Raw genomic sequence first — 115,343 nt, 5'->3', positions numbered from 1 at the left:
GAAGCAGCACGGCCATCCCAAAAATTTGTACTGTAATAGCCTGCGTTTATAACCGTAGGGCTGTTTCTTGCCCCATATCCGCCAGTATACATATTAAAGGTAGCCTGATTATCTCCATAGCCCATTCCAGGGTCATGACACGTTTGACAACTAACCTCGTTGTTCCCAGAAAGCCGTGGGTCGAAAAATAGCATCTGCCCCAGTTCAAGTACCTCCGACTTCATCGGATTGTCCTCAGGAACCGGTACCTCCCCAATTGGAACAAGTGTTGTATGATTGCGGAGACTAGTTAGAAGCTTCTTTGGATCAAGATCACTCGCTTGCGCTGCGGCTTGCTCCTTTACAGGCTGCTTTATTGGTGCCTTAACCTCTTCCTGCCCTCCGCACGCTGATAAACCGATACAAATTAAGGTTGTTAAAACCGTGCCCTTCACTAACCTATTCATAGTAAGAAAGCTCCTCATGTTTTTTATCTTATCACCATTATAAAATTGGGCTTATTAAAAAGGAGCTCCACATTGTGAAGAAATTAGTAAAGTTGTTCCAGGTGTCCGCCTGAGGTGGACACTGTCCACGAGCGTTGCCTGTCACCGTCGGTGACAGGCAACGCATTATTTCAAGATATCAAAGATGATTTTCGCATGGTCAGTGTTATCAATTTGACCCGCGAAGCGTTCGCTTCCCGGTCCGTACGCATAGACGTTTACGTCTTCGCCTGTGTGTCCTTTGGTTGTCCATCCTGTTAAGGAACGCAAGTTTATTATTTCTTTAATGGCGCTGTCTATGGTACTGACATTCATGGTTCTTGCTGCTCTTTCTACTGATTTTATTTCATTCTTTGTTAAAGGCAGGTCGATATACTTCGTTAAGGTTTCTTTGACAGATGCTCCTTCGGCTATTTCCGCGGCCATGTAATTAGGTGTGCGCTTAACCGCTTTTATCACAGAACTTAACCAATTATATTGATCCTGTGCTCCTATCGATAACCCCCCTGTTGAATGGTCAGCCGTTGCAATCACCAATGTGTGTGCGTCCTTTTTTGCAAATTCAATGGCGGCTTTGAATGCTTTCTCGAAATCTTCAATTTCACTCATAGCACCCACAATATCATTGTCATGTGCGGCCCAGTCAATTTGACTTCCTTCAATCATAAGAAAAAAACCATTTTTGTTCTGATTTAATCGTTCTATTGCAGAAGTGGTCATATCAGCCAGAGATGGTATGCTTTTAGAACGATCAATCATCTTTGGCAGCCCTTTCGGTGCAAAGAGCCCTAGTACCTGAGGATTATGATCTTTTTCCATTTCTTCAAGGTTCGTAACATAGCTGAATCCGTCTTTGACAAACTCTCTCACAAGGTTCCTATCTTTACGGATAAAAAAATCGGAGCCTCCTCCAAGCATTACGTCAATTTTATGTTTGCCATTTATTAAATCCTGATAATACTCGTCCGCAATGGCATCCATGCTATTCCGGTTGAATACATGAGCACCAAAAGCGGCAGGGGTCCCATGGGTGATGGGGGCAGTGACAACGATCCCTGTTCCTTTTCCTTTTTCCTTTGCTGTTTCTAGGACAGATTTCAATTTTGCGTGATCGCTCCCTATGCCGATTGCCCCATTGTAGGTTTTTACACCAGTTGCCATTGCGGTTGCTGCAGCTGCTGAATCTGTTATATTATAACTTGGGTCATTCGGAAAGGTTGTCTGCTGGCCCACGAGATACGGTCCAAACTCTGTTGATTCAAGCTCGATAGTAGCCGGGTCATCTTTTAAATAGCGATATCCTGAAGTAAATGATACACCCATCCCATCACCAATTAGAAAAATAATATTTCTAATTCCACTACTATTCTCATTTGCTTTACCTATCTCCGGATAGTAGGTTCCTGTGATTAATAAGCTGATAACAACTAAAAAAATCCATTTACCATGACGTTTCATGAACATAAAATCCCCCCTATATTATCCTGAATCAAATATAATTATTATGGATATAGGGAGTACAAATTATCCACAAAAACACAACCACCGACATAATAGAAAAAAAGGGATTGAGCATGATATGCCCAATCCCTTTTTTGATACAACTGTCCGCCTGAGGTGGAAAGTGTCCACGAGTAGTGCCTGTCACCAAATTTTTTTCGTCATTTTTTACACCAAATCTTATCACTTAAGCTCTCTACAAAAACCTTCTATATCTTCAGGTGATGTGACTGTTTTTTCATGTTCTTCTTCATGTGAGAATCTGCAGAAGTAGAACATTTTGTCACGATACTCATTTTCAAATTGATTTATATCTGAGGGGGAGGCAGCTAATTTGCTATAAAGCTCTTTTGGATAATAATTGATTTCAATATTATTGTTTTTAAATTGCCTATCTTTGACCAGTTCCCACAGCTCGTAAATTTTCTGTAACTCTTTCTCTTTTTCAAAAGGCTCTGCAAAATTTACTACATGGATACGTTCGAAGCTCTGAAGAGGATTTTCATTATAAATAGTTTGATAGCTGTCTTCAAATCGATACTTCTCCCCAATCTCTTCAGGAAAAGAACCATAAGCATAGATTTTTCCTACGTCTTGAAAAATAGCTGCAACCAGAGGCAGCATTTCTTTTTTAAACTGTTCTCCCCAATTTCCCTCTTTATAATTGTCTTCTGTTACTTGATAATTCTCAGAAACATTCACCGTGATAGTCATTTCTGCATTAGCCAAAGGATGAATCTGAAGGGTAAAATCACCCTCATCATCGCCTAATATTTTTGTATATTCGACATTATCGATTTCAAACTGCCCGCCATATTTTTCCTTCAGATATTCTAATGCAGCTTTTTCAGCTTTTGGTTCATTTGCTCCATAGTAGACAAAGTCTAAAGCATATACTCCTAATAGTAAAAATGGTGATAAAACGATTAACCCCACTAGTATCCCAATAATCAAAAATACTTTTTTCATATTTTCCCCACAAATAGTTATTTTTTGGAATCCTGTTCTATCATTTCTAAATCTTTAAAAAAGTCAAAATAAAATACTTTCTAACAGAAAAAAATCCCTAAGGATACCACTCCTTGGGATTTTTCATTACTTATTTAATCAGAGATAAATCCAAACCGAATGGATTATCCTGAAGATTGCGAATCTCATTTGGAACCGTAACCTTTGTCCTTTTTTCACGGTCAATGGTTGCCAGCACTACCTCAGCAGAAGCAGTTAGTTCATCCTTTTGATTCATCACTAGTTGCTTCAGAGTAAAACTAGTACTCCCTACCCGTTCAAGCGATGTTCGAATTTGCAGCCTATCCTTTGAAAAGATTTCCTTCTTAAAATCCACCCTGATATGTACTAATACAGGTTCAACTCCTGCAATACGAATATATTTATACCAATCTGTACGTGCCTCATCCAAATATTCATAGAGTTGCACATTACTAACATGAAATTGGTTTGTTTCCGCAACAACCTCTTTTTCAGTATAAGCCATGAACCCCATCCCCTCCAATTGTTGTCATAATATGTATTTCACTGCACCCAACTGGAATACCTGCAAAAGCCCGACACAGCAGGGAAAAGAATTCTTGTGATAGCCTTTAAAATCTCTTCTCCCCCTTAGCATAACAAACCTAAAACAACTAACTATAAACTAGTTTTGAAACTCTAAATATATATTTCCCTATTAAAAAATGAAGCTCCTAAGGAAACTCCTTAGGAACAACGTCTAGTATTTTTTTAGCCGGCAGTTTTTGCATACTTTAATGGTTTGATTAGACTCATTCTTTTGCGGATATAACAGCTTAATTCTTGTCCTCCCGCACAACGGACAAGTCCCGCGGCCTTTTGATGGCAGATAATTAATCGTTTTGCCCCTATTCCTCTTCGCCATTTCAATCCCCTATTCGTAATTAATCTTGTTTCTTTATCTAATGATGGACTGGCATAAAAATTGTTAGGCATTTGATTGTTTTTGAGACAATTTCTATAAAAGTGTATGCCGAGTGTCCACCTGGGGTGGAAAGTGTCCACGAGCGGTGCCTGTCACCATTTTTTATCACCAATTTTTATCACCACTTTTTATCACCATTCTATTCTTAATACATAGTGGACTTCCGGTGGTTCATATAATGTTGGGTGGAGGTGGTGTGATGGTGAAGCGAGTGTTGGCCGTGGCGGTGTTTGGGTGTTTGCTTGTTTTGGCTGGTTGTGGCGGGCCTGTTCAGGATGACATTTTAAATTATATAAATGAGGAGTTGAAGACCGCACAGACACTGGAGGAGAAGGCGGTTTCTGCGTATGAGGGTGTGGCTGGTGCAAACTATACAGATGATCAAACCATGTATGATGCGCTGGTGAATGAGGTAATTCCCACGTATACCGATTTGTTGAACGAATTAGAGACTGTAAGCATTGAAAGTGATGAACTGAAGGAGATACATGCGATTTACCTGTCAGGTGCACAGAAACAATATAGTGCCTTTGAAAAAATCATTGAGGCAATTGAAAAACAAGATTCCGGAATCATTGATGAAGCCAATCAACTTTTAGAAGAGGGGCGCCTTGAAATCGAGGACTATAATAATCAACTAGACGCTCTGGCTGAAGAACACAACGTGGAGATTGAAAAAAAATAACCAAAAAGAGGCTGACACAAAGGGAAAAACCTCTCCCCCCTCGGTGTCAACCTCTTTCAATCACTATCACGGTCTATTACCCTTTAACATAGTATAGATCCATGCTTGATTCAACAATATACTCGGGTTTTTCTGCCCCGCGCTTTGCTTTATGCCCAGCGATATGCTCAGGACTCTTCTCCCAGTTTTTCCAGGATTCTTCAGATTCCCATTGAACCATCACCATAACTTCTTCTTCACCGCGACGAACCTTTTTTACCAGAATCTGTCTCCCCAAGTATCCAGGCTGCTGTGCTAACAAGCCGCCTCGGTTAGAAAAGCTCTCAACTACCTGCTCACCAAAACCTTCTTTAACAATGATTCTTCTAATTTGATAAAACATTAACATCCCTCATTTCAATAATGGTGACAGGCACCGTACCTCTACTTCAGCAACTTATAATGCTGCTTCGATTTCTTCCGCCATCATTTTAACAGATTGTAATCCGCCTCCGCTTAAGTACCAAGCGTCCGGATCAAGGTAGATAACTTTGTTTTCTTTAAAGGCTGTTGTCTTTTTCACAAGTTCATTTTCGATTACCTTTTCTGCACCAGCTTCTCCGCCTACAGCTGAGTTACGGTCAATAACAAACAATACGTCTGGGTTTGTCTCCATAATATATTCGAAGGTAATGCTTTGACCATGCGTGGATACTTCAATTTTCTCATCCGCTGCTCCGAATCCAAACACATCATGGATGACTCCAAAACGAGAACTTGGACCATACGCGCTCACTTTTCCTTCATTTGCTAAGACGATTAACGCTTTTTTATCAAGTTGTGAAGCTTTTTTGTTTAACTCCTCTACGCTTGTGTTGATCTCTTCAACAGCGCTTGCGACTTCGTCTTTTTTATCAAAAATTTCACCAACAAGGTTCATATTTTTCTCAAACGACTCCATGTATTTTGTATAATCTAATTCCACATATACAGTTGGAGCAATCTCTGCAAACTGTTCGTATAATTCAGCTTGTCGTGTAGAAATAAAGATAACATCCGGCTGCATAGCATGAATGGCTTCAAAATCTGGCTCTTTCAAGCTTCCAACGTTTGTATATTTATCACCAGCGTATTTTTCTAAATAAGAAGGAATAGTCGTCTGTGGAACTCCCGTTACTTCTACACCTAATTCATCTAATGTATCTAAAATTCCAAAATCAAATACTACTACTTTTTCTGGATTTTTATTAATTTCAACTTCTCCATACTTATGTTCAATCGTCAATTTCTCCGCTGCTGCTGTTTTCCCATCACTTGTATCTGACTTACTTTCTTCCTTCGCACCGCCACAAGCGGCCAATACAAAAATCATAGAAATCATAACAACTAAAAAACTCCACTTTTTCATATCGTGATCTCTCCTTTTTGCTGTTTTCGCAATGATTGTTAAAAAAGCCTTTAATTATGAACTAAAATATACACAGATACGGCAGCCGCCCATTTGCTGAATCGGAATATCCATATCGTAAATTTCTTTTAATGCAGCAGATTGGATAATCTCCTCAGTTGGTCCGTCCTTTACGACCTTACCGTCCTTCATCGCAACAATTCGATCTGAATAAACGGACGCAAAGTTAATATCATGGAGCACGATGACAACCGTTTTTCCAAGCTCATCCACAAGGCGGCGCAATATTTTCATGATTTGCACGGAATGCTTCATATCTAAGTTGTTTAACGGTTCATCAAGTAAGATGTACTCCGTATCTTGTGCGATAACCATAGCGATAAATGCCCGCTGCCTTTGACCTCCGGATAACTCATCTAAAAAGCTATTCTGCATTTCAGTCAGGTGCATGTATTCTAGTGATTGATCTACAATCCGTACATCTTCCTCCGTTAACCTTCCCTTCGAATAGGGAAAACGTCCAAAAGAAACAAGTTCACGAATTGTTAGACGAACATTCATATAGTTAGACTGTTTTAAAATTGATACCTTCTTAGCAAACTCATTCGACTTCATCTTTTTTACATCGGATTTATCTATTAGCACTTCACCTGTATCCGAATCAAGAAGCCGGCTGACCATGGATAATAAGGTTGATTTACCTGCTCCATTCGGTCCGATGAAGCTCGTGATTTTCCGAGGCTGGATATCAACAGTCACATCTTCTACAACTGTCTTTTTCCCATAAAACTTTGACAATGACTGGACACTAATCATGCAGCTTTTCTCTCCTTTAACAGTAAGTAGATGAAGTAGACTCCACCAATAAAGTTAATAATCACACTTAACGTGGTTGAAAATGTAAAGACACGTTCAACCACCCATTGTCCGCCAACAAGGGCGATCACACTCATGAAAATCGCACCCATTATTAGGACAGTGTGTTTGTATGTTTTGAAAAATTGATAAGATAGATTGGCAACAATTAACCCAAAAAAAGTAATCGGTCCTACTAAAGCAGTTGAGATTGAAATGAAAACCGCCACAATCACAAGCATTTTTTTAACAATCGAATCATATGGAACACCTAAATTAATAGCTGTGTCCCGCCCTAGTGATAACACATCCAAATACTTTAAAAAACGCCAAGCATAAATCATCACAAGCAAGACTATGATAATTGCCAGCCAGACCAAGTCAGAATTGATATTGTTGAAGCTTGCAAACATACGGTCTTGAACAATCTGAAACTCATTCGGGTCAATTAATACTTGAAAGAAAGTTGAGATACTTGAAAAAAATGTTCCAACAATGATTCCGACTAGCAGTAAAAAGTAGATTGGCTGATTGCCCTTTTTAAATAAAAACTTATATAAAAGAAGTGCAAAAATAATCATTACCACAACAGAAATTAAAAAGTTCACCTGTTTATTGACCATAATCATGTGACCAGAACCTAAAAAGAATATGATCAATGTCTGCAAGAGCAGATAAAGTGAATCTAGACCCATTATGCTTGGGGTTAAGATTTTATTATGAGTAATCGTCTGGAAAACAACGGTTGCATAGGCAATCGTGACACCCGTTAACACCATTGCTAACACTTTAATGGTTCGTTTCGGAAGAGCATACCCAAAACTTCCATTTAATTCATGAAATAAATAGATAGCACAAACTCCCGCAGCGATCAACGCGAGAACAACCAATTTTAGTGAATTACGCATATGCCTTCCTCCGGAACAATAGGTATAAGAAAATTCCGCTTCCGATTACACCAACCATGAGACTGATCGAAATCTCATAGGGATAAATTAGAATTCTGCCCAATATATCACAAATCAGAAGGAAGATAGCCCCAAGAAGTGCTGTATGCGGTAAGGTTTTTTGCAAATGATCACCTTTAAAAATCGAGATGATGTTTGGAATAATCAAACCTAGAAAAGGAATGATCCCAACGGTTAAAACAACTGTGGTGGTTACGAGTGCTACTAGGATTAAGCCAATATTGACAACACGCCGATAGGCAAGCCCAAGGTTTTTCGAAAAATCCTCACCCATGCCTGCTACAGTAAAACGATTGGCATAAAAGTAGGCAATGATAAGGATGGGGATACTTATGTAAAGAAGTTCGTATCTCCCCTTCATAATCATGGAAAAATCACCTTGCAGCCAAGCAGACATGTTTTGAATGACGTCAGCTCGATAGGCGAAAAAAGTAGTCACAGAGGACAAGATATTTCCGAACATCATACCAACCAGCGGTATAAAAATAGCGTCTTTAAACTTAATTTTGTCTAGTATTTTCATAAACACAAACGTCCCGGCAAGTGCAAAAGCAAAGGCTACTGCCATTTTTTCAAGCATGGTAGCATTTGCAAACAACAGCATGGAAACAAGAATTCCAAGTCGGGTTGCATCCAGCGTTCCAGCCGTGGTCGGTGAAACAAATTTGTTCCTGCTGAGCTGCTGCATAATTAATCCTGCAATACTCATTCCAGCTCCTGCAAGTAAAATTGCCACAAGCCTAGGCAGCCTGCTTATCAGGAAAATCTGGGTTTCTTCTGATTGAACATCTAACAGGTCCATTGGTGTTATACTGCTTACTCCCACAAATAAGGAGGCAGCAGATAAGACTATTAATGCTAGTAGTAAGTATCGTTTCTTCATAGTAGTCTCCAACATTCTTTTTTCTATGATTCTCACTTAAATGAGAATTATTATCATCAATAGACAAAATAAGAATAGTTATAACTGATAACCATTATAATTCTAGATGAGAATCATTTTCACCTATTTACAAAAAAATATCATTGAGAATCATTATCACTAATTATCAAAAAAGTATCCATTGAGAATTGTTTTCACTTAATCTCAAAAATAAACGGCATTGAAAATCATTATCAACGCCCCTTACATTTGATTATAAACAGTGATAATTTTCAAGTCAACAGGTTAGTGAGAACTATTTTCATTAATTTCTGACTAATTTGTGACATAAACAGGTTGATAACCTCGTAAACCTCAAATAGCCGCTTTATGAAATATTCCAATAAATCCTTCATTAATAAAGGTAAATCTATCTAGATGAAGAATTAGTAAATAGGGATATAGTTGCAGGTAATCTACGTAAAGCGTGGACTCTAAATCTAAGAGATTACAAAATGCAGAAAAAGGAGTAGATTTTATGATTAAGAACCGGCCTAGAGTATTAATCGTCAGTCTCCTTTTAACTTTCCCAATCTATCAAGCTTCTATATCCCCTATTAAAACCAATGCTGAATTTAAATCAAATATTCATATTAATCGAACTGTAGTCGTTTACCATAAGCAGCCTCCCCTCAAGGAAAGTGTCCTCCTTAATGTTCCAGCAATACAACAATTCCCTGAACTGCCTAGAGGCTGTGAAGTAACGAGTTTGGCGATGCTATTAAACTTTGCTGGTGTGCTTGTTGATAAGCTTACCCTCGCTGACGAAGTTCCTAAGGTTTCATATTTAAGCGAAGGATTTTATGGGAATCCCCATCATGGATTTGTGGGAAATATGTATACATATAATGAACCTGGTTTAGCCGTCTACCATGAAGTAATAGAAGACCTCGCAAATCAATACCTGCCAAACCAAATCGATAATATGACCGGAGAACAATTTTCTGCTGTACAAAAGAAACTCAACGAGGGGAAACCGGTTTGGGTGATTGTTGGCAGCAGGTACACTTTTTTACCTGAAGAACATTGGGAAACCTGGAATACAAGTGATGGGGAAATTAAAATCACCTTCAAAACCCATTCCGTTCTCGTAACAGGGTATGACGAAAATAACATCTATTTTAATGACCCCTTCTACCGTGACCAAAACAGATCAGCCAATTTCGAAAACTTTGTAGCCAGCTGGACCCAATTCGGGAGTCAGGCTATAGCGATTAAATAAAATGTGGTGCCTGGCACCCTCTTTTTTTTGTCTAATTTTTCATGAACCGGGAAACCTAGGTAAGTGAATTGGTTTAATAAGGCTGATTTCGTAAAGATTGTTGTTAACATCCCAAGGCTGATTTTAACGCAGCCTTAAAGAAAGGAGGAGTTATTTTGGAAGCAAGTTTGAATGTTGGGGATACTGCACCTGATTTCTCACTGCCTGCAACAACAAAGGACCCGCTGTCACTTTCTGATTATCGAGGAAAGATGAACGTGGTTGTTGCCTTTTATGGGATGGATTTCACACCTGGCTGAATTAAAGAAATTTCCTCTTGGAAAGAGGATTATAAAAGATTTGAACAGCTAAATGCTGAAGTCCTGGGAATTAGTGCGGACCATGTTCATTCACATAGAGTTTTTGCCGCCAGCATGGGGACATTACCCTATCCCTTAGTATCCGATTGGAAGAGACAAACGATAAAAGATTACAAGGTGTTTAACGAAAAAGGTGAAGTCGCGATTCGTTCTGTCTTTGTTATCAATAAAGATGGAAGGATCACCTACATCAACAACTCCTTTAAGGCGGATAAAAAAGACGATTATGAAGCAGTTTTTTCAGAATTGGAAAAGCTGTCAACTCATTAAACAGAAAACATCTCCCGAAAAATTCGAGAGATGTTTTTCCTTTTAGTGAACGAGCTTTAAACCCACCACAGAAAAAACATTGCATATGCTACCATTTGAACGTATCATGCTTATTGATAAATTCTTTTTATAAGGATTGGAGTATGCAAATGAACACGAATAAAGACGGTCTTAAGCCATTCATCTCCCTGATATTATCAACAAAAATCCCTAAGCTTGCATTAGGAATCGGATTAACTGCGAGCCTGATAACCACACTCGCAGGTCTTCTTGTTCCCGTATTGACGAAAAACTTAGTGGATGGCTTCTCACTTTCAACCTTAAGCATTCCGCTCATGATAGGAATTGGTGCAGCGTTTATTTTTCAAGCGGTCATCAACGGGGTATCCATTTATCTGCTTAGTTTTGTCGGACAAAAAATTGTCGCCCGGCTGCGTGAACGAATGTGGGTAAAAATGATTCGATTACCCGTCCATTATTTTGATAAACAATCCAGCGGAGAAACAGTCAGCAGGATTATTAATGATACGAGTGTCGTAAGGGATTTAATCTCTAACCATTTTCCGCAATTCATTACAGGGATCATTTCGATCATTGGAGCGATTATTATTCTCCTTATCATGGATTGGAAAATGACATTATTAATGCTAATATCTGTCCCTCTTACCTTTATGATTATGATGCCCCTTGGCAGAAAAATGGCCAAAATCTCACGTGGTTTACAAGATGAAACGGCAGCTTTTACGGGGAACATCCAACAGACACTCAGTGAGATCCGTTTAATGAAGGCCTCCACAGCGGAGCAGCATGAAGAAACAAAAGGATTATCGGGAATTGTAAGATTACTCAGGTTTGGTCTTAAAGAAGCACGGATTACAGCTTTAATTGCTCCCACCATGTACCTGGTTGTCATGATCGTGATTGTGATGATTATCGGGTACGGCGGAATGAGGGTTGCCAATGGAACGATGTCAACCGGCTCGCTAGTTGCATTCTTACTTTACCTTTTCCAAATTATTTTTCCCATTACTAGTTTTGCGATGTTTTTTACCCAGTTACAAAAAGCAAAAGGGGCAACCGAGAGAATCATTGATATATTGGAGCTTCCATTAGAAGAAGGACAGGAAGGGGTGGAAATCGACATTACCAATAAGCCCATCCAAGTACAAAATGTTTCGTTTGCCTACAGTGAAGATGAACCTGTCCTTGAAAATGTTACATTTGAAGCACTGCCTGGGGAAATGATCGCCTTTGCCGGTCCCAGCGGCGGCGGAAAAACAACCATGTTTGGCTTGCTTGAACGCTATTACGAGCCAACTTCAGGACAAATACTGGTTGGTGATACCCCTATCACAGAACTGTCAATAAAAACATGGCGCAGTCAAATTGGATATGTTTCACAGGAAAGTGCCATGATGGCAGGAACCATTCGTGAAAATTTATGTTACGGTTTACCGATCGGTAACGCCATTGAAGATGATCGGCTTTGGGAAGTAGCGGAAATGGCGTATGCTGATGAATTTATTCGATCTTTTTCAAATGGATTGGACACAGAAGTTGGCGAACGCGGGGTAAAACTTTCCGGCGGACAAAGGCAGCGAATCGCGATTGCACGTGCCTTTTTACGTAATCCCAAAATATTAATGATGGATGAAGCGACAGCTAGCTTAGACAGCCAATCTGAAGGAATCGTCCAGCAGGCATTATCACGATTAATGGAAGGCCGAACAACCTTTGTGATTGCCCATCGCTTATCCACCATTGTGGATGCGGACAAAATTATTTTTATTGAAAAAGGTCAAGTCACCGGAATTGGAACCCATCACGAATTAATACAATCCCATGATTTATATCGGGAATTCGCTGAACAGCAATTAACGAGCGGAGACCTAGAGCATAATAAAGGTGCGGTAAGCTAAGCTTACTGCACCTTTTTCATCTTAATTCTGGGGTTGGTTCTCAGTTATCTGGACATGCGGGCCTTTATCTTTTTCTTTGAAGAGTGGAACCACCAATAAAGTTCCAATTAGAAACAACACACCAGATACGGTATAAACACCGGATATCGTCAGCGGTATTTTGACAACACCTGAAATTGACATTCCAATCACCATCATTCCCATGAACAGCGGATTAAGTACTCCATTCACACGACCGATAAATGCCTCTTCTGTATATTTTAGTATAATCGTGTTAATTCCAATATGGATACATGGGAAGAACATTCCATTCAAGACCTGCAAAATAATCGTTATCACAAAGCTTGTTGACCAGCCGATCCCCACCGTAAACACCATACTTGCAAAGATCCCAAGGGCTAGGAGCTTTTGCGGAGAGATTTTTTTAGCAAAAGCCATCACGATTCCGCCGCCGGCCAGCATCCCAATCCCATTCGCCATTAACAGCCATTGCATATATTCCTTAGGCAGGCCTAGGTTTTCCATTGTCACAAAAATCATTAATGGTGAAAGCAGCCCAACAGCTAATCCGCATACAGCAAAAATACTGCCCATGGATTTCAAAATCTTATTTGACATCACATAACGGAATCCATCTGCTAGTTCTTTCTTAAAGTTATTTTCAACACCTGCTTTTTCCTTTTCTACATCACGCGGAAGAAACATGAGTACGAGGCCTGAAAGTAAAAACATTGTTCCCATCACACCAATCGATACATAAATTCCATACCTTTGATAGACAAGTGTTCCGATAACGGGGCCAATCACCATGAAGATGGCCATCAACGATTGAAACATTGCCATAACGGATTGCAATTGTTCACCTGGAACATGCTGCTTCAATAGTTTCATGGCAGAAGGCATAGAAAACTGTGATAGAATGGCTGAAACAAGGGTTGCTAAGAAGATCGCCTGCCAGGAACCAAATAAAAGTGCTAACAGCACCAATCCAATCGATACCGCAGATAACATGTCACACCAAACCATTGTAAGTTTTGGCTTCCATCGGTCTGCAAATGTACCTCCAATAAACGAAAAAATAAAGATCGGTGTAAATTCAACAACCGAAATCAACGAAACGTACAGCGGGTCATTATTTGTAATATCAGTAACATATAATAAAATAGCAAAATTTCTAATCCAAATCCCTAACTGAAGCAAAAAGTTCGAACTCATAATGGCCAATACAATTCGATTTGCAAAGATATTTCCTGTTGAAATGGCTGACGAACCATCATTGTTATGCTGCATTGTATTCCTCCCCAAAACTTTAATATAGTTATTTTTGCCAAAATTCTGCATAATCATATCATACTGGAAAATTTATTTCACCAATACCATTGGGCATTTATAGAAAAATTTACAATCTATTTACCATTTTAGTTGATAGTACTGTAGAAGATTTGATAAGTTTATGAGAGAAGAGCTTTTTAGAGGTGTTGTCTTATGAAAAAACATTGGGGGATTTCTATAAAAGACTATTTCCTCCACCCCCTCGTATTAATTTTTGCAGTTTTATTTATTAAGATTTATGCTTTTCAGGTTGTCGTTTTTGAGAATAAATCGTTTTTCCATGTGTTATTTGTTGAATTTCCAATGTGGGCACTCTTACTAACTTTTTTAATTGTCTTTTGTAAAAAAAGGACCTGGCTGGCTATTTGGTTTTACAACCTTATCCTATCGGTGCTTTTTATCGTTGTCGTCTACTACACCAGGTATTTTTCAACGGTGCCTTCCTATTATGATGTCAAACAAATTTATCAATCCAATTCCGTTGGCGGTACCGTGGCACTACTCGGTACACCATATGACTATTTATTTTTCTTTGATGTCGTCATCGTTCTCCCGCTGATTTGGTTGCTCAAGAAGAATAGTGCATCGTTTGCTTCTGTAAAAAGATGGGGAATTGGCTTTGGCTGTATCGGGCTAATTATGACGGTTATTGCTTTTCGCTATCCCTTAATTGATGTGTCGTACTTTGCCAAAAAGCATGGCTATATTCAATCACAGTTCGTTCAAGCATATGAAAACAGCCTGGGAACGGCCTTGGCCAGCCAGGAGCGCTTGTCAGAAAAAGAGATTGAAAAACTTAAAGGCAATACGTTTGTCCCTGCTGCACAACACGAAAGCTTTGGTATCGCAAGCAATCGCCATGTATTTATTATCCAGGTGGAATCCTTACAGGAATTTACCATCAATCAAAAAATCAATGGTCAAGAAATTACGCCAAATTTAAATGCACTTTTAAAAGACAGTGCCTATTTCAATAATGTTTACCAGCAAATCGGTGCAGGGAATACATCAGATGCAGAATGGTTAATGCACACTTCCCTTTATCCTGAAGGCATGGATCCAACCGTTAACACAATTGAAGAAACGGAGATCCCTTCTCTTGTAAGGACATTACAAAAGAATGGCTACGGGACTGCGACGTATCACGCTGATGATATTACGTATTGGAGCCGTGATAAATTATATCCAGCACTAGGATTTGACTATATTTACACGAGCAGCGAAATTCCGAATGAGAAAGTAATTGGTTTTGGACCCGCAGATGAAGTGCTATTTACCTTTGTCGAAGAACAACTACCTAAACAGTTGAAAACACACGATAGAATGTATTCCAATATTATTACACTCACAAGTCATACACCGTTTGAAATGCCCGAGGAATATGCGTTTCTGGACTTACCTGAACACTTTAAAGAGACCTATGTCGGAAACTATTTTCAATCTGTTCGATATACAGATGAACAAATCGGGATTTTTATTGACCACCTAAAGAAACTTGGAATCTATGATGAATCAATTATTCTCATTTATGGGGACCATTCAGGGCTGCATGGAGCACCGGTTACAGAAAATGATAAACTCCTTTTAAAAGAAGTATTAGGCCATGAATATACTATGCAGGATCGTTTTATTGTACCTGTTATCTTTGCTGTTCCGGAGCTGTTTAAGGGGGAAACGTACTCCCACCTCGGCGGCCAAATTGACCTTATGCCTACCCTTTTAAACTTGCTGGGCATTGAGCATGATACCCAAATGATCGGGCATAACTTGTTTCAATACAAAAAGAACCTGCTTGGTATGCGGTATTACCTCCCAGGGGGATCATTTATTAGTGATAAAACGTTTTACATGGCACCTAGCGCCAAGCTGCCTGCCTCCATCTATGACCGAAAAACAATGAAGAAAACAAAGAATACCAAAGACCTGCAAAAAAGTATCGATAATACGTTAAAACTTATGGAATACTCGGATTATATTCGTAAGGAACAAACAGAAGAATAGCAAAAAGAAGGGCCTAATTGTTATGAGATTAGCCCTTCTTTTTTTCGTTTTCTCATTGGGGGCATGTCCAAGTATGTGAGCCCTCTCCATATCCATTCCAGCGGTCCAAATTGGTAGAATCGAAGCCATACAACACTGAAGACAAGCTGAACCGCATAAACGATTAAACAGACAACAAGAGACTCGAGATAGGTTAGTGCGTCAAACAAGTTAAAAACATAACCTGCTAGATAGATAAAAACTGTCTGAAAGATATAGTTCGTCAATGCCATCCGTCCATAGCTTTTGAGAGGTGCTAACAGCCTTTGAACAATCGGGATATGTAAAAGCAAAATAAGAATACCTGCATATAAAGCCGAAACAGCTGGCCCAATCGTAATTCCAATACTTAAAAACATGTAGGTAGTTTCATCTATTCCCCCCTCAAAAAAACCAATGGGGGTGGATGGAGCATGTTGAATTTGATTAATCATGCCAGCCAAACTCACTAAAAACATAACACCAGTAAACATGGCTACTTTTTTCAACTTCCCTCCAAGTTCTTCAAATATCCGATATTGACCGGCAGCAATCCCCAGCAGTATTAACGGTACCACCATAAACAGTTTAAATGCCATGATACTTAAACCAACGAGGAGGATTAGGCCAATTCCAAGATTCAACTCTTTCTTTATCTTGTAAAATGGGAGTAACAGAAGCCCAGTAACCGCATAAACACTTAAGGCTTCACCTGGATGAAACTTTACATGAAACCATCCCAGGATAAATAACACTGCCATTCTGCGCAAAAACAAAACATAACCATTTTTCCCCTTCGCATTGGCTCTAGAAATAAACAAGTAAAACCCAACACCGAACAGGGATGAAAAAAGCGTATAAAATCTGCCCTCGACAAATAAAAATAGAAACCGTTGATAGCCCGCATTCCAGGATCCAGGCTCCGGAAGTTTAACCGCCATGAGCGGCAGGATATTGACTAGAATGATCCCCAAGAGCGCAAAGCCCCGTAAGTAATCCAAAATATCAATTCGTTTATGACTGTCAGTTGGCTGCATTTTCCCCACCCCGATTAAATTGGTATGAACATATGTATAAGAAAAACAATGAAAAATACCATTGCTGTTGTCAGATGGAATTTCCGCCGAAATCCTGAAGATTTTTTATGGCGTAAATAGCCTGCTGCTAATGTAACGAATAGTATGGCAATCGCTAAATAACCGCTGACTAATTTCAGATTATCATACCCAACAGCCGGCGCAATTTCATATAGGTTAATCGCAGCATGACCAATAATGATTGTTGTCGCTGTGACTGCTATTGAAATATGCCATTTCATCATGGACCTTGAAAACTTCGCAAGCCGTATCTTTACCTGCCTTACGGATGTTTTACGAATAACGAGAAAAATGAAATACATATTGATATTAATCAAAAACAGCAGCATAGCAATTTGTGCTAAAAATTGGGCCGTTACCACTAAACTGCTGTCATGCGGCCGGAAAAACCAGATATAGATCATTGAAAAAACAATGAAACAACTATTTACTGCAATCCAAAGTTTATGGTGCACGCTTATCCCCCTTTTTTCGGACGTTTCCTTAATTTCTGCGAAAAGTAAATTTTATCTATGTTCATTCATCCGCAACTATTCTTCGACATCCGCAACTATTCTCCGACATCTGCAACTATTTCCCGCTATCCGCAACTATTTTCTGCCATCCGCAACTATTTTCCGTCATCCGCAACTATTTTCCGTCATCCGCAACTATTTTCCGCCATCCGCAACTATTTTCTGCCATCCACAACTATTTTCTGCCATCCACAACTATTCTAATTCCATTATATCTGTGTAATTTAAAATATAACTGCGATTATGTAAAACTCTAATCTCCTAAGCAATAATTTTCTCTTTAAACCAGAACCAAGTTACTAATCAAATCATACTTTATTACTACAATAAGTAAACAAAAAAAAACCGTGGACCACCTGCTGCCACGGTTCAAAGCAATCGCTGTTGTGAAAGAGTAATCCATCCTTGTCAGCCATACAAGCTTGGATTATTTTTTATGTTCCTCTCCACTTGATACCCCTCTTTTCAAAAAATCTATTCACGCGAAATGGATTGTTTTGATATGTTCTAAATTTCGATATACCATATCCCTTTCTGCCGTAATGACTGTTAATTGGTAATTTGATACCTTCTGAAGCAGTCCTATTTTCTCGCTGCTATCGCCTCCATCTATTACCACAAGCTGATTTTCTAACTTTTTACACTGATCTTCAAAACTTCTTGCTAATGGTATCGAGGCCGGGGAGGCAGGGAGTGTCTGGTTGTTGATGGAATAGGGTGCACTATGTTCCGGATAGGGAACTAGCCATTTAACATGACCCATCGAAATAAATACTGTTTTATATATAGGAGAGTAAAAGACAAAGTAATCGTTCATGATACTAGTCAAATAGCCATGAATAGATTTATTACCTGTTACATATACCTCGACAAACCTCCCTCTAGAATTATTTAATATTCCACGAAATGAAATTGTAAGTGAATCCGGTTTAAGCGGCTTTTCTTCAGGGAGCTCATACACAAACGAATTTTGGTCCTCTTTTTCCTCTTTCACCCTCTGAATATGAACGGTTGGAATATAATAAAACCTTTGACTCCTCCCCACATATAAAACAATTATATCTAACCCGGAATCGATTAAAGTACCAGTGTAAAAATTCTTCCCGGAAAGCTCAATTTCAATGTTTTTTCCAATTAAATCCTTAAACACACTCATATTACATTCTCCTTTTGATCATTTACTTCTCATTACTGAAGTGCTCCGCCGAATAACCATGAAACCCAATAATATAAGACAACTAAAGTAAACAATGTGGCCGGAGGAATAACAACAAAGGTGATTTTTACATATTCCCACCATGTAATCATGACTTTTCCCTTTCTAACGATGTGCATCCACATTAGCGTTGCAAGTGTTCCCATTGGCAGTAATAATGACCCCATATCACTTCCAATGACATTTGCTAAATAGGAAACTTTTAAGGCTAGCGGGCTAAGATCCATATTCATTAACGTAAGCGTTCCGACCATAAGTGCCGGGTGATTATTAAAGATATTAGAGAGGACCGTTAATAGTGCTCCCATCATCACACTCGCATTGAGCAGGCTTCCTGATACCATTGGACGCATAAACTCAATAAGCAAATCCGTCAATCCAATATTATGCAGGCCATAAATAATGACATACATACTAAAGGCGAATACAAGAATATACCATGGGGTTTTTTTCAGCATATCGACCGGTGATACTTTCAAATAGGCCCATCTCCAGCCTAAAAGGACAAGTGATCCAATCACGGCCATTACCGATACAGGTATGGCAAAATAGGATGCGGCAAATAGACTGAGACGTACTGCAAATACAAATAGTAGGACATTTCTCATAAAGCGAGACCGATCCTTTTCAGTGGCATACGTTGGACCAGGTTTAAGCGGATGATATGAGCTTCTCGTCAAGCCGGTTACTTTAACAGGAACAGTTTTTGGTATAACCTTTTTAAAGCGAAGAAACAGAAGCCAAACAAGTAACAAAAGACCAAGCGTTGCTGGTACAAACATCATTGCCGTGTGCAGCCACAAGTCCATTTCCACTATTTTCAAAGCAATCAGGTTGACGATATTGCTGACCCCAATAGGTGCACTAGAAGCAGTAGCAATTAATCCGCCAGATAATAAATACGGTATTTTTTGATGATTTTTTAACCCCATATTGTTCAATAACATTACAAGAATGGGGGTGGTGATTAGAATACTTCCATCATTATTGAAGAAAAGCGTCATGAGAAAGCATAAAAGGTTGACATACCAGAATAACCTTATACCTGACCCATTTGCTTTAGCAGCGAGTTTCTCCGCTACCCAATTAAAAAATCCAAAGCTTTCTAATACAATAGCCATGATAATCGTTGCCATTATGGTAATCGCTGCACCCGAGATTGTTTCCGTAATAATTCCAAGGTCTGTCAGCGAAACACTTCCACTGATTAACACAAAAATCGCACCTATTGTGGCAGGAATGGCTTCGTTAATTCCTCTAGGTCTCCACAGAATAAAGATGAGTGTGGCCACAAATGCTAAAATGGTCATCCAAACCATAGGTTGAATCATATTTACTCGCCTTCCAATCTAGTTAGTTTTTCATGAAGTTTCATGAGATGACTCTACCTCCTCGATGGCCCAAGTCCGCTACTGTCCCCCCCTTCCATCTATCTCTGTTGTCTGAGTGTACTTTATTTATATGTACTATGAACTGCACCCGCTTTGGGTTTGTACCCTTTTCCGGAATAAATCCACTAGAATCTATGGACAACTATCTTTAATGAATCAACCCAAACCATAGAAATTTACACAAAAATAGACAGACACGAGGATCTCTCATGTCTGTCTAAAAGTAAAAAGGGTAAACACCTATCATGACTAGGTATTTACCCTCTTAAAATAAGCGATTATAAACTTCTATTTATAAGTGATAAAATATTCCGTAATTCAGCGACAGGAACCTGCCCTGGAGCAGAGGCTTTCTTAGCTGATCCAAAAGTCAGTGCTGAACCAAATATTTCTCCAGCTACGCGGCTGATGATACCCCTTCCAGCCATTGACATGGTAATAATCGGTCTGTCAGAATATTGTTCAACCATTGTATTGGTTGCATCTAATAGTATTAATACGTCAGCTGCGGTTTTCGGCATTACTGCGATTTTTGGTAAATCTGCTCCCAATTCCTGTGCCTTTCTTAAACGAGAGATAATCTCTTCCTTTGCCGGCGTCTTGTCAAAATCATGATTCGAAACAATTACATAAACATCATTCTGATGCGCTGTATGTATCAATGATTTAATGTCATGTTCATCGTTAAATAACTCTACATCCACCATTTCAACCTGTCCAGATTCAGCGATTGTCTGATTTAATTGAAAATAGTAATGGGTGCTGACTTCCTTTTCTCCACCCTCTTTGGCGCTGCGGAAGGTAAAAATAAGCGGTATATCTTTTAGTATCGTTCGAATGGCAGCTAGCGCTTCTGTTACCTTCTCTATATCTTCCACTTGTTCAAAAAAATCAACACGCCATTCCACGACATCCAAGTCTACGGTTCTTAAAAATACCGCCTCTTCCTTTAATTGCTCTAGATTTCCCCCTACGATTGGAACACATATCTTTGGTTCCCCTTCTCCAATCGTAACACCCTTTACCGTTATCGTTTTTCTCATTAAATACTCCCCTCCGCTCCAGCCTTATTTGGTTTCATGTAACTCCCAAGTTAATTTTAGGCTTTCGACAATACTTTCAGCCAATTCCTCCATATCTTGATGACTAATTTCAATGGTTGAGTGAAAATTATTTTTATAGATTTCTTGTCGTTTGTAAAATAACTCTTCAATTTCTTCCATTGACTTTCCATGAAGTACCGGGCGGCTGTCAACAATCAAACCTAGACGGTTCTTCCAGGCATCCCAGGTAATATCTAAATAAAATACAATACAGGAAGAGAGACAAACATTTCTAATTTCCTCTTGAAGGAAAGCTCCTCCTCCAACAGATATAATCTTTAATTTATAGTCACATAGACGTTGAATGAATTCCTTTTCCTTGGCCCTAAAAGCTTTCTCACCAATTTCAGCAAATATTTGAGGGATTGGCATCTTGTATTCTTTTTCAATTTCCTCATCGATATCAATAAAATCTCGATAAAGCTTTTGGGCTACTAACTTTCCAATCGTGGTTTTGCCAGCCCCCATAAAACCAATAAAAACAATATTTTTTTCTTTCCATGAACTGTTTGACAACGGTCTCCACAACTCCCACAGGCAATATTTTGTTTCCATTATAAGCTTTCTAATTGGAGAAAACCATCATGATTATTTTCCGGCTTTTTTTGGGAACATAAGTTTATACAATGATTCTAATGCTAGGAGAAAACATGGGAATGCCCTTTAAAAAAATGCTCTATTACTTAACAAAGTTACGAAATAGAATTTTTTTCCCTCTTTTTATCTTGTATGTTTTAATTGCTGCCTATATTGCTTTATACATTGAGCCAAAAACCTTCGGTACCTATTTAACCGCTATTTATTGGGTGTTGACTACCCTTGCTACGGTGGGTTTTGGAGACTATGCACCTGTTACCCAAATGGGGCAGGCCTTCACTATTATCCTTTATATAACCGGAATTGGACTTGTCAGTGTGTTTATTGGAAAAATGCTAAAAATCGTCACACTTTTCGACAAACTTAAAGTTGGAGGAAAAATGAAATATACAGGAAAAAATCATATTATTCTCATTGGATGGAGTGACAAATCAAAACTTGCCATCCAAGAAATCCTTAAATCAGATAAATCCGTTGACATTGTTATTATTGACGAACTTGAAAATGCTCCAATGGTGGAGAAACAACTATATTATGTCCGTGGTGATGCAACGGAGGAAGAGACACTGCTCCAAGCAAATTTACCAGAAGCGAAAGGGGTTATTATCTTTGCTGATCAAATTCTGCAAGATAACTTTGGCTCTAAAGACCCGCTGCTAGTTGACGGGAAAACAATGCTAATTGCAACAGCGATTACGGCGATTGAAGAGAAGCTTAATACTCCAATCCATGTTACAGCAGAGGTGGTCTACCAAAAACATATTCGGTTATTCCAACATGTAAAGGTAGATGAATTCATTCCAACACAAGAAATGATTTCTCATGCTGCCGTCCGTTCGTTATTTTCTCATGGGGTTACCAATATGTATTCGGAACTGATGAGCAGTCAGTATGAAGAATCCATGTATGAAATCGCAAAACAAGCTGACTGGAAAACATACCGGGATGCCTATTTAGATCTTCTCAATAAAGGGGCCACACTTGTTGCAGACAGAGGGAACCTACAAATCAACCAAAAACTCGATGAACCCATTCCAGAGGAAGCCCAGCTATTTGTTATTTGCAATAAAGAGGCACTTGGAAAAATAAATCCATCAACCATGACTAAATAAAAAAAAGTGTGAAATCATTGGAACTCCTGATGATTTCACACTCTTTTTGCTTATTACACCAATTTAATTTTATCCTGAGGCTCTTCTAGCTTCATTTGCTCAAGTTCAAGCCTCATTCTTTCGGTTTCGATTAAATAGTTTTGGTGTTTAAGTTTCTCTAATTCTAATTCCCCTTCAATGATTTTGTACTTAATTTTTGATTGCTTCTGAAAATGGCCTGTTAAAATTGCGATAATCGGAATCGAAAATACCATAATAACTGCGATTGTCCCTGTCATCCAAACCCCTCCATGTCTTGTATTAGTTAAATAATACCAAATATTAGAAAAACTTTGTATTAAAATATAGAAAAGCATGGGCATATTCCCATGCTGCTAAGGTTATTTCAGTTGTGTTTTAGGCTTGTTCAGCAAATGCTTCACGGCATAGACCGGGTGATATAGCATCATCCATGGTCCAGAGTATCGCATGACCTTTTTCATTTCCAAACGATAGTTTGGCTTATAACAATGAACAGTACAGTTAGAACAGGCACTTTTTTCTTCGCCAAAACGGCAAAGTGAAAGTCTCATTAAAGCATAGGTTTTTAGGTTATGACAATCCTTGCATACCTCTTGTTGTTGATGGTGCTTCTTTTTACAATAAAGATTAATCATCTCTGTGACAATTTCCTTTTCCTTTTGGACAATAAGGCCATTATTTAATTGCCTCTTCATCGTATTTGAACCCCCCTCTGCATGAATCTCCATGTTCATACTTAAACGATATCATAGTAAAACACCTTTGGAATTGCTAAACTTCAACAATTTTCTAACAAAATTCAATCAGAAAATTCCTTTGCTTGAATTTTCTTTCTCTTTGACAAAAACCTGTCTCCCTATATATGATAGATAGCAGTGAAAAAGGGTTAACACTACAAGTAAACGAAAAACCCCTAACTCGAAAGGTGGCTTATGATGACAGGAGAACAACGAAAGAAAATTACCATGTTGATGATCAACATGTTTATCGCAATTGGGAGTTTTGGAATCATCATCCCGATTTTACCAGCCTACTTGGAATCGATTAATCAAGGCGGAACTGCAGCTGGACTGTTCATTGCCATCTTTGCAGGCGCGCAGTTCATCTTTTCCCCGATTGCAGGTAAATGGACAGATCAATATGGACGCAGGAAAATGATTATTTATGGACTGGCAGGTCTTACCCTGTCGATGTTTATTTTTTACGCTTCGAATTCGATTGGGGTATTATATGCCTCTCGTGCTGTCGGAGGAATTGGCTGCGCGATGCTGGTACCAGCAATCTTTGCTTATATAGCGGATATTACGACCATTGAGCAGCGTGCCAAAGGAAATAGCTTAGTTTCGGCAGCGATGTCGCTCGGGATTGTCGTGGGTCCTGGAATCGGAGGATTTTTAGCAGAATTCGGTTTGAAATTTCCTATATTAATATCTGCACTAGTTTCACTTGTTTCCGTATTGTTTTCAGTTCTTCTTCTTAAGGAGAGTCAAACAGAGAAATTCGATATGGCAGCTGATTTACACCCTGATGAGTCTATGGCTCGCAAAATCGCCCGTTCAGTGAAAATGCCTTACTTTATTCCACTCATTATTACGCTAGTAATGAGTTTCGGCTTAATTGCATATGAATCGGTCATTGGATTATACCTTGACAACCAGTTCCACTCTTCCGCTAAGGATATTGCCATCATGGTAACAGCTACCGGAGTAGTCAGTGTTATTGTTCAGCTCTTTGTTGTTGATAAAATTGTTAACCGATTTGGGGAAAGTTCAGTATTGAATGTTTTTATAGCTGTAGCAGCCGCAGGATTTTTGTTTTCACTTTACGCTTCGAGCTACAACCTATTCTTTATTATTTCTCTTTTTATTTTTCTATCAACCTCCATTCTCCGCCCGGTGCTCAACACACTGATTTCAAAGCTTGCTGGCAATGAGCAGGGATTTGCAATGGGAATGAATAATGCTTATATGAGTATTGGCAACGTAATTGGACCGACACTTGCAGGACTTCTTTACGATATCAAAATCACTTATCCCTTTGTGTTGGGATTTGTACTATTAGTGGTTACTTTATTCATTACATTCACGTGGCAAAGACGTTCACTAAGGACAAAAGCTGTTTTATAGTATAAGAAAAGACTGATGCGGATTTGCATCAGTCTTTTTCTGCTATGAATTGGCTTTTTTATATTGATACATCTTCCACTGGTAATGAATAAAGCAGCCAATACAAAATCCTAAAATCGCTACAAAAGCTGCTGTCCCAACCATGATGGTAAACACATATCCTGCGGTTTTCCACCCCAGCAGGAAACTAATGAATCCAACACTCAAACAGAAAACAGCTATCTTCTGGTTAAATTGCTGCTGTTCCCAATCCTCTGGAATATAACCTTTTTGTTTTTTCTTAAGAAAGAGCTTGGCAATATTCATAATTGGATTATATTTAAAAACAATTCCTGATATCCCTGCGAGTAATGGAACAATTAAAAACCATCCTTCAGCGAAAATTAGGGCTAAAACTGCACTAATGAAAATCACCCATTGGTTCGTTCTAACAAGTGGTCTAGGAATGGAACGTACATTATCTGACAATTAAAACCCACCTTTCTTATTGGTTTTATTAACTTAAGTTTACCTTCTTTACGTCGTATTGTATAGCAATCTAAATTAATGGCAGGCCTATTTTGTTTATTATCTATTTTATCAAAATAGAGTTATTATTTTAAAAAAACTTTCTTTTCATCTGTTTGCAGTCCACAATCCCTATTTATCAATGTTCTATACCTTTATAATCTACAATTACCAAAAATAGTTTTTGACAATTGAAAAGAATCAAAAGTATTATTATATAATATATAAGGAGGTAGAATCATGTCGAATTACGATAGACAGAAAATTGTGGATAGTGTCCCTCAGAAAGGATTCTTCGGACATCCAAAAGGGTTATTCACACTTTTCTTTACAGAATTCTGGGAGCGTTTCTCTTACTATGGAATGAGGGCAATCCTCGTCTACTATATGTATTACGAAGTTTCAAAAGGCGGACTAGGACTCGATGAAAATCTTGCTCTTTCCATTATGTCCATATATGGATCTCTTGTTTATATGTCCGGGATTATCGGTGGCTGGTTAGCCGACCGGATTTTTGGTACCTCTAAAGCAATATTTTATGGTGGAATATTTATTATGTTCGGTCATACCGTCCTTGCAATACCCGGCAGCGTAGCCATGTTCTTTGTTTCTATGGTATTGATTGTACTCGGAACTGGTTTGCTGAAACCAAATGTTTCCACTGTTGTCGGTGATCTGTACAGCGAAAGTGATGACCGTCGTGATGCAGGTTTTACCATATTCTATATGGGGATTAACTTGGGTGGATTCTTAGCACCAATCATAGTCGGAAGTGTCATGGGTTATAGCTTCCACTTAGGCTTCGGAATTGCTGCTGTTGGTATGTTCGCAGGACTTATCATGTTTGTAGTAACAAAGAAGAAAAATCTTGGACTTGCTGGTACCAATGTTCCCAACCCACTTTCAAAGGCAGAAAAAAAGAAAACTTTTACTTTGATTGGATTTGGAATAGTCGTCCTAGCTGTCTTATGTGCAGTATTAATTCCAGCGGGAATCTTAACATTTGCAAGCTTTATTAATATCGTTACTTTTCTAGGGATTCTAATTCCTACTATATATTTTGTTGTTATGTATCGCAGCCCTAAAACTACGGCTGTTGAACGTTCCCGTATCATTGCATATATTCCATTATTCATTGCAGCCGTGATGTTCTGGTCAATCCAAGAGCAAGGTTCAACCATTCTTGCCAATTATGCGGATAAACGGACCCAATTAGATTGGTTGGGAATGACGATTTCTCCAGCTTGGTTCCAATCCTTGAACCCATTATTTATTATCATTCTAGCACCTGTATTTGCCTGGATTTGGGTTAAAATGGGGAACCGTCAGCCAACAATACCTCAAAAATTCTCATTGGCACTATTGTTTGCTGGTCTTTCATTCCTCGTTATTCTTTTACCAGCATACCTTGGCGGTACAGATTCACTCGTAAGCCCAATGTGGCTTGTACTAAGTTATTTAATTGTCGTATTTGGTGAATTGTGTATCTCACCTGTTGGTTTATCTGCAACAACCAAATTAGCACCAGCTGCATTTTCAGCGCAAACAATGAGCTTATGGTTCTTAGCAAGTGCTGCGGCTCAAGCTCTAAATGCACAAGTCGTTAAATTTTATACACCTGAAAATGAAATGGCCTACTTCGGTGTCATTGGCGGTGCAGCTATCGTCTTAAGTATAATCCTATTTGCATTAGCTCCGAAAATTCAGGGCTTAATGAAAGGAATTCGATAATCTAACGTAAAAAGCAGTATCTCATTTACTATGGGTTACTGCTTTTTACTTGTTATTTGCTAATAAAATCGCTAAGCTTATCGTACATAATTATTCACTGTAAGCATTCCAGGGGAGGAATTCAAATGAAAACGGTTTATGACTTTACTGTTAAAACAACAAATGGTGAGAGTAAATCACTCAAAGAATACGAAGGAAAGCCATTAATTATTGTTAATACGGCAAGCAAATGTGGATTAACCCCTCAGTTTAAAGGACTTCAAGAATTATATGATAAATACAAAGAGCAAGGCTTAGAGATTTTGGGATTTCCGTGCGATCAGTTTAATAATCAAGAATTTGAAAATATCGATGAAACTACACAATTTTGTCAGTTAAACTACGGAGTAACCTTCCCAATGTTCGCAAAAACCAAGGTAAATGGAGAAGAGGCTGACCCTTTATTCACTTACTTAAAAGACCAGAAAAAAGGACTTCTATCTAAAAACATAAAATGGAACTTTACTAAGTTTCTTGTTGATTCAAATGGAGTGGTTATTGAGCGTTACGCACCCACCACAGAACCTAATAAAATAGAAGATGATTTACTCCATTTATTATCATAATCTAACTAGATAAGATCATCGTGATTACAATAAAAGAGAGCGTTTCGATTGAAATGCTCTCTTTTATTGATATGATTAACAATATGATTTACTCTTGATAAATTTTTTAAGATTCGGAAAGAGGAGTTAATACCATGTCAGCAATTAAGAATGCCTCTTTTGTTAAAAAACCCAATTTAATTATAACTGCAATCGCTTTAGGTGTTATATTAAATCCATTAAATACCACGATGATCACAGTGGCATTGCCGGAAATAAAAAATGAATTTCACCTTACTTCAAAAGATCTTTCCTGGTTAATCGCTTCCTATTTTATGGTAAGTGCCATTTTCCTGCCGCTGCTTGGTAAATTAAGTGATTACTACGGGAGAAAGAAAATCTTTATTACAGGTCTCATTTTAGTTGCTATCTCTTCCTTTACCGCTCCTTTATCTCCAAATATGCCATTTTTATTAGGAATGAGAGCAATTCAGGCTATTGGTACATCTGCTCTTTATCCTGCAGGTATTGGAATGGTTCGATCTTATATTGAAAAGAATCAAAATAGGGTAATCGGCACACTATCTGTATTCGCTACCACCTCTGCCGCATTCGGTCCGACTATCAGCGGACTGTTGATTCAAAAGGGCGGCTGGCCTATTATATTTTATGTGAATTTCCCTATTATCACGATATCTGCGATATTGGCTTTTCTATACATACCCAAGGACAGTAAGGTCTCAGAAAAAGCCTTCAAGTGGGATGGAATTGGAATTATCTTATTTGGTTTATTAATATCCTTATGGATGTTCTTCCTCCAAGCTTTAGAGAATGAACTAAATCTATGGACATTACTAGCATCTATCCTAGTAACCTTTGTATTTTATCAATATGAAAAGAAGAACCAGGTACCTTTTATTAATGTAAACTTTTTGAGGAAAAACCTAAATATAACATTAATTTATATTTTATATGCGCTTTCGACGATCGTTTTTTTCTCCATGCTACTATCGATGCCAACCTATTTACAACTATTACTAAACCTTTCATCAAAATTAACCGGCATGGTTATGCTTTCTATTTCGATATTTGCCATGGTTGTTACTCCAGTTGCAACACGCTGGATGGAGAAGTCAGGTTATTTGAAACCTTTACTTTCGGGTGCCGTTATCGGCCTGATCGGTGTTATCTCATTATTGACGATTAACCAAAACTCTCCGATTTCGTGGATATTTATAGTGTTATCGATCCTAGGTTTAAGCAATGGCATATTAAGCATCGGATTACAAACAATACTTTATTCATTTATTTCTAAATCCGACAGCGGCATTGCTTCCGGTTTATTAATGACATCTAGATTTATCGGAAATATCCTTGCTTCTAGTATTTTTGGAGTGATGTTTGCAACTGGGATCAATGATGGTAACCATAATTCAATGACCATAATCTTGTTCATTGTATCTGTTCTTTTACTGCCAGGAATCCTTTATATAACAAAAACAAAACTTTCTACGAAAACAATGAATCATTAAAATACAGAGAGCTTTTGGATGGTTTTCTCTTCTTTGATAAGTTGAGAAGGATACCGGTAAACTTCTGGGGAACGTGTACAAAGCTGTTCCCATGCATCGACACATTGTGGATCAAAATGGGTTCCTATGTTTTCCTTTAGGTACTTCATGGCTTCAAAATGTGTCCATGCCTTACGATAAGAACGTTCAGATGTCAACGCGTCATATACATCCGCAACTGCCACGATTCTCGCATAGAGAGGAATCTCATTTCCTTTCAGTTTATCTGGATATCCACTGCCATCCCACTTTTCATGATGGAACCGAATAATGCTTAGTTCCTCCTTCATAAATCCTAAGCTTCTGCACATATCATAGCCAAACACAGGATGCTTTTCAATTAAGGCCCTTTCTTCATCAAGTAATCTCGCCGGTTTATTCAGTATTTCATCCGGTATTTTTATTTTACCCGCGTCATGAACAAGTCCTCCTTGAACAATTGCCCGCAGTTGTTCAGGTTTCAAGTTAAGTTCCTCCGCTAGCTTTAACGCATACATGGTAACCCTAAAGGTATGTCCTGCTGTGTAGGTATCTTTTTTTTCCGTTGCAGTGACCAAATTTTTAACACTAGGAGAAATACTATTCGTAATCCGTTCAAAAGGGTCATTGGTAAACAAGGAACGAATTGACTCAGCAAGTGTGCCTTGTACAGCATATTGTTTAACCAAGCCGATAATCATCATGATCATGGCTGCAAGTAATAGAAAGTGATAGATCCACCAACTGAATGACCACTGCACCCCTCTTACCATGATTATTTGCGAGACCATTAACCAGCCGGAACTATAAACAATAGCGATTTGCAGAGGAAAGCGTGTGTACCTATATGATTGATAATAACAGGAAATCGTAGCACTACTTAACAGTAAGATGATAAGTGTTACGATGATATTCAACGGATTGGCATTCAGAGGAACGATGTCAACAATTTGCGGAAATAACATTCCGATTGTCCCAAAAACAGTTAAAGCTGCCGTCCATAAAGGTAGGAGCAAGTGCTGCCTCCTTGCGAGAAATTCTACAATTGGATGGTCAGATGACAATGACGATAACCATAGCCAAATAACCGCCAGCAACACACTAAATTGCGAAGAGATTCCTGGCAGGTGCGTGAAACCATGTATGAAATCAGGTGTAGAAAGTCCATGGATTGAAAACATTAATCCAAGAGATAGAAACGCTAATGAGAGAAAACTTACTTGTATATTACGTATTCTCCTCCCAGCAACTCCTACTGCAATAGAAATTATAGCGGCTAATAATGATACTAGACTTACGATATAAAAATGTTCCATTGGTTTAGATAAAAACAAATCCTTAAAATAACCCAAATGAAAAGCCTCAAAAGTTAGATAAGGAACTAAAATGGCAGCCAATGGCCCACAAAAGCTACTACGTTTCATCAAAATTCCCCCGAATTCCATATTACAACTATTATACTGCCAACCCCGGCTGTTCAGTATCATAAACTTTCCAATCTTGGTAACACTACATATAGTCTCTTCCAAAAAAGGAGAAGAAGTATGTTTAATTTTTTTAAAAGTAAAAATACAGAAATAGAAAGTTTGAAAAAGGCATTAGCAAAATCTCATGATTATAAATGCGTTGAGTATTTTAATAAAAAATCTAACATCTCTTTTACTTTGAAATTTTTAGCGACGCTTGTGGATGAAAAAACCGTACAAGATAGTGTACTTCCCTATCTACTTGAAGAGAACTTTAAACAAATTGATGATGCAAAAGAGATTATCCCACTTGCTGATATTACAGTTTCAGAGGATATCTCCCTTATTGAAGAACGGCTTTTTAGCGGCTCTGTGGTGTTAACGGTAAACGGAAATGATAACAGATTTTGTTTTTTAGGAGCACAAAAAGTAATTGGGCGAAATGTCAGCCTCCCTGAAGTTGAATTTAGTGTCATTGGCCCTAAGGAATCCTTTGTAGAATCCCTTAATCAGAACATAAATCTTATTAGAAAAAGAGTCCCTGTTAAGGAATTAATCATTGAAAAACTAACCGTTGGAACACTTTCAAGAACACAAATTGCCATTCTTTATATTGAAGGTATTACCAATACGGAAAATGTAGATACCGTTAGACAAAGGATTAAGGATATTGAGATGGATGAAATAACTGATAGTTCGTATATAGTCCAAATCATAGCGGATAATCAAAACTCGCCCTTTCCTCAACTCCTTGATACAGAAAGGCCAGATAGGATATCTGCCATCCTTGCCGAAGGCAAAGTAGCCATTTTAGTCGATGGTTCACCACATGCATTAATTGGACCAACTACTCTTGTTGAGTTTTTTAGCTCATTCGAGGATTATTACTTAAATTGGATTCTATCTTCCTTTTTTCGATTAATTAGATTATTTGCTGTTGTATTTTCTATTTTGGTTACACCCATATATGTAGCAACACTCAGCTACCATTATGAATTAATACCACAAGACTTAATGAGTACCTTAGTAGCTTCCAGAAGAGCTATTCCCTTTCCTCCTATTTTGGAAGCACTATTTCTTGAATTGACCATTGAGCTTTTAAGAGAAGCAGGGGCCCGGCTGCCGACTAAGGTTGGTCAAACCATCGGTATCGTGGGCGGTATCGTTATTGGAACTGCTAGTGTGCAGGCAGGTCTTACGAGTAACATTTTATTAATTTTCATTGCCTTAGCAGCACTAGCATCCTTTACAACACCGGTCTACCGGATAGGTAACACAATCCGATTACTTCGGTTTCCCTTTTTACTTTTCGCTGAGTTGTGGGGCATGTTAGGCATTTTAGTATGTTTTTGTTTTTTAATCACTCATCTTATTCGTCTCACTTCACTAGGCAGACCATATTTAGAGCCTTTGTATCCTCCTAGAAGGATGGACTTAAAGGATGCTTTTATACGGCTATCCTTTCATAAACAAAGAAAACGACCATTTCTATTGGATACAAAACAACCGAATCGTTTTCACAAAAAAACTGCAAAGGACAAGAAAGATATAGAAGAATAGAGGTTCTTGTTATGAATTCTAATGTTCCAGATAGTAGAAAAATAGCCCCATTTCTTGTATTTTTTCTTATCTCTTCTATGCAGTTTGGGGTAGGTATTCTTGGGTTTCAAAGATTTATAGCCAAATCAGCAGGTTATGATGGTTGGATATCCATTATCCTAGCGGGCATAATGATTCATATTATTTTATGGATGATGTTAAAAATGATAAAAATAGCCGATGGTGACATTATTACCATTCACACTTTTATCCTTGGTGAGAAAATCGGAAAATTTATTAGCAGTGTTTTTATTTTTTACTTTCTTTTGTTGTCCATAACCATTTTGAGAAGTTATATTGAAATTGTACAAGTATGGATGTTTCCAGAGCTAAAAACCTTTTGGTTTGCTCTGGTATTCCTTTTACTCGTAATTTATATCGTAAATGGCGGCTTTAGAACCGTTGCCGGAATTGCTTTTTTCTCGATTGTTTTACCATTCTATATCGCCATTTTATTTGTTGTTATTATCCGTTATTCCGACTTTACCAATTTGCTTCCGATTTTCGACCATTCTGTAAAAGAGATACTACTGGGAAGTCGTGATATGACTTTTTCCGTTTTAGGGTTTGAAACATTATTATTTTTTTATCCTTTCATACAAAACCCAGAAAAGGCAAAAAAGTGGGCTCATTTTGGAGTTTTGTTCACAACAATTATATGTGTCTATTTAGCAATCCTTGCCTTTGGCTATTTTTCTGAGGCACAATTGCAAAAGCATGTTTGGCCAACGTTAACCATGTGGAAAATTATTAAAATGCCCTTTGTTGAACGCTTTGAATACATTGGAATCGCAAACTGGAGTTTAATGATATTACCTAATATATGTATTTCTATATGGAGTGCAAGCAGATTGATGAAGCAAATATTCTCCATTCGCCAAAAAACATCCGTTCCATTCATCTCAATTCTTTGTCTAATCGGTACCTCTTTGCTCATAACAAGAGAACAGATTAATATACTGACTGATATTACCTCAAAGGTTGGTTATTACCTTATTATCATATATATTCCATTATTGTTTGTAGGTACATTCATTGCAAAGAAGGTGAGAACTCGTGAAACCAATTCTTAAAATTTCACGCTATATTTGCCTGCTATTCATCCTAACTGGATGTGTCAAAAAGGAGATTTTAGATGAAATAAGTCTAATTGAAGGTATTGGCTTTGACTATATCGATAAGGAAAACATTCAAGGTACAGTTGTTATCCCCGTCTACCTTCCCGATCAACCACCTAAAAACAATACCTTCACCGCTGAAGCTGAGATTAAGAAATCTATCCTTCAGGACATACAACGCGAGGCTGCAGACCCAATTGTAACCGGAAGTCTTGAGGTGGTTTTATTTAGTAAGACTTTATCGGAAAAGGTAGGAATTCTTCCATTAGTTGATGCCTTTCAAAGAGATCCAGCTGTAGGGGCTGGTCTCTATTTAGCTGTAGTGGACGGGGAAACGAAGAAATTACTAGCTGGTGATTACGGAATAAGAGGAAATGCCGACTATATCTCGAAGTTGCTAGAGCATAATGTCAAAAACGAAGATCTTCCAAAAACAAATCTACAATTGTTTCTAGCTGATTTTTATCAAGAAGGTAAAACCCCCTTCCTTCCACAAATAAAACATATCGGAAAAGGTAAGATGGCAATAAACGGGATTTCCCTTCTAAGGTCTGGAAAAATGGTTGATCTTATCAAACCGGATGAGATGTTTTCTTTCAAGCTGTTAGTAGATAAATACAGTGAAGGAATGCACCGAGTCAAAATTGATAATGGTGAGGCAGCTATAAGAAGCATTCATTCATCCCATAACTATGAATTAACAAAGAGGAACCCAACAGAAATCACAGTCCATTTAAAGGTTGAGGGCGTCATTAATGAATTTACCGGTCAAGAGCTCACGCCTAAATTAATGCATAAACTACAAGAGCAGTTTGAAAAAGATATTCGTAAAGAATGCATTGCCATGATAAACCGTTTTAAAGAAAAAGAGATTGATCCAATCGGGTTTGGTCATTTTGTTAAGACACAGACCAGAAATTTTGATTTTAACAATTGGAGAGAAAATCAATATAAAGACCTTGTAGTAAAGATAAAACCTGAGGTGAAAATCTCTGAATCCGGGGTTATAGAGTAATAAAAAAGCAAGCAGACTTGACCTCAAAAAAAAGGATTTGTCTGCTTGCTCGAATATCTTATACAATTCCAGTTAATAAGTAAACTGCAATGATAAAGAACGCCGCAATTGTTTTAATAATGGTAATCGCAAAAATGTCACGGTAAGATTGCTTATGTGTTAAACCTGTGATTGCCAATAAGGTAATAACAGCTCCGTTATGCGGAAGTGTATCCATACCACCAGAAGCCATGGAGATAACACGGTGCATAACCTCAAGCGGAATATCGAATTGATTTGCTAGTTCAATATATTTTTCCGACATCATCCCAAGGGTGATGGCAATACCTGCAGAAGCTGAACCAGAGATAGCAGAAAGAATGTTAGTTGTAACAGCTCCATTTAGTAATGGGTGACCAAATACTTTGGCAATCCCATCTCTTGCCATACCAAAACCAGGTAAATTGGAAATAACAGCACCAAATCCATATTCTGTAGCTGAGTTCATAATAGCAAGCAGCGCACCTGCAACTCCGACTTTCATTCCATCTTTGAAATTCATGATTACAGGTTTACGATTATAAATAATCGTAGCAATAATCCCGACTAAAAGAGCGATTTCCACAGACCAAATTCCGATCACTTTTGAAGTTTCAATACTAGGAAAATTCATTCCAATTGCTTGGAAGTCGAAACCATTTGGATACCATTTTGGAATAATCGTTGTTAATACTTTGTTTAAAACTGCTACTAATAAAACTGGAACAAAAGCAAAGATCTTACGTCCGATACTTTCTTGTTCCCCTAAATCGATGGTTACTTCACTGTCATCCTTAATTGTTCCGAAGCTGTCATAACCTTCTCCAGCTTTTTCTGCTTTAATACGACGAGAATTTAAATACCACATTCCGAGGACGAAGATAAAGATAGCTCCGATAATCCCAAGTGTAGGTGCAGCATAAAGATCTGTTTTAAAGAAGGTTGTTGGAATTACGTTTTGTACTTGCGGTGAACCAGGTAAGGCGTCCATGGTAAAGGTGAATGAACCAAGTGCAATGGTTCCTGGAATTAAACGCTTTGGAATATTTGATTGTCTGAAAAGATGTGCAGCAAATGGATAGACCGCGAATGCTACAACCACTAAGCTAACTCCACTATACGTTAATATAGCAGCAAGTAAAACGATCGCTAACATACCTCTTTTTTGACCAACGGCTTGGACAATAGTAGAAGCAATGGTTTTCGCAAGTCCTGACATTTCTACTACTTTACCAAAAATTGCTCCTAATAAGAAGATTGGAAAGTATAATTGAATGTATTCAACCATTTTCCCCATAAATACATTCGAGTAAAAAGGCAGAATCCATCCGGGTTCTGTTAAAAGTACAGCAAATAACGCACAAAGAGGTGCAAAAATGATAACTGTGAATCCTCGGTATGCGATGAACATTAGCATTCCGAGTGCTAATAGTATAATTACTAACTCCATGAAATTTTCCCCCGCTCTAGCTAGTAGTTGTCTTTGGTTTAATAACAATTTTTAAAAAATATAATAGATTAATAATTTAAAATATGAGTTAAAACGCTTTCGAAAAAGATAAATAAAGATAATAGCAGTTTAATAGTGGATGAAATCTCACTTTCATCCACTATTAATGAATCCCTAATTAAAAACAGCTACTTTACTTTCAAGTTCTGCAATGGCAGAAGCCACTTTCTCCGCAGAGATTTCCATTGGCATTACATGGATGGATTCCTCTGGAATAACAGCTTTTTGAGCTACTGCTGTAATCATATCTTGAGTCAGATTTTGCACACCAATTTCCGATACAGAAATAGGTAGCCCCCAGTCACGGTAGATTGGAATTAACTGTTCAATTTCATCCCATTTTCCTTCAAGTACTAGTTGAACAAGAATTCCATATGCAACTTTTTCTCCGTGCAATGCATGATGTGTTTCTTCTAAGATCGTTAATCCGTTATGAATGGAATGAGCACCAGCAACCCGGCCATAATAATCGCCAAATCCACCAACTAAACCAGCCATAGTGATAATTGTCTCAACAACCTTCATGAAATCATCATTCAATTTTCCAGTTTTCGCGGCACTTATAGCACCCTTCGAATGCTCGAGCAGCAGATCTTTACACTGCTTTGCAGCAAAATAAGAAATTTGTAAAGGAACAGGCTTGTTATCGATCCCTGACATCTGAACATCTGCTTCATACCACTTCGCAAGTGTATCACCAATACCAGCAATGAGCATATTTACAGGTGCATCAATCAAAATTCTAGGTTCGATCAATACAAGGCTTGCGCTTACAGGATAAACGTCGTATCGAATAAAAGTTCCTGCATCATCATAAAGAACACTAACTGCTGCCCATGGTGAACAATTTGAGGCAAGCGTTGGAACTAAGATCGCTTGGCGATGGGTCTGATTACATGCAGCTTTAACAAGATCAAGAACCTTTCCCCCACCTACCGCGATTACACCATCAAATGAATTTTCCTCAACAAGATTAGCCACTTTGTCTATTTCTGAAAAAGAGCATTCCCCGCCATAGACATATTCTTCAACTTCGATATCGTTCAGATCTGGCCAAAATGGTTTAGCAGCCTCCCATGATTTTACGCCATGAACGATAAGTACTTTTTTTAAGCCTCTTTCGACCAATTTTGATTGCAGCTGATCTAAAACACCTTCACTGAAAATATACTCACTCGGTGCTCCATGTACAGAAAATGATTTCAAAATTCTTCTCTCCTCACTTAAAGGTGATTCATTCTATTTATAAAAAAATTAGAAAACCATTTTTTGAATCATTACGGATTACTTATTTTTTGCTTTTGCAAGTTCTGCTGCTACTTCAACGATCATATCCTCTTGACCGCCAACTACTTTACGTTTTCCTAGTTCAATTAAAATATCACGAGAATCTACGCCATATCTTTCAGCAGCACGTTTTGAATGCAGGGCAAAGCTTGAGTAAACACCCGCATAACCAAGAGTTAAACTGTCTTTTGTAATTTCCTGCGGTACTTGCAATAGCGGAGCTACGATATCTTCCGCTAAATCCATCATTTTATATAAATCTACACCAGTTTTGATTCCCATCCGTTCACAAACTGCGATAAGTACTTCTGTTTGTGTATTACCAGCACCTGCTCCTAGGCAGCGGACACTTCCATCAATACGTGTCGCACCTTCTTCAATTGCTACAAGCGTATTTGCCATGGCTAATGATAAATTGTTATGAGCGTGGAATCCTACATTAATACCTACTGATTGTTTAAGTGCACGAATTCTTTCTCGAACTTGTCCTGGAAGAAGGTAACCCGCAGAATCTACTGCATAAACAGTATCTGCTCCATAGCTTTCCATCAATTTAGCTTGTTCAACTAATTTATCAACTGGTGCCATATGATTCATCATTAGGAATCCAACTGTTTCCATGCCTAGCTCTTTTGCATAAGCAATATGTTGTGGAGCTACGTCTGCTTCTGTAACATGTGTTGCAATACGCGCCATTTTGGCACCTAAATTTGCTGCTTCTTTCAATTCATGCAGTGTACCGATACCTGGCAATAATAGGACTGCAATTTTTGATTTATCTGCAACAGAAACGGCAGCTTCGATTAATTCCATTTCATTTGTGCGGGAAAGGCCATATTGTAAGGAAGATCCTGCTAAACCATCACCGTGTGATACTTCGATATATGGAACATTTGCATCATTCAATGCTTTAGCTACTTTCAATACTTGATCTACTGTAAATTGGTGAGAGACTGCATGACTTCCATCTCGTAACGCAACCTCAGTGATAAGAATATCTCTTTCATTTGTCATTTTCATTTTCCCCTTTCTACAGCTTATACTGTTTCTTTCTTTAATAGATTTTTAGCAAACTCTTCTGCAATTTTCACGCCTGCTGCTGTCATAATATCAAGGTTTCCTGAATACTTAGGCAGGTAATCTCCAGCACCTTCTACTTGAATAAAGATGGTTACTTTATTTCCTTCAAAAATAGGTTCTGTACGAAGCTTGTAACCTGGAACATAGGATTGAACGACTTCTGTCATTTCAGCAATCGATTTTCTAATACCTTCCTCGTCCAATTTCCCTTCTTCTACAAGTGTATACACAGTATCACGCATCATGATTGGAGGTTCAGCAGGGTTTAAGATCATGATAGCCTTCCCTTTTTTAGCCCCTCCTACTACTTCAATCGCACGAGAAGTTGTTTCAGTAAATTCATCGATATTCGCACGAGTTCCTGGACCAGCACTCTTACTTGAAATCGTTGCAACGATTTCAGCATATTCTACTGGGCTTACACGGTTTACAGCATGAACCATTGGAATGGTTGCCTGTCCGCCACATGTAATCAAATTGATATTTTCTTTCTCCAAATGCTCGTCAATGTTAACCGCAGCACATACATATGGTCCAACCGCTGCAGGAGTCATATCAATTACTTTAATGCCTGCCTCTTTTAATACCTTTGCATTATAAAGATGAGCTTTTGCTGAAGTGGCATCAAACACAATATCAGCTTCTAATGTAGGATCTGCTAGAAAACCATCAATTCCGGTGTCTACCCCTGCATAACCCATTTCTCTCGCACGGCGTAATCCGTCTGATTGCGGGTCAATCCCAATCACAGCGGTTAACTCTAATAGTTCAGAGCGTCCGAGTTTAATCATTAAATCTGTACCAATGTTACCTGAGCCAAGAATAGCAACTTTAACTTTTGACAAAATAATTCTCCTCCTAAATATTAATATTTTTTAGTTGATTAGATTTTGCTTCTATTAGATAAATTCATCCTTATACCCTAATGCCTTTGAAATTTCAAATGCCGCCCTTTGAATACCAGCTATCACTAGTGGAAGCTTCTCTTCATCAAGTCTCATCTTTGGTGCGGCGCAGCTAATTGAAGCGATTACATTTCCTTTATGATTGAATATGGGCGCAGCAATACATTTAAGCCCTAACTCAATCTCTTCATCATCGACAGCATAACCAGTCTCACGAATCGAAATCAACTGTTGTTTAATTTCATTAATATCTGTCATCGTGTACTCGGTAAATGCTTCTAAACTCGCAGATGATAATAGTCTATCAGCCTCATTTTCACTTAAGTGGGCAAGAATAGCCTTTCCCACACCGGTACAATGCACAGGTGCTCTTTTACCAGTATGTGAATAGATGGTTAGTGCTCTAGGGCCTTCTACCTTTTCGATATAAATAATTTCATCTCGCTGTAAGGTAACTAAGTGAACGGTTTCATTTAACTCATTCACCAGGTCCCTGATGATTGGTCTAGCTATTTTTCCAACATCGAGATGTTTTGCCACAAAATTACCTAAAGTGAAAAGTTTAATCCCAAGCTTATACTTTAAATCATCTGGGTTTTGCTGAAGATACCCTCTATGTTCTAAAGTCTTGATGATCCCATGAACAGTACTTTTTGATAGGTTTAAATGCTGACTTATCTCTTTGACACTTAGTTCTGGATTCGTGCTCAAAAACAATTCCAGGACATCTGCTGCCCTTTCAATCGATTGAATTAAACGTTCAGACATTACCATCCTTCTCTCGTTCGCCATTATCGAATAGCGTTCGTAAATTTCTAATCGATACTTTTATACTAACCCGCATTTTATTGTATGTCAATTAGTTTAAGTTCATTATTTTGACATAATTTAATAAAAAAAAGAGAACCCAATTCCTTTTTGGGAATTGGGCTCTTTTTGTATATAGATGACTTACAACACTTCAAATTGTTTAAAACCGGTTTGGTCCGGTATAAAGTCTAACTTTTTATCTCTGAAGTAATGACATTCACCATTGTCGATGATAAACGTTAAATCATCCTTCACGATTTTACTATCATTTGACTGGATAGCTGCTTCTAGCGTTAACTTCACCTTCATAAAACAACTTTTACGCATTTGTAATCGGATAAACTTCGCTGAATCTGATTGTTCCAGCCTATTTTTTATTTCGGCAGCAGCTGCTTCTGTTAGTACAATCACTTATTACCCCCCTTTATATCTACATCTTATAGAAAATACGCAGAATATAAGAAATCCATTTAGTTTGAGGATGATTTCTTATATTCTCCAATAACCCCTTAACAATCGCCCTTGGTAAAGTTGGTTCAAGCAGCTCTTGTTTTAACAATTGTAATGATTCCTGTTCAATAGACTCTTTCATTTCTGCCATCTCTTGTTGTATCAATTCAAGAATCTGTTCCTTCGTTACATCTTCACCCAGCGGGTTTTCGAACATCTGGATATGCTCTTTTGTAATAAAGGGTACAGTAGAATTTCTTGCTATGATATTTGTTTTCTCCACTAGCGTTTGTGATAATAAGTCCAAATCTAATGGTACATTATAGAATAAAAATAATTGGGAGTACATACTTATAAATCCTTTGATACAAAATACTAAATCATATTTTATCTCTTTTATTTCATTTTCTCCATACAAATGCTCCACCATCGAAAGAATCGTTTTCTCCATTAATCTGTCGTAGAAACGGATTTTGAGAATGAAATCTTCATTGAATGATCGAGATTGCTCCTTAATAAGAATTTTTCCAAAATCAGAATGCTTTTGAAAAGAACTAAATATCGCAATATAAAATTCATATAGTAGATTTTGATGATTTGCACTATTCCTGACCAGATAGTCAATATCCGTAGTGAATTGAATCATAAAGTCGTCTATTATCGCAAGGATCAGTTCATCCTTTGACTTAAAAGACAAATAAAAAGCACCTTTAGAAATGCCGCAATGCTCAGTTATTTGTTGGACAGAAGTAGCTTCAAATCCCTGTTTAGCAAAGAGCTCTATTGCTTTTTCCATTATCAATTGTTTTTTCATGGTCTATTCTTCACTCCTAGCTTCTATCATTGACAGATGACCGGTTAGTCAGTATTATAAGTAAATGGGTTAGATAAGTCAATTAAGGGTAGGTGTAAGTGTGAAAGGTTTAGTTAACTTTGTTCTAGGAAACAAACTAGCAGTATGGTTACTTACAATAATTATAACAGTATCTGGTATTTATTCAGGTACAAGAATGAATATGGAGACAATTCCAGATATTTCAATTCCATATCTAATGGTAATGGATGTTTATCCAGGGGCAACTCCAGAGCAAGTGATGGAGGATGTTTCCAAACCTTTAGAGAAAGCGATAGAAAACCTTAAGGGTGTTAAATCCGTTTATTCCAATTCAAATGCGAATATGGCAAGTATTCAAGTAGAATATGAATACGGTGAAGATATGGACGAAGCAAATCGTGCATTAAAATCTGCCTTAGAGGCCGTGAAACTGCCAGAAAATGCACAAGAACCAATTATTACAGCAATCAGCATGAACATGATGCCAGTTGCTGCACTTAGTATAAGCAGTACAACAGAGGATATCGTTGAACTAACGTCCACTGTGGAGGATATTATCCTTCCAAAAATCGAGAAGATTGATGGTGTAGCCTCGGCCACCATTACAGGCCAACATATTGAAGAAGTTCAGCTTACGTATAACGATGTAAAAATGGCTGAATATGGCTTACAAGAAGATACTGTTAAACAAATGATTCAAGCAAGTGATCTTGCCGTTTCATTAGGTCTTTACGAATTCGAAGCAGGCGAACAAGCTGTAGCGATAGATGGCAAGTTCATGACGGCGGACGAATTGAAGGGAATGCTTATTCCTGTAACACCTTCTGCAAACCAGCCGCTGCCATTTGTGAAGCTAAGCGATATCGCTGAAATTGAAGTAGTAGGTAAGGTACAATCGATTTCACGTACAAATGGTGAAGACGCGATTGCTATTCAAATTGTCAAAGGTCAAGAAGCAAACACTGTCGATGTTGTAAATAGTGTGAAGGATTTAATTGACAAAGAAAAGAAAAATATTGATGGCCTTGTTATCGAAGTTTCACTCGACCAAGGTGCTCCAATTGAAAAATCCGTTTCAACGATGGTTGAAAAGGCATTATTCGGCGGTTTAATCGCTGTATTGATTATCCTTTTATTCTTACGTGATATTAAATCAACGATTATTTCAATCGTATCGATACCAGTTTCCATTTTCATGGCATTTCTGCTGCTTAACTGGATGGAAATAACCCTTAATATCATGACACTTGGTGCCGTTACGGTTGCCATTGGACGTGTAATTGATGACTCCATTGTTGTAGTTGAAAATATTTATCGACGACTTCATTTAAGAGAGGAAAAATTGTCAGGTCGTGCGCTTGTCCGCGAAGCGACAATTGAGATGTTTAAGCCCATCCTTTCCTCTACATTAGTTACGGTTGCAGTATTTGCACCTCTTATCTTTGTTGGCGGTATGGTCGGTGAGCTCTTCATGCCGTTTGCACTAACCATGACGTTTGCTCTTGGGGCTTCGTTAGTTGTGGCTATTACCATCGTTCCTGCGTTGTCTCACTTCCTATTTAAGAAAAAATTATATAGTGAGAAGACTGAGAGCAGCCATAAAGAAGCTGGCAAATTGGCTAACTGGTACAAAGGAGTTCTTGGATGGACACTTAATCATAAAGTGATTACCTCCATTATCGCTATTGTGTTATTAGCAGGCAGTTTAGCGTTAACTCCATTAATCGGTTTTAGCTTTATGGGCAGTGAAGAAGAAAAGGTCATGTACTTAACGTACACACCAAAAGCAGGTGAGCTTAAGGATGAAACATTGGCAAACGTTGAAGCAGTAGAAGAAGAAATGCTAAAACGCGATGATATCGACATCGTTCAGATATCTGTAACAGAAAGTGGAGATCCGATGGCCGCTATGATGGGCGGCGGTGGAGACGGTGCGTTAATGTACCTTATTTTTGACCCAGAAATGGAGAACTTCCCTGAAGTCCGTGAGGAAATTGAAGAATATGTGTTTAATATCGGACAGACAGGTGAATGGAAGTCACAAAACTTCGCTCCTACTTCAATGGGTTCAAATGAAGTTAGCTACACGTTCTACAGTGAAGATTTAGATAAACTAAATGAAGCTGTAAAAATGGTAGAAGACGTTCTGAGCACAAATGATCGCTTAGAAGATGTTTCTTCAAGTGCTGAGGAAGCATACGTTGAATATACATTCAAAGTAGCACAAGATGAATTGCTGCAGTATGGTTTAACAACAGGTCAAATCGTCATGATGTTGAACCCAATTTCGACTAAAGATGTATTAACAACAGTTGAAAAGGACGGTAACGAATTAGAAGTAATCGTTCAGCAGGAACAGGCTGCACAGCCAAAATCAATTGACGATATTTTAGCAACACAAGTACCGACAGCATTTGGTACGACAATGCCTTTATCTGAACTAGTAACAGTTGAAAAAGGTACAACACTGAATACACTTGCACGAAGTAAAGGTGAATACTATGCAACCGTATCAGGAACCATCCTTGATAAAGATATATCGAAAGCTACAGCCGAGGTAGATAAAGAAATTGATAAATTAGATTTACCAAAAGGTGTTACCATCGGCGTTGCCGGGGTCCAGGCGGATATGACGGAAACATTCACACAGCTTGGTATGGCTATGCTTGCAGCGATTGCGATTGTTTACTTTATCCTAGTTGTAACCTTCCGTGAAGGTGTCGCACCGTTCGCAATCCTTTTCTCATTACCATTTGCGGTAATTGGCTCATTTGTAGGTTTATTGATTGCGGATGAAACCATCTCTGTTTCAGTCATGATGGGTCTATTAATGTTAATTGGTATTGTTGTAACAAATGCCATTGTACTCGTTGACCGGATTATTCATATGGAACGTGATGGTATGACGATGCGTGAAGCAGTATTAGAAGCTGGGGCAACGCGTCTGCGTCCAATTCTAATGACAGCTATCGCAACGATCGGTGCGTTAATCCCATTAGCGATTGGTCAAGGCGGCGGCGGTTTAATCTCAAAAGGTCTCGGTATTACCGTAATCGGCGGTTTAACAAGTTCAACTTTACTAACATTAATTGTTGTTCCTATCGTTTATGAGGTGTTATCGAAGATATTTAAGAAAAATCGTAAAGACATCATAGAAAACTAATAAAAGCCCTGAAAGGTGAAACGTCACTTTTCAGGGCTTTTATTTTTAATGCCAGACAAACAAAGAGCTTTATCATACATTTCTAAGGTTTTAATATGATTTTACCGGTGCTTTTTCGACTTTCTAGTAAAGTATGTGCTTTAGAGCCATCCATTAAAGAGAAAATAGTTGGCTCTTGAATTGTTATTTTTCCTTCCATTACCCAATCAAATAATTGTGTTGAACGCGCCTTTCTTTCCTCTAACGAAGTAAGAACATTCCAAAGGTCCCCGCCTGTTAATGTTTTTGAAGTATCCATGAGCATCCTAGGATCTACTGGAGCGGGGTCACCCCCTGCCATACCATAAAAAACAACAGTACCTCCAACTTTAGCAGCTTCAAAACTCTCCATTAATGTAGAACCTACAGAATCATAAACAACATCTACCCCCAACCCATTCGTTACCTTCTTTAATTCCTCAATCCAGTTATCACTGTATAAAAACACATGATTAGCTCCGGCTAAATAAGCAGCCTTAGCTTTATCGACTGAAGAAGTAAGCCCAATAACTCGCGCGCCTAATAATTTTGCAATTTGAATAAGAATTTGACCAACTCCACCTGCTGCTGCATGAAGAAGGATTGTTTGTCCAACCTTTACTTCAAAACTATCTTTTGTTAAGTAATGTGCTGTTAAACCTTGAAGTAAGATGGATGAAGCTGTTTCAAAGGAAATCTCATCTGGTAATGGAATGGACTTCTCCAAAGGAACTGCAACTAGCTCTGCATTAGCAAATGGAACATCCGCAAATGCAACCCGGTCTCCAGCCTTTAAGGTGGTAATGCCAGGACCTACCTTTTCTACAATACCTGCACCTTCATAACCCAATATATATGGTGGTTTTCCTGCTAGATGATAATTTCCTTTTCGGCGGTATATATCTGCGAAATTTAATCCTATCGCCTTCATCCTAACCAATATCTCATTTTCACGAATGAATGGTTCTGGGATATCTATGTATTTTAATACCTCTGGTCCCCCGAATGTTTCAAAGATAAGTGCTTTCATTAACAACACTCCTTATATAAAAATTTTAGATTTCATTGTATAGGTTATAAGAATTTTAAACAATATAAACGGACTCACCCCTGTTTGTCACCGATCTTTCACTCCTTACAATCCCTAATCTTACCGAACTTCTACTCCTTTCTATTTTTCGTACACATTCCGCCCCGATTGTTCTAGTTTAATAAAAAACTGACTCAAGCATTCTGAGTCAGTTACTTTTTGACGATTTGTCTTTTTATAGAAATTTATTTACTCTCTTTTACTACATCAATAATTTCCTTCAAGTCATCCCGTACACTTTCCTTTGAGAGAGCGACATTTGAGCGATGGGCTGCCCGTACAATTACATGTGCAGCTACAGGGGCAGTGAGAAATACAAAGAATATACCAAGAAATAAGCGAATACTAAAATAGCCTTCCAACATAAAAAAGAGAAACGTTCCTACAAGCGTAAAAAGAACGCCCATCGTTGACCCTTTTGAAAGTGCATGTGAGCGGGTGTAAACGTCAGGGAGACGAATTAACCCAACTGCACTTAAAAAGCTGAAGATGGTACCGATCAATATAAACAAAACAGCGATATGTTCACTCGGATTGATTACGCTCAATGACTACACCTCTTTCAATATATCTTGCAAAGGCAATTGTCCCGATAAAGGAAAGGATCCCAATTAATAAAATGACCTCAAAAAATCCAGTGCTTCTAATAAAAACAGAAAAAATTGCCACTCCAGAAATGATATTAATCCCTAATGCATCCAGTGCCTGAATTCTATCTGGAGCAGTCGGCCCTTTTATCAATCGAAAAACAGTTGCAAAAACAGCAAAACTTAGAAATACTAATGAACAAATTAAAATTCCCTGTATCATGCTCGCGTCACCTTCTTAATAGCCTTTTCAAATTTAACTGTGGACTGGATAACTGCATCGCTTGATTCTGGGATATCCATTGCATGTATATAAAACTTCTTGCTATCCGAAGAAACTTCAACTACAACAGACCCAGGGGTCAGGGTTAACAGCAATGCTAGTAAGGTAACCTCTAGATCCCCTTCTAAACTTGTTTCCAACGTAAAAATTCCTGGAGTAATATTGATGGTAGGCCTGAGAATTTGTCGAATCACTAAGATACTAGATGTGAACAATTCATAAATAAACACCAAAAAAAGTTGAACGATTGCTAATAATGTTACCAAATAGAATTTAGTAGGAAGATATCTGCGTAATATATAAAGCACCAATAAACCAAATAGATAACCACTAAAAAATGTTAACACACTCCAATCATCCTGAAGAAACATCCAGATGACACCAATTAATAAATTTACTAATACTTGCATGGGCATGGGTACCACCCCTTTCCATCTATCAAGATAACCATTTTAACTATTGATCAAGATTGCTGCCCAAGACTGCTTCAATATAAAAGCTTGGATTCATTAAGCCATCTACCGCAATATCAACATAAGCATGAATTCCTTCTGCGCCTAATCCGAGCGCAATCGTTAATATGGTAAGGATTCCAATCGGTAACAATAACCCCTTCGTTGTCCCTTTCTCTTTCTCCTCCGATATATCGGTATAGCCCCAAAATCCATTCATAAAGATTTTCATGATGGAATACAATACCATAATGCTCGTAAGCAATCCGATTCCGCCCAACCAGAAGTATCCTGTTTCAAAAGTGCCTTCCGTTATAAAAATTTTCCCAATAAAACCGCTTAATGGCGGTATACCTGACAGGGATAATGCAGCAATAAAGAACATCCAGCCTAATCCGGGGTGTAAACGGATAAGACCGCTGATTTCTTTTAACTTACTTGTTCCGGTAAGGTATATGATGGTTCCACCTAAAAGGAAAATCAGTGCCTTCACAATCATATCGTGAAACAAATAGTATAGGGCTCCCGTCATTCCTTCCGTTGTAGAGGATGCAAGTCCAGCTAATATAAAACCAACACCCACAATAACGTTATACGTTAGAATTCTTTTGATATCCCAGAAAGCCACTGCCCCAATTGCTCCTAACAGCATCGTTACCGCAGCTAATATTCCGATAAATAAATGAGTCACCTCTGGCTCATGATAAAAGACGAGCGTGAAAACTCTTATAATTGCATAGATTCCTACCTTTGTTAACAGCGCTGCAAAGATTGCAGAAATCGCTGTCGGAGGAGCACTATAGGAACCCGGCAGCCAGTAGAATAGAAAAAGGCCTGCTTTTAAACTAAAAACAATTAAAAATAGAATCGCAACCGTCGTCATAAGCCCGCCTTGCCCCGCCTCAGCAACACGTATCGAAAGGTGAGCAAAATTCAACGTTCCGGTCATGGCATAAAGGAATGCGATTGCAACAAGAAATAGAAAAGAGGAGATAATATTAATCAATATATATTTAATAGACTCCCTGAGCTGAATTTTCGTACCTCCTAGTGATATCAACACATAGGATGCAACTAACATCACCTCAAAGCAAACAAATAAATTAAAAATGTCTCCAGTGAAAAAGGAGCCATTCACCCCAGTAATCAGAAACAAAAACAGCGGGTAAAAGTAGTTGGCTTCTCTCTCTTTTCCAATGGAGTGAAAAGCATATAATAAACAACATAGTGAAACGATGCTCGTTACCAGAACTAGTAAGCTCGAAAACATATCAGCCACCATACTTACACCAAAGGGAGCTTCCCAGCCGCCTAAATGCAGGGTTTGAATTCCCTTGGTATGGATTTGAGCGATGAGCAAAAGAGTAGAAATGCTTATCGCTATTGTAGTAACAACGCTTAGAGATCTATGCAATTTTATATTTTTTCTAAAAATCACCATTATCATTCCCGCTATAATCGGGATAATGATTGGCAAAACAACCAAATTATTCATTCTCAACACCTCTCAGTTGCTCGGTATCATCCGTGCCTAACACCTTATAAGCACGATAACTCAGCACTAAAAAAAGAGCTGTTGTTGCAAAATTTATCACGATTGCAGTTAATAAAAGGGCTTGTGGCAAAGAATCAGCATAGGTTAGATTCTTTATCCCAAGAAGCGGCGGACCTCCCTTTTTTAACCCTCCCATCGTAATAATCAATATATTTACTCCATGACCAAGGATGGAGGTTCCTAGAATGATTCTAAATAGGGTTTTCGTCAAAATCAAATATGTTCCAACAGCGAATAATATACCTACAAGGATAGACATTAACGTTTCCATTATCGATCATCACCTATACTCAAAATGATCGTGATCGATGTCCCAATTACAGCCAACCCTACCCCGATATCAAAAAGCACCGCCGTTGCAAGTTCAGTTTTCCCGAAAATAGGCAGATTGAAATAACCGAATGTCTGTGATAAAAATGGAGCATTAAAAAGCATCCCGCCCACTCCTGTAAGAACAGCAATCAATACACCTACTGCTGCAACTACTTTAAAATCCACCGGTATATTTTTACGAACTGTTTCAATATCAAATGTTAGAAATAAAAGGATTAAAGCTGAGGAAAACGCCAGACCACCGATAAACCCACCGCCAGGAAAATGATGACCTGAAACAAAAAGATTGATGGCAAACGTAAAAATGATGACGACTGCAACCTTGGTGACGCTTCGTATGATGACATCATTCGGCACCTTCATGCTTATCCCTCCTCGAAACATTAAGCTTAATTAATGTAAATACACCTAACCCAGCCATGGTTAGTACAAGAATTTCAAGCATCGTATCAAATCCTCTAAAATCAACAAGGATTGAGTTCACGATATTTTTCGCACCCGCCAGCTCATAAGAGTTTTCATAATAACTTGAAATGGACTCAAATAGACGATTCGCATTTGCTGATAAGGCAACCATCGTAACGGTCACACCAACTCCGATGGAAATGAAAGCATTAACTACTTTAAACCGTATACGACTTATCTCCTTCTTCAATTCCGGTAAATGATAAAAGGATAATAAGAATAGGGCCGTAGTAACAGTCTCAACTACCAGTTGTGTTAATGCCAAATCGGGAGCTCTGAATAGAACAAAGAAAAAGGAAACTAGAAACCCGAGCGCCCCAACTGCAACAATGGCAGTCAGCCTGGTTTTTGAAAATAAAACAGCGATTGCCGTACTAATCATAGCCAGCACTAATCCCACTTCAAATAGATTTAAAGGGGCATCAGCAGACGGGTCAAAGGAAAATCCATCAAAGAACCACATTGCACCGCCGACAACCAGGATGATAAATGAGAATATATATACTAAATAATCACGGATAAATCCTGTCATATATCGCTCTGTAACTAGCTTCGATGAGCTTTCCATTTTTTCCAGCGCAAGATTATACAGACTATTTATCGTAAAATTTTCAGGATATAAGAGATAAATTCGATACCATTTTTTCAAATATACGTACAACAACGTCCCTAGTCCAACAACACCAAGTGTCATAAACAACTCAGTATTCCAACCATGCCATGCACTAATTTTTATATTCAAGTCACCAGCACCAGCAAGCGTTGGCAACACTGCATACAAAGCAGGTTTTAATAAGTAATGTGAAAGGACATTCGGAAAAAAGAAAATAATAATAACAAGGGATCCGAGGATAAGTGGAGATAGTAACATCCCAATCGGAGCCTCATGCACTACCTTACCTAATTTTTCAGGTTTATTCTTCCCTCTAAAGGTTTTAAAAACAAGAATCATACTATAAACAAAGGTAAAGACACTGGCAATCCATGCGATGATGGGTATAGCCAGACCTATTGTCTCTGCATTAAATATCGACATATTTGATGCATTTACTACCGCAGTAAAAAACATTTCCTTACTTAAAAATCCATTAAATGGCGGAAGTCCAGCCATTGCAAAGCTTCCAATCACGGTTAAGGTAAAAGAAATCGGCATAAGGTGCATTAAACCGCCCAGCCTTCGAATATCCCGCGTTCCTGTCTCATGGTCAATAATACCAACAACCATAAACAAACAGCCTTTAAATGTAGAATGATTCACTAAGTGGAAAATCGCAGCAAATATTGCCATAGCATAGACAGAGGAATCCTTACCCACTCCGAAATACAAGGAGGCAGAACCTAAACCAAGGAGGCTCATGATTAATCCCAATTGGCTAATCGTTGAGTATGCTAATAAAGCTTTAAGATCGGTTTGTCTCACTGCATTCACAGATCCATATAATAAAGTGATGATTCCTACTCCCGATACCAGCCAGAACCATTCAGCCACACCACCGAAAACCGGGGTCATACGCGCCACTAAATAAAGACCTGCTTTCACCATTGTTGCAGAATGTAAATAAGCACTTATTGGCGTAGGCGCCTCCATCGCATCTGGTAACCATATGCTGAATGGAAATTGTGCAGACTTTGTAAATGCTCCGATTAATATTAATACCATCCCTGGAATAAACAATGAATGTGAGGAAATATCAGCTGCATTGCTTATCATTTCACGAATGCTATAGGTATCCGTAATCATAGAAAGCATAATAAAGCCAGCAAGCATCGCCAGCCCGCCAAAAATCGTAATGAGCATCGATTTTTGTGCACCATATCGTGATTTTTCACGTTCATACCAGTACGCAATTAGCAAAAAGGAAGATACACTTGTTGTTTCCCAAAAGACATATAAAACAAAAATATTATCAGAAAATACGAGACCAAGCATAGCTCCCATAAATAGTAATAAATACACATAGAAATTATGCAGAGCCTCACGGTGTTTAGACATATAGAAAATAGAATAAAGGATTACTAATGCACCAATTCCCGTAATTATTAATCCAAATAGTAAGCTCAATCCATCCATATAGGTGGTGAAGTTAATATTGTAGGCTGGAATCCATGGTACAGTTTCTCTGAAAGTATTCCCTTCTGAAATTTTGGGAATAAATGAAAGTAAATAAACAAATATCACCAACGGAATAAATAGGACAAACCACCCAGTGTGAATACGCGGCGTTAGTTGTTTATAAATGTAGGGGACAGCGATTGCAAATATAAATGGAATCAAAATCATAATGTGTAACGAAGCTGACATCATATCCCTCCCTATAATTGATTAAAAAATCGTATACCTGTAAATAGATTGACTGAAAGTGTGGCATGGGTTATAGTCAAGTTTATTAAAAGTGTTATAGTATCGGATTTCATTTATTCCGATTCCGAGGTGAACAAATAATGAAAAAAATGAAAGAGCGCATGGACGAGAGTATCCTTGTCTGTGTATATTATGGTCCGAATGGCGAACGTCTCATTCAACGCGGCTGTAAAATTGCCAATATGCTTGATTGTCCGCTGTACATTCTCACCGTAGATCCTAATCCATTTGATGATCTGGATGCAGAGAAATCAAACTATATTGCCAGATGGAAACAATTAGCTTCCCAACATAGTGCTGACGCATTTATTATCAAAGATAATGAACACAGACCGATTTCAAAAGTGATTGCAGAAGTGGCAAGAGAAAAAAATATTACACAGATCATACTCGGTCAAACTGCTCAAAGCCGCTGGGAACAAATTGCTAAGGGGTCAATTATTAATTCTTTATTACGTGAAATTCCATTCGTGGACCTTCATATCATATCTGTAGCCCGCTATTTAAAAAATCCCGATAGACATTTCGAAAAAGGAGTTCGTGCTTATCTTGTTAAAGAGCACGACCACTACCAGCTCATTTTTAAACATACAAAGGCTGTTGAATATGAAGGGATTTTCTTCAAGGAATTCGGAACCGATTTTAATAATGGTATTTTCAAATTCATGAAAGACAAGGAAACATTACAAGTCAGAGTAAAAGAGAACATTGTTAAAGACTTAACAAACGTTGATATGGATACGGACTCAACTTCTGACGATGATTACTTATAACTCCTCCACCGAGGGTGGAGTGTAATCCTCCACCCCTTGGGTGGAGGTTTTTTTATTTTATAAATTCACATCCACTTTAATCAACGGTTTTTCATTTTTACTTATTCCAATATATCTTAATGTTTCTGAAGGAGAATGATGATGATAGATTCCCATTAGAATGGAGATGGCAATTCCTTTCTGATAGGCGTGGTAGCCAAATGTTTTTCTTAATGTATGGGTACCAATTTTACCTGGAATTCCAACCTCTTTTGCAGCGGTATTAATAATGCGGTATGCTTGCTGGCGGGTAATGGGTTGATTATTCTTTTTGGACTTAAACAAATAATCACTATCTTTAAAATCATACATATTCAAGTAATTCTCACACGCGAGTTTAACGTTATTATTTAAATAGTAACCCTTGGTTTCATCACTATTTGTTTCCTTTAAATATAAAAATTCCTTAATCCCCGTTCCATCCCAGATATCCTCGATCTTTATTGAAAGTAAATCACTTATTCTAATTCCTGTATTAATACCAAGAACAAAAAGTAAATAGTCTCTTTGTGACTGCTTTTGTAAAATTTCTTTTATTGCATTAATACTATCAACATCTCTTATAGGCTCAACATACTCCATAAGTTGACCTCCTAGACATCCACAAGTTACCTTAAATAGGTTACATAACTAAACAATAACATATACTATGTAACATTACAAACAATTGATTTGGTATTAAAATGTACTAACCGGTGAATTTAATACCTTCTCGGAGAATAAAAAAAAATCACCCGCCTTTAAATCCAGCGGATGATTTCCTTTTCTTGATCACTTATCAAATGCATACTTTTTACTGAATACATAGAGACTTGCCCCGAGTGTAAACACTGAAATATATTTACTTGTGAGAATGAGATAGGAAGTGGTTTGATTATCTAAGGTAATGTGAGGGAATAGGAAAAGGCCATAAACCACAAGCAGACCAAAAGCGAGGATGGAATATGCATTCTTAAATGCTTTATCAATTATTACCTCACTTTTTTCCTCCTCCGAGTTTGTGAAAATAATAACTGCATATGCAATAACTAATATGATTAAATAGGCTAAACCTATGACCGCATAATGGATGTTCATCATTGACTGCCTCCTTTCCACAACGTGATTAGAAGTAATCTGAAAAAACACAACAAAGCTAAAAAAATAAAAGTCTGTCCAAAAAGGACACTTTAATCCCCATGTGACAAACTCATCTAAAAACATCAAAAGAACCTATGAAAAATGTATTCAATTCTATTGTCGCATAAAATTGAATAAGTTTAAAGTAAATGCACTACGGTGATTGAAGTATGTTTCAAAAAACTAAATGGATAAAGCCCTGCTCAGCGATTCGTCATCATGCAGGGCTTTATCCATAATATTGTTTACTTAGATTACTTTTTATTCACTTCAATAATCTTGTTCGCTTCCTCTACCATGAATTCCTTTGCTTCCTTAACAGAGATATCGTCTAGCATGAATTTAGTAAATCCAGCTTCCAATACATTCTTCTTAAGTTCATTACCATAAGAAATAGCAAGGTCAGATGTGTAAGCACCTTTTACTTCATCATTAAATAATGTGTGTAATAGTGAATCTACATCATAATAATTTTCTTTTCCAGCAACCATTGTATTGATTGTTGCTTCTCCATCAGCATCTTTCCAAGAAGATAAACCTCTTACTTGTGAACCTTCACCTGTTACATACTTCAAGAACTTGTATGAAGCTTCTTTGTGCTTAGAGTTCTTTGAAATAGCTGAGAACTCACCTGCAACGTTCGTGCTTCCAATTGGTGAATCTTCACTCATTCTAGGCATTGGAGCAAATGCTGTTTTGAAATCATGAGGATATTTTTCCACGTTTCCAACATCGGCAACGGTCCAGCTTGCAGTCATTAACATACTTGCTTGTTCGTTAAAGAATTCAGTACGATAGTTTAATTCCGCTCCAATTACATCAGAGAATGGTTTAATCGCACCAGCTTTTTCTAAATCCCTGCGTAATTCAAACCAGTAGTCAAATGATTTATCATCAAAAATAGATTTCTTTTCATCAATCATATAAGGGTGTTCTTTTTCTGCAAAAAGAATTGGGTTTGCATATTCTCCCCAAGTATGGAAGTATACGCCATATCTCTTATCTTTTCCTTCACCTTTAGAAAGCTTTGTTGCGTATTCTTTGAATTCATCCCATGTCCACCCAACCTCAGGTATAGGTAAACCAGCTTCGTCTAAATGATCTTTATTCAATAAGATATACCAGTAGTTTGTTAAGTGTGGCAGCGCATATACTTTACCGTCATATGCTGCATTGATTAAGTACTCTTCTTTAATATCGAGTTTATCTTTCTTAAAGTAATCATCTAATGGCTCAAACATACCGTTTGCAGCACGTAGTACTGCTTGGTCCACGTTAGGAATGGAAACAACGTCAACTTGTTCTCCTGCAGACATTAATACGTCCATACGAGTCATATTATCTACTGCACTTCCACCAGGAATAAGAACCTCGGATTTAACCTTAATATTTGGATTCTTTGCTTCAAAATCCGCAATAATTTTATTAATAGCGGTTTGGTCAGCATCCCAGTTGAAATATTTAATTTCTACTACTTCTTCTTTCTCTGCCTTTTTTCCCTCTGGCTTCTCACTGCTTGAACTTTCCTTAGATCCAGAACATGCAGTTAAAAGCAGAAGAAATAGAACGGAAAGCATGATTAAAAAACGATTTTTTCTCTTCACAGAATTGTAACCCCTTTCATCTTTTATAATTTTTAAAATACGAGAACGCTTCTTTATAGTAGCGTATATTTTTTTAAAACGATGTGTAAGATTTTTTTATAAATGTGTACTTTTTTTACTATCCTTTTACTCCGCCTAATGAAATACCCGCAATTACATTTCTCTGCAGGATGACAAATACAATTAAGAGTGGCAGGATTGCTGATAACGAAGCCATCATCATTACTGCGTAGTTATCACTGTATTCAGTCTTAAAATATTGCATCCCCAATGTAATAGGATATAGCTTTTCATCGTAAAGGAAGATAAGCGGGTTTTGATAATCATTCCAAACCCAAATAAATTTAATAATACCCACTGTTGCTAAAATTGGACGGCATAATGGAAGCATAATTTTCCAGTAGATTTTAAAATACCCTGCACCATCAATTTTTGCAGCTTCAATGTATTCATCACTGATTCCAACCATATATTGACGCATAAGGAAAGTGAAGTAGATAGAAAACATAGCCATTAAGATTAGACCTTCATGCGTATTAAATAGTCCAAACCATTTAATCATAATATAGCGAGGGACTAAAGTTGCCTGCTCCGGAATCATTAAAAATGCCATTAACAATCCAAATAGAACACTTTTTCCTGGAAACCTAAGCTTTGAGAATGAGTACGCTGCCATCGATGAAACAATGATTGTCACGATTGTTGTAATCGATGCTAATTTAATGGAATTTAGATAAAAGGTTGTAAATGGTACTTCACTCATCCATACCGCTTTAAAATTCTCAACTAAATTCCATCTTGTTGGTATCCACTCAATGGGAAACACCATAACATCGCTTTCATATTTTGCAGATGTTGAAAGCATCCAAATAAGTGGTATAAGAAAGGCAATGGATATGATCGCTAATATGATCGTCACAATGAGTTTGGAGGGATTTTTTTTAAGATCCTCCTTCAACTTGTACATAAAAAATACCTCCTCTATTAATCTGCTTTTCTATTTTGGATTTTCCACATAATAATGGTCAGCACAGCTACAATGGTAAATAGAACCCAAGAAATCGCAGAAGCATAGCCCATCCTAAAGTTTTTAAATCCTTCTTCGTAAATATAGTAAACAAGGACATTCGACGCATGATTTGGTCCACCGTCTGTTAAAAAGGCAACAAGATCAAAAACTTTAAACGAAGAAATCATTAACGTAATCGCTAAAAAGAATGTTGTTGGAGCTAATAGCGGCACGGTTATTTTTATGAACTTTTGGAAAAAATTCGCCCCATCAATTTCAGCTGCTTCATACACTTCTTCAGAAATCGTACTTAAACCTGAAATATAAATGATGACAATATATCCTACTGTATGCCAGATACCTACAATGATAATGGCTGCCATTACACTGTCAGTACTTCCTAACCATTTCGGTGGATCTGAAATTCCGATATTCATCAAGAACTGGTTAATTGGTCCTAAAGATGGATGAAATAGTGCTGCAAAGATTGCTGCAACAGCTACCTGTGTAGAGATATAGGGTATGAAAAATGCAACTTTAAAGAAATCTTTTGCATATGCTTTCGAATGAATAACTACTGCTAAAATTAATGCCAGCACCATTCCCACAGGTACAGTGAAAATCGTGTATAATAGGTTGTTTTTCAACGCCAAAAGAAAGTTATCATCATTTGCTAACCTGATAAAGTTATCAAATCCAATAAATTTTATCGTTTCCATACCACCTATAAAATTCCATTCAGTAAATGCTAGAAACAACGTAAACCCTAATGGGAAAACTCCCATGAGACAAATTCCTAAAAACTCTGGAAGAACAAATAGTATTCCAGCAGCGCTTTCTTTCCGTTTTTCATTCCAAAATGGTCTTTTTTTGTTCGGAGATAGACTGGTGACTTCTTTTTCGCTATTAATATTTACTTCCACTCATATTTCCTCCTTTTCCATGTGATTCCTTATCCAAACTTATTATAGGAGGTTTAGCAACCGTTTTCTGCATATAATTTTTACTTGTTTCCAGGGTCAATAGGTAAAAATAATGCACACTTCTCAAAAACTATCTTTCAATTAAGAAAATACAGTATATAATATGTTTATTAAACAAATGACTGGAGGTTTAGGCATGTACAAAGTAATGCTGGTTGATGATGATGTTCCTATGCTTAAATATCTGGAAAATATCATGAACTGGGAGGAGTTAGGTGTAGAGATCGTAGCTTCAACTTTCTCAAGTGTGAAAGCGCTGGCACTGTTCGAAGAATACCAGCCCGATTTAGTCATAACGGATATTGGGATTCCTCAAATCGATGGATTAGAACTTGCGGTACGTTTTAAAGAAATGAATCCGGCTGCTAGAGTTATTCTCTTAACCTGCCATGAGGATTTTTATTATGCAAAACGAGCCATACAGTTAACTGTAGATGATTACTTAATTAAAGATGAGCTAAACTTAGAACAGCTAAAAGAAAGCGTTCTCAAATCAATCGATAACATAAAGGACTCTATCGATTTTCAGGAGGCGTTAAAATACCAGGATACCATCATCCACAACAAAGACTTATTAAAGCAATCCTTTCTCAAAGATTTAACTGATATTGAATTCAATGAAAAGATTCTCGATTTCAGCCGGAGTTTAGGAATTAACTGGAAATATGACGATTTTATTGTTTGTGCTTCTGCCGTTGATTATTCGACTTGCTCACGAGAACAATTAATAAATAACAGCCCTGAGTTTCATAGTGAATTATTTACCATTGCGGAGGAACTTGCCAAAGATAAAAGTCAATTTACTATTTTACAAGATAAGGAAATGAATCTCGTTATTATCTATAATTTTAAGAAAAGTTTTTCGAATAAAGGGGTGGAGGTGTTTCAACATTTTCTTAACAGCATTCGAAAAAGAGTAAAAGAAACCTTACAGCTTGATCTTTACTTTTTTACGAATAGTATTTGCAACAAAACATCATTAGGAAGCAGTATTAACCAACTTACCAAATTAAAATCCAGCGTTTTTTACGAAACTAAGATTCAATCTTTTCAAGAAGTTCATTCAATAAAAAATACGTTTAATTTAGTAGAAGACTCTCTGCTCGACCCTTTTATGAAAGGTTTAAATGATGCCATTCAATACTCTAATTCGGATGAAGTGATAAAATCATTACACAATTTAGAGGACAGTGCCAAAACCCTTCTGCTTGAGCCCAATCAATTAAAAGAAAAATGTGTAAAAATTTTGAATCAAGTATTCAATTCAAGCCAATCTTTTACGAATTTTGAATTATGTTTAAAAAATTCCTTTACCATTCAGCAAATGATCTATTTACTAAAACTAAAGATTTTAGCATGCCTTGACGACTTAACGAATACAAATTACAAACATACCATTAGGAATCCAAAATTAAAAGAGATTGACCAATATATTATAGAACATCTGTCCGAAAACATTACGTCCATAATTATGGCCAATCATCTTCATTTAAATCCCAGCTATTTTTCTCGATACTTTAAGCAGCTAACGGGTGAAAACTTTACCGATTATGTTCATCGCTTTAAAATTCGTATAGCTATTTCAATGCTTACGGAAAGATTTGAAAGTGTTGAATTTATAACCTATAGCCTTGGTTATTCCGACCGAACTTATTTTTCAAAGATTTTCAAAAAGTATACAGGAATGAGTCCGGGTGAATATAAAAAAGCAAACGAAAAACAGGTGTTATAACGTGGGAATGTGCATGATAAATGTCGTTCCCTTTTTTTCATTGCTCTTAGCTTCTAAATAGGCAGTCTGTCCATATGTCAGTTTTAAACGCTGTGCAATATTAATGAGCCCGACTCTATCATAGTCAGAGAGTAATTCGTCATTCAACTCCTTGAAAAGAAGATTGAGCGTATCACACTTTTCCTTTGTCATTCCTTTTCCGTTATCTGAGATGCTTATTTGAATTTCACTCTCAATAGTATACGTAGATATGTTTATAATGGCGTTCGGTTCGCGGTCGACAAAACCATGAATAATACTGTTTTCAATTATTGGCTGTATGAGTAATCTTGGTATTTCAACATTCTCTAATCCCTCTTCAATGTCTATCTTCGCAACAATATCTGTCCCATTTCGCATATTCATAATATCTAAATAAGCATTTATTAATTGGAATTCTTGCTTAATGGTATTAGGAACATTCACTCGCATGTAGGATCGTAATAAGCTGATTAAGGAATCGATTTTTTTACTATGGAAAGGATCTCCTGTGATACTAAGGTTACATTTAATTGAATTCAGCGTATTCATAAGGAAATGCGGGCGAATCTGCGCACTTAAGGATTGAAGTTCCAGCACCTTTTTTTCTTCTTGCTCCTGCTCAATTTTCTGAATCAGGTCTTTAATTTGATCTAACATTTTATTAAAGGTATTGCCAATCATCGCAATTTCATCTTTTCCCTTAACGTGAAAGCGAACAGAATGATCCCCTCGAACAAATTTCTTTACAATCTTTTCAAACGACTTTAACGGTTTAATTAATCTTTTAGACATATAGATGGAGAGCAGGAAAAATACCAGGATAAATAAAACAATTAAGATAAAAAACAGAAAAAATACCTTTGTGATCGATCCAGTAATTTCTTTCTGGGATATTTCCGAAACCAAGGTCCAATTAACTCGACTGATGTTTTTTTCAACACTAAGTATTTCCTTGTCACTAAAGCTATCTGTCTGTTTGCTGGCTATTTCCGAACCATTTTGATCAAAGAGAACGAGGCGTCCCATTTCAATGCTCTTAAAAATACTAGAAAAATAGGAATGGGGAATACGAATAACTAACGTACCTAAATATTCATTGCTTACATGATGTCGAATAACCCTGCCAAAAAAGTAATCATTCTCAGAGATTTCATCATTATGAATGACACCTAATGATTGGATGGTACTAGTATTCTTTAAATCTACTCGGGATTTAATTTCATCCCAATCAGTTTTTAATTGATCCAATCTCCCCGTTTGCGAGGCATGAATGATGTACTCACTAGGGTTTACAAGAAATATATTCGATTGAGCACCGATCATTTTTGTTTCTAACAGGCTTAAGAAATCTCTTACCTCTTGAACATTTTGATATTCTTGAAAAGTACTGATTTTACTAGAACCTTTTAAACTGTTTAACTTTTCTTTAATATTTATATCTCTTGCAATCATTACGGTAGAAAACGTAATGTCATCAATCGTGTCCGTCAAATCAGTGGCTATAATATTAACGATTTGTTGATTAGAGATGATAACTCTATCGGTCACTTCATTGTTAATAATGACATACGTAATAATCGAACTAATGGTAAATGGAAGGATAATCAAGAATAGTAGTGAGAGCTGAATTCTTTGGTAAAAGGTTAGTATATATTTGAGTTTCACTTCCATCATCCTCGGAAAACGTTATTATTTCATTATCGAAAAGCAGCGTAAAACCCCTAGCTTCAGATATGGGATATAAGCTGTAGTTTATATTTCTTTTTAGGATAAGAGTATGGGCTTGCACTATACATTCTATAATACAACATGGTATAATGAAGTAGTAACGGAACGTTTGTTCTTGCCGGAGAGGTGAACACAATGTATAGTGCATATAAAATACAAATACATCCGGACCATGAATTGTTCGATTACTGTGATTCTCTATGTTATAAAGCGAAGAACTTGTACAACATAACCAATTACTATATTAGACAGGTCTACACCGCTTTAAAAAAAGGAACGAGAAACGAAAATCAACTTCAGGCTTTAACGGATATTGAATTGCATTTACCTAAAATGAATGAGATTCGTCAGAAAAGCTATGAAAAAGGAAAGGTGAACCCTAAGCAAGTAAATAAAAGCGGTAAAATCACTGATGTAAAGTTCAAGCCATTTCAAATGCCCCATCATGAAAAATCATTTATTGGATATGGCTTTGTTGAAGCCTTATTTAAAGTGATGAAACAGATAGATTACACTTCTATGCCCTCCCAGTCCAATCAACAAACGATGAAAAAAGTATATGACGATTGGAAAAGTTTCTTCGAGGCCTCAAAGAAATATAAAATTAATCCTGCCAGCTTTACTGGAAAACCAAAGATTCCAAAATACAAAAAGAAAAATGGACGCACAACGTGTTATTTAACCAATCAAATTACCAAAATTAAAGATGGAAGTGTTCTAAAATTACCAGGAACCCATCTTCTATTAAACTTGGGAAAGTTAGTTCATTTAAAAGCGAAACTGCAACAGGTTCGAATTGTACCTTCCTACAGACGCTATGTAGTAGAAGTTGTTTTTAAAGGTAAGCAAGATAAGGAAATCCAACGGTCTCAAAAACAAACTAATGAATTGGTATTTGAGCCGAAACGAGTAATGGGTATTGATTTAGGTGTTGATAACCTGGCAACTATCGTCGATAATACGGGGCAAAAGCCTCTGCTTATCAAGGGAACATGGTTAAAATCAACCAATCAATACTATAACAAATTAAAGGCAAAGTACATGAGTATCATTCGAAATGGTAAAGGTCCAAAAGAAGGGATATTCAATACTAATCGAATGATTTCGTTGGATCGGAAAAGAAATAATCGAGTCATGGATTTTTTGCATAAGGCTAGCGCTAAAGTGGTAGAAATTGCTTTAGAAAGAAACATCGATACCATCATCATTGGAAAGAATGTTGGCTGGAAAGTAGAGGTTACTATGCAAAAGGCAGATAAGCAAACGTTCATCCAAATTCCCTATGCGACTTTCATTGAAATGATTCGATATAAATCTGAGCGTAAAGGTATTCAGGTCATTGATAGGGAAGAGAGCTATACCTCCAAGTCAAGTTTCTTGAATAATGACCCCATCCCAACTTTCGGAGAAGAACACCAAACTACTTTTAGCGGGTATCGAAGCACAAGAGCCTTTTACAAACTTAAAGGATCAAAAGTTATAATTCATGCAGATGTAAATGGTGCCTATAATATCGTACGTAAACATGTAAAGAATGCTTTTGAAGGACTTGAAAGAAGACAATTCCTTCAAGCCCCACAGAAAATCTTCATCATGAAAAATAGACATGCAAAGCTGAAGGCTTCGGCCTGATGTAGTAGCGGGACTTGTGGTAGCCCACGTAAAGACAATGGTGCTTTTAAAGACTATTCTTTCGAAATCCCTAGCTTTAGCTATGGGGATACTCATACTGAAATCTGTTCTGATTTGTCGTTATACTCTTCTATTTTTCCATTCTGCTTTACCTGAATTTTGAGGAACACTCCATACGCGATCTTCATAAGTAAAATCGAATTCACACTAACTCCAAAGAAGATAAATAGAACAGGAAAATATTGAAAAACAACAATGGAAACGCTCGTGATAAACAGCATAAGAATCGCATAATGTGGAAAAGTCAATCCAACTAAGAAAGCGTTTTTAATACTCCGTTTTAGATTCACATCAAAATGAACTAGGACAGGGAAGATAAAACTAACCGTTATCCCAATAATGATCACAACACTATAAAAAATCACCTGAAAAATAGTTTGCAGTTGATTTGGTAATAAATCAAGGTTTGCATGATAGGTATAAAGGATGCTTCCTGCAATCAATAAAAACCATCCTAATAAATTGGACCTTAAAAATTCACTTCGATAACTTTGCCAGAATAATTTTAAGACTGGAACTTCTTCCTCTTTATCCATAATCCATTTCCTGGAAACCGCAAATACTCCAACAGTAGCCGGCATTATACCTAAGATGATTCCTCCCATTAACGTAAAGAAGATCCATAATAAATTGACATAGGCAAGTCTCATGATCCATTCACTTACTCGGTAAAAGCCTCCCATTATCCCTTTCTGTTCCATTATTAAATCTCCTTTCCTGCCAAAAGCCGGGGTCCTTCTTTGGCTAGCTATTCCTACTATTATAATCTTAAATACACTTTTTCCGTATGCAATATTTTTACATGCAGGGTAAAAATATTGCACAAAAAGGTGAAAAAGAGTACCAAACCGGTACTCTTCCATCTTATCGAATTATTATATTTAAAAAATATGTCGATTCCATCCATTAAGCTTGGCAATCGCTTCAATAAAGAAATAATCTCCATATATTAACGATACATTAACAAAGTTGCCCTTTGGTTTATGCCCCGTTCCTTCTACTAATATCCCTTGATAATCAGGGTTATTCCAAGTAGCATAGTTATTTGATAATGAGGTCAATATCCTCCTCGCATTATCCAGATAGACACGTTTTTCATTTTGTGGCACGTGATCAGCAATTTCCAATAATCCTGAGGAGGCAATCGCTGCCGCCGAGCTGTCTCTTGGTTCATTTTCAATGGAATCTACACGGTGATCCCAGTATGGAACATAATCTTCTGGTAAGGATGTAATAAATTGGTGCGCGATTCGCTTTGATGCATTTAGGTATTTTTCGTCTCCCGTAAATCGATACATGTTCGCAAACCCGTAAATCGCCCAAGCATTCCCTCTGCTCCATGACGATTCAGGACCAAATCCTTGACCTCCAATAGGTTCAATGAATTCTCCAGTCTCTGCATCAAAGGAAAGGATATGGCAAGTTGAACCATCTTCGCGAACACCATATTTCAGGAAGGTATCAGCATGTTGAATGGCAATATGTTTAAACCGGGGATCATCAGATACATTACTAGCCCAGAACATGAGAGATAAATTCATCATACAATCGACAATAACCCAGCCAGGTGCACGGTCCCATGATTTAATAAAATTTCCTTTAGGGTTAAATCTGCCTGCTAGAAAGTTCGCAGCTAATAATCCCAGACGTTTACTTTCTTCATCGCCGGTAAGCTCATATTTGTATACTGAGGTTAATAGGATTTGAAAGCCTATATCATGGTCAAATTTTTCTGGATGCTCAATAAAGGCTCTTTCAATTTTATGATTGCAGCTTTGGGCAAGGTTTTTATATTGTTCATTTTCGGTAAGATCATAGAGAGTCCATAAAATACCTGGCCAGAAACTTGAAGTCCACCAACTTGGCCGGGTGTCATCATATACACTATCGTTACTAGCAACATGGGGCAATTTATCTTGGATTCTATCTAAGTTTCTATATGTTTTTTCTTCAATAAGCTTTTTGGTCTCGAGTGCAAAAATATCCGTCACGTTTTTTCCCCTCCACACTTAACTTTTACTCATCACATACTATCATACCTGTAATGTGACTGAGATTTATCGGGACTTTTATTACAAATTTGTGCACTATTTTTACCTTATTATTTTTTTGTTTGGTTTCCGATGATAGGTGTACTTCGGGATAACCTCTATTGAGGACTAACCCTTTCTGTGCGCTCGTGTGTTTTGTACTCAATACCCTTGATTGAGGACTAATCCTTACGGTGCGCTTGTTAGTTTTGTACTCAATACCCTTGATTGAGGACTAATCCTTACGGTGCGCTTGTTAGTTTTGTACTCAATACCCTTGATTGAGGACTAATCCTTTCTGTGCGCTCGGTAGTTTTGTCGTCAATACCCTTGATTGAGACTAATCCCTTCCCTGCACCAGTTAGTTTTGTCCTCAATATCCCCAGGATTGAGGACATTTTATCAATAAAAAGAAGCGTGAATTCACAGTGGAATTCACGCTTAAAGTTTTTAGTATACTAGATTTTAGTTTTGTTGAATATTCTCTACAGCCTGGCTGCCGAGTCTGTCTTTAAGCTGTTGTAAATAAAGGCTTCGAGGGGCAACATGGCGTCCTTCTGCTTCCCAGTAACCATCTTCCCTAATGGATGCGCCTTCTGTTTCAAAATCACCAGGCTGTCTTTTACCAATTAGCCCGATAGCATAGTTTTGTGCTGTCGGAGGGCTTTGTACTGCTAATTCGCCCGTATGGTTCCAGAACACATAGTTCGCTCCAGCCCAGCCATGCCCGGTACCATAATAAGCGCGGTCCATGACATTTGCTTTTCCTTCCACGTTGTCAAATAAACCTCCTGTTGCCCAGCGTTGATGGGGCTCGCTTCGAGCAAAGGAATTCACATCGACTGAATCTAAAATGGCATTTGGTCCAGCCATATGTTTATCGAAAATAAACCCATGTCTGGCTGTTTCTGAATGGACTCTTTGTGTTAGGGTCAGCTGCCCCACATAATTAAACGGATACCTTCTAGATCCTGTTATGATACTCACCATATCTTTGTTGGTCGAATCTTGAATGGTCACCCATTTTGAATATCTGCCCACATTGACTAAACTCTTCGTCAAATACAGACCTGTTACATTTCTCATCCAAGCATTTTTCGTATATTCAAAGGTTAGAAAGGTCGATGCTTTTTCTTCATCTGAATAGTATTCAGTACCATTATCATGTTTAGCTGTTACAGATTTGTCAAATTCAACTTCCACTCTTAAATCTTCGACCCCGACATTATTTAATCGAATAGAATCATCATATTTGTAAACCTCTCCGCCCCCATATTCACGTTCAATGGCATTGGAGACTGGAGCATCAATGGTGATGGTATTGCCTTTTATAGCTGTAATAACACGGTCAAAATCTAGTGTAAATGGCTCCCATTGCACGGTCGTTCCCCGGTCTGGAATTCGGTCCATATTAATGTCATGGATCCAGCTGCTGTTTCCATAACGGCGAATCATGATTGTATCGCCAACTTTAAAGGAGGATGCATTTTCGACATGGAAGCTGCGACTTCCAACTGGAACATACAAATCTGTAACAGCAGTTTTGGTTTCTTCAAGTAATGTTGGGGAAGCAGTTTTATCGCCTACCTCTAAAATATTCCTTACTGTCTTACCAGTCGCATAGAAGATGGTGTCTTCTTCTCCCTCTCCACTGCCGCGAAGGACCACACCACTGCTGTTAATTTTTAATGTTCCTTCAATTTCATAGGTTCCCTTCTTTAGGACAACTGCTCCTCGGAAACCATTTGACTGAAGTGGCAGATTTGAGACATAATCAATTGCTTGTTGGATATTTTCTGTATCATCCCCTTCTACAGGTACAACCACTACTTGCTCCTGAACAACCGGGATACTGATACCGCCGCCCATATAGCCGCTGTTAGAGTAGTCCATGATCTGGTTTCCTCTAAAATCAGAAGAATATTCAAGTTTTCCTTTCTCGTTTAAAAACGCCATTTTACTTTGATCTTCTGGGAATTGTTCCATATTCATAACACGGAAATGCAATGAATCATACACTCTTTTACCTTCATCCAATTGAATTTCCAGCTGTATTTCATACTTTCCTTCATTGAGGGTTCCAGGAATACTAAGTGTATACTCATCACCTTTAGAAATATGAAGCAGTTTAAACTTATGGACAACTTCATTGTCTTCGTTAACAACCCTTCCACGAATCTTTCCATCACGGTGAGCATTCACCTTTACTTCAGGATATTCTCCTCCTGGCGAAAGGATTGCAGGCTGTCCAATTTGGGTTGGTAATTCCGGATGAATCAATGACGTATCGACAATCCGTGCTTCCGGATCATCTACATCAACAAATACACTGGTGCTTTGGGTAATTCCTTCAACTGTTGTCTTTCCAGTGAGGACAGTCACGCCGCCTGCTACAGCAGTAATGGTACCATTCTCATCCACTGTTGCTACCTCTGGCCGGCTGCTAGTAAACTCAATGTTTGCCTCTTGATCAGAGAGTTTTCCTCCATCATATAGATTGCCTTCAATATTAACTGTTTTGGTATCACCTTTTGTCATATCAATATCTGAATCTTTTTCATACTTATCTATTAATTCATCGAATAGATATACTCCTTTTAAAGGGTTTTTGGCTGGCGCCACTGGAGCTTCATCTGTGTCAAAAATCTTCAATTCGTAAATTAAAGGAACGGATGCTTTCTTAGCATGGACGTTTACCTTCAGATAGCGGGCTGTTATTTTTTCAAAATTGGCTTGTTCCTGTTTTGCAACAACCAAACGATTTTCATAAAATGATGACCAATTTTTATTATCATTTGAATAGAACAATTCATATTTTTCGACGGCATCTAGATTGAAGAGGATTTGTGACTTATTAAAGGTTAGCTCTCTTCCAAGGTCAATGGATAACCAATGTTGTCCATCGTCCCTAAAATCTCCGCTCAATGCTCTCCAATAAGTACTTTCATCTCCATCGACTGCATTGGGGCCAACTGTTCCCCCACAGCTACTGCCACAGAAGGAACTGACAGTTACATCCTTCTTGTAAGCGATATTTATTTGAGCTTTATCCGTATCTGGACCAAAAACATCGACCCATAAACGATACGTTTTTGTTACATCATTTTTCGTTACAGTGATATCCACTGCTGCTGTGCCCTCTCCCTTAGCTGTCATTAGTCCTGTTTCATCTACGGTAACAACGTCAGGTGCACTACTTTGGAAAGCAGCTTCTTCTGTTACATCTACTAAACTTCCGTTTGCCAATGTACCGATAACCGCTATAGATTTGGTATCCCCAGGAGTGATTTCCAGCCCATTTGCACCAACTGTTTGGTTATTGCTTACTACTGCCAAGGAAGATAATGGACTTAATGATGGGTCGATTTGGCGGTTGTAAACTTCTATCTCAGATAAGATGTTTTGCCCCTGCCTTCCAGTTGCTGAACTAATAATATCTAAGCTGACTTTGATGTATCGTGCTAGGACCGAGTCAAAACCGGCTGTTTCTTTCGTTGTTAATTCCTGACCTTTTGTCGCTACTTCTACCCACGAAGAACTTGACGCATTCTTATAAGATATTTGGTAGGAAACAATAAAAGAGGTATTTAACCCTTTTAATACTACTTCATTTACTTGAGTCTCTTCTCCTAAATCAATTTCTATCCAAGAATTATGATTATCCGTGACATCTGCGTCTGTTACCGACCAATATGTGGTGCTACTACCATCAACTGCATTAGTCGCAGCCAATCCGCAGCCAGAACAGTGTGAACTCTTTTGTAAATTTACTGTTTTCCCTAGAGCCAAATTTATCGGCCCTTCTTCAGCGGCCGTACTAGTTCCCATCACTGGCATAAACAAAGATTGAATCAAACAAAAAACAAGCAGGATGGATATGGTCCTTTTGGACAAAATCTTCATGTATTCACTCCCTTTAGTGTAAACGCATTCATTATTAGGTAATAAAAGTGGATCCACTCTTTACAAGTCTAAAATAAACTCACCTCCTTAAAATCGAGGACAAACAAAACTCTTACTTTCCTTTGACAGTTGTTGAGATTAGAGATTCTGGAGATGGAGGTAGATTCTAGATGAGGATAGAAGGAATTAATCAGAATTTTCATACCACTCATTATAATTCCTATTAAAAATTTGCAAGAGGGATAATTTTGTGTTGATTGTGTAATATTTTTACTGGTTTTTTATTACAACTCAGAAAGGCTGTGTCAGGTTATTGTTGATTTTATTAATTTTAAGAATCATAATAAACGGAGAAAATCCGCTTAATTTGTAATTACTAGAAAAAATAGCTTTAATAGACGGAGAAATTCCGCCTATTGACTCGAAAAACGTGAAAATGGAGGATTTTTCTTTGCATAACCGGAAAACCTCCCCTTATTTACCCCGAAATAGGCTCCATTCTGCATTTAACCGGAAAGTCTCCGCTTATTTTACTTTCACTGGTCACTAGAGCGCATATCAACAGCCTTATTTAACATCACCTTCAGAAATGATCTAAAGGCAATAAGATAGGCAGCCAGTTGGCTGCCTATCTTTATTTAAAACCTCTATTGTGACATTGCCTCAAAACCTTTTAATCTAGCAATGCCTTCAACAAAATAAAAGTCACCATAAATAAGCGGATTATCTACGTATTTTCCATTATGATAATGACTTACTCCATGTAAAATCATTCCATCCTGGGATGGGTCTTCCCAGGCCCCGTAGTTCTTATAAAGAGAATGAAGGATATTTTCACCAGCTGTTCGATAAAGCTTGGATTCAATTGGATCTGCCTTTTCAGCTAATAAGAGCAGCCCGCTTGCAGCAATGGCCCCGGCGGATGAATCTCTGTAAGCTGTAACGTCTTCAGGAATTCGGAAATCCCATACAGGTACATAATCCTCTGGCAGATTGGCGATAAAGAAATGTGCCACCTTTTTAGCTGCCTGTAAGTATCGATCTTCCCCTGTAAAGTGATAACAAAGTGTCATTCCATACAATGCCCATGCAGCTCCTCTTGCCCAGGCAGAAAATGGAGAATGACCTTGTCCTGCAATATGACCAACACATTCTCCAGTTTCTGAGTCAAACTCAACAATATGGTGAACTGCTCCATCTTCGCGAATAAAATGGGATAGAACCGTGTCCGCATGTTTCATGGCCACTGCTTTAAATCTTGGATTTTTTGTCTCTTCGGAAGCCCAATACAAAAGGGGCAGATTCATCATTGTGTCAATAATGGACCAGCCTGATTTATCATCGCCCTCTCCCCAATTGTTCCAGGCTTGAATGTAGTTTCCGTTAGCATTAAATCTTCCCATCAAAATGTGAGCTATCAGTAATGCTCTCTTCTTTGACTCTTCATCACCTAGTAGTTTATATCTTGCAACACTAGTTAACTTCCACATAAAACCAACATCATGATGCATGGTGTAAAAGTACTTTATCACTTCATCTAACTTTACTTCGCACTCTTCCGCGATTGCTTTTAGTTTTTCATCTTTAGATTCCTGATAAACCTGCCACAGAAGCCCAGGCCAAAATGCTGCTGTCCACCAATTGGGTCTTTCAAAGACATATTCCCCATTCTCACTCGCATGTGGGAAATTTGCGCCAATTTTTTCAGAAGTTTTCTCTAGCTTATTCTTGATCGTTGACCATGCCCCATCTACCCAATTCAATTGTTCAGTCATTAATCTCATCCTTTCATATGGTAGGGAACAGCCATTCGAATCGTGGTTCCCTTATTTTGTTCGCTAAAAATCTCAATTCCATAGTCATTGCCAAATAACAGTTTCGTTCTTTTTGCCACATTTAATAAACCAATACCATGATTGGTGTTTGGATGTAATTGTTCATCTTCCAATTTAGTTCTAAGCTCTAGTAATCTACCAGGGTTCATTCCAATACCATTATCCCCAACGGAAAGAAATAAAATATCGCCTTCTACTTCTCCTCTAATGATAATTTCAGATTGATCCGTCACTGGTTGAAAGCCATGTTCCATTGCATTTTCGACTAATGGCTGTAAACTTAGCTTTACGATTTCTGCACGTAATAACTGATTGTCTATCTCAATCGATAAGGGAATCTTTTTTTGCCACCTGTGTTCCTGAATGATTAAGAAGTCTTTTACATGTTGTAACTCATCTTCAATCTTAACAACCTCAAGGTTTTGAAGTGAATAACGAAACATATTTGCAAGTGCTTCTGTCATTTCGGAAATCTCTTCTTCTTCTCTTAATATCGCAAAGGAGTTGATGGTTCCTAACGTATTGTATAAAAAGTGAGGATTGATTTGAGCCTGTAGAGCTTGAAACTCAACCTTTTGTTTTTCTAACTCTCTCTTCTGTAACATAATTTGACCTTTTTGATTTTCAAGCTCTGCTTTATAAACTTGATCAATCAGAGAGGCTAATCGCTTCACCATTTTATTGTAATTTTGAACTAAGCTGCTTATTTCATCATTTCCACTTGGTTCAGGTGCTAATTCCCAATTACCTCTCTCCACGTTCTTCATGGTTCTTTCAATCATACGGATGGGTTTAACAATTTTCCAAATGAAATGCTGTGCAAAGAATAATGCCATGATGATGGCGATCGCACCAGAAATCAACACCGTTGTGCGTACAACCGCAATCGGTTCAAATAAGGTTACCCGCGGTACAGCGAGAACAACCTTCCAACCAGTATAGGAAGAAGTATTAAAATGAAAGAAAACCCTTTCATGTTTCCATTCGTCATAGAAATTGTTTACAGATTTATTTGCCAGCTTATTCTTTATAGATTCCTTAACTTTTGTTCCCATATATTCATCATCCGGATGATAAATAATTTGTCCTTCGTCCCCGACAATCATAAAGAAACTATTCTCAGCTAACTTAATTTCTCCCCATGACCTTGTTAGATAAGAAGGTTTTAAGTCCACGGCAATAATACCTTTAGGCTCAAACGTTTTTGCCCCGCGGATTTTCCGGGCCATGGTAATAACCAATCTATTATTATTGATTCTTGGGTAGATAAGAATTTTCCCATCATTCGGTGTCCGTTTATTTAAATCTTGGTAAAATTCCTTTACCGGAAATACGCCTCTAGGTTCATTTGACATGATGTACTTTCCATTTTCACTCATTAGATAAATTTGTTCGATTTCAGGCCTTTCCGTTATAATGCCATTCATACCATCCTTAATTTGGGAATATTCTAGATAGCTTTCGTAACTTGATAAAGTATCTCTATCAAGGAATTTCCGCACATCTTGGCTGGTAATCAGCGGCAGTGTCGCCCGTTCATAGTTTTTTAAATATTCATCGATTTGAAGATTTACGTTATTGACGATTTGCTCCAAATATACAGATACTTGATTCTCGATTGTAATTGAAGCTTTACTATAGGTCGTAACAGAGACTAATACCAAGGAAGATAGAATAATCACTGAAAAATAAATAAGCAATCTGTGAAATAAGTTTAAACGAAGAAACCAGAACTTCATTAATTCATCTCCAGCGATGAAATATATTTTGAAGGAGATAATCCGGTATACTTTTTAAACGTTTTCGTAAAATGTGAAAGATCTTCATACCCAAGGCTATTAGCGATTTCGGTGATCTTCATATTACTAGAATCCATAAGCTTCAAGGCTTGTTCCATCCGCAAATGCATACGATATTCAACAAAACTGGTCCCTGTTTCCTTTTTAAAAAGGTGACTAAAATAGGCAGAGTTTAGCCCTAATTTATCTGCGACATCGTCTAAAGTTATTTTTTCACTCAGATTTTCTGATATATATTTCTTTGCAAACTCAATTGGATCAAGCACTTGGCCTTTACGCTGTCTCCGTATTCGTTCAATTAACTCAATACAGTTTTGCTGAAAGCTGTCTATTAGTGCAGCTATATTTGTTCCATTAATGTTTCCTGCATGCTCATCCAGTACGATATTTCCTCTTTTATTCACACGTTTAATAAGATTGGATAGAATATTATTTAACGTATTGTAAAAATAACTAACTTCCATTTCCTTACTAACGAGGATTTCACCCCATGATGACAGAGAGATTTTGACTATATCTTCATTAAGTGTCCAGATAGCCCCCTCCAGGGTATCTATTAAATTCTCCAACTCATTCATATTAAGGAAATGTTCACTCGGTTTTCGATACTTATCAATGAGACGTACTAGTGTTTCTTGCGCCATCTTCTTAGTAACCGGTTTCAAAAGATATTCTTTTACACCCAGCGTTATCGCCTTCTGGGCATAGCTAAACTCATCATACCCCGAGAGGATTACCCACTGAGTCCTGGTCATCTTTTTACTCCACTTTTCAATGAGCGTTAAACCATCCATTACGGGCATATTAATATCCGTAAATACGATATCAAACTCTTGTTCTTCAAATAATTGATTGGCAATCAGACCGCTATCCGCCTCAAGAATGTCAATCTTAACATCTTCTAACTCTGTATGACTTAATAGATAACTAATTCCTTTACGGACAATCGGCTCATCATCAATGATTAATATGTTGATTGTTATAGAAATAGTAATCGCCCCCTGCATGCCAATATGTTTGTTTGTTTATTAAACGAAATAGCTACCTTATAACATCATTATATCTCTCATTTCAAGTAATCGTCCTAATTTTTCTATTTTTTTGATAATGTTACTATTTAGTTTGAAAGCGGAGAAACCGTTACGGAAACAGCCTTTTTAAAAACCAGCCTTTACTGCTAAAGGCTGGTTTAAAAGCATATTACTTTCTAGATGTTTCGTAGTATTTGCCTTCTTTATATTGTGCTTTTGCATCTTTAAGGTATTGTTCGCCGCCCAGCTTTTTCCATTCCTCTAATACCTTATCCCAATCATTTACAGGTTCAGCTCCAGTAATCATTTTCACGATATGTCCGTGAAGGAATTCAGAGTGTCCATCTGCATTTTTATCTTCCATATCTGGTTTACCTGTAAAAGTTGTCAAAGGTGGTTCAAACGTAATTCCGCCATTTCCTTCTTTAGCAAGAACATTCTCATACGTGTCTAAAAGTGCTTGTCCTTCAGGTGTTGTTTTTAATAGGCCTTCTGTATATGCTGCATCACCTGTTAACCATAACCAGCCTGTACGGAATGCTTCTTTGTTCACTTCATCTGGTGCAACTGCTTGTTTGTAGTTGATTTTACCGTTCTCTTTTGTATAATCTTCACCTTCAATTCCAAAAGTGAAGAATTCTGTAGCTTCTTCGGTTACCATCCAATCTAAGAATTGAATAATACGTTCTGGATTCTTTGTTTCTGCATTGATAAAGTAGTTTCTAAAAGCTGGATCATAGATAACATATCCACCATTCGTTCCTTCTGTACCCACAGGAGAAGGGATAATTGCAAGTTCTGCATCAGGTACATTTGCCTGTAAGACTTTATTCCAAGAATTAAGGACATTGGCATTTGCTGAGAACATACCGCCCTTACCAGACTGGATGATATCTTTGTATTGATTTGATTCTTGCGTTAAGAATTCCTTGTGGATTAACCCTTCATCGTACATTGTTTTATACGTTTGAATGGCTTTTTTCATATTTACGGAATCAAGATACTTAGGAACTGGATCTCCATCTTTATTTAATTCCATTAGTGGTTGTACATCGTATGCTCCAAAGAATGTATCAGAATAACTTAAGCCTTTTCTTGCTACAAATGGCTGGTCTACACCCATTTCTTTAAATGCACGCAATACTTCCAGCGTTTCTTCAACAGTTTTTGGTACCTCTAAACCTGCTTTTTCTAGTAAATCTTTCCGAATAAATGTTGCTCTACGAGAAGGATTACTCAAAATTTGTGGAATAGCATAAATTTTTCCATCCGTAAATCTCTGAGTTTCCCATACTTCTTTTGGAATGAACTTCTTCAAATTTGGTCCATATTCATCAATTAAATCATCAAGTGGCAAGAATACTCCTGCTTCAACGGCTTGTACCAATGACTGACCTGAATTCGTGTATTTACCCATACCTTGGACAACATCCGGAATATCACCTGATGCAAACATTAAGTCCATTTTTGTCTTATAATCATTGTGTGGCAATAACTGAATGTCAATATCTGTATTTGTAAATTCTTCAATCTTTTTAACATATGGATCTTCATTGATGTTTGGAGAATTCTCTACATGCGGTATTGCAAGTGTACGGATAGCCATAGAAAATGCTACTTTTTCGTCGGTAACTTTTTTCTTATCATCATCTTGTTTCTCTTCACTGCTTGTATTGCCTGAACTACAGCCGGCAATGATTATAGCTGTAATAATCGCAAGGATGAATGCTAAGAACTTATTGCTCCGTTTTCTCTGTTTCATTCTTTTTCCCCCTAAAATTTTTATTTAATATAGTTAGAAAAGAATAGCCATTTTAAAAATGATTATTCTTTTACAGAACCCAACATGGAGCCTTTCACAAAATACTTTTGCAAGAATGGATAGACTAAAAGGATAGGCAGCGTTGCAAAGATAATCGTTGCCATCTGAATTCCCTCTGGTGAGCTCAAGGCCATTGATGTCAAGTTCGCCTCTGTATCAACCATCTCATTTGAAACAATCATTTGCCTTAGTTTTACCTGAAGCGGGTATAGTCTTGGATCATTGATAAAGTAAATCGCACTTTGATAGCTGTTCCAATGACCAACACCATAAAAAATACCTAATGTCGCTAAAGCAGGCTTGGATAGCGGTAAAATAATTTTAAAGAGAATTCCAAGTTCTCCCAAACCATCTACTCGAGCCGCGTCAATAAGCGTACTTGGGATATTCATGAAGAATGATCTCATGATAAAGAAGTTAAATGCACTAATTAATCCTGGTATTACAAGCGCCCATAACGTATCAATCATTCCAAAGCTTTTAATGACTAGAAAAGAAGGAATTAATGGGACAGAGAAAATCATTGTAAATAATACCATTAATAGAACAAACTTTTTCCCCTTAAACTCAGGTCTTGAGGTTGGGTACGCTAATGAAGCGGTTGCAATTAGGTTTAACAGCGTACCACCTACTGTAACCAGTACAGATACCCCAAAAGCTCTCCAAATCGAGGCATCTTGCATTACATATTCAAAGTTATTAATTGTAAACTCAACTGGCCAGAAGAATACTTTTCCATTTGTAAGAGCTTCTGCTGAACTAAATGATTTTGCAATAATATGCAAGAATGGGAGCAGCATACTTAGGGAAAGTAAGGTGATAAAAACAACATTAAAACTTGTAAATATTTTTCCGCCGAGACTTTGTTTTTGTTTCATGCTTGTCCCTCCTTTTAGTACAAACTGTTCCCGGTAAAGCGTTTACTTAAGAAGTTTGCGATCATAAGCAGAATTAATCCAACCACGGATTTTAACAATCCGATAGCCGTTGTGAAGCTATACTGTGCTTGTTGTAAACCTGCTTTAAAGATATAGGTATCTAGTACCTCTCCATTTACTGAGTTTAATGGATTTAAGAAAACGTAAACCCTTTCAAAACCGAAGTCTAAGAAATTACCAATTTGTAATAAGAACAGTACAGTGAATGTAGGCATGATGGCAGGAATCGTAACGTGCAGCGTTTGCTTCCAGCGGTTTGCACCGTCTACCTTTGCTGCCTCATATAATTCTGGATTGATGGCTGTTAATGCCGCTAAGTAAATAATGGTTCCCCACCCAACACTTTGCCATAGTTGCGCAAGAATTAAGATCGGACGAATAAAGTTCTCTGAGCCTAAAAAGTAGATTGGCTCCTTTCCTAACCATACAATTACTTGGTTTACAATCCCCGTTGTTGGAGACAAGATCCCAATAAAAATCCCACTGATGATTACCCATGACAGAAAGTGCGGCATGTAAATAACGGTTTGAACAATCTTTTTGTAAAGTTGAAGCCGCAGCTCATTCAATAAGAGAGCAAGAATTAGAGGAGCTGGGAACATGAGCATATCGTAAAAGCTTAATAACAGAGTGTTTTTTAGTATCCTCATGGATTCCGGATTCTCAAATAATGTTTTAAAGTGTTTCAGTCCCACCCATTCACTGGCGAAGACACCTTTGAAAATGTTGTAATCTTTAAAGGCAATAATGGAACCAACTAAAGGAATGTATTTAAAGATTAGAAAATACAAGATTCCTGGAATGGCAATGATATACAACATCTGGTATTTCTTAAGATGGCGGAGAGTTGAAGTAATCTTGCTTACTTTTGTCGGTGTTTCGTGTTGAATTACATTCTTGTCTAAAACGACATTCGTATCTTCCATCCATGTTCACTCCTTTATCACGATCTTACTAGCGATAGAATTTATATTGTATTCTATCGCTAGTTGATCCTAAAAAAATTAAAACCAATCAGCGTAACCTAGTTCTCTTAAATGGTTGGCAGAAATTTTCAGAGACTCATAAGGGTCCCTGCCGTATGTGTCATCTTGTTCAACAATAAAGTATTCAGACCCATACGCTAATCCCGCTTCTATGATTTCTTTTATATTTAGTGTACCTTCACCTAATTCTGCAAATTCAACGTTGTTATGCACTCTTTGTACATATGTTGCACGATCACTTACACCATTCAAATCTACAACACCGATACGGTAATCTTTTAGGTGCAGCAAGCCAATTCTTCCTGTGTACTTCTTAAGAAGTTCTACAGGGTTTACGCCTGCCCGTGCCACCCAATGGACATCGATCTCAAAACCAAGTTTTGAAGAGTTGTTTTTAATGATATCTAATAATAATTCACCATCATATTTTTGGAACTCAACAGCATGATTGTGGAAATAGAATTGAATACCATATTCAGCTAATCTTTCTGACATTAATTCTACTTTTTCTACAAAGTTCAGGATTTTATCTTTGTCTCCCAAAATATCTAATGGAATCATTCCCATACGCAGGTAGTTACAATCAAGCGCTTTGCAATCATCGACAATCTTTTGGAAATGCTCGGTTAGATTATCAGCATTACTGCCTGGCTTTGGATCGATAGCAGCGGAAAGTGCAGCAATTTTAATATCGAAGTCCTCCGCTGCTCGTTTAAATTCAGCAACATTTTCTGCTGTCATTGGAATTTGAGATACTTCGACGGCGCGATAGCCAAGCTCGTGAATCTGTCTCATGGTTTCATAGACACCGTGTTCAGCAACCTTGCCTTTCACCATCATCATCTGTACTGCAAATTTACCCTTTTTCACTTTAGCTGTACCTCCTTAGTTTTGTACCGTAACGCTATTTTCTTCTTCAATCTTTTTATTTAATTCAGCTAAGAATAAATCCTCATCAAGCGGTAATTCTACTTCTTTCCCCAGCCAGCTTGAAAGGTGGATTGCGTTGGCTAATGCCACCCCATGGATTCCGTCACTTCCTGGTGCTACCAATTCAGTGCCATCCAAAATATTAGCTGCGAAGTTTTCTAAAATATTGATATGCTGCTGACCCCATACACTTTGGAATTCAATGACTTCTTCACTGTATATTTTTGAAGGGCCCTCACCACTTGTAAGTTTCTTTATATCCCCCCAGCCTAACGTAGCGCTCATTTCTGGTTCTGACTTATAAAGACGCTTAATCGTAATTTTCCTGCTATTGTCGACGATAATTTTCCCTTTATCTCCTAAAATTTCGAAACGGTCTGTTCCTAAAACATCATGTGTACAAGTAATAAATACTCCAGTTGCGCCGTTTCCATAATCGAGTATGGCGGTTACTTCATCCTCGACTGGGATGTTTCTTTGATATCCGTATTTTAGGTTGGAATAAACCTTCTTAGGCATTCCGCAGATCCATTGAAGTAAATCAATTTGATGTGGTGCTTGGTTGACAAGTACACCGCCGCCTTCGCCGCCCCATGTGGCTCTCCATGCACCCATATCATAATATCCTTGTGGTCTCCACCAGGTTGTAATCAGCCAATTGGTTCGGCGGATATTTCCGATTTCTCCATTATCAATTAACTCTTTTACTTTTTTATAAAGTGGGTTTGTGCGTTGATTAAAGAAAACAGCAAAGGTTAATTTAGGCTTGGTTGCAGCAAAGTCGTTTAATTCTTTTACTTGTTTGGTATAAACTCCCGCCGGTTTTTCTACCAATACGTGAACATCTCTCTTTAACGCTTCAATTCCAATCTCAGGGTGCAGGTAATGTGGTACCGTAGTAACAACGGCGTCCACATTACCACTCTCTAGCATTTCAATATAGTTATTATAGAAAGGTACTTCCGGAAATTTTTCTGCACAATATTCCTTTTTCGCTGGGTCAATGTCACAAAATGCCCCAATCTCCAAGTTCTTGACCATTCCCTCTGAAATAAATCGGCTATAGTTGCTGCCTTGTGCTCCTACACCAATAATTCCCAGTCTCACCTTTTTCATCTTTATTTCCCCTCTCTTTATCTATTTTCAGAAACTATCATTCTGTTTAATTAAGAGTTGTTAGAATAGATTTACTATTGGAATCGTTTACAGTAATTTATATTAAGAATATATCACTTGTAATTCAAATCTCACTTGTACGATATTTAGCTCTGTTGTATTTTTTTTAGAATGATACAAATCCCCCTATTGCAAACATAATAAAAAGCGCTAATGGAAATAGCGCCTTTTGATTCATCCTCTATAGTGTATTGCCAGCCCTTTTAAAAAGTTTCGAGCGTATTTATCTAAACACTCTTTGTAATTTTTATGGCCTTCTTTTCTTAAAAAGGCACTTAATTCTCCTTTTGTAATCGTGAGTCCGGCCTTTTCAAATATATCGAGCATTTCCTCACTGGTTAATTGCAGTGCAATTTTCAGCTTTTTTAATAATGTATTATTCATATTTCCACTTTTCTTTACAGGCGCTGCGGGTGTATCAGGCTGCCCAGGTTTTGGATCTTGCTTTCCTCTTTTAAAAACGATAAAGCCATTAAAAAAAGAGTCCAACATCACGTTATTCACTTTTATTTGGTCGGAATATAGTTCTTCCTCATAACTGTCAGGTGATTTTGTAAGTATTTTTTGTATCTCTTCCTTTGTGACTTCCACACCGCCAAGTTCAAATATCTCAACCATATCGGTATCCTTAATATCCAGCGCATATCTTACTCGAATCACTATATCATTATTATCCATAGTTAAACCTCCTATAACCATGCCATTTACATAAGCATTATTCAGTATGCCACAACAAAAAATACTATGCAATAAGCCGCTGACACCTCGGCTTATCACATAGTATTCGCCATTTACTTAATTTCTCGATAAAGATTGATTTCTGTACTTTCTCTAAGTTTTCTTAGTTCTGGAACAATTGTTCTTACATGTTCGCTTCTATTATGTAGATCAAGTGCTTCTTCATCTACCCATTCTTCAATCATAGTAACGATGGTTGGATCATTGATATCCTCATGAAGAACGTAAGAGATACAGCCTTCTTCTTTATTGGTTTCCGTTACAAGCTCTCTCGCAATCTTTATATACTCTTCCTTCTGAACATCTGATTTCAGTTTACCTTTCGCAACAACTCTTAACATTTTACTTGCTCCTGTTCTATTCTTAATATAGTTTATTTTGTCAAATCGAGCGCCCATTCACCTATGATAACTCTTAAATTTATTCTAGCATTTTTAGTCACACAACTTAAATGATTTATTTTTTATCATCATGTTTCAGATAAGTTGAAGCACCCCGCCCCACATGAGGCATATGATAACTTTGAATTATTGTGAAGGGAAGGAATGAGGAGAATGTATCATAATCCTTTATGGTACCAATATCCATACTATATCAACACACCAATAGATAACTCAAACTTTATGCGAAATCAAGGGAACCCCCAAAAGCTATATAAAACAATCCTGGCTAGAATAGAAAAAGAAGTATCCGCCATTGAATTTTACAGCACTTTAGCCAAAATGGCACCGGATCAAAAGCAGAAGAATGAAATTCTTCAGGTTTTAGAAGATGAAAAAGCACACTTTCAACAATTAAGCAATCTTTATTACATGGCAACAGGAATGCATCCGGTGTACCAAACCGAAAAAATTCCTATTCATAATTTTCAAGAAGGGGTGCGAAAGGCTTACGAAGCCAAATTAGCAGATTATGAAGAATATAAAAAGGGCTTTTTGCTATCCCAAAATCCACCTGTTCAGGATGTGTTTTTGCGTGCTTCCACGGATGAATTAGAACATGCGAAACGATTGAGCGATATACAATCGTTTAACAGCAGGGAAAATCGTGTGTCAAAAGACCACGGACCAGAACCGTACGTCGTTAATATCGAAACAGCAACAACACAAAACAATACGTTTCGCACTGCTTTATGGACTGGGCAGCATTTACAAGTTACGTTGATGAGTATCGATGTTGGAGGAGATATCGGTTTAGAGATACACCCTGATGTTGACCAATTCTTACGTATTGAACAAGGTCAAGGACGAGTCCAAATGGGGAAAGATAAAAATCAATTAAACTTTGAAAAAAACGTTTCTGACAATTTTTCAATCATGGTACCAGCCGGAACATGGCATAATGTGACCAATACCGGGAGTATTCCACTGAGGCTTTATTCCATATATGCCCCGCCAGAGCATCCTCATGGAACCGTTCATAAAACGAAAGCCGAAGCCGAGGCAGCAGAATGACATAGTCAAACATGTAAAAGACTCGCCATGATCATTTGGCGAGCCTTTTTTCAATTTTATCACGAAGTGGCAAACGACGAAGCGTCCCATATTCATTCAATCTCATACAGAGGTTTTTCATGCTTCTTTTGTGTGCTGCTGGCTAGTTAAATTGGTTCCAACATAGGTAATTTCCTTAATCATCACGGAAAGCTCCCCAGTTGGAATTTTTAGCGCCAGCTTTTCTCCAATCCCCCTAAGCAAAAGCTGCTTGCCTACAGGAGATAAAAAAGAAATAAACCCGGAATCAGGGTCGGATTGTTCCGGTAAACAAATGATATAATCCTCAGCTTCATTATCTTCTTCATACCATACAGTGACCTTCGTTCCAATATACACCTTTGAAAAAGAAGAAATCGTCCTATTTCTTTTATTCTTTTCTAGCAGGTCCTCTACCTCTAGCGTGTATAAATTGAAAAAGTGCTTTATTCGTTCCTGCACCGCTGTTGATGAAATATAAAGATTCGTTAGTTCCTTGATATTTTCATCTATATAAACCAATTGTTGTACAAAGTCTTCCTTATTTTGCTGTATACTATGGTTCATAGTAGATAACCCCCAGACTTGGATTAAACCTTTTATAAATTTTTGAAAACCTTTTCATTTTTAAATTCCTCCTTATAAAAAAATAAGACCTGCTGAAATATTGGCATTACGGCATTCCCAATAAAAAGGAAGAAATGCCCTTTATCCAAAAAAGGTCTCAGTTTAATATTAACATATATAGGTAAATAAATCCTATTCGGTACTCGCGGAGGCCAATTCCTCTACAGAATTCATTCCCCTTCCAAATAATCAAACTAGTACAAGAATAGCTGCAACGGTCATCATTCTTTGCATTCCTAATAAATAAATATCGAAAACTTCCCCAAATTTTTTCACCTTACCGGAAAAGTTCCTAAAAATATTGAAATAATAACATTTTTCGTTACCAACGCGGCTAAAATCGTCCATATGGGTGATATCAAAGAAACCCATCCTGTTGCCCTCCTAAAAGCTATAGTAAAAAAGAATATACATAATTTTGCTTCTTTTTGAATATTACGTAATAAATGTTTAGAATTTTTGCTAAATATCCTTTTCAATATATTGAAAAGGCAGGATTCACTTTGAATCCTGCCTAGGAGAGACTAGACTAGGTGCCACAGAGCCAAGCGTGATGCTTGGCTCTGGTAACACTTTCGCTGGGTGTGACAGACTCTGCTCCAAAAGGAAGCACAAGAACCGTCCCCCTTCTTCCCTTATACAATTTCTGCTAGTGTTGGCAATGATGGCTGGGCACCTTCCCTTGTGGTGACGATGGCTGAGACTTTTGTAGCAAACTCTGCTGACTCCAAGTCGCTCATTCCCTTTGTTAATCCGACGGCAAAGGCGGCAATATACGAATCTCCTGCTGCTGTTGTGTCAACCGGAATCACTTCCACTGCCGGTATATGGACTTGAAGGTCGTCGTTAAGTAAATAGGAACCCTTGTCCCCCATGGTAACGATGATTCTAGCTAAGCCTAACGATTTTAGGAAAAGAGCAGCTTCAACAATTTCTTCGATTGTTGCCGTGGACATACCTGTCAGCTGCTGCAGTTCTGTTTCATTCGGTATTAAGGTATGCACCATTCGAAGCATTTTTGCAGGTAACTGCCGACCGGGTGCCGGATTTAAAATTACTTCATTTTGATGTTCAGCCGCAATATTCAAGACGTATTCAACTACATCAAGTGGAATTTCCAGCTGCATGATGATAAAATCACTCTCTTGAATCAATTGAATGCAATCGTCGATATCCGCACAACTTACCTGATGATTCGCTCCAGGGACTAAGACAATATGATTTTCTCCGTCTTGGCTTACATTAATAAAAGCCATTCCTGTCGTGCCTTCTTGCTGTATTTCAGTAACATCGACACCGGCTTGCTTCAAATTATTTAATAGCACCTTACCATGATCATCAGCTCCAACTCGTCCAATCATGGCGACATTTCCTCCTAGTTTCGCAGCAGCAACAGCTTGATTTGCCCCTTTCCCGCCAGGATTTTGTTGAAATTTTGTACTGCTAATTGTTTCTCCAGGATGTGGGAGATGTGGAACATGGGCAACTAAATCCATATTCAAGCTCCCAATGACAAGTATTTTCTTCAATGATCCCACCTCAAGCTTTATTCTACCAATTATTCACATATCGTAAATGATTCATTATCTCATCGATTGACAAGACCTTCTCTTCTAATTGCAGTGATCGGCTGACACGGCTAATATGCGGCTGCTTGAGCATGCTTTCTTCTAACACATCAAAATTCCAAAAGATGTCCCGCTTATTCCCTTCTGAAATCTTCCTGCGATTAGCCATGACAATAACTCGTTCAAAATGATTCACAACGAATTCCATATCATGAGTAATTGTAATCACAGTTTTTCCTTCGGCCATTAACGTGCGAATCATCAACCCTAATCTGTCCAACCCTAGTAAATCCTGACCAGCTGTCGGTTCATCCAGAATAATTACACTCGACTCCATAGCTAGCACGGAGGCGATGGTCACAAATTTCCGCATCGAAAACGGCAAATTGTAGGGATGTTCCTTTAAGTAGGGGACAACCCCCGCAAGTTCAGCCGCCTTCATCACATTTTCTTTGATCTTTTCAGGTGATAATCCCATCCTCTTTGGTGCAAACTCAATTTCACTATACACATCACTGTGAAAGATCTGATCGTCCGGATTCTGAAACACATACCCAACTTTCCGCGAAATTTGCGCGGTCGTATAGTCTTTTGAATTCCAGCCATCAATGATGACATTGCCAGATTCCGGCTTTAATAATCCATTCATTAATTTAACGGTTGTGGTTTTTCCAGCCCCATTTTGCCCTACAATTGCAACAGCTTCGCCTTTACCAAACGACATACTCACATTTTCCACTGCTTTATATCCATTAGGGTAACGAAAGCTTACATCATTCAGCGTTAAGAATGACATATTTGTCCCCCCTTCGCTGCCACTAATCCTTTTACCGTAGTAATCGCCTGCTGTTCCGTCAGTGGAATCCGATCCACTTCCCAATTCTGCCTTTTCATTTCAAGACCCAATAATGCATATTGTGGCAGTGCTGCACCGTATTCCTGCACGCGTTGATCCGTAAGAATCTCTTCGGTCGTTCCTTGCATGACCACTTCACCATCTTGAAAAACAAGAATCTTATCCGCTTTTTCCGCGATTAATTCGATTTTGTGCTCAGCTAAAATAATCGTTTTTCCTTTATGCTTCATCAGTTCTATTATTTTAAAAATTTCTTCCGTTCCCTGAGGGTCCAGCTGCGAAGTTGGTTCGTCAATGACTAAAATTTCTGGCTCCATGACGATGATCGACGCTAGGGCAACCCGTTGCTTTTGCCCGCCAGAGAGCTCCTGAGGATTTTTATCACGTAAATATTCAATCCCTAGAAGGCCGATTACTTCCTCGACCTTCTGGGTAATCACTTCCACGGCTACTCCTAAATTCTCCAACCCAAAGGCAATCTCCTCAAAAACGGTGTCCTTTACTCCACTGATCTGCGTAAAGGGATTTTGAAAAACAAAACCTATTTTCTGGGCGAGCTCACCCATATCCCACTCACGAATATCCTTCCCATCGATCAGCACATCGCCGCGTAAATCACCTTTATAAAAATGAGGAACAAAACCGCGTAAAACGTTGCAAAAAGTCGTTTTACCGCTGCCATTGGCACCAATTAAGGCGTAAAAACCGCCCTTTTCAACATTTACATTGATGTCCTTTAACACATCGCGTTTTCCAATCGGGTACTTGTAGGATACATTCCTTAGTTGAATAAAACTCATAAAGCAACCCTCCAGACAATGATGACAATGAGTAATAAGAGTAATAGAATTCTTACAACAGTGTCCTTTGTGGTTTTTTCAATCCTGTAGAGGCTTGTTTTTTTGACGGGTGCTGTGAAAGCCCGTGCCTCTAAGGTGATCGCCCGTTCTTCGGTACTGGCGACCGATGTTAAAATAAGTGGGGTCAACGTAGGCAAAAAGGCTTTAGCCCGTACCCGTAAATTGCCCTCTGTTTCAACCCCGCGCGTTTTTTGGGCATCCATAATCGTCATCGATAGTTTCTTCATTTCAGGGATGATCGTCAGTGTCGATAAGACGACGTAGGTTACTTTTGATGGAAGACCAAGCTGTTCTAACGAATAGACAATATCCTTTACAGACGTGATGCGGAAAAATAACAGTAAGGATGACCCGATGGCAGCAATTCTAGATGTCAGTAGTAAACTGAAATCAATCCCTTCCTGCCTCAGCGAAAGGAAACCCCAACTCCATAGGATGGTATCACCCGGATAGAAGAAACTCTGAATTAAAAATATAAACGTACTCAAAACTAGAAGAGTCTTAATCAATAAGCTTAGTAATTCTTTAAAAGCCCTCGCATACAGGGCAAGCAGCAGGCAAAGAGGCACCATTAAATAGCCATACAAATACCCTTTTACAATAAAAACAGAAATAATAATAAATAGCGAAATCAAAAATTTTGTTGTTGGATAAAGATTAAGAAGCAAATTGGTGGATTTTTCCCTCATGGCAAACCCTCTCATTATCATAAACTAGGAATCTAAAAAGTTGGAGCCGTAATTATGCTTAGACAAATAGCGGTCAGACATCTTTTTCACAATCGTATACGTAACTAGTAGTGATAAAATTTTATCAACGCTCTCAACTAGAAGATTGGAGGAAAACACTGATTGCCAAATTCCTTGTCCAGAAGCCAGGAAGATTGCTCTAACCGCAGAAGAGGAGTCTCCAGTTGAACCGCCAAACAGGATAACGCTAATCGGTGTACTAACAATAATGACAATAAAGGTTAAAATGACACCGGCAATGATAGTTTTTCCAACACTCGTAAACATTTTTTTGATAGAAAAATAACCAACTGTCAATCCAATTACCATCGATACAATCGCAAAAGGCAATTCAGTTGGCGCAAATATGGATTTTATGACGTTCGTAAGACCACCGGTAACCATCCCAACCCACGGGCCGGCAATCATCGCAACTAACATCGTGCCTATGGCATCTAAATATAATGGGATACGCAATACTTGCACAAGCTGTGAAATGACGACATTAATCGCCACCCCAATTGGAATCAGCAAAATGGCAATCAGTGTAAAATCATACTTCAGACCTTTTTTCATAAGTTAAATTCCCCCTGGATAAAGTATTTTTAGTAAAAACATAGGATTAAGTTGATTGGTAAATCTGTTAAACTAGTACAGACAATTTCAATTTTCAATCACATTGAACATAGAATCGGCTTAGCTGCATTACTAGAATGGATTATTTCAATTTTTCAATCGCATTGTAGATTAAATCAAGGATTCTTTCGCGGTCCACATCAAATGCTACATTTGCATTCTTTGGCTTACCTGTCCTCCCTTTCTTGTCGACTACGGTTTGCCCTCTTGTGAACTCACCCTTTGTCTCAATTTCGACATTGCAAGGGGAAAAGGTAAAAAGGGAAGGATCAATCAGATTAGCCACGGCGCATGGGTCATGCATGGCATCGGCACGCCCATCACGAAAATAAAAATCCAGCATGCTGGCAACTGCTTGACCTGTTTTATTGCCAATATAGCGAATTCGATCAATATCTTCTTTATACATTGGAATTTTATTGGTCACATCTAAGCCAAACATCGTAATCGGAATTCCTGAGTCAAAAACAATTTTTGCTGCATCCGGGTCTACATAAATATTGAATTCTGCTACTGGAGTACGATTCCCGCCATCACATGCCCCGCCCATAATCGACAGCTGGTCAATATTACCCATGACCTCCGGATATGACTTAATCAATAAAGCTATATTGGTAAGCGGTCCAATAGCAACAATGGTCACTTTTTCCGTTGAATGGAGAATCGTATCTTTCATCGCTTCCAGTGCGGAGCGGCTACTAACGGAATAATGCGGTGCGCCTAACTCCACTCCTCCAAAACCTGACTCCCCATGGGCAATATCCGCAAGTACCAATTCATGAATTAACGGTCCTAACGCCCCCCTCGCCACTTCAATTTCCTCACCAACAAAACTGACCAGCTTTAAGGCGTTTGTCGTGATCTTTTCACTCGTTTGATTACCTGCACAAGTGGTAATGAGTTTTAAATCCAGTTCATCAGATGAGATGGCTAGGAGGATCGCAAGTGCATCATCAATTCCAGGATCGCAATCAATAATAATGGGTTTGGACATGTCGGTTCTCCTTTTTCTAGTTTTCAAGTTTTTTGGTACTTTCTCGCAAAATTAGTGTTGGTTCAAGATACAACGTTTTGTTTTTGACATCACCTCCTTGAGTGATTTGTTCCAATAAGATTTTGGCTGAGATTTCACCCATTTCGTAAACGGACTGTTCAATGGTTGTTAACTTTGGATGTAATAACTGGTTATATTTAATATTGTCAAAGCCCACTACTGAAAGGTCATTTGGGATGGTGAGCCCTTTCTCTTCTGCCGCCTGGTAGACACCAAAGGCCATTAAATCGTTAAAAGCAAAAATAGCGGTAATGTCTTTTTCCGCCAATAATGTTTTGGCTGCCAGGTACCCGCCATCCATTTGGTAATCTGCAGCTAGGATCAGGTCTTGATTAAATGGAATAGCCGCTTCTTTGAGGGCCCTCTTATATCCATTCAACCGCGCCTTCGAGTTTGGAAATTGCGCTGGCCCCGTTATGCATCCAATTTTGGTATGAGAAATATCCAGTAAATGTTTTGTCGCAAGATAGCCAGCACTTTCGTTATGAATTGAAACACTGCTAAACTTCTGGTCTTCAACGCCACGGTCAAGCAGTACTAATGAAATGTTCTGGTCTATCACGATTTCTTCTAGTCGTAGAATATTTTCGGCACAAGAATAGGTAAAAATGATGCCATCGACATTTTTTTCCTTCAATAAACTTACATACTCTAACTCTCGTTTTGGGTCCCCATCGGTATTACACAAAAAGACATTATAGGCATGCAAGTTGGCAAAATCCTCCACCCCCCTAACAAGCTCGGGGAAGAAAGGGTTTCGAATATCCGGAATAATGAGTCCGATGGTCTTCGTTTGTTTCGTAATCATACTTCTAGCAATCGAATTGGGCCGATACTCAAGCTCTTCAATAATTTCTAGAACCTTTTTCCGGGTAGACTCCCCAATTCCCTCACTCTTTTGATTAATCACACGGGAGACTGTGGTAATAGAAACATTCGCCTTCCTGGCAATGTCCTTTATCGTGATCGCCATAGAAAAACCCCATTTTCAGATTTAAGAAAACGTTTTCGTAAAACGTTTTCTTAATTATAGAGCTATTTTCAGAATTTTGTCAATATTGTCATTATATATTTCTTAAATGAGGTCTTGACACCCTTCGTAATATATAATTCTTGTAAAAAAAAGAGAACCTTGAAAGTTTTTCCACTTCAAGGTTCCCTCTTTAAAATTACCCTTCTATATTTATAGCACCTTACTTAAGAAAGCCTTTGTTCGCTCATGCTGTGGATTAGAGAATAACTGATTTGGTTCATTTTCCTCTACAATATATCCTCCATCCATGAAAATAACACGATCTCCCACTTCGCGGGCAAATCCCATTTCATGTGTAACTACAACCATTGTCATGCCTTCTTTTGCAAGCTGCTTCATAACCTCTAATACATCCCCGACCATTTCTGGGTCAAGTGCAGAGGTAGGTTCATCAAAGAGCATAATTTTTGGATTCATTGCCAGTGCCCTTGCTATCGCAACCCGCTGCTTTTGTCCGCCGGAAAGTTCGCCTGGGTAGCTATTTGCTTTTTCTCTTAGTCCTACTTTATCTAGTAACTCAAGCGCTAATTTTTCCGCTGCAGTTTTCTCTTTAGAATGAATTTTAATTGGGCCCAAAGTGATGTTTTCTAAAACGGTTTTATGAGGGAACAGATTAAATTGTTGAAATACCATTCCAACCTCTTGTCTTACTTTGTTAAGATCGACCTTTTTGTCCGTTATATCATGGCCATTGATGACTACCTGACCACCCGAAATTTCTTCCAATCGATTGAGACAGCGAAGGAATGTACTCTTACCTGAACCTGAAGGACCGATGACACAAATAACTTCTTTTTCCTTTACTTCAGCATTAATATCCTTTAAAACCTCTAGGCTTCCAAATGATTTTCTTAAGTTTTTTACTGTAATCATGCTCATCGAAGTTCAAACCTCCTCTCTACGAAATTAGCAAGAAGTGTTAACAAGTAAATGACAAGGAAGTAAATGACACCCACAACCAACCAAATCTTAAAAGCTTCAAATGTTGCTGAAGCCTGGATTTGTCCTTGTTGTGTTAAATCGGCAATACCAATGACCGATAAAAGCGAAGTATCTTTTAAGCTAATGATTGATTGATTCGTTATGGTTGGGAGCATTCTTCTAAAAGCCTGCGGGAGCACAATAAAGCGCATCGTTTGCGCACTAGTAAAGCCAATCGATCTTGCCGCTTCCGTTTGTCCCTTATCAATAGATTGAATTCCCGCTCTTATAATTTCAGCAAAATAGGCCCCTGCATTGATCGCAACCGTAATGATTCCTGCTGTCGTACTGTTTAAGGAAATAAACTGAAGTGAATTTATACCGAAATAAATAAAGAACAATTGCACAATAAATGGCGTTCCTCGAATGGCGTCTACATAAGCCTTTGCAATCCAGTTTAAAATCTTAAGAGGTGCAAGTCGCAGCAAAGCAATCAATAACCCTATTAAAAAACCTATTATTATAGCAATCAAAAAGATATAAAGTGTTACTTGAAGCCCTTTTAATAACATTGGCAAAGCAGCTGCAATAATATCCACCCTTTTCATCCCCTTTCAAAAAGAAGGCGCGCTAGCTTTAAGCACGCCTTAAAATGGTATTTTATTCTCCAAGATAAGTTTTTAATATTTTATCATACGTTCCATCTTTTTTAAGCTCAGCAAGCCCATTGTTAATTTTCTCCAACAAATCCTGATTTTCACCTTTCAGTACAGCAATTCCGTACTGATCTCCGTTTAAACGATCTCCCACAAGTTTTAATCCAAGATCCTTCTGGGCAATAGCATAAGAGATAACAGGGTAATCTTCAATTAGAGCATCTGCATTTCCATTAGCTACTTCTTGGAACATCGCAGGACTATCGTTAAATTGTACAACTTCGATTCCTAGTTTTGAAGAATTATCTACTGCATATTTCGCACCCGACGTACCTTTTTTAACCGCAACTTTTTTCCCTTTAAGGTCATCAACTGATTTAATCGTTGAATTATCCTCTTTAACAACAACAATTAATCCGGCGTCAAAATACGGTGATGAGAAATCTACAATCTTTTTTCTATCCTCGGTAATACTCATTCCTGCAATAGCCACATCAAGCTGGCCCGCTTGCATAGCTGGAATGATCCCCCCGAAGTCCATTGGAGAAAGTTCAATTTTAAACCCTTCGTTTTTCGCAATCGCATTAATTAATTCGATATCGATACCCTTATACTCGTCTCCTTCTTTAAATTCAAACGGAGGGTAAGTGGTATCTACTCCGACTTTATATACTTTTCCACTATCTGCATTCTCCCCTGCTGTTTCCTTACTTCCGCAAGCAGCGATAAAGAGTGTAAGAATTAAAAACAAACTAAATAAACTTAATTTCTTCATTTAAGGCACCCCTTGTTTTTAGATAATTTTCAATATAAGTAATACTCTATTAATATATCATTATATTAGGCAATATAGAAGTACAAATTTTTGGCATAAAAATGCATTTTATTTAATAAATATTACCACCTCAATAATAATAAGCATTTTATAGACAAATAAGAAATTCAACTAATTTAAAATGTCCATGAAAAAGTGAGCATATTATTCTGTTTTTTAATATTCTATCTATAATATTTTGATATAAAAAAATATACTTGATTTAGCTTCTATAGACACAAGTAAAGAGCCTGAGGTTCATTCAGGCTCTTTACTATCAATATTATTTAATTGGTCGAATCATGAATTCAAATTCCATGTCTTCATTTGCCTTCACTAGATGTTCTGGGTAAACTGGCGCTCCCCAGCTATCATCACCGCCGACGCCCATTTGTCTGCCCGCTACCGTAACAACTGTATAGTGGACGTTAGGCAGTTCGTAAGGATGTGCTGCATTCTCTAATTCAAATGCAGTATATGGTGAAAAATTACATTCAACTGGACGAGATGTAGAAGATATTTTAATACCATGTCCGTCACTGTTTGTGAGGTTTACCCAGCGTACTCCAGTACGATTGCCAGACTCTTGGGGTCTTACGTATCCCGATAGATTATCTGCAACCCTATTGGTAAACACGCCAAGTCTTGCCCCGGCTGCGCGATCTGAATAATTCTCTTCAGGTCCCATTGCGTACCATTCTAATTGGTCGTAATCGGCTGAAACCTTGAATGAAAGTGCAAAAATCGGCATTTGCGGAAGGTTATCAGCACCATGATAGAGTGATTTAACATGCACACTTCCATCTGCTAATACTGTAAAAGTATTTTTGACTTCGATTTCTGAATGAATCGAAAACTTATAGGTAAACGTAACCTCTACTTTGTCTTTTAGTTCTTTTACATCTAACCCTGTAGATTGCCGTGCAAGACTGGCTGCATACCAGCATCCTGAGGTAAAGCCTTGAGAAAATCCTCTGTCATTATCGGTCGTTGCCCTCCAAAATAGTGGAAGCAATGGTGCTTCAATCATCTCTCTGCCGCCATATTTCATCGAAATCAGACTTTTGGCTTTTCTACAAAACATAATGGAAAAATCAGTTCCATGCACACCAATGTTTTGAGTTCCATATGCTACCCTTAGATCTCCACTAGGAACCTGAGCATTTTTTTGGATATCCTCAAACACATATTGGCCAAAGGCAAGTTCATAACCAGCATCCGCCCAAAGCTGTTCCTCTTTTAGATTCAATGATGTGATGATGACATATTCACCAGCTTTATTTAGTAATTCTGCCGGCCAATTAAATTCAACGCGACCTTCACTTTGCGGCAGGATCACCACCTGGTCCTGATTCCGATACAATTCTTTCCCCTCTAGGAATAGAATGTATTCCAAATAATAGGCAGATGTATCTTCAAATAAACTTTCATTACGAATGTCAACACCGGATTTATCCACATTCAGCTTTATATTCTGGTATAAATATTTTACTTCCTGCATTTTTGGTGATAGTTCTCGATTGGAATAGACAATCCCATTTGTACAGAATCCATAGTCTGAAGGACGGTCCCCAAAATCTCCTCCGTATGCAAAAAACTCTTGACCATAGCGATCCTTCTTTACGAGCGATTGATCAATATAATCCCAAATAAATCCACCTTGATACATCGGATATTTATTTTCAAGTGCCGTATATTTGTCCATGCCTCCAAGAGAATTCCCCATCGCATGCATATACTCACAGCTAATATAAGGTTTTTCCGGGTTATTATTCAAATATCCCTCAATATCTGCCGGCTTCGCATACATCCTGCTTTCCATATCACTAGTTTCGTTATAGTCACGATTATGGAATACACCCTCATAATGCACAAGACGGCTTGGGTCAACAGATTTGAAGTAACGGGAAACATTTAGGATTACCTCACCAGCATATGACTCATTACCACATGACCAGATCAAGACTGATGGATGGTTCTTATCTCTTTGGACCATGGAAACGGCCCGGTCTAAGACAATGTTCTGCCATTCTGGTTTGTTGCCGGGAATATTCCGTGAAGGCTCAACCACGCCCATCCATTGCCATGTACCATGTGTTTCCAAATTCATCTCATCAATCACATAGATTCCGTATTCATCACATAACTCGTACCAATAACTTTGATTTGGATAATGAGAAGTACGCACTGCATTGATATTGTTTTGTTTCAATGTTTTAATATCCCAAAGCATGTCTTCTTTTGTAATCGCACGGCCACTACGGCAGTTGAATTCATGACGGTTTACACCTTTGAAGACAATTCTTTTACCGTTAAGCAGCATGATTTTATCAACAAGCTCAAACTTTCGAAACCCAACCTTTTGGGGAATGACTTCGACAAGTACTCCTGAAGCGTTATAGATTTGGATATACAGTTTGTACAAATAAGGGTTTTCTGCACTCCAAAGTTTAGGAGCCTCCACTTCCATCGAGACTGAACTTTTTTCACCAGTAAGTTCGCTGCTTTTTTTCGCTGCAATATTTCCTTTTTCATCACAAAGCTCTGCTATTATTTTGGATCCTGCGGGAACGTTTGACAGAAACGTTAGATCTACTTTAAGCTCCCCGTTCTTATAGGAAGAGTCAAGATCGGTATGAATGTGGATATCTTGTGCATGAATTTCAGGTACGGTATAGAGATATACGTCCCTAAAAATACCCGAAAATCTCCAAAAGTCTTGGTCTTCAAGCCAGCTGCCAGTACTTCGCTGGAATACCTCAACCGCAAGTTTATTCTCTCCTGTTGATAAAAAAGGAGTTAAATCAAATTCAGCAGGGGTAAAGCTGTCTTCGCTGTAACCAACGAATTCTCCATTTAACCAAATAAAGAAAGCGGACTCTACACCTTGAAACGAAATATAAACAGGCTTGTTTTCCATAGTTTCAGGCACTTCAAAATACTTCACATAGCTGCCAACTGGGTTAAAATCCTTTGGGATTTCCGGCGGGCTTACATCTCTATGCCCATCCCATGGATAGATGGTATTCACATATTGCGGCGTTCCATATCCTTGTAACTGGATATGCCCTGGAACTTTGATATTCCCCCAAGCCGAGCATTCGAAGTCACGCTCATAAAAACGCTCAGGTCTTGAATCAGGATTAATGGAATAATGAAATTTCCAATTTCCATTTAAATCATGACGCATTTTCATTGCAGAAGCTTCTTTCGCTTCCTCCATTGTTGCGTAGTACACATGATCAGAATGGGCCGGAACCCTGTTAACGGCAAACACATTTAAATCAGTAAGCCAATCGATTGATGGCGTTTGGGCTTGTGTATTTTCTTTGATTTGTGTATTTGTCATTCCTACTCTTCCTTTCTATTCATCTATCAAACGTTTTTTATTTATTTTACCGATCCCATCATCCCTGCAACGAAATGTCTTTGGAGCAAGAAGAAGAGCAGTGCCGTCGGTAAAGTTGCAATCACAATAGATGTCATAATAATTCCGAAGTCTGGTGCAGCACTTGAACCAAGATTCGATATGAGCAATGGAATGGTGTGGTTTTCAGGAGACTGCAGCACAACGAGCGGCCATAAATAATTATTCCAACTTGCCATGAATGTAATAATCGCTGCTGCTGCATATGTTGTTTTCATCGTAGGTACATAAATTCTGAAGAAAACACCAAGCTCTGTTAATCCATCAATCCTTCCAGCTTCAAGCAGCTCTTTTGGAAACATCTTTGTATTTTGTCTAAAGAAAAAGATCAAAAAAGCTGTTGTAATGCTTGGTAACATAGCAGATGTTAATGTATCAATCCCAATTCCAGGTGCAAATTGCGAGATTGTCCCAAACATTCGGAATAACGGTACCATTAGTGCTGCAAAAGGAATCATCATTGATAAAAGCAATATATTAAAAATGATATCCTTTGACTTACTTCTATATATTTCAAAACCGAAACCAGCAAGAGATGCAATGATTAGAGATAAAATGGTAGTCGTAATGGATATAATTACTGAGTTTATTAAAGCTGGAACAAGATCTACCGTACTCAAAAGATTCTGGAAGTTCTCTAATAAATGAGTTCCAGGTAATAATCTTCCATTTGTAACGTCGACAGATTTATTGGTTGCACTAACAATCATCCAGATAAATGGAAAGATAGAGATAATCGTTAAGATTGATAAAGTAATATAAATGAAAATTCTTTTAATATTATGCATTTTTATCACCTGCTACTTTGAACTGAATGATTGAAAAGATGACGATCATGATAACAATTGCATATGAAACAGTCGCCGCGTAGCCAAAATCAGGAGTATATTTGAATGATAGATTATAAATATACTGAGAAATTGTTATTGTTGCATTCCCTGGTCCACCCTTTGTAATATTCATAACCTCATCAAACAATTGTAGTGTACCAATAGTTGATGTAATAGATGTAAATAGGATAATTGGCTTTAGCATTGGAATTGTAATTTTAAAGAATTGTTGAAATGCATTTGCACCATCAATTTTTGCCGCTTCATATATTGAGTTATCCACATTTTGAAGAGCAGATAGATAGAAAATCATATTGTAGCCTGTCCAACGCCATGTTATTGCAATAATAATGGTTATTTTTGCCCAAAAGGGATCTGTCAGCCATTGAATCGGCTCTGATATAAGAGAAATATTTATAAGCATTTGGTTAATTACGCCGTCTGTTCCAAATAAGTATTTGAATACTACAGAATACGCTACAAGTGATGTAATACATGGTAAAAATATGGCCGTACGGAAGAATCCTTTTAGTTTCAATTTCTTATCATTTAATAAAACTGATATAAACAGCGCCAGAACGATCATGATAGGAACTTGAATAAGGAGATAGATTACAGTGTTTTTCACTGCGGCTATAAATGTCGGATCTGTAAATAACCGAACGTAATTATCGAAACCTACAAATTGTAGATTTAGACCCGCACCTGATTGAAAAGAGAGAATAAGTGCTTGAGCCATTGGATAAAAATAAAATAAACAAATCATCACTGTTGCGATTGAAATAAAAGACCAGCCAATCAGTCCATTTTTAAAACGAAGTTTGTTCGTATACTTTCTTGGTTCCTGCTGTAGGTTCTGCTTCGTAGTTGTCGTTATCAATTTTTTCAACTCCCTGCTATCATCTATAAAAAATAGCCCCGGAACGGCTCACCCAACACTTGTTACAGCTCTGTTGTACCGTAGAGAAGCCGGCGAGTTCCGAGGCTTAATCTTGTATTTATCCTATTTCGTAAAAATAGATAAGAGATTAAATTCAAGGCTATTATTTAATTTGCGTTTCCGCTTGTTGTTGTGCTTCCTTTAATACTTTATCAAGGTCTTGACCAGCCAGATAATTCTGCATAGCAACAATTAATATATCCTCGATCGCATATGTGTGCATACCATAGTTTACTTGTGGAATTTCTTCAGCCCACTTTGAAAAATCTGAAATAATAGTCTGACCACCGAAATACTCATCTTCTGTCTTATATGCTTCTCCTTCTGAAGCTGGGATATAAGTACCGATAGCACCGACATCAGAAACTAGTTTTTGATATAAATCTACATTCGAACCAAAAGTCTTTGTAAGGAAATCAACTGCATTCTCTTTACCTGGTACATCTAAAACATACCAAGACGCACCACCCAAGTTAGAAGCATTTACAGATTTCATACCTGGAAGACTAGGATGCGGCGCAACTGCCCATTTTCCTGATTGTGAAGCTTCCGCTTTGATTGAAGGTGTCATCCAGTTACCAGTTGTTACTGTTGCAACTTCGCCGCCATTAAATGTAGCTAAGTACTCATTCCAGTCTGAATGGAAATTCATTAAGTCATTATCCACAAGTTCCTTATAAAGTTCAAAAGATAGTTTAAGTGCTTCATTATTATCTAAATCAGGCGTAGTACCGTCTTCCTTCATATACCACTTACCTGCTGACTGAATCATTGTCCGAATAATCGCTAATTCATTCGGGTCGGTGGTAAGCAATCTTTTACCCGTTACTTCTTTTACTTTCTTTCCAATTTCAATATATTCTTTCCAATCAATGTTTTGTAAATCCTCAACTGTATACCCTGCTTTTGTTAAATAATCTGTTCGAACATATAATCCAGTTACTCCAGTATCAAATGGCAGTCCGTAGGTTTCACCATCTACACTTGTTGCTTCCACCTTGTATTGAACAAAATCTTTCGTTTCAAAAGATCCTGTTAACGGATGGAACATATCTGGATATGCTTGAAGGAAACTTTTTGCACGATAATCTTCAATTAGCACAATATTTGGCAACCCTTTAGTAGTTCCAGAACTTAAAGACGTATTTAGCTTTTGAACAATGTCATCTTGAGCATTTTCAATAATATTCACTTTAAGGTCCGGATTCTCAGATCCGTAAGCTTCTTTCGCTAATTCTAATGCTTTAATATTAAATTTTGGATCCCATGCCCAAACGGTAATTTCATTTGCATCCTTTGAGCCTTTCTCTGATTCAGTACCATTTGAAGCCCCAGAAGAACAGGCAGCCAACAAAAGCATACTTACCATCAGCAAAGCTAATAGTTTCTTCATCTATATTCCCCCTAAGATTGAATATTTCACCTTGTAAGCGTTATCCCCTTACAATTACTATGTTATCATCACTTAGAGAGCGCAAGTTAGGACGATATTTTTGTAAACTTGTGATATTTTTGTAGATTGCATACGCTTCCAATTGCTTGCTTGGACTATTTTTTGTTTCTATGACTATTTTTAGTTCTTCTCCATCGGAATGGAAATACGAACCTTTGTCCCTTCACCTATTTTACTTGAAATTGAAACACCATAACCATCACCATAAATCAACCGAATGCGCTCATCGACATTTCGGACACCTATACCGCTAAACTTCTCCCTTTTGCGCTTCGTTTTCGGAAGTTTATTGTCTGGAGATACTTCCATACCATCGCCATTATCCATTACCTCACATACAAGGGTTTCCCTTTCCTTCCATACGAGGACATTAATCGTTCCCCCACTCTTTTTATTGAAACCATGAAAGAAGGAATTCTCAATAAAAGGCTGCAAAATTAATTTAGGAATTTGAATCTCGTTACACTCGGGCTCTACGAAATAATTTACTTTTATACGTTCACCATAGCGTTTCTGATTAATTAAGGCATAGCTTTTTACATTGTCAATTTCTTGCTTTACAGTAATCGTCTCACTAATATTACCTATTGTATTTTGTAATAGGGAGATCAACGCATTAACCATTTCAGCTGCTTCTTCTTTACCACCTTGCTGTACCATAAATTTGATTGAAGTTAACGTATTATATAAAAAATGTGGATTGATTTGCTGCTGCAATGCAGCTAATTCTGCATTTCGCTTTTGCTTTTGGATAAGTACAAGCTTATCAACATACTCATGAAGCTCATCAAGCATAGAGTTGAAGGCTTGACCAATTTGTCTCGTTTCGTACGTACCTATCACAGGTATATAACGATCAAATTCATTCTTTGGGGTATTTTCAATTTGCTTTACTAGATTTGACAACGAGTTTGTTACCTTTCTAGAAGCAAAAAATACAATGATAATGGCTAAAAAAATGAATAGTATACAGATGAGTACAATTGACTTTTTATCAATAATATTTTCAAAAGCAGCTTTCTTATCAATTAAATTTACCAAATACAAATCAAAGGTAGGTAAATACTCAATCATGATAATATGGTCCGTACCTTGAAAATCTGCATCCATATAATTTTTTTGTTGTTCCTCTAGCTGGGCTGCATAATTCAAGAGCACTGCTTCTTTATTTCCAATCAAATCAGTCCGATTACTCGATAAAATAGTACCAGACTGATCCATCACCAACACATCATTACCTAGGCTTGTATAGCTGTTATAAAACTTTCTAAAATCCTTTTCTTGAATTGTAAAGTACATCGTTCCATAAATGTATTTTGAAGTTGGCTCCATAAATGCCTTTGAAGCAACAATCGCCCTATCACCCTGTGTTTGATCTTTTGGTTGTTCTAGATGAAATAACAATTTTTTAGGGTGCTTGAGTGTGTTTGTGGTAATGAAGTGATTCTGCAGCACTTTATCAGATTTTGCCCATGAAGGCCTTTCTGGTACTGCAAAACTAACCCCATTCAAACCATAAACCAAAATCTCAACATCATAGGCTTCTACACTTGTTTTGATCGTGTCCATTTGTTTTTTTACATTATAATAATAGTTGCCCAACATTCGGTTTGAGTGCGTACCCGTTAGAAAACTCTTAATCGTTCCGTTATTCATAAGGTTATTTGAAGCGATAACAATCGAGTATTGAAACGTACCTAAACCCTCCTTTATCTGCTCCATAACCTTGCTATTGTTAAAAGTAAACCGATCAATAAAAAACTTCTCTGACATACGGAATGTGGTCCAGGTTATTAGTATCGATATTGTAATAATAATTATTACGGTGATAAGAAACATCTTACTAAATAGGCTGTTGCGTCTAAATTGTTCGGTTTTTATTCTCATATACATCCCATCTTTAATTTTAAGTGTGTTTTCTTCTAAATTTACTTGGCGACATTCCATTTATTTTTTTAAATACTTTACAGAAATAGCTGTGATCTGAATAACCTACCATGCCGCTAATTTCTGAAATGGGTGCAGAACCCTTAAGCAGGAGCTGAGAAGCTTTTTGTATTCGAACCTTATTTAAATACTCAATGAATCCTTCTTTATTATGTGTAGAAAAATAGTTAGATAAATAGGAAGGATTAAAATGAAAATGTTCTGCCACATCTACAAGGCTCAGTTGATCCGCATAGTGGTCCTCAATATATTGCAGGATTTTCTTCATATTCAAATTACTAGATTGGTTTCTCTCGGAATGTACGTGTTTGTTCACCTGGTCAATGAATTTATTTAGCTGTTCTATGGTCTCGTTAGATGAATCAGCCTCGTTAATTGCTCTAAAATACTCATACTTGGAACTCACAATTTCAGCTACATCATATTCCAAGTTATTAAGAATGACAGTAATGGTAAAGATGATATTTTCAAAAAATGATTTAAATTCGAATACATCCGTAGTGTAACATTTTGAAAATACAGATACATATTCCTGTAAATAACTGAAAGCTTCCTGAAAACGGCCATGCTTACATTCTTTTGTGAACCACTCATAGTTAAATGCTTCAATGGTTGGTATTTCTCCGTGTAAATCCTGTTCTCTTAAAAGAGGGATGTTTGGAAAGTAAAATCTATATTGCAGTAATTTTGCTACCTTTTCATTATAGATAGTTCCGATTTGTGATAGTTCAAAGAATGGTTCACTCAGAACAAAGCCCGTACCTGTATGGGTTTCCGCAACTCTTTTTGCGAAATCAATGACCTCCTGGGACTTGTCTTTGTTTACATTTAGAATGAGCACGGTTTCATTTTTATCAGAGGTAATGGCATGATAGGTTGCTTGAGCGATATAAGATTGGTACTGCTGCGTGATATGATCTTGTACTTTAGTGTTGTGATCTCCTCTAGGAATATTTCCACTAAAAACAACACCTAATAAATAAAAGCTGTCATAGGGAAAGACTCTCGCTAATAGCTTTCGGTCATATTCCGCTTCAAAACCAGAAAGTAACTTTTCAATTATATGATTTACAGACATTCGCTCCTCGTGCTTTGTCCCATTTGAATCAGTAGTTGGTATTCTACTCACTGCTTTATTTAGCACTTCTAAAAGTGTATTTGCATCGAGCTTAGGCTTTAAAATATAATCAACCACTCCACTTTGAAAGGTAGAACGAACGTAGTCAAATTCCCCAAAACTGCTTAGTATAATGATTTCGATATCTGGATATTTTGATTTAATGATTCTTGTCAATTCTTCTCCATCCATAATCGGCATGACAATATCAGTTAAAACAATGTTTGGATGAGTTCGTTCAATGATTTCAAGTGCTTCCTTACCATTAGAGGCTTCTCCTACAATATGAAAGCCTTCTTGCTCCCAATTAAGGTAATGTTTGATGCCTTGTCTTATTAAAATTTCATCATCTACAATAACAATTTTACTTAATTCTTTCGTTGTCATATGCTCACCCCTGACGCAAATCATATCATATTTACAAATATCACATCAAAATTTGAATTTCGTATATATCTAGGAAGATGACAGCAACTACCAAATATAGCGAGCTTATTGTTGACTATGGAGACTGACCCTAATATCCGCACTGCTACCCTATGGGCACGCGGTGTCAAGCGCACAAAAATCCCCCAAACCTTTTAGTCTGAGGGAACGAAAATACACTTCAATATTCATATAAAACCAGCTAAGAATTACTTTTCAGTAGACCTGCCATTTCCACTATTCTTCTTGCCTTTTCTACAACTGGAAGATCTACCATTTTACCTTTAAATTGTAGAACACCTAAGTCATTTACTAATGCATTTTCATAAGCCTCAACAATTTCTAATGCTTTGTCTATATCTTCTCTATTTAGTGTAAAAACTTGGTTTACAAGGCTGATTTGGCTCGGATGAATAACTAACTTCCCTTGAAAACCAAGACTCTTTATGTACCTTGTTTCATATAAAAATCCTTCCGAGTCTTTTATATCAACATATGGTGTGTCAATCGGTGCTCCTATGCCTGCAGCTCTAGAAACAGCAACCAGATGAGAACGTGCATATAGTATTTCTTCTCCGTCTTTCGTAAGTTCTGCATGGATATCCAATGTATAATCAATTGCCCCAAAAGCAAGACGCTCAACCCTTGTACTAGAATTAGCTATTTCGTAAGAATGATATAATCCAAGTGCAGATTCAATTAAAGGAACGATTTTTATCTTCCCGGCTTCAATACCATTTTCCTTTTCTTTCTCTGAAACCATTCGGTCAATCCATTTTATATGATTCGCAGCCTCTGCCTTTGGTAATACAATTCCAGCAAGTCCAGGTGCTACGACTGTATTTAAGTCATCCAAAAAATACGGAGATTCATAACTATTAATACGTATATACTTTAATTTCTCAGGATGATGTTGCAAAGAATCGACCACAAGTTGTCTAGCATTCTCTTTTTCATGATTAGCTACAGCATCTTCTAAATCAAAAATAAATACATCTGGATGGAAACTATCTATTTTGTTTATTTTTCTTTCATCAGATCCAGGCACAAACATCCAAGAACGAGGTGTACTCATTTCTAATCCCCTTTCAACTCTAAAGGATACCTATTTCTTTATTATCATGAATTCCATTCTTCCCAAAACCGAACTCTCTCAAAATAGCCTCAGTATGTTCTCCAACTTTTGGAATCGGATCCATTCTTGCCTCTATATCATCGATTGTTACAGCCGGAAGCAGTGCTATTAATGGACCAACAGGGGATTCTACCTCTCTCCAGCGGTCCCTCGCTTTCAACTGAGAATGATCAATAAAATCTTTAATCGTATTTAGTCGTGCATTGGCAATCTTTGACTCCTCTAAACGCATGATTATTGTATTTGCCTCTACTTTACCGAAGTTACTTACAATTATTTCTTCTAATTGCTTGCTGTTTTCTAACCGCTTTGAGTTATTATTAAACCGATGATCAAAAACTAACTCTTTATTATCTAAAACCTTCTCACAAAAATCCTTCCATTCTCTTTCATTTTGAATGGATAGAAAAACAGAGATTCCGTCACCTGCTTTAAAAGGACCATAAGGATAGATAGTTGCGTGACTTGCGCCGGTCCGTTTTGGTTCTGTTCCACCATAAAGCGCATAATACATCGGATAACCCATCCATTCGGCAAGTGCCTCAAGCATCGACACTTCGATCACACTTCCCTTTCCAGTTCGAAAGCGAGAAATTAATGCAGTTAAAATGCCTGTATACGCATACATCCCTGCTGCAATATCTGCAATGGCTATGCCTGCTTTTGATGGGGTCTCATCTGTTCCAGTAATGGATAAAAGACCTGCTTCACATTGAATCAACAAATCATATGCTTTTTTATCCATATATGGACCGTACGAACCGTATCCAGAAATCCCACAAATAATAAGTTCCGGATATTTTTCCTTTAATACTGACGCACCTAAGCCTAAACGATCCGCCGCACCAGGAGCTAGATTTTGGATAAATACATCTGCTTTTTCCAAAAGTTTATCAATGACCGCTTTTGCTTCATCTTCTTTTAAATTTAGTGTTAAAGACTCCTTTGAACGGTTAAGCCAAACAAAATGGCTGGACATTCCGTTTACTGAAGTGTCATAATTTCGAGCAAAATCACCCGTCTCTGGCCTTTCTATCTTAATCACCCTAGCACCTAAATCAGCTAATTGTCTTGTTGCAAAAGGAGCTGCCACGGCCTGTTCAATTGATACAACTGTTATACCTTCTAATGGCAACATAATATATCCCCCATTTATATTATTTTAGTTAGGGAAAGAGCTCTATGACTCTAATGCTTATGTAATCCATTTGCTCCCTCCCATTTTTTAAAAGCTCCTGTCCAATGGGCGTTCCATTATTACAATGGAACTACACCAATAAGAACTGCAACAATAGTCATCACAATTGTACTGCCCCAAGCCCAGAAGAATGTATGTTTCTGGTGTTCCCCTAAACTTACGCCAGATAATCCAAGTAAAACAAATACAGAAGGATTAAGTGGACTTACTGAAAAACCTGTTGTACCATTTCCAAGTAATGAAGCGAGACCGATATCCATTGGATTAACCCCTAAATTTGCAGCTGATTCACTAAGAATTGGAAGTACCCCATAATAATAAGCATCCGGAGAGAATACTAAACTTAAAGGCATGCTTATGATCGCAATAATAACAGGAAGAAATGATCCAAGTTCATCGGGAATAACTGATACAAAGGAAGTTGCCATAGCACCAATCATCCCTGTACCAGATAAAATTCCTGTAAATATACCAGCAGCAAAAATTGTAGTTACAACCATAACCATGCTTTTTGCATGTGAACCAATTTGTTTTTGTTGTTCTTCCACATTCCGGTGATTTACAACTAGAGCAATTGCAAATGCAATCATAAACAAGATGGATGCAGGAATAATGTCTGCAATTAATGTTCCAATTAATAGGACAGTTAAAATTAGATTAAACCAGAACATGGTTGGTAATCTTGAGGACATTTCTAAAGTTACAGCTATTTCTTTGTTTGCTTCTTTATTCAAATCTATTACACCCAATCGTGCTCTTTCCTTTTTACCTAATATATAAGCAACAAATACAACCCAAACCATCCCAGCTAACATTGGTATAATTAATGGATTAAAAAGATTTGAAGTTTCAGCATCAAGTGTAACCATCGCCCTTGCAAGAGGACCTCCCCACGGAATAATATTCATTACCCCCGCACCTAGGGCAACGACACCCGCAAGGACAACTGGCCTCATTCCAAGGCGTTTATAAACAGGCAGCAGTGCCGTAATCGTAATCATAAATGTAGCTGAACCATCACCATCAAGAGCAACAAATAATGTAATTAGTGCCGTCGCCACTACTATTTTTAGTGGATCACCTTTAGCTATGTGAAGTAATTTGGAAATCAACGGATCAAATAAACCCCTATCAATCATTAATCCAAAATAGAGAATAGAAAAACCAATCATTAATGCTGTTGGTGCTACCTTAATTACACCTTCAAGCATCATATCTCCTAATCCAAATCCATACCCTAAGAAAATACCAAAAATAATTGGAATCAATGTAAAAGCAATTAAAACTGATAAACGGTTAGTCATCACAAAGAATAAAAATAAACCAATCATTAAAAATCCTAAAACAGCCACACCCATTCCCCCTGCGAAAATAATTTCTATTCAGTACCAACCCATTCATTAGTAGAATCAAAAACTAGATCTCATCTAGGTTAGTAAAATTGTAATAATGCTTCTAAGCATATAAGTATCAATCTTCGTAGATGAATACTTGAAAGTGCTTTCATTTATTTGGAGAAGGAATGGAATTAATTAATTCGTGCCGGACCATCTAACGTTGTAATTACATCTTCTTCCCATCGCTTACTTTCTAAAATAAATTATAGAAAGCTTTTCATTCAACTTAATGTGCTTACTCATCTCTTGCTCTGCCTTATTTGAATCTTTTTTTATCCATTAGAAATATACACTCAAAATCACCATTTACCGAGGTATTTAAATATTCAGTCTATTAAAAATATAAAGGTGGTTTTGCTTACTGTCAACGGTTTACCTCAAGCTTTTATATTAGCTTATAGTAAATCCCCCCTCTCACGTCGCTCCAAAATACTTTTTCTTTGTTAATCAGCGTTATAAACAACATGACTATCTCATCTCTATAGGAACATAGACTCGCATTTGTGGTCCGACATATTCAGCAAGCGGGCGAACCAAACGCTTATTTTCATAGCAGTCGTCATATCTATCTCTCCAATCTATTTTTACTTTGAGGTAGGTTTAAATAAAATTAGGGGGAAAGAAGCTTAGCTAAAAAGCCTTAAAACAGCGTCCCTCTCCTCCCCTAATGTTTAACCTTCCTGTCCATCATTAACATCTAAAGTACAGATATTATGAGGTCATTAGTTGTTGGATATGACCTGTAAGTCTTCGCTCTGTCATTTCTTTTACAAGATTCACACAATCTATCAGTTTATCAAAATCTATTCCTGTTTCTATTCCCATTTCATGAAGCATATAGACAAAATCTTCTGTTGAATCATTGCCTGCTGCTCCTGGTGCAAACGGACAGCCCCCTAAGCCCCCTATTGATGTATCAAATGAGGAGACCCCCGCTTGTAATGCGGCTAATGAATTTGCTTTTGAGAAACCATAGGTATCATGAAAATGAGCTGTAATTTTTGCTTTTGTGGTTAGGTCCAATGTTCTACTAAACAGTTGATAGACTTGCAAAGGATGAGCCCGTCCTATCGTATCGCATAGTACGATTTCATCAACACCGAAGTTTTCTAAGCTTTTAACAATCTTTAACGTTTCTATCTCATCTACCATTCCTTCATATGGGCAGCTAAATGCAGTGGAGACATGGAATCTGACAAAAAGATTTGAACTTTTGGCCTCCTCTACTACCAATCCCAATTGATTAAGAGACTCTTCAATAGACATACGTACATTTTTCATGTTAAAGGTTTGACTTGCCCCTACAACTAAAGCAACACTGGTTACCCCCGCATTCCTCGCTAGTTCGAATCCCTTTTTATTTGGGATTAAAGCCATATACTGTATATCTTTTCGTTTATCAATATTTGTATATACAGTATGAGCGTCTGACATCTGTGGAACGTGTTTAGGCGATACAAATGAGGTGGCTTCCATTCTTTTAATACCTGTTTCACTTAAGGCATTAATTAATTTTATTTTCATTTCTGTTGGGATGAATGTCTTTTCATTTTGGATCCCATCCCTTGGCCCTGACTCTATGATTTCGACATATTTAGGTAATCTCATAATTTTCTACCCCCAATAATAATTGAAGTATCTTTTAGCTTTTCAATTTCATAGACTCTTGATCTGATATGATTCCGGAATCTTTCCATTCACTATATTTATCTTCCGAAACTTTTAATTTTCCTTTCAGTACTTCCTCCGTATGTTCCCCTAATTTAGGGCCCGCCCAGTTAATACTTCCTGGAGTCTTACTGAACTTCGGTACAATCCCTGGGACCTTTAATTTCCCTAACCCGTCAACGTCCATATCACAGATCATATTCCGGGCTAGGAAATGTGGATTATTAAACATATCCTCCACACTATAAATCGACCCTGCCGGAATACCGCATTCATCCAAAATACTCAGTGCCTCGTTCAGCTCCCTTTGAATGGTCCACTCTCCTATCACTCCGTCCAGAAATTCTGCATTCTGTACACGGCCATCATTCGAGGCAAATCGTGGATCATCTCGTAAATCCTCTCTCCCAAGCGCTTCCATTAATCTTTTAAAGATGCCATCCCCATTTGCACCGATAACAATGTACTTTTTGTCTTTACACAAATACGTATTAGACGGGGCAATTCCCGGTAAAGTGCTACCCGTTCTTTCACGGATAACTCCAAACTGGTCATATTCTGGAACCGTGCTTTCCATCAAACTATAAATCGCTTCATAGAGGGCCACATCGATATATTGCCCTTCTCCTGTAAGATTCCTGTGATAAACTGCCATTAACGCTCCTATTACCGCATAAAGAGCTGTTACTGAATCTCCAAGGCTGATACCCACCCTTGTAGGGGGGCGGTCTGGATAACCAGTTAAATAACGGATTCCCCCCATCGCTTCACCAATACTTCCAAAGCCCGGCTTATCTCGGTAAGGTCCATCCTGGCCGTACCCTGATACCCGCACCATAATAATTTTGGGATTAACTTTCTTTAAATCTTCATAACCAAGTCCCCATTTTTCCAAAGTACCCGGTTTAAAGTTTTCAATAATAATGTCCACTTCTTTGGCTAGTTCCCGTATGATTTCTTGTGCTTCAGCCTTATTCAAATCTAGAGAAATGCTTTTTTTGTTTCGCGATTGAACATACCACCAAAGTGAGGTTCCTTCATGCAGCAGCCTCCATTTACGAATGGGATCTCCCTTTACAGGCGGTTCTACTTTGATTACCTCAGCACCGAAGTCTGCCATTAGACGTCCTGCAAAGGGACCTGCAATTAAACTACCCATTTCCAAAACCTTGAGTCCTTTTAATGGTCCACTTTTTGGGTTATTCGTTTTTGTTAAATCCTCTAACATTTCTGCTCACCTCATTAGTTTTTTGGAATAAAACGTTTTCATTCTTTGTAAAAAACTCTATTTTTCATTTTTGCAACATCATTTATCGAGTGGTTCGGATATTTCTCATTAGTATCTATATTCTGATAATTAGAATAATACATGCATATAAGTTTACTGTCAACCGTTAACAGTAAACAAAGTTAGCGTATTTTTTATATTTCCTCTAGTAACTTGGACTTATAGCTGAATTCCTGTAAACTAATAGTATAAAAATAAACTTGGAAATCAATTAAGAAAGAAACAAGCGATGGGACATAAACAGCTGGAATTATTTATATCCAGGAGGGGTATTTGAATGAGTGTGATAAAAAAAACCGAACTACTTCATAGTCAGGTTTACAATATCGTTAAAACAATGATTATGATGGGAGAGTACCAACCCGGCGAACGTTTAGTAGAAACCAAGGTTGCGGAAAAACTGGGAGTGAGCAGAGGAACTGTTAGGGAAGCATTCCGAATGTTAATAAAAGATGACTTGCTTGTTCAAAATGAAAGTATGTTATTTGTCTATAACCCAAGTTCTCTAGATATATTAGATGTATTTGAATGTCGAAAAAGCCTCGAGTCTCTTGCAGCAAAACTCGCGGCTAATAATATTAAAAATGAACAATTGGATCAGTTGGAGCATATTATTCAAGAATCCGAAAAAGCTTTAGTATCGAATGACACCGAGGAACTTACTAATTTAAATCAACAATTTCATGATCTTATCGCACTGGCCTCACAAAATAAACAACTTATTCAATTGTTTGAAGTTATAAACGCTAAAGTCCTATATATTCGAAACTGTATTCTAAAGAACCGATTCAAAAATTTTGAGGAGTTTGTCGCTGACCACAAACGTATCTATTTAGCCCTTAAGGAAGGAAATTCAACAAAATCAGAGCAAGAAATGCGTTCACACATCCAAAAAAGTTTGGAACAAGCTAGTACTTCATTAAAATGAGTATCCCCATTGCCAAAAGCAAAGGGGTTTTTAACTATATCCCGCATCACCGATATTAAAACAGCAAAATGGCACCCGCTATAATCGGCGTGAGTACCATTGCACCTTTTAAAACTGGAAGTGGTACAAAATTCGTAAATTTCGCACCAATAAATGAACCGACCATCGTTCCTAACAATACTTGCAGAAGTAGCAGGACATCAAGAAATCCCTCAAGATAATAGCCGACACCGCCAGCTAAAGCAATTGGCAGAATGACTAGCATAGTTGTTCCAACTGATTTCTGAACTGTTAACCCTAATATCGTCAATAATCCAATCTGAATAAAAGGCGCCGAACCGATTCCAAATGTCCCTGACAAAATACCACAGACAATTCCAACAAAAGCCGACCGCACAAAAAGTCGACTTCGTACGAATGATTGATTTCTGTCTTTTTTATTGACAATAAACAAACGAACCACAAGCATAACAGCAGATAATAAAAGCATTCCAGCGGTCAGCCAATGTAACAAATCCACCGGAATCCACACCGCTATCCCAGAACCTATATAAGCAGTGAACGCGCCAAATCCTCCGACAGCTAAACCTGTTTTCACATCTATATTACCCTGCTGATAATGGCTGTAAGCTCCAGCCAAAGTCGTAAACACCATAGCAGCAAGCGAAGTTCCAAGTGCTGTATGAATAGGCACTCCAAACATAACTGTCAAAAGTGCAATAATAAAACCCGATCCCCCAGCTCCAACAAACCCTAATAAAATTCCCAACAAAAGCATGGTAAATGTAATAACCATATATATCCCCCTAAAAAGGCACCATCTATAACATTATAAAACTTTTTATTTAGTGGGACGAATTTTTTAACTAAAAAGTGTAAAAAAAAACCTTCCAAAATGCAATTTATGGAAGGCTTTGTTGTATTTGGTTAGATGTAGTTCCTTTATAGCATTAGATCGTGGTCCAACCACCATCTACTTTTATCATCTCACCCTCCTTGGGCTTTTCTCCATAAAGAGGATCAAAGTGTCTATGAAACGTATACCAATTTACGTCTTGTTGTGTGTCAAAAAATGAACTGCCATACATATCAACTTTCACTTTTTTATCGTTCACTTCTAAATGATCAAAATTAAGATTGTCTATCCGCTTCTCTGGCTGTTCAATATTAATACCATATTGCAGAACCGTCGATGTTGGAGCCATGATTAGTTTTTCAAATCGGACCGGGATTCCCTCGACTTCTGTTTCTGCATTCAAGGCATATTCGACGGAAGGCTGTTTGGTTACAGGGATTTCGAAGTTCCACTCCCCTGTTTCATATTCTACCATTCTCGTAAGCTATAAAACCATTCTAGTCAGAGGAATCACGAATCAATTTCAGAAGCTTTGTGATTTTTAATTTGATTGTCCCTTCATCCGATGTGAGTGGAAGCAGACTAATCTTTCCGTGATACACGTTCTTTTCCGCCTTATTAATGTCAGATTCAAGGTCAGGAGGATAGTAGCGTAAAAAACCTTCAGGTTTCATGATTTCATCTTGATTCTCCACAAAAGCCCCTTCAAAATTTTGCATCATATTTTGATTGTCTTCTTCTGTATCTTCTATCTCATAAAAAACAAGTGTCTGAACAACATCTGCAATCGCACCCTTAATCTTGATTTTCACCCCATCGCTTTCAGCTTCTAGATTCAGCCTTTCACCTAAATCCTGTTGAAGAAAGGCACGCAATTCCTGATCTTTTTCTGTCCATAAATAGTAAAGGTTGGAAAACGCCCCGGTAAAAAAATCAATTCCTATTAATAAGGTAAATACACCTGTAAAAACAAGCCCTTTTCTTATACGTTTCTTGTTCTTATGTTGTATGTGCTTTTCCTTTTCTTCCAGTCTATCTTTGATGTTTCCATGAAGCCTAATGGTACATGCAAATCCTCCATCATATCAGTAAGATTTAACATGGCTAACATCACATCTTGAAAGGTTGCCAAATCCTCCTGTCAGTCTTGACAATGATAAATATGTTTCTCTAAATCAATCTTTTTCGGCCGATCTAGGGTTCTTTCTAAGTAATCGATATAATCCTAATGATACTCCTTACAACCATTAAAGGTTGCCCCGTACCCCATTCCTTTTCTAAGTGAATGGATTCCGGAAAACAAAAGCTCTTTCAACTTTTCCACTGAAACTTTGAGAAGCTGAGCCGCTTCCCCCTTTGAGATTCCTTTTATATAGGTAAGGACCACCGCTTCTTTCTCGTATCCACTCAAATAATCAAGTGCTTTAAATAAATCCGGACGGTGTTCACTTTCCACTCTAGCTAGTAAACTCCTATCTTCAGAAAGTTCCCGGCAGATATGTATGAAAATAGATGTAACCCACGTATCGAATGATGTCTCTCTTTTAAATCGAGACAACTCTTTGTGGACTTTTAGAATGGCCTGGTAAAAAAGCTCTTCCATTTCCTGCTGATTACTGAGATAGGCCAAGCCAAGTGCATAGAACGATTGTTTATGCTGATCAAACCAATCGACGATGGATTCCATGCCTTTTTCTCTTATCGTAGAGATTGGAATGGGATCATTTTTTGCTGGAATCATGAATTCGCTCCTCTCCTGCCACTTCTTGTATAAACCACCCACCATTTTCCTTTATTTTTATTACATTTGAAATGGAAAGAATTTTCGTTGAATTCCAACTGTAGTTATTTTAAATGGTCTTAAACAAACGAAGATATTATACTTAAGAAAAGAACCAAGGGAGCGATGATGAATGAATGTTGAATTGGATATTGAATCAATACAGTGGATAAAGTCAAAGGGCAATCAATTGACCGTAAAAACGCTCGAGGTAAAGGCTTGCTGTGCTCCAGGTGTCCAGGAGTTAGTTGCAGTACCAGGAAAACCCAAAACATTAAGCCAATATAATGAGGTTATAGTCGACAATATATCAATCTATGTACAAAAAAGTATTAGAGGCAAGGAAAAACTTATACTTAAATTATCAGGTTTCAGTTTCTTAAAATCTATTTCCGCAAAGCTTCAATGAGGATTCTCCTATAAAAAAAACAGCACCCATTCATCAAGTAGAATGGGTGCTTGTTATTTATGCTACTTCTCTTTTCGATTGTTCTACTAATACATGTTGCGGAATCTTCCAAAGATTACTCCATTTGTTTATTGAAGTAACCAAAATGATTAAACCAAGGATGAGCATTGTAATGGATAGAATACCGTTCAATACACTGAATCCAGGATTATCTGCATTTAAATAGACGTTCTTAACCATCCAGTAACCTGCAACATTTACGGTTACAAATAGGTAAGCTAGAGGGATTAGACATGTCAACATGTACCAGCGCTTGTCAGCAATCTTGAGGATTACTGTTGCTCCGACGATGAGTCCGATAGATGCCATTAATTGGTTCGATACACCAAATAGCGCCCAGACAGAACTGATGTCCCCTGAGAAAAGAAGATATCCCCAGACGAAGCAGGCTAATGCACTGGCAAATATATTTGCACCGATTGAATCTGTTCGTTTTAAAGGTTTAATAAAGTCTCCAAAGAAATCTTGAATAAGATAACGAGCAACCCTCGTTCCTGAATCAATCGCAGTTAAGATAAAGACCGCCTCAAATAGAATGACAAATTGATAGAAATAAGAGGCTAACTTCGCGAAAAATGGAACTGCTGTGAAGATGTACGTCATCCCTACGGCAAGGGTAACGGCTCCCCCCGTTCTTCCTTCAAGGTCCATTCCCACTTTTTCCTCGAGTTCGTTAAGTTCAACTGTTTCCATTCCAAGTGTTGCGAATTTCTCTGGTGTTGAATTGATTGCAAAATAATCTCCTGGCTGCAGCGAGATGGCAGCAATTAAAGCCATAATTGCAACTAAACATTCTACAAGCATTGCTCCAAAAGCAACACCTTTAATGTCGCCCCAGCGGCTGATCATCTTAGGTGTCGTACCAGACCCAACGAATGCGTGGAATCCTGAAATTGCTCCACAGGCAATTGTAATCGAGATAAATGGCCAAACTGGACCAGCAATAACAGGACCACCGCCATTAATAAATTCTGTAAATGCAGGAAATTGAACTTCTGGGTTTACAATGAATACCCCAATGATTAAAGCTGCGAAAACCCCGATCTTCATAAATGTACTTAAATAATCACGTGGTGCAAGCAATAACCAGACTGGTAATGCTGCTGCGAAAAATGCATAGATTGGTAAAATAAGTGCAAGCGTGCTTTTTTCAAGTGTTAACAAATCACCTAACCATGTACCTTGAATATTCGGTCCCCAAAGGATTGCTGCCATGATTAGAATGAAACCGACAGTTGTAGCTAGTTTTAAATTGCCTGTCTTTTTATGATACAATCCAACACCCATTGCAATCGGAATGGTGATCCCTACTGCAAACGTTCCCCATGGATTTCTTTCAAGTGCGCCCAATACAACCATTGAAAGACCTGCCATTGTAATAGTGATAATGAATAACATCGCTAAGCCTGTACAAAATCCTGCGACAGGACCGAGTTCTTCCTTTGCAACTTCTGATAAAGATTTTCCTTCTCTTCGCATTGATGCAAAAAGAACAACCATATCGTGGACAGCTCCACCAATGACTGCACCAATTAACAGCCAAAGCAATCCTGGTAAATAACCAAATTGTGCTGCCAAGATTGGACCAACCAACGGGCCGGCTGCAGCAATCGCAGCAAAATGGTGACCAAATACCACCCATTTATTTGTAGGTACATAATCTTGTCCATCTTCTAATTTCTGAGCAGGTGTCGGCTTTGACTCATTAAGCTTCAAAACCTTCGCTGCCATAAATGTACCATATAAACGATAAACGATTAAGAGGATACATATTGATCCAACTACAATTGTAATCGCATTCATTATTTACTCCCCCTCCATTTCTTCTAATCTACTATTATTATCTTACAAAATGAAAACGCTATTATCCCACTTTCAAGATAACTTGCATAAATGGAGAGGTGAATTGCAAAAAACGACAGATGAAATACAATAATGGACATATGAAATAATTTAAAACCCTAAATTTTGCTTTAATTCTTTTATATAGGTCCGGCTGACTGGAACTTTTGAGCCGTTCTCCATGATTAAATTATAGGTAGAGTTAAACCAAGGCTCTATTTCTACGATATGATCGATGTTTACAATGAAACTGCGGTGGACACGAAAAAATTTAGGTAACTTCTTCTCTAATACAACGAGCGCCTCACTAACTTTATACTTTTGGTACATTGTTTCAATCGTACACTTACCATCGCTGGATTCTAAATATACAATGTCAGCATTGGTTAATAAAATAATTCTATCATCGACAGGGACAGCAATTTTTTCATTTTGGTTGTTTTTCACAGGGGAATAAATCGGGAGATCCTGATCCCCAATTTTTTTCATCCTTTTGATTTTTTCCAATGTTTTTCCGATTCGTTCTTCATCGAAGGGTTTTAATATATAATCCACCGCATTTAATTCAAAGGCCTGATACGCAAACTCATCGTAAGCTGTCGCAAAAACAATCGCTGGAGCCGGGTTAAGGTTTTCTAATTGCTTTGCTAACTCCAATCCGCTATCTTCATCCAGTTCAATATCTAAAAAGACAAGATCTGGTTTTAGTTCAAAAATATCTGCTGTGGCTTCCTCGATACAATCACTTTCACCTATGACCCCCACCTGCTTGCTGCGAATCAGTAAGTATTTTAATTCATCTCTTGCTAATGGTTCATCATCCACTATGTAAGCTTTCAGCATTTTGATCAAAAACTCCTTTATAGTCGAGCGGAATGGAAATCGTTACTGTTGTTCCATGGTCCACTTGACTTTTTATCGTTAAACAGGCTTTGCCATTATAAATTCCTTTAAGACGTTCATTTATATTAAAAATAGCTGTGCCATTTCCTTTTTTAGAATTTACAATTTGCTTACCAAGCACTTCTATCCTCTCATCAGGAATGCCTTTTCCATTATCTGCAACAATAATTTGCAATTGATTATTTTCGGAGAAAATTCGAATGGTAATTATCCCTTCAGATTTACTTCGGGGAAAGCCATAATGAATCGCATTTTCTACTATTGGCTGCAGGGTAAACGGCGGAATCATTATCTTTTCGAGACCTGGTTCAATTTGAAAATCGATGAAGTACTTATTTGGAAAACGGGTCTGTTCCAATGATAGATAAGCCCTGACATTCGTCAATTCCTTCTCCAGCGGGAGGAGCATCTGCCTGGCACCTTGGAGATTTCCGCGAAAAAATGAACTGAGCTCCAACAGTAATTTACGAGCTTTATCCGCATCTGTACGGCAAAGTGCTGAGATGGTATTGATACTATTAAATAAAAAGTGCGGATGGATTTGTGCCTGTAAGGCTTTAATTTCCGCATCTTTCAATAGCTTCGTCTGTCTTTCTGCTTCTGCAAGCTCCAACTGTGTAGAAAATAGGTTTGCAAGTCCCTCCGCTAGCTCCTGCTGCACCCTATCTAATTTTTCAGGCTTAGTATAGTACATTTTTAATGTACCGACGATTTTATTTTTAACCTTTAGCGGCAGCACAATAGCCGCTTCTAAAGGACAATTATTATGAATACAGAGAATTTCTTTCTTCGATCTTG

General features: G+C 37.8%; 105 protein-coding genes (2 of these 105 running past the window's edge). 20 read left to right on the top strand and 85 right to left on the bottom strand.

Annotated elements, in window-relative coordinates; genetic code table 11:
* The 5 genes from V7108_RS03525 to V7108_RS03505 all read right to left on the bottom strand — a co-directional run.
* On the bottom strand, window positions 1-446 hold the start of the coding sequence (locus V7108_RS03525; RefSeq protein ID WP_335567368.1) for a cytochrome-c peroxidase. 649 nt of this gene lie to the left of the window's left edge; only the first 446 of its 1,095 coding nucleotides appear in the window; its start codon is at window positions 444-446; the stop codon falls past the left edge of the window.
* Window positions 447-611: 165 nt separating this feature from the next.
* On the bottom strand, window positions 612-1,949 hold the full coding sequence (locus tag V7108_RS03520) for an alkaline phosphatase (protein WP_420489156.1): 1,338 nt from the start codon (window positions 1,947-1,949) through the stop codon (window positions 612-614).
* A gap of 219 nt (window positions 1,950-2,168) precedes the next feature.
* Complete coding sequence (locus V7108_RS03515; protein ID WP_335567367.1) at window positions 2,169-2,954, bottom strand: hypothetical protein; 786 nt, start codon at window positions 2,952-2,954, stop codon at window positions 2,169-2,171.
* 130 nt (window positions 2,955-3,084) lie between these two features.
* Complete coding sequence (locus V7108_RS03510) at window positions 3,085-3,480, bottom strand: acyl-CoA thioesterase (RefSeq protein WP_335567366.1); 396 nt, start codon at window positions 3,478-3,480, stop codon at window positions 3,085-3,087.
* Window positions 3,481-3,725: 245 nt separating this feature from the next.
* Entirely contained in the window at window positions 3,726-3,950 is a 225-nt protein-coding gene (locus V7108_RS03505) for a hypothetical protein (protein ID WP_335567365.1), read from the bottom strand.
* A 188-nt stretch (window positions 3,951-4,138) separates the two neighbouring features.
* Here V7108_RS03505 and V7108_RS03500 point away from each other — a divergent pair, with 188 nt between their 5' ends.
* Entirely contained in the window at window positions 4,139-4,624 is a 486-nt protein-coding gene (locus tag V7108_RS03500) for a hypothetical protein (RefSeq protein WP_335514548.1), read from the top strand.
* Between the two features lie 76 nt (window positions 4,625-4,700).
* Here the strand turns inward: V7108_RS03500 and V7108_RS03495 are convergent, their stop codons facing one another.
* From V7108_RS03495 to V7108_RS03475, 5 genes are read right to left on the bottom strand one after another with little or no spacing between them, the layout of a single operon-like run.
* A complete protein-coding gene (locus tag V7108_RS03495; RefSeq protein ID WP_335514545.1) occupies window positions 4,701-5,006 on the bottom strand; it encodes an antibiotic biosynthesis monooxygenase family protein in 306 nt (101 codons plus the stop codon).
* Between the two features lie 54 nt (window positions 5,007-5,060).
* On the bottom strand, window positions 5,061-6,011 hold the full coding sequence (locus V7108_RS03490) for a siderophore ABC transporter substrate-binding protein (RefSeq protein ID WP_335567364.1): 951 nt from the start codon (window positions 6,009-6,011) through the stop codon (window positions 5,061-5,063).
* A gap of 54 nt (window positions 6,012-6,065) precedes the next feature.
* A complete protein-coding gene (locus tag V7108_RS03485; RefSeq protein ID WP_335514539.1) occupies window positions 6,066-6,827 on the bottom strand; it encodes an iron ABC transporter ATP-binding protein in 762 nt (253 codons plus the stop codon).
* Window positions 6,824-7,774: an iron chelate uptake ABC transporter family permease subunit gene (locus tag V7108_RS03480; RefSeq protein WP_335514538.1), complete on the bottom strand. Its 951-nt coding sequence runs from the start codon at window positions 7,772-7,774 to the stop codon at window positions 6,824-6,826. Before V7108_RS03480 ends, V7108_RS03485 begins: the two co-directional genes overlap by 4 nt.
* Window positions 7,767-8,717, bottom strand: a complete 951-nt coding sequence (locus tag V7108_RS03475) for an ABC transporter permease (RefSeq protein ID WP_335514535.1) — start codon at window positions 8,715-8,717, stop codon at window positions 7,767-7,769. Before V7108_RS03475 ends, V7108_RS03480 begins: the two co-directional genes overlap by 8 nt.
* Before the next feature lie 517 nt (window positions 8,718-9,234).
* Between V7108_RS03475 and V7108_RS03470 the strand changes: the two genes are divergently transcribed.
* The 3 genes from V7108_RS03470 (at window position 9,235) to V7108_RS03460 (ending at window position 12,526) form a co-directional block, all read left to right on the top strand.
* Window positions 9,235-9,978, top strand: coding sequence for a C39 family peptidase (locus V7108_RS03470; RefSeq protein WP_335567363.1), 744 nt, complete (start codon window positions 9,235-9,237; stop codon window positions 9,976-9,978).
* A 155-nt stretch (window positions 9,979-10,133) separates the two neighbouring features.
* Window positions 10,134-10,607, top strand: coding sequence for a peroxiredoxin (locus V7108_RS03465; protein ID WP_335514531.1), 474 nt, complete (start codon window positions 10,134-10,136; stop codon window positions 10,605-10,607).
* A 143-nt stretch (window positions 10,608-10,750) separates the two neighbouring features.
* Window positions 10,751-12,526 carry an ABC transporter ATP-binding protein gene (locus V7108_RS03460; RefSeq protein ID WP_420489070.1) on the top strand — a complete coding sequence of 592 codons (1,776 nt, stop codon included), beginning with the start codon at window positions 10,751-10,753 and terminating at the stop codon, window positions 12,524-12,526.
* Window positions 12,527-12,547: 21 nt separating this feature from the next.
* Here the strand turns inward: V7108_RS03460 and V7108_RS03455 are convergent, their stop codons facing one another.
* Window positions 12,548-13,816, bottom strand: coding sequence for an MFS transporter (locus V7108_RS03455; protein WP_335514526.1), 1,269 nt, complete (start codon window positions 13,814-13,816; stop codon window positions 12,548-12,550).
* A 195-nt stretch (window positions 13,817-14,011) separates the two neighbouring features.
* Here V7108_RS03455 and V7108_RS03450 point away from each other — a divergent pair, with 195 nt between their 5' ends.
* Window positions 14,012-15,859, top strand: a complete 1,848-nt coding sequence (locus tag V7108_RS03450) for an LTA synthase family protein (RefSeq protein WP_335567362.1) — start codon at window positions 14,012-14,014, stop codon at window positions 15,857-15,859.
* A 20-nt stretch (window positions 15,860-15,879) separates the two neighbouring features.
* Here V7108_RS03450 and V7108_RS03445 read toward each other — a convergent pair whose 3' ends face one another.
* The 6 genes from V7108_RS03445 to V7108_RS03420 form a co-directional block, all read right to left on the bottom strand.
* The gene (locus V7108_RS03445; RefSeq protein WP_335567361.1) at window positions 15,880-16,914 is read right to left on the bottom strand and encodes a DUF418 domain-containing protein; all 1,035 of its coding nucleotides are present in this window, start codon (window positions 16,912-16,914) and stop codon (window positions 15,880-15,882) included.
* A gap of 14 nt (window positions 16,915-16,928) precedes the next feature.
* Entirely contained in the window at window positions 16,929-17,429 is a 501-nt protein-coding gene (locus V7108_RS03440) for a hypothetical protein (RefSeq protein ID WP_335514517.1), read from the bottom strand.
* 538 nt (window positions 17,430-17,967) lie between these two features.
* On the bottom strand, window positions 17,968-18,645 hold the full coding sequence (locus V7108_RS03435) for a DUF2642 domain-containing protein (RefSeq protein ID WP_335567360.1): 678 nt from the start codon (window positions 18,643-18,645) through the stop codon (window positions 17,968-17,970).
* Between the two features lie 32 nt (window positions 18,646-18,677).
* Window positions 18,678-20,036, bottom strand: coding sequence for an arsenic transporter (locus V7108_RS03430; RefSeq protein ID WP_335567359.1), 1,359 nt, complete (start codon window positions 20,034-20,036; stop codon window positions 18,678-18,680).
* A gap of 338 nt (window positions 20,037-20,374) precedes the next feature.
* Window positions 20,375-21,139, bottom strand: coding sequence for a type I 3-dehydroquinate dehydratase (gene aroD / locus V7108_RS03425; protein WP_335567358.1), 765 nt, complete (start codon window positions 21,137-21,139; stop codon window positions 20,375-20,377).
* 24 nt (window positions 21,140-21,163) lie between these two features.
* The gene (locus V7108_RS03420; protein WP_438825646.1) at window positions 21,164-21,754 is read right to left on the bottom strand and encodes a shikimate kinase; all 591 of its coding nucleotides are present in this window, start codon (window positions 21,752-21,754) and stop codon (window positions 21,164-21,166) included.
* A gap of 101 nt (window positions 21,755-21,855) precedes the next feature.
* Here V7108_RS03420 and V7108_RS03415 point away from each other — a divergent pair, with 101 nt between their 5' ends.
* Entirely contained in the window at window positions 21,856-22,908 is a 1,053-nt protein-coding gene (locus tag V7108_RS03415; RefSeq protein WP_335567357.1) for a potassium channel family protein, read from the top strand.
* Between the two features lie 53 nt (window positions 22,909-22,961).
* On the opposite strand, the gene V7108_RS03410 is transcribed toward V7108_RS03415, so the two are convergent.
* Together V7108_RS03410 and V7108_RS03405 are read right to left on the bottom strand one after the other, a co-directional pair.
* Window positions 22,962-23,186: a hypothetical protein gene (locus tag V7108_RS03410; protein ID WP_335514503.1), complete on the bottom strand. Its 225-nt coding sequence runs from the start codon at window positions 23,184-23,186 to the stop codon at window positions 22,962-22,964.
* Between the two features lie 102 nt (window positions 23,187-23,288).
* Entirely contained in the window at window positions 23,289-23,624 is a 336-nt protein-coding gene (locus V7108_RS03405; protein ID WP_335567356.1) for a nitrous oxide-stimulated promoter family protein, read from the bottom strand.
* A gap of 240 nt (window positions 23,625-23,864) precedes the next feature.
* Here V7108_RS03405 and V7108_RS03400 point away from each other — a divergent pair, with 240 nt between their 5' ends.
* Window positions 23,865-25,055, top strand: coding sequence for an MFS transporter (locus V7108_RS03400; RefSeq protein ID WP_335514497.1), 1,191 nt, complete (start codon window positions 23,865-23,867; stop codon window positions 25,053-25,055).
* Window positions 25,056-25,097: 42 nt separating this feature from the next.
* Here the strand turns inward: V7108_RS03400 and V7108_RS03395 are convergent, their stop codons facing one another.
* Entirely contained in the window at window positions 25,098-25,523 is a 426-nt protein-coding gene (locus tag V7108_RS03395) for a DUF4395 domain-containing protein (RefSeq protein WP_335567355.1), read from the bottom strand.
* 279 nt (window positions 25,524-25,802) lie between these two features.
* Between V7108_RS03395 and V7108_RS03390 the strand changes: the two genes are divergently transcribed.
* The 3 genes from V7108_RS03390 to V7108_RS03380 all read left to right on the top strand — a co-directional run bounded on the left by V7108_RS03390 (window position 25,803) and on the right by V7108_RS03380 (window position 29,409).
* Window positions 25,803-27,293, top strand: coding sequence for a peptide MFS transporter (locus V7108_RS03390; protein WP_335567354.1), 1,491 nt, complete (start codon window positions 25,803-25,805; stop codon window positions 27,291-27,293).
* Between the two features lie 125 nt (window positions 27,294-27,418).
* Window positions 27,419-27,898, top strand: a complete 480-nt coding sequence (locus V7108_RS03385; protein WP_335567353.1) for a glutathione peroxidase — start codon at window positions 27,419-27,421, stop codon at window positions 27,896-27,898.
* A gap of 134 nt (window positions 27,899-28,032) precedes the next feature.
* A complete protein-coding gene (locus V7108_RS03380; RefSeq protein WP_335514483.1) occupies window positions 28,033-29,409 on the top strand; it encodes an MFS transporter in 1,377 nt (458 codons plus the stop codon).
* Here the strand turns inward: V7108_RS03380 and V7108_RS03375 are convergent.
* Window positions 29,406-30,851, bottom strand: a complete 1,446-nt coding sequence (locus V7108_RS03375; protein WP_335514479.1) for an HD-GYP domain-containing protein — start codon at window positions 30,849-30,851, stop codon at window positions 29,406-29,408. The genes V7108_RS03380 and V7108_RS03375 overlap by 4 nt on opposite strands.
* A 120-nt stretch (window positions 30,852-30,971) precedes the next feature.
* Between V7108_RS03375 and V7108_RS03370 the strand changes: the two genes are divergently transcribed.
* The 3 genes from V7108_RS03370 to V7108_RS03360 are packed head-to-tail and all read left to right on the top strand — an operon-like array spanning window position 30,972 to window position 34,625.
* Window positions 30,972-32,453 (top strand): spore germination protein, encoded by a 1,482-nt coding sequence (locus V7108_RS03370; RefSeq protein ID WP_335514478.1) that lies wholly within the window; start codon window positions 30,972-30,974, stop codon window positions 32,451-32,453.
* 11 nt (window positions 32,454-32,464) lie between these two features.
* Complete coding sequence (locus tag V7108_RS03365; RefSeq protein ID WP_335567352.1) at window positions 32,465-33,565, top strand: GerAB/ArcD/ProY family transporter; 1,101 nt, start codon at window positions 32,465-32,467, stop codon at window positions 33,563-33,565.
* A complete protein-coding gene (locus tag V7108_RS03360; RefSeq protein WP_335514472.1) occupies window positions 33,549-34,625 on the top strand; it encodes a Ger(x)C family spore germination protein in 1,077 nt (358 codons plus the stop codon). The genes V7108_RS03365 and V7108_RS03360 overlap by 17 nt, the downstream gene beginning before the upstream one ends.
* Window positions 34,626-34,683: 58 nt before the next feature.
* On the opposite strand, the gene V7108_RS03355 is transcribed toward V7108_RS03360, so the two are convergent.
* The 7 genes from V7108_RS03355 to V7108_RS03325 form a co-directional block, all read right to left on the bottom strand.
* Window positions 34,684-36,093, bottom strand: a complete 1,410-nt coding sequence (locus tag V7108_RS03355; protein WP_335514468.1) for a GntP family permease — start codon at window positions 36,091-36,093, stop codon at window positions 34,684-34,686.
* Window positions 36,094-36,267: 174 nt separating this feature from the next.
* Window positions 36,268-37,359 carry an iron-containing alcohol dehydrogenase family protein gene (locus V7108_RS03350; protein ID WP_335514466.1) on the bottom strand — a complete coding sequence of 364 codons (1,092 nt, stop codon included), beginning with the start codon at window positions 37,357-37,359 and terminating at the stop codon, window positions 36,268-36,270.
* A gap of 78 nt (window positions 37,360-37,437) precedes the next feature.
* Window positions 37,438-38,454: a 4-hydroxy-2-oxovalerate aldolase gene (gene dmpG / locus V7108_RS03345; RefSeq protein WP_335514462.1), complete on the bottom strand. Its 1,017-nt coding sequence runs from the start codon at window positions 38,452-38,454 to the stop codon at window positions 37,438-37,440.
* 23 nt (window positions 38,455-38,477) lie between these two features.
* On the bottom strand, window positions 38,478-39,365 hold the full coding sequence (locus tag V7108_RS03340) for an acetaldehyde dehydrogenase (acetylating) (protein WP_335514460.1): 888 nt from the start codon (window positions 39,363-39,365) through the stop codon (window positions 38,478-38,480).
* Window positions 39,366-39,419: 54 nt separating this feature from the next.
* The gene (locus V7108_RS03335; RefSeq protein WP_335514457.1) at window positions 39,420-40,193 is read right to left on the bottom strand and encodes an IclR family transcriptional regulator; all 774 of its coding nucleotides are present in this window, start codon (window positions 40,191-40,193) and stop codon (window positions 39,420-39,422) included.
* Window positions 40,194-40,376: 183 nt separating this feature from the next.
* Window positions 40,377-40,646, bottom strand: a complete 270-nt coding sequence (locus tag V7108_RS03330) for an iron-sulfur cluster biosynthesis family protein (RefSeq protein ID WP_335514454.1) — start codon at window positions 40,644-40,646, stop codon at window positions 40,377-40,379.
* Between the two features lie 19 nt (window positions 40,647-40,665).
* Window positions 40,666-41,499 carry a TetR/AcrR family transcriptional regulator gene (locus V7108_RS03325; protein ID WP_335514451.1) on the bottom strand — a complete coding sequence of 278 codons (834 nt, stop codon included), beginning with the start codon at window positions 41,497-41,499 and terminating at the stop codon, window positions 40,666-40,668.
* Window positions 41,500-41,599: 100 nt separating this feature from the next.
* Between V7108_RS03325 and V7108_RS03320 the strand changes: the two genes are divergently transcribed.
* Window positions 41,600-44,683: an efflux RND transporter permease subunit gene (locus tag V7108_RS03320; protein ID WP_335514448.1), complete on the top strand. Its 3,084-nt coding sequence runs from the start codon at window positions 41,600-41,602 to the stop codon at window positions 44,681-44,683.
* Between the two features lie 82 nt (window positions 44,684-44,765).
* Here V7108_RS03320 and V7108_RS03315 read toward each other — a convergent pair whose 3' ends face one another.
* The 8 genes from V7108_RS03315 to V7108_RS03280 form a co-directional block, all read right to left on the bottom strand.
* The gene (locus V7108_RS03315; protein ID WP_335514444.1) at window positions 44,766-45,731 is read right to left on the bottom strand and encodes a quinone oxidoreductase family protein; all 966 of its coding nucleotides are present in this window, start codon (window positions 45,729-45,731) and stop codon (window positions 44,766-44,768) included.
* A 245-nt stretch (window positions 45,732-45,976) separates the two neighbouring features.
* Window positions 45,977-46,339 (bottom strand): monovalent cation/H(+) antiporter subunit G, encoded by a 363-nt coding sequence (gene mnhG, locus V7108_RS03310; RefSeq protein ID WP_335567351.1) that lies wholly within the window; start codon window positions 46,337-46,339, stop codon window positions 45,977-45,979.
* Window positions 46,317-46,601, bottom strand: coding sequence for a Na(+)/H(+) antiporter subunit F1 (locus tag V7108_RS03305; RefSeq protein ID WP_335519196.1), 285 nt, complete (start codon window positions 46,599-46,601; stop codon window positions 46,317-46,319). The genes mnhG and V7108_RS03305 overlap by 23 nt, the downstream gene beginning before the upstream one ends.
* Complete coding sequence (locus tag V7108_RS03300; protein WP_335519193.1) at window positions 46,598-47,077, bottom strand: Na+/H+ antiporter subunit E; 480 nt, start codon at window positions 47,075-47,077, stop codon at window positions 46,598-46,600. Before V7108_RS03300 ends, V7108_RS03305 begins: the two co-directional genes overlap by 4 nt.
* Window positions 47,078-47,117: 40 nt before the next feature.
* Window positions 47,118-48,608 carry a Na+/H+ antiporter subunit D gene (locus tag V7108_RS03295; RefSeq protein ID WP_335519191.1) on the bottom strand — a complete coding sequence of 497 codons (1,491 nt, stop codon included), beginning with the start codon at window positions 48,606-48,608 and terminating at the stop codon, window positions 47,118-47,120.
* Window positions 48,601-48,939, bottom strand: coding sequence for a Na(+)/H(+) antiporter subunit C (locus tag V7108_RS03290; RefSeq protein WP_335519188.1), 339 nt, complete (start codon window positions 48,937-48,939; stop codon window positions 48,601-48,603). The genes V7108_RS03295 and V7108_RS03290 overlap by 8 nt, the downstream gene beginning before the upstream one ends.
* Window positions 48,939-49,364, bottom strand: a complete 426-nt coding sequence (locus tag V7108_RS03285; protein ID WP_335519185.1) for a Na(+)/H(+) antiporter subunit B — start codon at window positions 49,362-49,364, stop codon at window positions 48,939-48,941. The genes V7108_RS03290 and V7108_RS03285 overlap by 1 nt, the downstream gene beginning before the upstream one ends.
* Window positions 49,348-51,771, bottom strand: a complete 2,424-nt coding sequence (locus V7108_RS03280; RefSeq protein ID WP_420489155.1) for a Na+/H+ antiporter subunit A — start codon at window positions 51,769-51,771, stop codon at window positions 49,348-49,350. Before V7108_RS03280 ends, V7108_RS03285 begins: the two co-directional genes overlap by 17 nt.
* A 137-nt stretch (window positions 51,772-51,908) precedes the next feature.
* Between V7108_RS03280 and V7108_RS03275 the strand changes: the two genes are divergently transcribed.
* Window positions 51,909-52,601 carry a universal stress protein gene (locus tag V7108_RS03275; protein WP_335510578.1) on the top strand — a complete coding sequence of 231 codons (693 nt, stop codon included), beginning with the start codon at window positions 51,909-51,911 and terminating at the stop codon, window positions 52,599-52,601.
* 57 nt (window positions 52,602-52,658) lie between these two features.
* On the opposite strand, the gene V7108_RS03270 is transcribed toward V7108_RS03275, so the two are convergent.
* From V7108_RS03270 to V7108_RS03250, 5 genes are all read right to left on the bottom strand, one after another.
* Window positions 52,659-53,222, bottom strand: a complete 564-nt coding sequence (locus V7108_RS03270; RefSeq protein ID WP_335567349.1) for a tyrosine-type recombinase/integrase — start codon at window positions 53,220-53,222, stop codon at window positions 52,659-52,661.
* A 189-nt stretch (window positions 53,223-53,411) separates the two neighbouring features.
* Window positions 53,412-53,720 (bottom strand): hypothetical protein, encoded by a 309-nt coding sequence (locus V7108_RS03265; protein WP_335567348.1) that lies wholly within the window; start codon window positions 53,718-53,720, stop codon window positions 53,412-53,414.
* A gap of 293 nt (window positions 53,721-54,013) precedes the next feature.
* Window positions 54,014-55,363 carry an ABC transporter substrate-binding protein gene (locus V7108_RS03260; RefSeq protein WP_335509244.1) on the bottom strand — a complete coding sequence of 450 codons (1,350 nt, stop codon included), beginning with the start codon at window positions 55,361-55,363 and terminating at the stop codon, window positions 54,014-54,016.
* A 118-nt stretch (window positions 55,364-55,481) separates the two neighbouring features.
* Entirely contained in the window at window positions 55,482-56,330 is an 849-nt protein-coding gene (locus V7108_RS03255; RefSeq protein ID WP_335509246.1) for a carbohydrate ABC transporter permease, read from the bottom strand.
* Between the two features lie 17 nt (window positions 56,331-56,347).
* Window positions 56,348-57,295: a carbohydrate ABC transporter permease gene (locus V7108_RS03250; protein ID WP_335509248.1), complete on the bottom strand. Its 948-nt coding sequence runs from the start codon at window positions 57,293-57,295 to the stop codon at window positions 56,348-56,350.
* A 196-nt stretch (window positions 57,296-57,491) separates the two neighbouring features.
* On the opposite strand from V7108_RS03250, the gene V7108_RS03245 reads away from it, so the two are divergent.
* Window positions 57,492-59,087, top strand: coding sequence for a response regulator transcription factor (locus V7108_RS03245; RefSeq protein ID WP_335567347.1), 1,596 nt, complete (start codon window positions 57,492-57,494; stop codon window positions 59,085-59,087).
* Here V7108_RS03245 and V7108_RS03240 read toward each other — a convergent pair.
* Window positions 59,082-60,773, bottom strand: coding sequence for a cache domain-containing sensor histidine kinase (locus tag V7108_RS03240; RefSeq protein ID WP_335509253.1), 1,692 nt, complete (start codon window positions 60,771-60,773; stop codon window positions 59,082-59,084). The two genes, V7108_RS03245 and V7108_RS03240, sit on opposite strands and share 6 nt — an antisense overlap.
* Before the next feature lie 198 nt (window positions 60,774-60,971).
* Here V7108_RS03240 and V7108_RS03235 point away from each other — a divergent pair, with 198 nt between their 5' ends.
* Window positions 60,972-62,468: an RNA-guided endonuclease InsQ/TnpB family protein gene (locus tag V7108_RS03235; protein WP_335567346.1), complete on the top strand. Its 1,497-nt coding sequence runs from the start codon at window positions 60,972-60,974 to the stop codon at window positions 62,466-62,468.
* A gap of 92 nt (window positions 62,469-62,560) precedes the next feature.
* On the opposite strand, the gene V7108_RS03230 is transcribed toward V7108_RS03235, so the two are convergent.
* The 13 genes from V7108_RS03230 to V7108_RS03170 form a co-directional block, all read right to left on the bottom strand.
* Window positions 62,561-63,229, bottom strand: coding sequence for a YesL family protein (locus V7108_RS03230; protein WP_335509259.1), 669 nt, complete (start codon window positions 63,227-63,229; stop codon window positions 62,561-62,563).
* 180 nt (window positions 63,230-63,409) lie between these two features.
* Entirely contained in the window at window positions 63,410-64,519 is a 1,110-nt protein-coding gene (locus V7108_RS03225) for a glycoside hydrolase family 88 protein (protein WP_335567345.1), read from the bottom strand.
* 504 nt (window positions 64,520-65,023) lie between these two features.
* The gene (locus V7108_RS03220; protein WP_335567344.1) at window positions 65,024-68,461 is read right to left on the bottom strand and encodes a discoidin domain-containing protein; all 3,438 of its coding nucleotides are present in this window, start codon (window positions 68,459-68,461) and stop codon (window positions 65,024-65,026) included.
* 647 nt (window positions 68,462-69,108) lie between these two features.
* Window positions 69,109-70,236, bottom strand: a complete 1,128-nt coding sequence (locus V7108_RS03215) for a glycoside hydrolase family 88 protein (protein ID WP_335516030.1) — start codon at window positions 70,234-70,236, stop codon at window positions 69,109-69,111.
* Window positions 70,237-70,241: 5 nt separating this feature from the next.
* On the bottom strand, window positions 70,242-72,035 hold the full coding sequence (locus tag V7108_RS03210) for a sensor histidine kinase (RefSeq protein WP_335516028.1): 1,794 nt from the start codon (window positions 72,033-72,035) through the stop codon (window positions 70,242-70,244).
* Window positions 72,035-73,102 (bottom strand): response regulator transcription factor, encoded by a 1,068-nt coding sequence (locus tag V7108_RS03205; protein ID WP_335516025.1) that lies wholly within the window; start codon window positions 73,100-73,102, stop codon window positions 72,035-72,037. Before V7108_RS03205 ends, V7108_RS03210 begins: the two co-directional genes overlap by 1 nt.
* 193 nt (window positions 73,103-73,295) lie before the next feature.
* Entirely contained in the window at window positions 73,296-74,888 is a 1,593-nt protein-coding gene (locus V7108_RS03200) for an extracellular solute-binding protein (protein ID WP_335516022.1), read from the bottom strand.
* Window positions 74,889-74,950: 62 nt separating this feature from the next.
* Window positions 74,951-75,826 carry a carbohydrate ABC transporter permease gene (locus V7108_RS03195; RefSeq protein WP_335516021.1) on the bottom strand — a complete coding sequence of 292 codons (876 nt, stop codon included), beginning with the start codon at window positions 75,824-75,826 and terminating at the stop codon, window positions 74,951-74,953.
* Window positions 75,827-75,840: 14 nt separating this feature from the next.
* A complete protein-coding gene (locus tag V7108_RS03190) occupies window positions 75,841-76,812 on the bottom strand; it encodes an ABC transporter permease (RefSeq protein ID WP_335516019.1) in 972 nt (323 codons plus the stop codon).
* 78 nt (window positions 76,813-76,890) lie between these two features.
* A complete protein-coding gene (locus tag V7108_RS03185) occupies window positions 76,891-77,742 on the bottom strand; it encodes a sugar phosphate isomerase/epimerase family protein (protein WP_335567343.1) in 852 nt (283 codons plus the stop codon).
* 15 nt (window positions 77,743-77,757) lie between these two features.
* The gene (locus tag V7108_RS03180; RefSeq protein ID WP_335516013.1) at window positions 77,758-78,918 is read right to left on the bottom strand and encodes a Gfo/Idh/MocA family protein; all 1,161 of its coding nucleotides are present in this window, start codon (window positions 78,916-78,918) and stop codon (window positions 77,758-77,760) included.
* A gap of 234 nt (window positions 78,919-79,152) precedes the next feature.
* Window positions 79,153-79,656 (bottom strand): DUF1456 family protein, encoded by a 504-nt coding sequence (locus V7108_RS03175; RefSeq protein ID WP_335516011.1) that lies wholly within the window; start codon window positions 79,654-79,656, stop codon window positions 79,153-79,155.
* 113 nt (window positions 79,657-79,769) lie between these two features.
* Window positions 79,770-80,057: a putative quinol monooxygenase gene (locus V7108_RS03170; protein ID WP_335516008.1), complete on the bottom strand. Its 288-nt coding sequence runs from the start codon at window positions 80,055-80,057 to the stop codon at window positions 79,770-79,772.
* Between the two features lie 204 nt (window positions 80,058-80,261).
* On the opposite strand from V7108_RS03170, the gene V7108_RS03165 reads away from it, so the two are divergent.
* Window positions 80,262-81,170: a cupin domain-containing protein gene (locus V7108_RS03165; protein ID WP_335516005.1), complete on the top strand. Its 909-nt coding sequence runs from the start codon at window positions 80,262-80,264 to the stop codon at window positions 81,168-81,170.
* 117 nt (window positions 81,171-81,287) lie between these two features.
* Here the strand turns inward: V7108_RS03165 and V7108_RS03160 are convergent, their stop codons facing one another.
* The 23 genes from V7108_RS03160 to V7108_RS03050 all read right to left on the bottom strand — a co-directional run bounded on the left by V7108_RS03160 (window position 81,288) and on the right by V7108_RS03050 (window position 107,707).
* Window positions 81,288-81,755, bottom strand: a complete 468-nt coding sequence (locus V7108_RS03160) for a GreA/GreB family elongation factor (protein WP_335567342.1) — start codon at window positions 81,753-81,755, stop codon at window positions 81,288-81,290.
* Window positions 81,756-82,004: 249 nt separating this feature from the next.
* Complete coding sequence (locus V7108_RS03155; protein WP_335518275.1) at window positions 82,005-82,187, bottom strand: hypothetical protein; 183 nt, start codon at window positions 82,185-82,187, stop codon at window positions 82,005-82,007.
* Window positions 82,188-82,450: 263 nt separating this feature from the next.
* A complete protein-coding gene (rbsK, locus tag V7108_RS03150) occupies window positions 82,451-83,344 on the bottom strand; it encodes a ribokinase (RefSeq protein WP_335518278.1) in 894 nt (297 codons plus the stop codon).
* Window positions 83,345-83,366: 22 nt separating this feature from the next.
* Window positions 83,367-84,179: an energy-coupling factor ABC transporter ATP-binding protein gene (locus tag V7108_RS03145; RefSeq protein ID WP_335518281.1), complete on the bottom strand. Its 813-nt coding sequence runs from the start codon at window positions 84,177-84,179 to the stop codon at window positions 83,367-83,369.
* Window positions 84,167-85,039, bottom strand: coding sequence for an energy-coupling factor ABC transporter ATP-binding protein (locus V7108_RS03140; protein ID WP_335518284.1), 873 nt, complete (start codon window positions 85,037-85,039; stop codon window positions 84,167-84,169). The genes V7108_RS03145 and V7108_RS03140 overlap by 13 nt, the downstream gene beginning before the upstream one ends.
* The gene (locus V7108_RS03135; protein ID WP_335518288.1) at window positions 85,036-85,788 is read right to left on the bottom strand and encodes an energy-coupling factor transporter transmembrane component T; all 753 of its coding nucleotides are present in this window, start codon (window positions 85,786-85,788) and stop codon (window positions 85,036-85,038) included. The genes V7108_RS03140 and V7108_RS03135 overlap by 4 nt, the downstream gene beginning before the upstream one ends.
* Before the next feature lie 24 nt (window positions 85,789-85,812).
* On the bottom strand, window positions 85,813-86,403 hold the full coding sequence (locus tag V7108_RS03130; RefSeq protein WP_335518291.1) for an ECF transporter S component: 591 nt from the start codon (window positions 86,401-86,403) through the stop codon (window positions 85,813-85,815).
* 142 nt (window positions 86,404-86,545) lie between these two features.
* Window positions 86,546-87,457 (bottom strand): nucleoside hydrolase, encoded by a 912-nt coding sequence (locus V7108_RS03125; protein WP_335518294.1) that lies wholly within the window; start codon window positions 87,455-87,457, stop codon window positions 86,546-86,548.
* A 16-nt stretch (window positions 87,458-87,473) separates the two neighbouring features.
* Complete coding sequence (locus V7108_RS03120; RefSeq protein ID WP_335518297.1) at window positions 87,474-88,490, bottom strand: LacI family DNA-binding transcriptional regulator; 1,017 nt, start codon at window positions 88,488-88,490, stop codon at window positions 87,474-87,476.
* 210 nt (window positions 88,491-88,700) lie between these two features.
* Window positions 88,701-89,429 carry an amino acid ABC transporter ATP-binding protein gene (locus tag V7108_RS03115; RefSeq protein WP_335518300.1) on the bottom strand — a complete coding sequence of 243 codons (729 nt, stop codon included), beginning with the start codon at window positions 89,427-89,429 and terminating at the stop codon, window positions 88,701-88,703.
* Window positions 89,426-90,070 (bottom strand): amino acid ABC transporter permease, encoded by a 645-nt coding sequence (locus tag V7108_RS03110; protein ID WP_335518303.1) that lies wholly within the window; start codon window positions 90,068-90,070, stop codon window positions 89,426-89,428. Before V7108_RS03110 ends, V7108_RS03115 begins: the two co-directional genes overlap by 4 nt.
* A gap of 61 nt (window positions 90,071-90,131) precedes the next feature.
* Window positions 90,132-90,902: a transporter substrate-binding domain-containing protein gene (locus V7108_RS03105; protein WP_335518307.1), complete on the bottom strand. Its 771-nt coding sequence runs from the start codon at window positions 90,900-90,902 to the stop codon at window positions 90,132-90,134.
* Between the two features lie 322 nt (window positions 90,903-91,224).
* Window positions 91,225-94,290 carry a glycoside hydrolase family 2 TIM barrel-domain containing protein gene (locus V7108_RS03100; protein WP_335512303.1) on the bottom strand — a complete coding sequence of 1,022 codons (3,066 nt, stop codon included), beginning with the start codon at window positions 94,288-94,290 and terminating at the stop codon, window positions 91,225-91,227.
* Window positions 94,291-94,331: 41 nt separating this feature from the next.
* A complete protein-coding gene (locus tag V7108_RS03095; protein WP_335512304.1) occupies window positions 94,332-95,156 on the bottom strand; it encodes a carbohydrate ABC transporter permease in 825 nt (274 codons plus the stop codon).
* Complete coding sequence (locus V7108_RS03090; RefSeq protein ID WP_335512328.1) at window positions 95,149-96,000, bottom strand: carbohydrate ABC transporter permease; 852 nt, start codon at window positions 95,998-96,000, stop codon at window positions 95,149-95,151. The genes V7108_RS03095 and V7108_RS03090 overlap by 8 nt, the downstream gene beginning before the upstream one ends.
* 241 nt (window positions 96,001-96,241) lie before the next feature.
* Window positions 96,242-97,531 carry an ABC transporter substrate-binding protein gene (locus V7108_RS03085; RefSeq protein WP_335512305.1) on the bottom strand — a complete coding sequence of 430 codons (1,290 nt, stop codon included), beginning with the start codon at window positions 97,529-97,531 and terminating at the stop codon, window positions 96,242-96,244.
* 180 nt (window positions 97,532-97,711) lie between these two features.
* Window positions 97,712-99,478: a cache domain-containing sensor histidine kinase gene (locus V7108_RS03080; protein ID WP_335567341.1), complete on the bottom strand. Its 1,767-nt coding sequence runs from the start codon at window positions 99,476-99,478 to the stop codon at window positions 97,712-97,714.
* A 19-nt stretch (window positions 99,479-99,497) separates the two neighbouring features.
* Window positions 99,498-101,042 (bottom strand): response regulator transcription factor, encoded by a 1,545-nt coding sequence (locus V7108_RS03075; RefSeq protein ID WP_335512307.1) that lies wholly within the window; start codon window positions 101,040-101,042, stop codon window positions 99,498-99,500.
* A gap of 241 nt (window positions 101,043-101,283) precedes the next feature.
* Window positions 101,284-102,156: an HpcH/HpaI aldolase/citrate lyase family protein gene (locus tag V7108_RS03070; protein WP_335512308.1), complete on the bottom strand. Its 873-nt coding sequence runs from the start codon at window positions 102,154-102,156 to the stop codon at window positions 101,284-101,286.
* Window positions 102,157-102,175: 19 nt separating this feature from the next.
* The gene (locus V7108_RS03065) at window positions 102,176-103,354 is read right to left on the bottom strand and encodes a CaiB/BaiF CoA transferase family protein (RefSeq protein WP_335512309.1); all 1,179 of its coding nucleotides are present in this window, start codon (window positions 103,352-103,354) and stop codon (window positions 102,176-102,178) included.
* A gap of 119 nt (window positions 103,355-103,473) precedes the next feature.
* Window positions 103,474-104,772 carry a CitMHS family transporter gene (locus V7108_RS03060; RefSeq protein WP_335567340.1) on the bottom strand — a complete coding sequence of 433 codons (1,299 nt, stop codon included), beginning with the start codon at window positions 104,770-104,772 and terminating at the stop codon, window positions 103,474-103,476.
* Window positions 104,773-105,522: 750 nt separating this feature from the next.
* On the bottom strand, window positions 105,523-106,419 hold the full coding sequence (locus V7108_RS03055; protein WP_335512311.1) for a hydroxymethylglutaryl-CoA lyase: 897 nt from the start codon (window positions 106,417-106,419) through the stop codon (window positions 105,523-105,525).
* A 34-nt stretch (window positions 106,420-106,453) separates the two neighbouring features.
* On the bottom strand, window positions 106,454-107,707 hold the full coding sequence (locus tag V7108_RS03050) for a CaiB/BaiF CoA transferase family protein (RefSeq protein WP_335512312.1): 1,254 nt from the start codon (window positions 107,705-107,707) through the stop codon (window positions 106,454-106,456).
* A 337-nt stretch (window positions 107,708-108,044) separates the two neighbouring features.
* On the opposite strand from V7108_RS03050, the gene V7108_RS03045 reads away from it, so the two are divergent.
* Window positions 108,045-108,695, top strand: coding sequence for a GntR family transcriptional regulator (locus tag V7108_RS03045; protein WP_335512313.1), 651 nt, complete (start codon window positions 108,045-108,047; stop codon window positions 108,693-108,695).
* Between the two features lie 55 nt (window positions 108,696-108,750).
* On the opposite strand, the gene V7108_RS03040 is transcribed toward V7108_RS03045, so the two are convergent.
* The 4 genes from V7108_RS03040 to V7108_RS03025 all read right to left on the bottom strand — a co-directional run bounded on the left by V7108_RS03040 (window position 108,751) and on the right by V7108_RS03025 (window position 111,292).
* Window positions 108,751-109,491: a sulfite exporter TauE/SafE family protein gene (locus V7108_RS03040; protein ID WP_335512314.1), complete on the bottom strand. Its 741-nt coding sequence runs from the start codon at window positions 109,489-109,491 to the stop codon at window positions 108,751-108,753.
* A gap of 154 nt (window positions 109,492-109,645) precedes the next feature.
* The gene (locus V7108_RS03035; protein WP_335567339.1) at window positions 109,646-110,026 is read right to left on the bottom strand and encodes a hypothetical protein; all 381 of its coding nucleotides are present in this window, start codon (window positions 110,024-110,026) and stop codon (window positions 109,646-109,648) included.
* A 22-nt stretch (window positions 110,027-110,048) separates the two neighbouring features.
* Window positions 110,049-110,561, bottom strand: coding sequence for a DUF4179 domain-containing protein (locus V7108_RS03030; RefSeq protein WP_335567394.1), 513 nt, complete (start codon window positions 110,559-110,561; stop codon window positions 110,049-110,051).
* Window positions 110,562-110,776: 215 nt separating this feature from the next.
* Entirely contained in the window at window positions 110,777-111,292 is a 516-nt protein-coding gene (locus tag V7108_RS03025; RefSeq protein ID WP_335512317.1) for an RNA polymerase sigma factor, read from the bottom strand.
* A gap of 172 nt (window positions 111,293-111,464) precedes the next feature.
* Here V7108_RS03025 and V7108_RS03020 point away from each other — a divergent pair, with 172 nt between their 5' ends.
* The gene (locus V7108_RS03020; RefSeq protein WP_335512318.1) at window positions 111,465-111,740 is read left to right on the top strand and encodes a CC/Se motif family (seleno)protein; all 276 of its coding nucleotides are present in this window, start codon (window positions 111,465-111,467) and stop codon (window positions 111,738-111,740) included.
* A gap of 57 nt (window positions 111,741-111,797) precedes the next feature.
* Here the strand turns inward: V7108_RS03020 and V7108_RS03015 are convergent, their stop codons facing one another.
* The 3 genes from V7108_RS03015 to V7108_RS03005 form a co-directional block, all read right to left on the bottom strand.
* Window positions 111,798-113,603, bottom strand: a complete 1,806-nt coding sequence (locus tag V7108_RS03015) for a carbon starvation CstA family protein (protein WP_335512319.1) — start codon at window positions 113,601-113,603, stop codon at window positions 111,798-111,800.
* A gap of 150 nt (window positions 113,604-113,753) precedes the next feature.
* Complete coding sequence (locus V7108_RS03010; protein ID WP_335512320.1) at window positions 113,754-114,485, bottom strand: LytR/AlgR family response regulator transcription factor; 732 nt, start codon at window positions 114,483-114,485, stop codon at window positions 113,754-113,756.
* Window positions 114,460-115,343, bottom strand: partial view of a sensor histidine kinase gene (locus V7108_RS03005; RefSeq protein WP_335512321.1) — the final stretch only. It continues 901 nt past the right edge of the window; 884 of the gene's 1,785 nt are visible here — the last part of the coding sequence; the start codon falls outside the window, past its right edge; its stop codon occupies window positions 114,460-114,462. Before V7108_RS03005 ends, V7108_RS03010 begins: the two co-directional genes overlap by 26 nt.

It is taken from the genome of Neobacillus vireti (assembly GCF_036962345.1).
Taxonomy (GTDB): Bacteria; Bacillota; Bacilli; order Bacillales; family Cytobacillaceae; genus Neobacillus; species Neobacillus vireti_A.
Note: the sequence above shows the minus strand (reverse complement) of the source record. Positions and strands in the feature narration are given on the sequence as shown.

Coding starts and splice junctions, on each gene's coding strand:
- V7108_RS03520 (WP_420489156.1), bottom strand. CDS start 1,949: ATGTTCATGAAACGTCATGGTAAATGGATTTTTTTAGTTGTTATCAGC.
- V7108_RS03515 (WP_335567367.1), bottom strand. CDS start 2,954: ATGAAAAAAGTATTTTTGATTATTGGGATACTAGTGGGGTTAATCGTT.
- V7108_RS03510 (WP_335567366.1), bottom strand. CDS start 3,480: ATGGCTTATACTGAAAAAGAGGTTGTTGCGGAAACAAACCAATTTCAT.
- V7108_RS03505 (WP_335567365.1), bottom strand. CDS start 3,950: ATGCCTAACAATTTTTATGCCAGTCCATCATTAGATAAAGAAACAAGA.
- V7108_RS03500 (WP_335514548.1), top strand. CDS start 4,139: ATGGTGAAGCGAGTGTTGGCCGTGGCGGTGTTTGGGTGTTTGCTTGTT.
- V7108_RS03495 (WP_335514545.1), bottom strand. CDS start 5,006: ATGTTTTATCAAATTAGAAGAATCATTGTTAAAGAAGGTTTTGGTGAG.
- V7108_RS03490 (WP_335567364.1), bottom strand. CDS start 6,011: ATGAAAAAGTGGAGTTTTTTAGTTGTTATGATTTCTATGATTTTTGTA.
- V7108_RS03485 (WP_335514539.1), bottom strand. CDS start 6,827: ATGATTAGTGTCCAGTCATTGTCAAAGTTTTATGGGAAAAAGACAGTT.
- V7108_RS03480 (WP_335514538.1), bottom strand. CDS start 7,774: ATGCGTAATTCACTAAAATTGGTTGTTCTCGCGTTGATCGCTGCGGGA.
- V7108_RS03475 (WP_335514535.1), bottom strand. CDS start 8,717: ATGAAGAAACGATACTTACTACTAGCATTAATAGTCTTATCTGCTGCC.
- V7108_RS03470 (WP_335567363.1), top strand. CDS start 9,235: ATGATTAAGAACCGGCCTAGAGTATTAATCGTCAGTCTCCTTTTAACT.
- V7108_RS03460 (WP_420489070.1), top strand. CDS start 10,751: ATGCAAATGAACACGAATAAAGACGGTCTTAAGCCATTCATCTCCCTG.
- V7108_RS03455 (WP_335514526.1), bottom strand. CDS start 13,816: ATGCAGCATAACAATGATGGTTCGTCAGCCATTTCAACAGGAAATATC.
- V7108_RS03450 (WP_335567362.1), top strand. CDS start 14,012: ATGAAAAAACATTGGGGGATTTCTATAAAAGACTATTTCCTCCACCCC.
- V7108_RS03445 (WP_335567361.1), bottom strand. CDS start 16,914: ATGCAGCCAACTGACAGTCATAAACGAATTGATATTTTGGATTACTTA.
- V7108_RS03435 (WP_335567360.1), bottom strand. CDS start 18,645: ATGAGTGTGTTTAAGGATTTAATTGGAAAAAACATTGAAATTGAGCTT.
- V7108_RS03430 (WP_335567359.1), bottom strand. CDS start 20,036: ATGATTCAACCTATGGTTTGGATGACCATTTTAGCATTTGTGGCCACA.
- aroD (WP_335567358.1), bottom strand. CDS start 21,139: ATGAGAAAAACGATAACGGTAAAGGGTGTTACGATTGGAGAAGGGGAA.
- V7108_RS03420 (WP_438825646.1), bottom strand. CDS start 21,754: ATGGAAACAAAATATTGCCTGTGGGAGTTGTGGAGACCGTTGTCAAAC.
- V7108_RS03415 (WP_335567357.1), top strand. CDS start 21,856: ATGCCCTTTAAAAAAATGCTCTATTACTTAACAAAGTTACGAAATAGA.
- V7108_RS03410 (WP_335514503.1), bottom strand. CDS start 23,186: ATGACAGGGACAATCGCAGTTATTATGGTATTTTCGATTCCGATTATC.
- V7108_RS03405 (WP_335567356.1), bottom strand. CDS start 23,624: ATGAAGAGGCAATTAAATAATGGCCTTATTGTCCAAAAGGAAAAGGAA.
- V7108_RS03400 (WP_335514497.1), top strand. CDS start 23,865: ATGACAGGAGAACAACGAAAGAAAATTACCATGTTGATGATCAACATG.
- V7108_RS03390 (WP_335567354.1), top strand. CDS start 25,803: ATGTCGAATTACGATAGACAGAAAATTGTGGATAGTGTCCCTCAGAAA.
- V7108_RS03385 (WP_335567353.1), top strand. CDS start 27,419: ATGAAAACGGTTTATGACTTTACTGTTAAAACAACAAATGGTGAGAGT.
- V7108_RS03380 (WP_335514483.1), top strand. CDS start 28,033: ATGTCAGCAATTAAGAATGCCTCTTTTGTTAAAAAACCCAATTTAATT.
- V7108_RS03375 (WP_335514479.1), bottom strand. CDS start 30,851: ATGAAACGTAGTAGCTTTTGTGGGCCATTGGCTGCCATTTTAGTTCCT.
- V7108_RS03370 (WP_335514478.1), top strand. CDS start 30,972: ATGTTTAATTTTTTTAAAAGTAAAAATACAGAAATAGAAAGTTTGAAA.
- V7108_RS03365 (WP_335567352.1), top strand. CDS start 32,465: ATGAATTCTAATGTTCCAGATAGTAGAAAAATAGCCCCATTTCTTGTA.
- V7108_RS03355 (WP_335514468.1), bottom strand. CDS start 36,093: ATGGAGTTAGTAATTATACTATTAGCACTCGGAATGCTAATGTTCATC.
- dmpG (WP_335514462.1), bottom strand. CDS start 38,454: ATGACAAATGAAAGAGATATTCTTATCACTGAGGTTGCGTTACGAGAT.
- V7108_RS03335 (WP_335514457.1), bottom strand. CDS start 40,193: ATGTCTGAACGTTTAATTCAATCGATTGAAAGGGCAGCAGATGTCCTG.
- V7108_RS03325 (WP_335514451.1), bottom strand. CDS start 41,499: ATGAAAAAACAATTGATAATGGAAAAAGCAATAGAGCTCTTTGCTAAA.
- V7108_RS03315 (WP_335514444.1), bottom strand. CDS start 45,731: ATGAAAGCACTTATCTTTGAAACATTCGGGGGACCAGAGGTATTAAAA.
- V7108_RS03305 (WP_335519196.1), bottom strand. CDS start 46,601: ATGATACAGGGAATTTTAATTTGTTCATTAGTATTTCTAAGTTTTGCT.
- V7108_RS03300 (WP_335519193.1), bottom strand. CDS start 47,077: ATGCCCATGCAAGTATTAGTAAATTTATTAATTGGTGTCATCTGGATG.
- V7108_RS03295 (WP_335519191.1), bottom strand. CDS start 48,608: ATGAATAATTTGGTTGTTTTGCCAATCATTATCCCGATTATAGCGGGA.
- V7108_RS03290 (WP_335519188.1), bottom strand. CDS start 48,939: ATGGAAACGTTAATGTCTATCCTTGTAGGTATATTATTCGCTGTTGGA.
- V7108_RS03285 (WP_335519185.1), bottom strand. CDS start 49,364: ATGAAGGTGCCGAATGATGTCATCATACGAAGCGTCACCAAGGTTGCA.
- V7108_RS03280 (WP_420489155.1), bottom strand. CDS start 51,771: ATGATGTCAGCTTCGTTACACATTATGATTTTGATTCCATTTATATTT.
- V7108_RS03275 (WP_335510578.1), top strand. CDS start 51,909: ATGAAAAAAATGAAAGAGCGCATGGACGAGAGTATCCTTGTCTGTGTA.
- V7108_RS03270 (WP_335567349.1), bottom strand. CDS start 53,222: ATGGAGTATGTTGAGCCTATAAGAGATGTTGATAGTATTAATGCAATA.
- V7108_RS03265 (WP_335567348.1), bottom strand. CDS start 53,720: ATGATGAACATCCATTATGCGGTCATAGGTTTAGCCTATTTAATCATA.
- V7108_RS03255 (WP_335509246.1), bottom strand. CDS start 56,330: ATGTACAAGTTGAAGGAGGATCTTAAAAAAAATCCCTCCAAACTCATT.
- V7108_RS03245 (WP_335567347.1), top strand. CDS start 57,492: ATGTACAAAGTAATGCTGGTTGATGATGATGTTCCTATGCTTAAATAT.
- V7108_RS03235 (WP_335567346.1), top strand. CDS start 60,972: ATGTATAGTGCATATAAAATACAAATACATCCGGACCATGAATTGTTC.
- V7108_RS03230 (WP_335509259.1), bottom strand. CDS start 63,229: ATGGAACAGAAAGGGATAATGGGAGGCTTTTACCGAGTAAGTGAATGG.
- V7108_RS03220 (WP_335567344.1), bottom strand. CDS start 68,461: ATGAAGATTTTGTCCAAAAGGACCATATCCATCCTGCTTGTTTTTTGT.
- V7108_RS03215 (WP_335516030.1), bottom strand. CDS start 70,236: ATGACTGAACAATTGAATTGGGTAGATGGGGCATGGTCAACGATCAAG.
- V7108_RS03210 (WP_335516028.1), bottom strand. CDS start 72,035: ATGAAGTTCTGGTTTCTTCGTTTAAACTTATTTCACAGATTGCTTATT.
- V7108_RS03205 (WP_335516025.1), bottom strand. CDS start 73,102: ATGCAGGGGGCGATTACTATTTCTATAACAATCAACATATTAATCATT.
- V7108_RS03200 (WP_335516022.1), bottom strand. CDS start 74,888: ATGAAACAGAGAAAACGGAGCAATAAGTTCTTAGCATTCATCCTTGCG.
- V7108_RS03195 (WP_335516021.1), bottom strand. CDS start 75,826: ATGAAACAAAAACAAAGTCTCGGCGGAAAAATATTTACAAGTTTTAAT.
- V7108_RS03190 (WP_335516019.1), bottom strand. CDS start 76,812: ATGGAAGATACGAATGTCGTTTTAGACAAGAATGTAATTCAACACGAA.
- V7108_RS03180 (WP_335516013.1), bottom strand. CDS start 78,918: ATGAAAAAGGTGAGACTGGGAATTATTGGTGTAGGAGCACAAGGCAGC.
- V7108_RS03175 (WP_335516011.1), bottom strand. CDS start 79,656: ATGGATAATAATGATATAGTGATTCGAGTAAGATATGCGCTGGATATT.
- V7108_RS03170 (WP_335516008.1), bottom strand. CDS start 80,057: ATGTTAAGAGTTGTTGCGAAAGGTAAACTGAAATCAGATGTTCAGAAG.
- V7108_RS03165 (WP_335516005.1), top strand. CDS start 80,262: ATGAGGAGAATGTATCATAATCCTTTATGGTACCAATATCCATACTAT.
- V7108_RS03160 (WP_335567342.1), bottom strand. CDS start 81,755: ATGAACCATAGTATACAGCAAAATAAGGAAGACTTTGTACAACAATTG.
- V7108_RS03155 (WP_335518275.1), bottom strand. CDS start 82,187: ATGGGTTTCTTTGATATCACCCATATGGACGATTTTAGCCGCGTTGGT.
- V7108_RS03145 (WP_335518281.1), bottom strand. CDS start 84,179: ATGTCATTCTTAACGCTGAATGATGTAAGCTTTCGTTACCCTAATGGA.
- V7108_RS03140 (WP_335518284.1), bottom strand. CDS start 85,039: ATGAGTTTTATTCAACTAAGGAATGTATCCTACAAGTACCCGATTGGA.
- V7108_RS03135 (WP_335518288.1), bottom strand. CDS start 85,788: ATGAGGGAAAAATCCACCAATTTGCTTCTTAATCTTTATCCAACAACA.
- V7108_RS03130 (WP_335518291.1), bottom strand. CDS start 86,403: ATGAAAAAAGGTCTGAAGTATGATTTTACACTGATTGCCATTTTGCTG.
- V7108_RS03125 (WP_335518294.1), bottom strand. CDS start 87,457: ATGTCCAAACCCATTATTATTGATTGCGATCCTGGAATTGATGATGCA.
- V7108_RS03120 (WP_335518297.1), bottom strand. CDS start 88,490: ATGGCGATCACGATAAAGGACATTGCCAGGAAGGCGAATGTTTCTATT.
- V7108_RS03115 (WP_335518300.1), bottom strand. CDS start 89,429: ATGAGCATGATTACAGTAAAAAACTTAAGAAAATCATTTGGAAGCCTA.
- V7108_RS03105 (WP_335518307.1), bottom strand. CDS start 90,902: ATGAAGAAATTAAGTTTATTTAGTTTGTTTTTAATTCTTACACTCTTT.
- V7108_RS03100 (WP_335512303.1), bottom strand. CDS start 94,290: ATGACAAATACACAAATCAAAGAAAATACACAAGCCCAAACGCCATCA.
- V7108_RS03095 (WP_335512304.1), bottom strand. CDS start 95,156: ATGCATAATATTAAAAGAATTTTCATTTATATTACTTTATCAATCTTA.
- V7108_RS03085 (WP_335512305.1), bottom strand. CDS start 97,531: ATGAAGAAACTATTAGCTTTGCTGATGGTAAGTATGCTTTTGTTGGCT.
- V7108_RS03080 (WP_335567341.1), bottom strand. CDS start 99,478: ATGAGAATAAAAACCGAACAATTTAGACGCAACAGCCTATTTAGTAAG.
- V7108_RS03075 (WP_335512307.1), bottom strand. CDS start 101,042: ATGACAACGAAAGAATTAAGTAAAATTGTTATTGTAGATGATGAAATT.
- V7108_RS03070 (WP_335512308.1), bottom strand. CDS start 102,156: ATGAGTACACCTCGTTCTTGGATGTTTGTGCCTGGATCTGATGAAAGA.
- V7108_RS03065 (WP_335512309.1), bottom strand. CDS start 103,354: ATGTTGCCATTAGAAGGTATAACAGTTGTATCAATTGAACAGGCCGTG.
- V7108_RS03060 (WP_335567340.1), bottom strand. CDS start 104,772: ATGGGTGTGGCTGTTTTAGGATTTTTAATGATTGGTTTATTTTTATTC.
- V7108_RS03055 (WP_335512311.1), bottom strand. CDS start 106,419: ATGAGATTACCTAAATATGTCGAAATCATAGAGTCAGGGCCAAGGGAT.
- V7108_RS03050 (WP_335512312.1), bottom strand. CDS start 107,707: ATGTTAGAGGATTTAACAAAAACGAATAACCCAAAAAGTGGACCATTA.
- V7108_RS03045 (WP_335512313.1), top strand. CDS start 108,045: ATGAGTGTGATAAAAAAAACCGAACTACTTCATAGTCAGGTTTACAAT.
- V7108_RS03040 (WP_335512314.1), bottom strand. CDS start 109,491: ATGGTTATTACATTTACCATGCTTTTGTTGGGAATTTTATTAGGGTTT.
- V7108_RS03035 (WP_335567339.1), bottom strand. CDS start 110,026: ATGGTAGAATATGAAACAGGGGAGTGGAACTTCGAAATCCCTGTAACC.
- V7108_RS03025 (WP_335512317.1), bottom strand. CDS start 111,292: ATGATTCCAGCAAAAAATGATCCCATTCCAATCTCTACGATAAGAGAA.
- V7108_RS03020 (WP_335512318.1), top strand. CDS start 111,465: ATGAATGTTGAATTGGATATTGAATCAATACAGTGGATAAAGTCAAAG.
- V7108_RS03015 (WP_335512319.1), bottom strand. CDS start 113,603: ATGAATGCGATTACAATTGTAGTTGGATCAATATGTATCCTCTTAATC.
- V7108_RS03010 (WP_335512320.1), bottom strand. CDS start 114,485: ATGCTGAAAGCTTACATAGTGGATGATGAACCATTAGCAAGAGATGAA.